110 protein-coding genes and 3 tRNA genes (2 of these 113 only partly in view) are annotated in these 111609 nt (G+C 63.0%); 64 read left to right on the forward strand and 49 right to left on the reverse strand.

Features of this window, described 5'->3' with window-relative positions:
- From mutY to R6G97_RS00765, 7 genes are all read left to right on the forward strand, one after another.
- Positions 1-121 carry the end of an A/G-specific adenine glycosylase gene (mutY, locus tag R6G97_RS00735; protein WP_090346353.1) on the forward strand. Its footprint begins 947 nt before the window's first position, so the window shows 121 of its 1068 coding nt (coding positions 948-1068); its start codon lies off the left edge, out of view; it ends in the stop codon at positions 119-121.
- On the forward strand, positions 118-390 hold the full coding sequence (locus tag R6G97_RS00740) for an oxidative damage protection protein (RefSeq protein WP_043211032.1): 273 nt from the start codon (positions 118-120) through the stop codon (positions 388-390). Before mutY ends, R6G97_RS00740 begins: the two co-directional genes overlap by 4 nt.
- Positions 391-479: 89 nt before the next feature.
- Positions 480-555, forward strand: a tRNA-Phe gene (locus tag R6G97_RS00745).
- A 216-nt stretch (positions 556-771) separates the two neighbouring features.
- Entirely contained in the window at positions 772-1233 is a 462-nt protein-coding gene (locus R6G97_RS00750) for a DUF4234 domain-containing protein (protein ID WP_043211030.1), read from the forward strand.
- Positions 1234-1312: 79 nt separating this feature from the next.
- Positions 1313-1633: a hypothetical protein gene (locus R6G97_RS00755; protein WP_317847697.1), complete on the forward strand. Its 321-nt coding sequence runs from the start codon at positions 1313-1315 to the stop codon at positions 1631-1633.
- A gap of 143 nt (positions 1634-1776) precedes the next feature.
- Positions 1777-2784 (forward strand): polyphosphate kinase 2, encoded by a 1008-nt coding sequence (ppk2, locus tag R6G97_RS00760; protein WP_043211024.1) that lies wholly within the window; start codon positions 1777-1779, stop codon positions 2782-2784.
- Between the two features lie 90 nt (positions 2785-2874).
- Positions 2875-3318: a hypothetical protein gene (locus R6G97_RS00765; RefSeq protein ID WP_043211022.1), complete on the forward strand. Its 444-nt coding sequence runs from the start codon at positions 2875-2877 to the stop codon at positions 3316-3318.
- Positions 3319-3449: 131 nt separating this feature from the next.
- On the opposite strand, the gene gabP is transcribed toward R6G97_RS00765, so the two are convergent.
- Positions 3450-4850 (reverse strand): GABA permease, encoded by a 1401-nt coding sequence (gabP, locus tag R6G97_RS00770; protein WP_043211020.1) that lies wholly within the window; start codon positions 4848-4850, stop codon positions 3450-3452.
- 605 nt (positions 4851-5455) lie between these two features.
- On the opposite strand from gabP, the gene R6G97_RS00775 reads away from it, so the two are divergent.
- The 5 genes from R6G97_RS00775 to R6G97_RS00795 all read left to right on the forward strand — a co-directional run bounded on the left by R6G97_RS00775 (position 5456) and on the right by R6G97_RS00795 (position 9792).
- Positions 5456-6229, forward strand: coding sequence for an ABC transporter ATP-binding protein (locus R6G97_RS00775; protein WP_043211018.1), 774 nt, complete (start codon positions 5456-5458; stop codon positions 6227-6229).
- 11 nt (positions 6230-6240) lie between these two features.
- Positions 6241-6993, forward strand: a complete 753-nt coding sequence (locus tag R6G97_RS00780; RefSeq protein WP_043211016.1) for an ABC transporter substrate-binding protein — start codon at positions 6241-6243, stop codon at positions 6991-6993.
- 55 nt (positions 6994-7048) lie between these two features.
- Positions 7049-7741 carry an ABC transporter permease gene (locus R6G97_RS00785; protein ID WP_043211015.1) on the forward strand — a complete coding sequence of 231 codons (693 nt, stop codon included), beginning with the start codon at positions 7049-7051 and terminating at the stop codon, positions 7739-7741.
- Positions 7741-8430 carry an ABC transporter permease gene (locus R6G97_RS00790; RefSeq protein WP_043211013.1) on the forward strand — a complete coding sequence of 230 codons (690 nt, stop codon included), beginning with the start codon at positions 7741-7743 and terminating at the stop codon, positions 8428-8430. Before R6G97_RS00785 ends, R6G97_RS00790 begins: the two co-directional genes overlap by 1 nt.
- A 126-nt stretch (positions 8431-8556) precedes the next feature.
- Entirely contained in the window at positions 8557-9792 is a 1236-nt protein-coding gene (locus R6G97_RS00795; RefSeq protein WP_409287149.1) for a methyltransferase, read from the forward strand.
- Positions 9793-10015: 223 nt separating this feature from the next.
- Here the strand turns inward: R6G97_RS00795 and mdtI are convergent, their stop codons facing one another.
- Both mdtI and R6G97_RS00805 read right to left on the reverse strand, forming a co-directional pair.
- The gene (mdtI, locus tag R6G97_RS00800; RefSeq protein WP_043211010.1) at positions 10016-10333 is read right to left on the reverse strand and encodes a multidrug/spermidine efflux SMR transporter subunit MdtI; all 318 of its coding nucleotides are present in this window, start codon (positions 10331-10333) and stop codon (positions 10016-10018) included.
- Positions 10327-10686: a multidrug/spermidine efflux SMR transporter subunit MdtJ gene (locus tag R6G97_RS00805; RefSeq protein ID WP_043211007.1), complete on the reverse strand. Its 360-nt coding sequence runs from the start codon at positions 10684-10686 to the stop codon at positions 10327-10329. Before R6G97_RS00805 ends, mdtI begins: the two co-directional genes overlap by 7 nt.
- Positions 10687-11134: 448 nt before the next feature.
- Here R6G97_RS00805 and R6G97_RS00810 point away from each other — a divergent pair, with 448 nt between their 5' ends.
- The 8 genes from R6G97_RS00810 to R6G97_RS00845 all read left to right on the forward strand — a co-directional run bounded on the left by R6G97_RS00810 (position 11135) and on the right by R6G97_RS00845 (position 16624).
- Positions 11135-11716: a hypothetical protein gene (locus R6G97_RS00810; RefSeq protein WP_043211005.1), complete on the forward strand. Its 582-nt coding sequence runs from the start codon at positions 11135-11137 to the stop codon at positions 11714-11716.
- A gap of 9 nt (positions 11717-11725) precedes the next feature.
- Entirely contained in the window at positions 11726-11932 is a 207-nt protein-coding gene (locus tag R6G97_RS00815; RefSeq protein WP_043211003.1) for a helix-turn-helix domain-containing protein, read from the forward strand.
- 18 nt (positions 11933-11950) lie between these two features.
- Positions 11951-12331 (forward strand): hypothetical protein, encoded by a 381-nt coding sequence (locus R6G97_RS00820; protein ID WP_043211000.1) that lies wholly within the window; start codon positions 11951-11953, stop codon positions 12329-12331.
- A 21-nt stretch (positions 12332-12352) separates the two neighbouring features.
- Positions 12353-12601, forward strand: coding sequence for a hypothetical protein (locus R6G97_RS00825; protein WP_043210998.1), 249 nt, complete (start codon positions 12353-12355; stop codon positions 12599-12601).
- A gap of 87 nt (positions 12602-12688) precedes the next feature.
- Positions 12689-12764, forward strand: a tRNA-Thr gene (locus R6G97_RS00830).
- Positions 12765-12890: 126 nt separating this feature from the next.
- Positions 12891-13091 (forward strand): DUF3079 domain-containing protein, encoded by a 201-nt coding sequence (locus R6G97_RS00835; RefSeq protein WP_102081109.1) that lies wholly within the window; start codon positions 12891-12893, stop codon positions 13089-13091.
- Positions 13092-13454: 363 nt separating this feature from the next.
- Positions 13455-14840, forward strand: a complete 1386-nt coding sequence (locus R6G97_RS00840) for a flavin-containing monooxygenase (protein ID WP_182941972.1) — start codon at positions 13455-13457, stop codon at positions 14838-14840.
- 119 nt (positions 14841-14959) lie between these two features.
- Complete coding sequence (locus tag R6G97_RS00845) at positions 14960-16624, forward strand: FMN-binding glutamate synthase family protein (protein ID WP_317847698.1); 1665 nt, start codon at positions 14960-14962, stop codon at positions 16622-16624.
- A gap of 30 nt (positions 16625-16654) precedes the next feature.
- Here R6G97_RS00845 and R6G97_RS00850 read toward each other — a convergent pair whose 3' ends face one another.
- A complete protein-coding gene (locus R6G97_RS00850; RefSeq protein WP_043208349.1) occupies positions 16655-17941 on the reverse strand; it encodes an OprD family porin in 1287 nt (428 codons plus the stop codon).
- A gap of 484 nt (positions 17942-18425) precedes the next feature.
- Between R6G97_RS00850 and R6G97_RS00855 the strand changes: the two genes are divergently transcribed.
- The gene (locus R6G97_RS00855) at positions 18426-20513 is read left to right on the forward strand and encodes a TonB-dependent receptor (RefSeq protein ID WP_317847699.1); all 2088 of its coding nucleotides are present in this window, start codon (positions 18426-18428) and stop codon (positions 20511-20513) included.
- Between the two features lie 96 nt (positions 20514-20609).
- On the opposite strand, the gene R6G97_RS00860 is transcribed toward R6G97_RS00855, so the two are convergent.
- From R6G97_RS00860 to R6G97_RS00870, 3 genes are all read right to left on the reverse strand, one after another.
- Positions 20610-20807 (reverse strand): hypothetical protein, encoded by a 198-nt coding sequence (locus tag R6G97_RS00860; RefSeq protein ID WP_043208344.1) that lies wholly within the window; start codon positions 20805-20807, stop codon positions 20610-20612.
- Between the two features lie 182 nt (positions 20808-20989).
- A complete protein-coding gene (gene aguA, locus R6G97_RS00865; RefSeq protein ID WP_043208342.1) occupies positions 20990-22096 on the reverse strand; it encodes an agmatine deiminase in 1107 nt (368 codons plus the stop codon).
- Positions 22097-22292: 196 nt separating this feature from the next.
- Positions 22293-25193, reverse strand: coding sequence for an aminotransferase (locus R6G97_RS00870; RefSeq protein WP_317847700.1), 2901 nt, complete (start codon positions 25191-25193; stop codon positions 22293-22295).
- Positions 25194-25409: 216 nt separating this feature from the next.
- Here R6G97_RS00870 and rfbB point away from each other — a divergent pair, with 216 nt between their 5' ends.
- Genes rfbB through R6G97_RS00905 form a run of 7 tightly spaced genes read left to right on the forward strand, consistent with a single transcriptional unit; the run spans position 25410 to position 32482 of the window.
- Positions 25410-26492 (forward strand): dTDP-glucose 4,6-dehydratase, encoded by a 1083-nt coding sequence (rfbB, locus tag R6G97_RS00875; protein ID WP_102081114.1) that lies wholly within the window; start codon positions 25410-25412, stop codon positions 26490-26492.
- Positions 26489-27364, forward strand: coding sequence for a glucose-1-phosphate thymidylyltransferase RfbA (gene rfbA / locus R6G97_RS00880; RefSeq protein ID WP_043208337.1), 876 nt, complete (start codon positions 26489-26491; stop codon positions 27362-27364). The genes rfbB and rfbA overlap by 4 nt, the downstream gene beginning before the upstream one ends.
- Positions 27361-27906 carry a dTDP-4-dehydrorhamnose 3,5-epimerase gene (rfbC, locus tag R6G97_RS00885; RefSeq protein ID WP_043208335.1) on the forward strand — a complete coding sequence of 182 codons (546 nt, stop codon included), beginning with the start codon at positions 27361-27363 and terminating at the stop codon, positions 27904-27906. The genes rfbA and rfbC overlap by 4 nt, the downstream gene beginning before the upstream one ends.
- A gap of 5 nt (positions 27907-27911) precedes the next feature.
- Positions 27912-28772 (forward strand): dTDP-4-dehydrorhamnose reductase, encoded by an 861-nt coding sequence (gene rfbD / locus R6G97_RS00890; RefSeq protein ID WP_043208367.1) that lies wholly within the window; start codon positions 27912-27914, stop codon positions 28770-28772.
- 37 nt (positions 28773-28809) lie between these two features.
- Positions 28810-30624, forward strand: a complete 1815-nt coding sequence (locus R6G97_RS00895; RefSeq protein WP_090344345.1) for a sensor histidine kinase — start codon at positions 28810-28812, stop codon at positions 30622-30624.
- Positions 30621-32030 carry a sigma-54-dependent transcriptional regulator gene (locus R6G97_RS00900; RefSeq protein WP_182816679.1) on the forward strand — a complete coding sequence of 470 codons (1410 nt, stop codon included), beginning with the start codon at positions 30621-30623 and terminating at the stop codon, positions 32028-32030. Before R6G97_RS00895 ends, R6G97_RS00900 begins: the two co-directional genes overlap by 4 nt.
- Positions 32027-32482 (forward strand): thioesterase domain-containing protein, encoded by a 456-nt coding sequence (locus tag R6G97_RS00905; RefSeq protein ID WP_182816681.1) that lies wholly within the window; start codon positions 32027-32029, stop codon positions 32480-32482. The genes R6G97_RS00900 and R6G97_RS00905 overlap by 4 nt, the downstream gene beginning before the upstream one ends.
- 39 nt (positions 32483-32521) lie before the next feature.
- On the opposite strand, the gene cysQ is transcribed toward R6G97_RS00905, so the two are convergent.
- Together cysQ and nudE are read right to left on the reverse strand one after the other, a co-directional pair.
- The gene (gene cysQ, locus R6G97_RS00910) at positions 32522-33355 is read right to left on the reverse strand and encodes a 3'(2'),5'-bisphosphate nucleotidase CysQ (protein WP_043208327.1); all 834 of its coding nucleotides are present in this window, start codon (positions 33353-33355) and stop codon (positions 32522-32524) included.
- Positions 33352-33918 (reverse strand): ADP compounds hydrolase NudE, encoded by a 567-nt coding sequence (nudE, locus tag R6G97_RS00915; RefSeq protein WP_317847701.1) that lies wholly within the window; start codon positions 33916-33918, stop codon positions 33352-33354. Before nudE ends, cysQ begins: the two co-directional genes overlap by 4 nt.
- 64 nt (positions 33919-33982) lie before the next feature.
- On the opposite strand from nudE, the gene yrfG reads away from it, so the two are divergent.
- A complete protein-coding gene (yrfG, locus tag R6G97_RS00920) occupies positions 33983-34645 on the forward strand; it encodes a GMP/IMP nucleotidase (protein WP_317847702.1) in 663 nt (220 codons plus the stop codon).
- A 78-nt stretch (positions 34646-34723) separates the two neighbouring features.
- Here the strand turns inward: yrfG and lysM are convergent, their stop codons facing one another.
- Positions 34724-35164, reverse strand: a complete 441-nt coding sequence (gene lysM / locus R6G97_RS00925) for a peptidoglycan-binding protein LysM (RefSeq protein WP_317847703.1) — start codon at positions 35162-35164, stop codon at positions 34724-34726.
- A gap of 173 nt (positions 35165-35337) precedes the next feature.
- Between lysM and fdhD the strand changes: the two genes are divergently transcribed.
- Together fdhD and R6G97_RS00935 are read left to right on the forward strand one after the other, a co-directional pair.
- Positions 35338-36177 (forward strand): formate dehydrogenase accessory sulfurtransferase FdhD, encoded by an 840-nt coding sequence (fdhD, locus tag R6G97_RS00930; protein ID WP_043208317.1) that lies wholly within the window; start codon positions 35338-35340, stop codon positions 36175-36177.
- A 245-nt stretch (positions 36178-36422) separates the two neighbouring features.
- A complete protein-coding gene (locus R6G97_RS00935; RefSeq protein ID WP_043208314.1) occupies positions 36423-36905 on the forward strand; it encodes a glycine zipper domain-containing protein in 483 nt (160 codons plus the stop codon).
- Between the two features lie 66 nt (positions 36906-36971).
- Here the strand turns inward: R6G97_RS00935 and R6G97_RS00940 are convergent, their stop codons facing one another.
- The 3 genes from R6G97_RS00940 to hslO form a co-directional block, all read right to left on the reverse strand.
- Positions 36972-37406, reverse strand: a complete 435-nt coding sequence (locus R6G97_RS00940) for an acyl-CoA thioesterase (RefSeq protein ID WP_043208311.1) — start codon at positions 37404-37406, stop codon at positions 36972-36974.
- 179 nt (positions 37407-37585) lie between these two features.
- On the reverse strand, positions 37586-39127 hold the full coding sequence (locus R6G97_RS00945; RefSeq protein ID WP_043208309.1) for a phosphoenolpyruvate carboxykinase: 1542 nt from the start codon (positions 39125-39127) through the stop codon (positions 37586-37588).
- 179 nt (positions 39128-39306) lie between these two features.
- Entirely contained in the window at positions 39307-40206 is a 900-nt protein-coding gene (hslO, locus tag R6G97_RS00950) for an Hsp33 family molecular chaperone HslO (RefSeq protein ID WP_043208307.1), read from the reverse strand.
- A 108-nt stretch (positions 40207-40314) separates the two neighbouring features.
- Between hslO and R6G97_RS00955 the strand changes: the two genes are divergently transcribed.
- The gene (locus tag R6G97_RS00955; protein WP_043208304.1) at positions 40315-41115 is read left to right on the forward strand and encodes a phosphatase PAP2 family protein; all 801 of its coding nucleotides are present in this window, start codon (positions 40315-40317) and stop codon (positions 41113-41115) included.
- A 31-nt stretch (positions 41116-41146) separates the two neighbouring features.
- Here the strand turns inward: R6G97_RS00955 and R6G97_RS00960 are convergent, their stop codons facing one another.
- Positions 41147-41548 (reverse strand): RNA-binding S4 domain-containing protein, encoded by a 402-nt coding sequence (locus tag R6G97_RS00960; RefSeq protein ID WP_043208302.1) that lies wholly within the window; start codon positions 41546-41548, stop codon positions 41147-41149.
- Between the two features lie 109 nt (positions 41549-41657).
- Between R6G97_RS00960 and rimB the strand changes: the two genes are divergently transcribed.
- Together rimB and rimK are read left to right on the forward strand one after the other, a co-directional pair.
- Entirely contained in the window at positions 41658-42140 is a 483-nt protein-coding gene (rimB, locus tag R6G97_RS00965) for a retropepsin-like aspartic endopeptidase RimB (RefSeq protein ID WP_043208301.1), read from the forward strand.
- Positions 42137-43042: a 30S ribosomal protein S6--L-glutamate ligase gene (gene rimK / locus R6G97_RS00970; protein ID WP_043208300.1), complete on the forward strand. Its 906-nt coding sequence runs from the start codon at positions 42137-42139 to the stop codon at positions 43040-43042. Before rimB ends, rimK begins: the two co-directional genes overlap by 4 nt.
- 31 nt (positions 43043-43073) lie before the next feature.
- Here rimK and R6G97_RS00975 read toward each other — a convergent pair whose 3' ends face one another.
- Together R6G97_RS00975 and ompR are read right to left on the reverse strand one after the other, a co-directional pair.
- The gene (locus R6G97_RS00975; RefSeq protein WP_070572020.1) at positions 43074-44387 is read right to left on the reverse strand and encodes an ATP-binding protein; all 1314 of its coding nucleotides are present in this window, start codon (positions 44385-44387) and stop codon (positions 43074-43076) included.
- Between the two features lie 123 nt (positions 44388-44510).
- Positions 44511-45251 (reverse strand): osmolarity response regulator transcription factor OmpR, encoded by a 741-nt coding sequence (gene ompR / locus R6G97_RS00980; protein ID WP_043208299.1) that lies wholly within the window; start codon positions 45249-45251, stop codon positions 44511-44513.
- 231 nt (positions 45252-45482) lie between these two features.
- On the opposite strand from ompR, the gene R6G97_RS00985 reads away from it, so the two are divergent.
- From R6G97_RS00985 to R6G97_RS01000, 4 genes are all read left to right on the forward strand, one after another.
- Positions 45483-47804: a Tex family protein gene (locus tag R6G97_RS00985; protein WP_043208296.1), complete on the forward strand. Its 2322-nt coding sequence runs from the start codon at positions 45483-45485 to the stop codon at positions 47802-47804.
- On the forward strand, positions 47804-48187 hold the full coding sequence (locus R6G97_RS00990) for a PaaI family thioesterase (protein ID WP_052352403.1): 384 nt from the start codon (positions 47804-47806) through the stop codon (positions 48185-48187). Before R6G97_RS00985 ends, R6G97_RS00990 begins: the two co-directional genes overlap by 1 nt.
- A gap of 274 nt (positions 48188-48461) precedes the next feature.
- Positions 48462-50039, forward strand: a complete 1578-nt coding sequence (gene gshA, locus R6G97_RS00995) for a glutamate--cysteine ligase (RefSeq protein ID WP_167358080.1) — start codon at positions 48462-48464, stop codon at positions 50037-50039.
- Positions 50039-50665 carry a TetR/AcrR family transcriptional regulator gene (locus R6G97_RS01000; RefSeq protein ID WP_250034172.1) on the forward strand — a complete coding sequence of 209 codons (627 nt, stop codon included), beginning with the start codon at positions 50039-50041 and terminating at the stop codon, positions 50663-50665. The genes gshA and R6G97_RS01000 overlap by 1 nt, the downstream gene beginning before the upstream one ends.
- 113 nt (positions 50666-50778) lie before the next feature.
- Here R6G97_RS01000 and R6G97_RS01005 read toward each other — a convergent pair whose 3' ends face one another.
- The 9 genes from R6G97_RS01005 to R6G97_RS01045 form a co-directional block, all read right to left on the reverse strand.
- A complete protein-coding gene (locus R6G97_RS01005) occupies positions 50779-50994 on the reverse strand; it encodes a TOBE domain-containing protein (protein ID WP_003255829.1) in 216 nt (71 codons plus the stop codon).
- Between the two features lie 31 nt (positions 50995-51025).
- Entirely contained in the window at positions 51026-51838 is an 813-nt protein-coding gene (ssuB, locus tag R6G97_RS01010; protein ID WP_043208292.1) for an aliphatic sulfonates ABC transporter ATP-binding protein, read from the reverse strand.
- Positions 51835-52629: an aliphatic sulfonate ABC transporter permease SsuC gene (gene ssuC, locus R6G97_RS01015; RefSeq protein WP_043208290.1), complete on the reverse strand. Its 795-nt coding sequence runs from the start codon at positions 52627-52629 to the stop codon at positions 51835-51837. The genes ssuB and ssuC overlap by 4 nt, the downstream gene beginning before the upstream one ends.
- 10 nt (positions 52630-52639) lie before the next feature.
- Positions 52640-53788 (reverse strand): FMNH2-dependent alkanesulfonate monooxygenase, encoded by a 1149-nt coding sequence (ssuD, locus tag R6G97_RS01020; RefSeq protein WP_043208289.1) that lies wholly within the window; start codon positions 53786-53788, stop codon positions 52640-52642.
- A gap of 59 nt (positions 53789-53847) precedes the next feature.
- Positions 53848-54813, reverse strand: coding sequence for a sulfonate ABC transporter substrate-binding protein (locus R6G97_RS01025; RefSeq protein WP_070572025.1), 966 nt, complete (start codon positions 54811-54813; stop codon positions 53848-53850).
- A gap of 92 nt (positions 54814-54905) precedes the next feature.
- Positions 54906-55499 (reverse strand): NADPH-dependent FMN reductase, encoded by a 594-nt coding sequence (ssuE, locus tag R6G97_RS01030; protein ID WP_070090814.1) that lies wholly within the window; start codon positions 55497-55499, stop codon positions 54906-54908.
- Between the two features lie 266 nt (positions 55500-55765).
- Positions 55766-56020 (reverse strand): DUF3077 domain-containing protein, encoded by a 255-nt coding sequence (locus R6G97_RS01035; protein ID WP_070090815.1) that lies wholly within the window; start codon positions 56018-56020, stop codon positions 55766-55768.
- A 497-nt stretch (positions 56021-56517) separates the two neighbouring features.
- On the reverse strand, positions 56518-57156 hold the full coding sequence (locus tag R6G97_RS01040; protein ID WP_043208283.1) for a peroxiredoxin: 639 nt from the start codon (positions 57154-57156) through the stop codon (positions 56518-56520).
- A gap of 162 nt (positions 57157-57318) precedes the next feature.
- A complete protein-coding gene (locus tag R6G97_RS01045; RefSeq protein WP_090344324.1) occupies positions 57319-58635 on the reverse strand; it encodes an OprD family porin in 1317 nt (438 codons plus the stop codon).
- Positions 58636-59133: 498 nt separating this feature from the next.
- Here R6G97_RS01045 and tauA point away from each other — a divergent pair, with 498 nt between their 5' ends.
- The 4 genes from tauA to tauD all read left to right on the forward strand — a co-directional run bounded on the left by tauA (position 59134) and on the right by tauD (position 62773).
- A complete protein-coding gene (tauA, locus tag R6G97_RS01050; RefSeq protein ID WP_317847704.1) occupies positions 59134-60105 on the forward strand; it encodes a taurine ABC transporter substrate-binding protein in 972 nt (323 codons plus the stop codon).
- A 162-nt stretch (positions 60106-60267) separates the two neighbouring features.
- On the forward strand, positions 60268-61062 hold the full coding sequence (tauB, locus tag R6G97_RS01055; protein WP_043208280.1) for a taurine ABC transporter ATP-binding subunit: 795 nt from the start codon (positions 60268-60270) through the stop codon (positions 61060-61062).
- Positions 61059-61898, forward strand: a complete 840-nt coding sequence (gene tauC / locus R6G97_RS01060; protein WP_317847705.1) for a taurine ABC transporter permease TauC — start codon at positions 61059-61061, stop codon at positions 61896-61898. The genes tauB and tauC overlap by 4 nt, the downstream gene beginning before the upstream one ends.
- A gap of 41 nt (positions 61899-61939) precedes the next feature.
- Positions 61940-62773, forward strand: a complete 834-nt coding sequence (tauD, locus tag R6G97_RS01065; RefSeq protein WP_090344316.1) for a taurine dioxygenase — start codon at positions 61940-61942, stop codon at positions 62771-62773.
- Between the two features lie 75 nt (positions 62774-62848).
- Here tauD and betT read toward each other — a convergent pair whose 3' ends face one another.
- Positions 62849-64810 carry a choline transporter BetT gene (gene betT / locus R6G97_RS01070; RefSeq protein WP_178113783.1) on the reverse strand — a complete coding sequence of 654 codons (1962 nt, stop codon included), beginning with the start codon at positions 64808-64810 and terminating at the stop codon, positions 62849-62851.
- A gap of 342 nt (positions 64811-65152) precedes the next feature.
- The gene (gene epsC / locus R6G97_RS01075) at positions 65153-66085 is read right to left on the reverse strand and encodes a serine O-acetyltransferase EpsC (protein ID WP_043208361.1); all 933 of its coding nucleotides are present in this window, start codon (positions 66083-66085) and stop codon (positions 65153-65155) included.
- Positions 66086-66377: 292 nt separating this feature from the next.
- Here epsC and tcyJ point away from each other — a divergent pair, with 292 nt between their 5' ends.
- From tcyJ to R6G97_RS01120, 9 genes are all read left to right on the forward strand, one after another.
- On the forward strand, positions 66378-67172 hold the full coding sequence (tcyJ, locus tag R6G97_RS01080) for a cystine ABC transporter substrate-binding protein (protein ID WP_043208272.1): 795 nt from the start codon (positions 66378-66380) through the stop codon (positions 67170-67172).
- On the forward strand, positions 67169-67837 hold the full coding sequence (gene tcyL, locus R6G97_RS01085; RefSeq protein WP_043208270.1) for a cystine ABC transporter permease: 669 nt from the start codon (positions 67169-67171) through the stop codon (positions 67835-67837). Before tcyJ ends, tcyL begins: the two co-directional genes overlap by 4 nt.
- A gap of 2 nt (positions 67838-67839) precedes the next feature.
- Positions 67840-68595, forward strand: coding sequence for an L-cystine ABC transporter ATP-binding protein TcyN (gene tcyN / locus R6G97_RS01090; RefSeq protein WP_043208268.1), 756 nt, complete (start codon positions 67840-67842; stop codon positions 68593-68595).
- A 235-nt stretch (positions 68596-68830) separates the two neighbouring features.
- The gene (locus R6G97_RS01095) at positions 68831-70057 is read left to right on the forward strand and encodes an SfnB family sulfur acquisition oxidoreductase (RefSeq protein WP_317847706.1); all 1227 of its coding nucleotides are present in this window, start codon (positions 68831-68833) and stop codon (positions 70055-70057) included.
- Positions 70058-70154: 97 nt separating this feature from the next.
- On the forward strand, positions 70155-71360 hold the full coding sequence (locus tag R6G97_RS01100) for an SfnB family sulfur acquisition oxidoreductase (protein WP_090344310.1): 1206 nt from the start codon (positions 70155-70157) through the stop codon (positions 71358-71360).
- Positions 71360-72748 carry an LLM class flavin-dependent oxidoreductase gene (locus R6G97_RS01105; protein ID WP_317847707.1) on the forward strand — a complete coding sequence of 463 codons (1389 nt, stop codon included), beginning with the start codon at positions 71360-71362 and terminating at the stop codon, positions 72746-72748. Before R6G97_RS01100 ends, R6G97_RS01105 begins: the two co-directional genes overlap by 1 nt.
- The gene (locus R6G97_RS01110) at positions 72741-73541 is read left to right on the forward strand and encodes a MetQ/NlpA family ABC transporter substrate-binding protein (protein WP_102081124.1); all 801 of its coding nucleotides are present in this window, start codon (positions 72741-72743) and stop codon (positions 73539-73541) included. The genes R6G97_RS01105 and R6G97_RS01110 overlap by 8 nt, the downstream gene beginning before the upstream one ends.
- Position 73542: 1 nt before the next feature.
- Positions 73543-74649 (forward strand): methionine ABC transporter ATP-binding protein, encoded by a 1107-nt coding sequence (locus tag R6G97_RS01115; RefSeq protein WP_043208257.1) that lies wholly within the window; start codon positions 73543-73545, stop codon positions 74647-74649.
- Entirely contained in the window at positions 74639-75283 is a 645-nt protein-coding gene (locus tag R6G97_RS01120) for a methionine ABC transporter permease (protein ID WP_043208255.1), read from the forward strand. Before R6G97_RS01115 ends, R6G97_RS01120 begins: the two co-directional genes overlap by 11 nt.
- 98 nt (positions 75284-75381) lie before the next feature.
- Here R6G97_RS01120 and dibA read toward each other — a convergent pair whose 3' ends face one another.
- The gene (gene dibA, locus R6G97_RS01125; protein ID WP_317847708.1) at positions 75382-77277 is read right to left on the reverse strand and encodes a phosphodiesterase DibA; all 1896 of its coding nucleotides are present in this window, start codon (positions 77275-77277) and stop codon (positions 75382-75384) included.
- A 150-nt stretch (positions 77278-77427) separates the two neighbouring features.
- On the opposite strand from dibA, the gene desA reads away from it, so the two are divergent.
- On the forward strand, positions 77428-78612 hold the full coding sequence (desA, locus tag R6G97_RS01130; RefSeq protein ID WP_043208250.1) for a delta-9 fatty acid desaturase DesA: 1185 nt from the start codon (positions 77428-77430) through the stop codon (positions 78610-78612).
- A 98-nt stretch (positions 78613-78710) separates the two neighbouring features.
- Positions 78711-79742, forward strand: coding sequence for a GGDEF domain-containing protein (locus R6G97_RS01135; protein WP_043208359.1), 1032 nt, complete (start codon positions 78711-78713; stop codon positions 79740-79742).
- A 14-nt stretch (positions 79743-79756) separates the two neighbouring features.
- Here R6G97_RS01135 and R6G97_RS01140 read toward each other — a convergent pair whose 3' ends face one another.
- The 5 genes from R6G97_RS01140 to R6G97_RS01160 form a co-directional block, all read right to left on the reverse strand.
- Positions 79757-80965 carry a response regulator gene (locus tag R6G97_RS01140; RefSeq protein ID WP_043208248.1) on the reverse strand — a complete coding sequence of 403 codons (1209 nt, stop codon included), beginning with the start codon at positions 80963-80965 and terminating at the stop codon, positions 79757-79759.
- Positions 80966-81103: 138 nt separating this feature from the next.
- Positions 81104-82381, reverse strand: coding sequence for a 4-aminobutyrate--2-oxoglutarate transaminase (gene gabT / locus R6G97_RS01145; RefSeq protein ID WP_043208247.1), 1278 nt, complete (start codon positions 82379-82381; stop codon positions 81104-81106).
- Positions 82382-82561: 180 nt separating this feature from the next.
- Positions 82562-84004, reverse strand: a complete 1443-nt coding sequence (gene gabD, locus R6G97_RS01150; RefSeq protein WP_043208245.1) for an NADP-dependent succinate-semialdehyde dehydrogenase — start codon at positions 84002-84004, stop codon at positions 82562-82564.
- 300 nt (positions 84005-84304) lie between these two features.
- Positions 84305-85981, reverse strand: a complete 1677-nt coding sequence (locus R6G97_RS01155) for an aryl-sulfate sulfotransferase (protein WP_317847709.1) — start codon at positions 85979-85981, stop codon at positions 84305-84307.
- Between the two features lie 16 nt (positions 85982-85997).
- Entirely contained in the window at positions 85998-88343 is a 2346-nt protein-coding gene (locus R6G97_RS01160; protein ID WP_317847710.1) for a TonB-dependent receptor, read from the reverse strand.
- Positions 88344-88536: 193 nt separating this feature from the next.
- On the opposite strand from R6G97_RS01160, the gene R6G97_RS01165 reads away from it, so the two are divergent.
- Complete coding sequence (locus tag R6G97_RS01165) at positions 88537-89451, forward strand: LysR family transcriptional regulator (protein ID WP_043208237.1); 915 nt, start codon at positions 88537-88539, stop codon at positions 89449-89451.
- A 169-nt stretch (positions 89452-89620) separates the two neighbouring features.
- Here R6G97_RS01165 and R6G97_RS01170 read toward each other — a convergent pair whose 3' ends face one another.
- Both R6G97_RS01170 and R6G97_RS01175 read right to left on the reverse strand, forming a co-directional pair.
- Positions 89621-90526, reverse strand: coding sequence for a TauD/TfdA dioxygenase family protein (locus R6G97_RS01170; RefSeq protein ID WP_043208234.1), 906 nt, complete (start codon positions 90524-90526; stop codon positions 89621-89623).
- A 34-nt stretch (positions 90527-90560) separates the two neighbouring features.
- Positions 90561-91622 carry an ABC transporter substrate-binding protein gene (locus R6G97_RS01175; RefSeq protein ID WP_090344294.1) on the reverse strand — a complete coding sequence of 354 codons (1062 nt, stop codon included), beginning with the start codon at positions 91620-91622 and terminating at the stop codon, positions 90561-90563.
- A 299-nt stretch (positions 91623-91921) separates the two neighbouring features.
- Here R6G97_RS01175 and R6G97_RS01180 point away from each other — a divergent pair, with 299 nt between their 5' ends.
- Together R6G97_RS01180 and R6G97_RS01185 are read left to right on the forward strand one after the other, a co-directional pair.
- On the forward strand, positions 91922-93514 hold the full coding sequence (locus R6G97_RS01180) for an ABC transporter permease (RefSeq protein WP_317847711.1): 1593 nt from the start codon (positions 91922-91924) through the stop codon (positions 93512-93514).
- A complete protein-coding gene (locus R6G97_RS01185) occupies positions 93511-94374 on the forward strand; it encodes an ABC transporter ATP-binding protein (RefSeq protein WP_102081132.1) in 864 nt (287 codons plus the stop codon). Before R6G97_RS01180 ends, R6G97_RS01185 begins: the two co-directional genes overlap by 4 nt.
- Before the next feature lie 84 nt (positions 94375-94458).
- Here R6G97_RS01185 and R6G97_RS01190 read toward each other — a convergent pair whose 3' ends face one another.
- From R6G97_RS01190 to R6G97_RS01225, 8 genes are all read right to left on the reverse strand, one after another.
- A complete protein-coding gene (locus R6G97_RS01190) occupies positions 94459-94734 on the reverse strand; it encodes a DUF971 domain-containing protein (RefSeq protein ID WP_070572047.1) in 276 nt (91 codons plus the stop codon).
- Positions 94734-95699 carry a HEAT repeat domain-containing protein gene (locus tag R6G97_RS01195; protein ID WP_317847712.1) on the reverse strand — a complete coding sequence of 322 codons (966 nt, stop codon included), beginning with the start codon at positions 95697-95699 and terminating at the stop codon, positions 94734-94736. The genes R6G97_RS01190 and R6G97_RS01195 overlap by 1 nt, the downstream gene beginning before the upstream one ends.
- Positions 95696-96553: an ABC transporter ATP-binding protein gene (locus R6G97_RS01200; protein ID WP_043208223.1), complete on the reverse strand. Its 858-nt coding sequence runs from the start codon at positions 96551-96553 to the stop codon at positions 95696-95698. Before R6G97_RS01200 ends, R6G97_RS01195 begins: the two co-directional genes overlap by 4 nt.
- A complete protein-coding gene (locus R6G97_RS01205) occupies positions 96553-97335 on the reverse strand; it encodes an ABC transporter permease (protein ID WP_043208222.1) in 783 nt (260 codons plus the stop codon). The genes R6G97_RS01200 and R6G97_RS01205 overlap by 1 nt, the downstream gene beginning before the upstream one ends.
- A 15-nt stretch (positions 97336-97350) precedes the next feature.
- Entirely contained in the window at positions 97351-98757 is a 1407-nt protein-coding gene (locus R6G97_RS01210; protein WP_043208221.1) for an ABC transporter substrate-binding protein, read from the reverse strand.
- 123 nt (positions 98758-98880) lie between these two features.
- On the reverse strand, positions 98881-99126 hold the full coding sequence (locus R6G97_RS01215; protein WP_043208219.1) for a 4Fe-4S dicluster domain-containing protein: 246 nt from the start codon (positions 99124-99126) through the stop codon (positions 98881-98883).
- Positions 99127-99239: 113 nt separating this feature from the next.
- Entirely contained in the window at positions 99240-100964 is a 1725-nt protein-coding gene (locus R6G97_RS01220; RefSeq protein ID WP_317847713.1) for a fumarate reductase/succinate dehydrogenase flavoprotein subunit, read from the reverse strand.
- Entirely contained in the window at positions 100961-101710 is a 750-nt protein-coding gene (locus R6G97_RS01225) for a GntR family transcriptional regulator (RefSeq protein ID WP_043208214.1), read from the reverse strand. The genes R6G97_RS01220 and R6G97_RS01225 overlap by 4 nt, the downstream gene beginning before the upstream one ends.
- A gap of 185 nt (positions 101711-101895) precedes the next feature.
- On the opposite strand from R6G97_RS01225, the gene R6G97_RS01230 reads away from it, so the two are divergent.
- The 6 genes from R6G97_RS01230 to R6G97_RS01255 all read left to right on the forward strand — a co-directional run bounded on the left by R6G97_RS01230 (position 101896) and on the right by R6G97_RS01255 (position 106215).
- Positions 101896-101972: transfer RNA gene (locus tag R6G97_RS01230), tRNA-Arg, on the forward strand.
- A gap of 211 nt (positions 101973-102183) precedes the next feature.
- Positions 102184-102693 carry a hypothetical protein gene (locus R6G97_RS01235; protein WP_232092057.1) on the forward strand — a complete coding sequence of 170 codons (510 nt, stop codon included), beginning with the start codon at positions 102184-102186 and terminating at the stop codon, positions 102691-102693.
- A gap of 11 nt (positions 102694-102704) precedes the next feature.
- Positions 102705-103235, forward strand: coding sequence for a DUF5384 family protein (locus tag R6G97_RS01240; protein ID WP_043208212.1), 531 nt, complete (start codon positions 102705-102707; stop codon positions 103233-103235).
- Positions 103236-103290: 55 nt separating this feature from the next.
- Positions 103291-103614: a hypothetical protein gene (locus R6G97_RS01245; protein ID WP_317847714.1), complete on the forward strand. Its 324-nt coding sequence runs from the start codon at positions 103291-103293 to the stop codon at positions 103612-103614.
- Between the two features lie 151 nt (positions 103615-103765).
- Entirely contained in the window at positions 103766-105499 is a 1734-nt protein-coding gene (locus tag R6G97_RS01250) for a dipeptidase (RefSeq protein WP_102081133.1), read from the forward strand.
- Between the two features lie 278 nt (positions 105500-105777).
- A complete protein-coding gene (locus R6G97_RS01255; RefSeq protein WP_043208206.1) occupies positions 105778-106215 on the forward strand; it encodes a CBS domain-containing protein in 438 nt (145 codons plus the stop codon).
- Positions 106216-106303: 88 nt separating this feature from the next.
- Here the strand turns inward: R6G97_RS01255 and R6G97_RS01260 are convergent, their stop codons facing one another.
- The 3 genes from R6G97_RS01260 to R6G97_RS01270 all read right to left on the reverse strand — a co-directional run bounded on the left by R6G97_RS01260 (position 106304) and on the right by R6G97_RS01270 (position 107774).
- The gene (locus tag R6G97_RS01260) at positions 106304-106942 is read right to left on the reverse strand and encodes a hypothetical protein (RefSeq protein ID WP_043208204.1); all 639 of its coding nucleotides are present in this window, start codon (positions 106940-106942) and stop codon (positions 106304-106306) included.
- Positions 106943-107012: 70 nt separating this feature from the next.
- Positions 107013-107255: a DUF2789 domain-containing protein gene (locus R6G97_RS01265; protein WP_043208202.1), complete on the reverse strand. Its 243-nt coding sequence runs from the start codon at positions 107253-107255 to the stop codon at positions 107013-107015.
- Positions 107256-107315: 60 nt separating this feature from the next.
- Positions 107316-107774 carry an aminoacyl-tRNA deacylase gene (locus R6G97_RS01270; protein WP_043208200.1) on the reverse strand — a complete coding sequence of 153 codons (459 nt, stop codon included), beginning with the start codon at positions 107772-107774 and terminating at the stop codon, positions 107316-107318.
- Positions 107775-107870: 96 nt separating this feature from the next.
- On the opposite strand from R6G97_RS01270, the gene R6G97_RS01275 reads away from it, so the two are divergent.
- Both R6G97_RS01275 and R6G97_RS01280 read left to right on the forward strand, forming a co-directional pair.
- Positions 107871-109217 carry an NfeD family protein gene (locus tag R6G97_RS01275; protein WP_317847715.1) on the forward strand — a complete coding sequence of 449 codons (1347 nt, stop codon included), beginning with the start codon at positions 107871-107873 and terminating at the stop codon, positions 109215-109217.
- 2 nt (positions 109218-109219) lie between these two features.
- Positions 109220-109972 carry a slipin family protein gene (locus tag R6G97_RS01280; protein ID WP_043208196.1) on the forward strand — a complete coding sequence of 251 codons (753 nt, stop codon included), beginning with the start codon at positions 109220-109222 and terminating at the stop codon, positions 109970-109972.
- 55 nt (positions 109973-110027) lie between these two features.
- Here the strand turns inward: R6G97_RS01280 and R6G97_RS01285 are convergent, their stop codons facing one another.
- From R6G97_RS01285 to R6G97_RS01295, 3 genes are all read right to left on the reverse strand, one after another.
- Positions 110028-110660 (reverse strand): LysE family transporter, encoded by a 633-nt coding sequence (locus R6G97_RS01285; RefSeq protein ID WP_090344276.1) that lies wholly within the window; start codon positions 110658-110660, stop codon positions 110028-110030.
- Between the two features lie 119 nt (positions 110661-110779).
- Entirely contained in the window at positions 110780-111367 is a 588-nt protein-coding gene (locus R6G97_RS01290; RefSeq protein WP_070572070.1) for a mechanosensitive ion channel family protein, read from the reverse strand.
- Positions 111367-111609, reverse strand: the 3' end of a protein-coding gene (locus R6G97_RS01295) for an ATP-binding cassette domain-containing protein (protein ID WP_043208189.1). The gene runs 1668 nt beyond the window's last position; 243 of the gene's 1911 nt are visible here — the last part of the coding sequence; its start codon lies off the right edge, out of view; the stop codon is at positions 111367-111369. Before R6G97_RS01295 ends, R6G97_RS01290 begins: the two co-directional genes overlap by 1 nt.

Raw genomic sequence — 111609 nt, forward strand, 5'->3', positions numbered from 1 at the left:
GACTGAGCCCGACTGGCTCTGGTATAACCTCGCCACCCCGCCGCGCCTGGGCCTCGCCGCCCCGGTCAAGAAGCTGCTCAAACGCGCGGCCGATGAATTGATTGCAGGAGAGTCCCGATGACCCGCACCGTGAAGTGCCGCAAGTACAACGAAGAGCTCCCTGGCCTGCCACGCCCTCCCTACCCGGGCGCCAAAGGCCAGGACATCTTCGATCACATCTCGCAAAAGGCTTGGGATGAGTGGCAGAAGCACCAGACCATGCTGATCAACGAAAAGCGTTTGAACATGATGAACGCCGAGGACCGCAAATTCCTCCAGGCGGAGATGGACAAGTTCTTCGCTGGCGAGGAGTACGCTCAGGCCGAAGGCTACGTTCCGCCCAGCGAATGACCGAAAAACGTAAGCGACGGAATTAATTTAAAAAATTTTCAAAAAAGTCGTTGACGGAAGGTCTGAAAACCTTTTTAATTCGCCCCGTCGCCCAGATAGCTCAGTCGGTAGAGCAGAGGATTGAAAATCCTCGTGTCGGCGGTTCGACTCCGTCTCTGGGCACCAAGTGCCAAACCCCAGGTAACGCAAGTTGCCTGGGGTTTTTTAATGCCCGCGACTTTTGCAACGAAAGTCTGGCGTCAAAATAGCCATGTGCTATCATTCGCGCCGCGCTGCCCCCGCCTTGCAGCGCACACCCCAAGGACGATGGTTGAGCAAGGAATGCCTCATCAGACAGCCGATGCCTCAGCCCGTTTTTTCCTCTCGAAAATCGGAAGCGCCATGACATCCCCTGCCGAACTCATGAACAAGGTCAATCGCAAGACACTGCACCTGGTACTGCTGTGCGCGGCCACCGGCGGCCTGTACCTGCTGATCTGGCTGTACAAGACCAACCAACATCTGCGCGAAGCCACTGGGCAGACGGTCTGCAGCGAGACCTACATTATCTGGATCTGCGTCTGCATGGGCCTGAGCGGAGTGTTCATCGACAATCCCGAACCCTTCCTGGTCGGCATCGGCGCCCTGCTGAGCATCGCCAGCGGCGTATTGTTCATCGTCTGGGCATTCAATGCCCGCAGCCTGCTGATGACCTACGCCAACGCCCAGCAGCAGCCTTACTTCTCGATGAACGCCTTCTACACGTTCCTGTTCAACGCGTACTACATCAATTACTGCATCAACGAACTGGGCGAGAACGCGCAGCGCCAGCAACCGATCCATGCGCAGCCGGCACAGCCCTGATCCACGAACGCCAACCGGCACAAGGATTTGCATGTCAGCCCGCCCATGCATTGAAAAGCGGGTGTACAAGGAGAGATAAATGGCCTACACGTCGATCATGTTCAAGAACCCGAAAACCGGCGCGCTGAAAGAAGCCCCGGTCGGTTTCTCCTGGACCACCTTTTTCTTCGGTTTCTTCCCGGCGCTGTTCCGTGGTGACTGGAAGTTCGGTGCGTTCCAGTTCGTACTGCAGATGCTCACCATGGGCCTGAGCTCGCTGGTGTTCTGCTTCATCTACAACAAGCTGTACATCAAGGACCTGATCGGTGCCGGTTTCCAGGCGCAGTCGATCTCCAAGGGCGACATGGACTACGCCGCCGCCAAACTCGGCCTGCAAATCCCCGCGCTGACCGCAGCCTGAGATTCCTGTACCCCATGGCTAGCTAGCCATGGGGTTACGGCAGCACAGCGCAAAGTGCGCGACGTTGATCGACATCAAACAGCCATCGCTCGCCGCGCCCTAGCCTATCGGGTGGACATTCGAACCCACCCCAAAGGACTGCCATGAGCGACGACGCCACGCCTCTGCCCCCTCCCACTGCCGATGCGACGCCCAGCATCACGCCAATCGCCCGCAACCGCCCACCTCGCAGACGCCAGACTGCCGCCAAGACGACCCCAGAGCCGAGCATCAGCGCCATCAGCCAGCAGCCGGCAGCGCTGGAGGTGGCCTCGGCGCGGCGCGGCAGCAATGAAGACAGCACCTCGGCGCGCCTGCCGGCCAGCTACCCCTACCGCACGCGCCTGCGCCGCCAGGACTATGAGAAGGCCAAGCACGCCCTGCAGATCGAGCTACTCAAGGTCCAGAGCTGGGTCAAGGAAACCGGCCAACGCGTGGTCATTCTGTTCGAAGGACGCGACGCGGCAGGTAAAGGCGGTACCATCAAGCGCTTCATGGAACACCTGAACCCACGCGGGGCGAGGATCGTCGCCCTGGAAAAGCCCTCCGAGCAGGAGAAGGGCCAATGGTACTTCCAGCGCTATATCCAGCACCTGCCGACCGCGGGCGAAATGGTCTTCTTCGACCGCTCTTGGTACAACCGCGCCGGCGTCGAGCGGGTGATGGAGTTCTGTACCCCGTTGCAGTACTTGGAGTTCATGCGCCAGACACCGGAGCTTGAACGGATGCTGTGCAACAGCGGCATCCTGCTGTTCAAGTACTGGTTCTCGGTTAATCGCGAAGAGCAGCTGCGCCGCTTCATCTCGCGCCGGGACGATCCACTCAAGCACTGGAAGCTCTCGCCCATCGACATCAAGTCGCTGGACAAGTGGGAGGACTATACCGCCGCCAAGGAAGCCATGTTCTTCCACACCGACACCGCCGACGCGCCGTGGACGGTGATCAAGTCCGATGACAAGAAGCGTGCGCGGATCAACTGCATCCGGCATTTTCTGCATTCGTTGGACTACCCGGGCAAGGACCATAGCATCGCCCATGCACCGGATCCGTTGCTGGTCGGACGGGCCTCGCGGGGATTCGAGGAGGATGAGCCTCCCTCGCTCGTCAGTTGAGCCTTGGGCCGCAAGCCGGCCCCTTGGGTTTCTTCGGCAATTACGCTTCAATACGCGCATTTTTCCAGACACCCCCAAGGATTCGCCCCAATGGCCTCCAACACCAAGCAGCAAAAACGCGCCAAGCGCGCCGCCACCAAGGCCAAGCAGAACCGCATGGTGCGCAGCGGCCAGGCGGTCAAGGCCAGCGCCGGCGACAGCGCCAGCGTCGAGCAGGTCTTCAACAAAGCCATGGACTCAGGCAGCTACAACAGCCTGTTTGACAAGATGAAGGAAGCCCAGCAGAACGGCCTGGTGCCGATGATCTCGGTGTTCCTGGTCGATCCGCTGCTGGCCCTGGTGCTCAAGGGCCACAAGGAAGAACACGCCACCGACTACATCGTCATGGTCTTCACTGCCTATCGCAAATGGCTCGACGGCAGCGACGAAGATGCCACCATGGCCTGGCTGGAAAGCGACGAGTTCCAAGAGGCCTATGTGGCAGCCTCCGAAGCGGTCGCCAAGCAGCAACAACAGCAGAAGCAGTTCGGCTGAAGATCGCCGGCAGCCCAAACCCGCCCCACAAGCTTCTGTGGGAGTGGATCTACCTGCGAAAACGCCGATACAGACAAACAAAAAGGCCGTGCCCTTCACAGGACACGGCCTTTTTTGTTCAGCAGCCCGGATCAGTTATCCAGCGCCACCTGGCCCGCTGCCTGGCCTTCGGCCTTGCGCTTACGCTGCACCAGCAGGCCGGCAGCGACCACGCCAATGCTGAGCAATGCGGTGGCGATGATCTCGGCGCGATGGTCTTCGCGCAGCGCCATCACCACCAAGATCGCGACGATGAACGCGATGGTCGCCCAGGTCAGCCCCGGGAACAGCCACATCTTGAAGGCAATCTTCTCGCCCCGAGCTTCACGCTGGCTGCGCATGCGCAGTTGCGACACAGCAATCACCAGGTACACCAGCAGCGCGATGGCGCCGGAGCTGGCCAGCAGGAATTCGAACACCGCAGCCGGAGCCACGAAGTTGGCGAACACGCACAGAAACGCCGCCGCTGTGGACAGCAGGACCGCCCAGTGCGGAGTCCCCGCCTTGGTGGTGCGCTGCGCCATGGCCGGCGCATCGCCGCGCTTGCTCAGGGAGAACAGCATGCGCGAAGAGGTGTACAGCGCCGAGTTCAGGCAGCTGGTCACGGCGATCAGCACGACGATGTCGACGATCAACTTGGCATTCGGCACGCCGATGCGGCTCAGGACGGTCTGGTAGGAACCGGTCTCGGCCAGGGCTGGGTCGTTCCATGGCACCAGGGCCACGACCAGGAAGATCGACACCAGGTAGAACAGGCAGATACGCCAGATCACCGAGTTGGTGGCACGGCTGATCTGCTTGCCCGGGTCTTTGGATTCGGCGGCGGCGATGGTGACGATCTCGGTCCCCATGAACGAGAACATGGTGGTCAGCATGGCGGCCAGCACCGCGCCCAGACCGTTGGGCATGAAGCCCTGGGTATCGAATAGATGGCTGACACCGCTGACCTGGCTATTGGGCACCAGGCCGAACATGGCCACACAGCCAACGACGATGAAGCCGATGATGGCCAGTACCTTGAGCAGGGCGAACCAGAACTCGAACTCACCGTAGTTCTTCACGCTGCACAGGTTGGTCAGGGTCAGCGCCAGCGTAATGATGAGCGAGAAGGCCCAGAGGTCCACGGCGGGGAACCACGCATGCAGGATGGCCGCCGCAGCATTGGCCTCCAGTGGGATCACCAGGACCCAGAACCACCAATACAGCCAACCGATGGTAAAGCCTGCCCAGCGCCCGATGGAGCGGTCGGCATATGTGGAGAAGGAACCGGTATCCGGCGAGGCGATGGCCATCTCGCCGAGCATGCGCATCACCAACACCACAAGGGTGCCCGCCGCAGCATAGGCGAGCAGAACGGCAGGACCTGCCGCAGCGATGGCGTGGCCGGAGCCAACGAATAGACCGGCGCCGATTACGCCAGCGATGGACAGCATGGTGACATGCCGTTGCTTGAGCCCCTGAGCGAGGTCATTGGAATTGTGCTTACCGCTCATAAAACTACCTTTGTAAGGAGTGGACCACCCGAAATGCTTAAACGGAGCGCGCCCGGGGTTGAGGTAGGCGTCGCTGCATTCGGTGGTTTCCGTATGGCAATAAGCGGGCCAGCCGCGAATCACGCTCGTCAGAATTCGCTGATGGCCAAGCGCTCCGGGCCTCGCAGGCCTTTCGGCCATGCCTTGACCGAAAGGTCGTCAAATTTTCTTGCCAAGCCCTGATTACTGAAATACCCACTTACAAATGCACCAAAGGTGCCCCACGGTAACACCCGTGCACAAAAAACGATCAACAGAAAGTGCAACCTTAAGGAGCAACCCAAGCCCCGCACACTCACGCGCAAAGTACTACCCGGCCAAAAACGGCTTCCCACACACGTCCAAAGCTGGCACCATCGCGCCTTTTTTCATCAAGGCTCCGGTGCTGGGGACGTGCGCGCGGACATCCTCGCGACAGTCCGCTGCAACGATGCGACAAAGTATCCCGCCAGCGACCCGAGCCACTTGCGACCTGGTTGGCCGCCATTACGCCGCTATGCTAGCTTGGCGCTCGCCAGGAAGGCCGCCAACAGCTGGGAACGCACCCGAACACATGAGGACCGCACATGGCCCAGGCCACGCCCGCGCTGGAAATCCGCAACCTGCACAAACGCTACGGCGAGCAGGAGATTCTCAAGGGCATTTCTCTGACCGCACGCGACGGTGACGTGATCTCGATCCTGGGGTCGTCCGGTTCCGGCAAGTCCACCCTGCTGCGCTGCATCAACCTGCTGGAGAATCCCCACCAGGGGCAGATCCTCGTCGCCGGTGAAGAGCTCAAGCTCAAGGCGACCAAGACCGGCGACCTGATCGCCGCCGACAACCGCCAGATCAACCGTCTGCGCAGCGAAATCGGCTTCGTCTTCCAGAATTTCAACCTGTGGCCGCACATGTCGATCCTCGACAACATCATCGAGGCGCCACGTCGCGTGCTGGGCCTGAGCAAGGCCGAGGCCATCGAGGCCGCCGAGGCACTGCTGGCCAAGGTCGGCATCCATGACAAGCGCCACAGCTACCCCGCCCAGCTTTCCGGTGGCCAGCAGCAACGCGCGGCCATTGCCCGGACCCTGGCCATGAAGCCCAAGGTCATCCTGTTCGACGAGCCGACCTCGGCGCTCGATCCGGAAATGGTCCAAGAAGTGCTTAACGTTATCCGCGCATTGGCCGAAGAAGGCCGTACCATGCTGCTGGTGACGCACGAGATGAACTTTGCCCGCCAGGTGTCCAGTGAAATCGTCTTCCTGCACCAGGGCTTGGTCGAAGAGCAGGGATCGCCGCAGCAGGTGTTCGAAAACCCGACCTCGGCGCGTTGCAAGCAATTCATGTCCAGCCACCGCTAACGGAGCAACACATGCAGACCTATAAGAAATTCCTCCTGGCCGCTGCCGCCACGCTGGTCTTCTCGGCCAATGCCATGGCCGCGGAAAAACTGCGCATGGGTATCGAGGCGGCCTACCCGCCGTTCAACAACAAGGATGCCAGCGGCAACGTGGTCGGCTTCGACAAGGACATCGGCGACGCCCTGTGCGCCAAGATGAAAGTCGAGTGCTCGGTCGTCACCTCCGACTGGGACGGCATCATCCCTGCACTGAACGCCAAGAAGTTCGACTTCCTGGTGTCCTCGCTGTCGATCACCGACGAGCGCAAGCAGGCCGTCGATTTCACCGACCCCTACTACTCCAACAAGCTGCAGTTCATCGCCCCGAAGAACGTCGACTTCAAGACCGACAAGGCTTCGCTCAAGGGCAAGGTGATCGGCACCCAGCGCGCGACCCTGTCCGGCACCTGGCTGGAAGACAACTACGGCGATGACGTCGAAGTCAAACTCTACGACACCCAGGAAAACGCCTACCTGGACCTGATCGCCGGCCGCATCGACGGCATCCTGGCCGACAAGTACGTGCAGTACGAGTGGCTCAAGAGCAAGGACGGCCAGAACTTCGAGTTCAAGGGCGAGCCTGTGGTCGACAGCGACAAGATCGGCATTGCCGTGCGCAAAGGCGACCCGCTGCGCGAGAAGCTGAACAAGGCCCTGGCCGAAATCAAGGCCGACGGCACGTACAAGAAAATCAACGACAAGTACTTCCCGTTCAGCATCGAATGATTCACCCAGACCAGCGCCGCCTTGCGCGGCGCCGGTCCCTTGAATGCACCTGCCCATGAATATCGACCTGCACGGATTCGGTCCGGCCATGATGGCCGGCACCCTGATGACCGTAAAACTGGCGCTCTGCGCCCTGCTGCTGGGGCTGGTCCTGGGCCTGCTCGGCGCCCTGGCCAAGACATCCCCAGTCAAGCCGCTGCAATGGCTTGGCAGCACCTATTCGACGTTGGTGCGCGGTGTGCCCGAACTGCTCTGGGTACTGCTCATCTACTTCGGCACCGTCGGGCTGATGAACAGCCTTGGCGAAGCCTTGAACATGCCGGGCCTCGAGCTCAGCGCATTCGCCGCCGGCGTGATCGCCCTGGGCCTGTGCTTCGGCGCCTACGCCACGGAAGTCTTCCGCGGCGCGATCCTGGCCATCCCTAAAGGGCACCGCGAAGCGGGCCTGGCGCTGGGCCTGTCCAAAGGCCGCATCCTCTCGAAGATCATCCTGCCGCAGATGTGGCGCATCGCCCTGCCCGGCCTTGGCAACCTGTTCATGATCCTGATGAAAGACACGGCGCTGGTGTCGGTGATCGGCCTCGAGGAAATCATGCGTCATGCGCAGATCGGCGTGACCGTGACCAAAGAGCCGTTCACCTTCTATGCGGTCGCCGCGTGCATCTACCTGAGCCTGACCATCATTGCCATGACCGGTATGCACTTCATGGAAAAACGCGCCGCTCGCGGCTTCGTGAGGGCCGAGTAATGAACTGGGAAGTCATCATCAAGTGGCTGCCACGCCTGGCCCAGGGCGCGACCCTGACTCTGGAGCTGGTCGCCATCGCTGTTATCGCCGGGCTGATCCTGGCCATTCCACTGGGCATCGCCCGTTCCTCGCGCCATTGGTATGTACGCGCAGTGCCCTACGGCTACATCTTCTTCTTCCGCGGCACACCGCTGCTGGTGCAGCTGTTCCTGGTGTACTACGGCCTGGCCCAGTTCGATGCGGTGCGCAGCAGCGCGCTGTGGCCGTACCTGCGCGATCCGTTCTGGTGCACCGTACTGACCATGACCCTACACACCGCCGCCTACATCGCCGAGATCCTGCGTGGCGCACTGCAGGCCATCCCGAAAGGTGAAATCGAGGCGGCACGGGCGCTGGGCATGTCGAGGGGCAAGGCCATGTTCTACATCATGCTGCCGCGCGCCGCGCGCATCGGCCTGCCAGCCTACAGCAACGAAGTGATCCTGATGCTCAAGGCCAGTGCCTTGGCCAGTACCGTCACCCTGCTGGAGCTGACCGGCATGGCGCGGACCATCATCGCCCGCACCTACCTGCCGGTGGAGATCTTCTTTGCTGCAGGCGTGTTCTATCTGGTCATCTCCTTCGTACTGGTCCAGGGCTTCAAGGTGCTCGAGCGCTGGTTACGCGTGGACGCCTGCCAGGGGCGTTGAAACTGTAAAACCCGGGGGCCGCCCTGCGGCCCACCGCAGGCTCCGCATCGTCTGAACCTGTAGGAAATGGCGAAGCCTGCGAAGGAGCGCGACGCGCTCCCCTTTCAACAGCGCTGCGGTGCTTGAATGCAAACCATGCCCTACCTTCACGGCCCTCACCTGCTCGAGCGCTTCCAGGCACTCGACCATTTCCTTCTCCAGCATCAGCAGCTATGGCGCCCGCGCCCCTTCACTCAGCTGCATCTGGACTGGGAGGCCCAGCACCCTGAACTCGCCACCTGGCTGCGCCAGCGCACCCTGGAACAAGCCGAAGCCGTCCAGCAGAATCCCGAACAGCTGCCGGCGCCAGCGCCCTTCGCACAACTGGCCACTCGCGCCTCGCAGTTGTCCGCTCTGGGCGAGCTGCCCGATGCTGGCCTGCACCCGGCCGGCCATCGTCTGGACGTGAATGTCCCAGGACGCAAGTGGCAACAGATCGAAGCCTTCACCCGTCGCCTGGCCTTCCACCAGCCCACCGGTCATTGGTTGGACTGGTGTTCAGGCAAAGGCCACCTGGGCCGACGCCTACTGCAGCCCGGCCAACGGCTGACCTGCCTGGAGTACGACGTCGAACTGGTCACTGCGGGAAGCGCCCTGAGCGAACATCATCACCTGCCGGCCACTCATGTACACCAAGATGTGCTGGCACCAGACAGCCATCGTCACTTGGACAGCAGCAAGAGCGCCGTCGCCCTGCATGCGTGTGGGGAGTTGCATGTGCGGCTGCTGCAATTGGCCAGCCAGCAAGGTTGTCGGCAGATTGCCGTCGCGCCCTGCTGCTACAACCGCATTCCGGGGAAGGTGTATCAGCCGATGTCTTCGGCGGCCCAGGCCTCGGCCTTGCAGTTGAGCCAAGAAGACCTGGGCCTGCCGCTCAACGAGGCGGTGACTTCCAGCGCCCGTGTCCGACGTCAGCGTGACATCTCGATGGCCCGCCGCTTGGGCTTTGACCTGCTGCAACGCCAGCAGCGGGCCATCGACGAGTACTTGCCAACACCCTCGCTGCCGACTAATTGGCTGGACAAGCCTTTCGAACAGTACTGCCGCGATCTGGCCGAGCTTCGGCACGTCCAGATCCATGATGCGCCCGACTGGGCGGCGCTTGAGGCCGCCGGCTGGCAACGCCTGGCACAGGTGCGCAATCTGGAGCTGCTGCGCAACCTGTTTCGCCGCCCGTTGGAAATGTGGCTGGTGCTGGACAGGGCCCTGTTTCTCCACGAGCGCGGCTATGACGTGCGCATGGGTGTGTTTTGCGACTACCCCCTCACGCCTCGCAATCTGTTGCTGATTGCAGAGCGCAAAGAAGACGTGCCGTCCAGTTGAAAGCCTGTGGATAACTCTGTGAACAAGCTTGTGATGAATATCACGAAAACGGGGATCCAACCGCTATTTCAGCGCGTTCGCTTATTCCAGGTAGCGCGCCAAAACCAGTAAAAACAGGCCTTTGCGCAAAGACCAGCGGATAAGTCAAGTGGCATGCCTTTCGCGCAATGTTGGCATGCCGCTTGTGCATAAAAGCGCCGGACTCGTGCCAATCGCGTGATTTTCAGGCCATTTTCAGCAGGCTCATGCCTAGCAAGAGCAAAGCCAGGCCCAGCCATCCGCGGCCAGCCAGGCGCTGACCAAACAACGCCCAACCCATCGCCACAGTCGCCAGGATGCCAAAGCCGCCCCAGATGGCGTAGGCGAGCGACAGTTCGATGTCCTGAACGGCCTGGGCCAAAGCGGTGAACGCCGCCAGTACACTCAGGATCGAAGCAAAACCCAGGCCTTTGCGACGGAAACCGTCTGAGTACTTGAGCAGAAGGTTGGCCAGTACTTCCAACACGATGGCCAAACCCAGCCAGGCAAAGGGGATCAACATGGCAGGCCCTCCGCTTCGCGAACAGCAGGAGTGCTGCGGGTACCGGCCTTGACCAGCAGGATGCCGGCGATCATCACCGCCAGGCCCAGGGCCTTGGTCCAACCCAGGCTTTCACCAAGCCAGACCACACTGACCACGGTGATCAGGACGATACCGATTCCTTCCCACAAGGCATAAGCCACGCCAACCGGCACACGCTTTACCGCAAGGGCCAGGAAGAAATACGACAGACAGATCATGACGTACATGACGACATGCCCCATGACGGGGAAATGTGTGGCGGCGAGTTTCATCGACGCCGTACCGATCACCTCTGCGGTGATCGCGACGAACAAATAGATCCAGGAACGCATGGTGCCCTCCCATGGGCGACAGCGGCCGAGCGCACAGGCATCGGCACGAGACACAACGTTTAAGGCTGCAGGTCGAGGGAGGGGCTAGAGGTCGCCGGTCCAGTGACGCTCACGGGAAACCAGGCGGGAAGTGGAGAGTAGCTTGAAAGCTTTGCTGTTCAACATAATGAACAGCACATTAGCTGAGCTGATCGAATAAGTCAAAACGATAGACTGAGACTAACGAAATTTCGTGTTGAGGCAAGCATTCCCAGGAAAAACCCCCCGTAAAGCCTGCTGAAAGGTTCGTAAATTATATTATTCATCCTATACAAAACGCTGCCGCTACCAAGTGACTGATTCCCCTGCGGCAAAGCGTCGCCAGCTTAAACAAAAAGAAATTAATTATTGTGTAACGATAATTTTTCACCAATAATCCGCCCCGTTCATCACAGTACGGAGGCACCCCATGAACGACAGCAGATCAGTGGCCTACGCGCGTTCGCGCTTGCGCATCATCGGCGTCTTTGCCGCTTTTCTGGCCTGGGCCACCGGTGCAGTCGAGCTTTTCGGCACACCGTTGCTCTGGGTCTTCGACTATCCCGACACAGTCGCGGCCTACCTGCAGGGCCATGGCATCAACATGCCTCTGCTCCTGGAAGACGGCTACCAACCCTCGAGGCTCGCCATGGGTCTGGTACTGGCGCTGGAGATGATTCCGACAGGGCTCTCGGTGCTGAGTCTGCTACTCACAGGCTTGTTCTTCTTGCGCTTGTCCAAGGGGCACACCTGGAGCCTGGCCAACATCCGCATGCTCTGGCGAGTCGGGCTGCTGTGCATCGGCGCTCCGCTGCTATGGCCAGTGATCGATACCCTCCAAGGCCTGGCCCTGGCCATCGACCTGCCCGCCGGGGAGAGAAGCTTCGTCGTGTCGATCGGTGTATCATCCGAGGCTGTCTACGAGATCATGAAAGGCATCCTGCTCTGCGCCTTCTCGCTGCTCATGCGTGACGCCAAGACCCTCAGCGATGAACACAACTGTTATGTCTAGCCGCCCCCTATGCCGATAATCATCCGCCTCGACGTCGTCATGGCCAGGAACAAGATCCGTTCCAAGGACCTGGCGGAAATCATCGGCATAACGGAAGCGAACCTGTCACTGCTGAAGAACGGCAAGATCAAGGGTTTCAAGATCGAGACCCTTGAGAAGCTGTGCCGCGCGCTGAACTGCCAACCGGGCGACCTGCTGGAGTTCAGCGAGGAATGATCAAGGACCGTTGTACCCGTGGACACCCAATACCAACGCTTCGCCATCCTGGTGCTGGCGAGCCTGCTGCTCGGCGGCTGCGGCCCATCCTACACGTATAGGTATTCGCCACCGCCCAGCCCACATGGGCTCGCTTGCATCAATAACTGCGCGATGCAACGCAATCACTGCAAACAACTGGCCCGCCTGGAAGAAAACAGCCAGCGCGCCCTGTACCAGGCCGAGCTGAGGGCCTACCAGTACTGCAAGGACAGCAAGCCGAACAAGAACACGCGTCACAGTTGCCCCTATCCCAGCTATCCGTTTTTCAACTCCGCAGGCTCCGAATGCCAGCCTGATTACGACAGCTGCTACATGGCCTGCGGCGGCACCATCCAGCGAATTCTGAACAACGACTGACCCAGAACGGACATCGACAACGTGATCCAGACCAAGCCCTTTGCCCTGCTGTGCTGCGCCCTGGCCCTGAGCGGCTGCGCCAGCAACACCCACTCGCCCAAGACCTCGTCCCTCGACTGGGACATGCCCGGCATGCAGTTGGGCGGCGACAGAGGCCTGCCCCTGCGCGCCGAAACACCCTGCCGCAAGCGCGGCTGCGACAACGACAAGCTGTTCTTCAACCCCGCCCAAGCCGAGCCCAGCGTCAACAGCATCCACCGCGGCTGGTAGGAAAACTCTGCTTTCCCGGCAATGGCGTAACCTATTGGAAGGAATAGGTTTACACGCGCCAACCGATCGCTATAATGACGCCCCATTGCCGGTATAGCTCAGCTGGTAGAGCAACTGACTTGTAATCAGTAGGTCCCGGGTTCGATTCCTGGTGCCGGCACCATACGCAGTATCAAAAAAGGCTCACCTTCACGGTGGGCCTTTTTTGTTTGCGTCGTTGACGCCAATCAACCTCTCCCCACGCATACCGCTTAGCCTGAAATCCCCAGGCCAGAACGGAGCATGCGCCATGGCCAAGAAATTCCCACACAACCCCAGCCACCCCGAGCGCATCTGCTGGGGCTGCGACCTGTATTGCCCGGCAAAAGCGCTGGCCTGTGGCAATGGTTCTGAACGGACCCAGCACCCGGCGGAACTGTTCGGTGAAGACTGGGAGCGCGAGCCCCAGCAGAACCAGGCGCTACTGCCGCATGCCGATGACAAACCTTGAAATGCTTTCCCTCGATGCGTTATAGCTAAAAAGGCATCCATAAAGAAAAGAGGCACTACAAGCCCCCATGCACGAGATCACACGTATCTATCGGTCCCATGGCCCGCTTGCCGCTCTGCTTGGCAAGGCCACCGGGCCCTTCCCTGCCGTTGTCCGATCTACCCTCGGCTGCTCTCCTCTCTCGACGCTGTTCCACACGCTGTCGATTCCACCTCGAGACATGCTGCTGGCGCACAAGCGCAAGCGCCCCGTGCCTCCACCTGCCTGCTGACACCTGAAGTCTTCACCCATCCACAGCCCTAGGCCTATTGCCGTTCGGGGTTGGGGAGGTTTTGCCTTTTTTCGTGTTTACAGGACATCCTCATGACTATTCGCGTTGCCATCATCGGCGCCGGCCCGTCAGGCCTGGCGCAACTGCGTGCTTTCCAATCCGCACATGCCAAGGGCGCACCCATGCCCGAAGTGGTCTGTTTCGAAAAACAGGCTGACTGGGGCGGCATGTGGAACTACACCTGGCGCACTGGCCTGGACCAGCATGGCGAACCGGTCCACGGCAGCATGTATCGCTACCTTTGGTCGAACGGCCCGAAGGAATGCCTGGAGTTCGCCGACTACAGCTTCGATGAGCATTTCGGTCGGCCGATTTCTTCGTATCCTCCTCGCGAGGTGCTGTGGGACTACATCCAGGGCCGAGTGAAGAAGGCCGGTGTGCGCCAGTACATTCGCTTCAACACCGTGGTCAAGGCCGTGCGCTTCGATGACCAGAGCCGCACATTCACTGTCACTGCCCATGACTACGCTCAGAGTCAGGGCATCGAGCAGGTGTTCGACTACGTGGTGGTGGCCAGCGGGCACTTCTCCACGCCGAACGTGCCGTCGTTCCCGGGCTTCGAGCGTTTTTCAGGACGCATCCTGCATGCCCACGATTTTCGCGATGCATTGGAGTTCGCCGGCAAGGACGTGCTGATCGTCGGCAGCAGCTACTCGGCCGAGGACATCGGCTCGCAGTGCTACAAGTACGGTGCCCGCTCGATCACCAGCGCCTATCGCACCCAACCGATGGGCTACCAGTGGCCCAAAGGGTGGGAAGAGCGACCGCAGCTACAGCGGGTCGAAGGCGACGTGGCGCACTTTGCCGACGGCTCCAGCAAGCGGGTCGATGCGATCATCCTGTGTACCGGCTACCAGCATCACTTCCCGTTCCTGCCTGACGAGCTGACCTTGCGCACCGACAATCGTCTGTGGCCGCTGGGCCTCTACCAAGGCGTGGTCTGGGAGGCCAACCCGCAGTTGCTGTATTTGGGCATGCAAGATCTCTGGTACAGCTTCAACCTGTTCGATGCCCAGGCCTGGTTCGCCCGTGATCTGATGCTTGGCCGCATCCAACTGCCGGACCAAGCCGCCATGCAGGCCGACAGTGCGCGCTGGCGTGCCGAGGAAGAAGCCTTGGAGAGCACCGCCTCGATGTACCAATTCCAGGGGCGCTACATTCAGCACCTGATCGGACAAACCGATTACCCAAGCTTCGACATCGATGCAGTCAACCGCATCTTCCTCAAATGGAAGCACGACAAGAAGCACGACATCATGGGCTATCGGGACCGCTCCTACCGTTCGGTGATGACCGGTACCGCTGCGGTGCCGCACCATACTCGCTGGCTGCAGGCGCTGGACGATTCGCTGGAGGAATACCTGCGCGAGACGGCAGAGCCCGGTGATGTGCAGGTCCTGAGGCAGGACAAGCGCTGACGCGCGCCCGCGACCGAACACAAGCCGCGCGCAGGTAATAGTCTTTTACCGAATCCCTTGGTTTTCCGCGTGCGGCCTTTGCCTATCCTAGTGCGGGTCATCCTGTCAGCGATGGACCCATGAAAGACACGCTCCCCACCCGCTACGCCTGTCTGGCCGCCTGCCTGTTGTTCACCTTCGCCAGCATTCCATTTCTTGCCCAACACAGCTGGCTCTGGCCGCTCACCCTGCTCACTGTCCTGCTCAGCCTGGTCGGTCTCAATGACCTGCGCCAGAGCCATCATGCCGTGCGCCGCAACTACCCGATCCTGGGCAACATCCGTTACCTGATCGAGACCATTCGGCCGGAGATCCGCCAGTACCTGATCGAGGGCGACGACGACAAGCTGCCGTTCTCCCGCTCGCAGCGCTCACTGGTCTATGCCCGCGCCAAGAACGAGAGCGCCGAGAAGGCCTTCGGCACACTCAACGATGCCTACAAGCCGGGCTTCGAATTCATCAGCCATTCGATGGTACCGGTGCAGACGCCCGACCCGGCGTCGTTTCGCATCGACATCGGTGGCCCGCACTGCCGGCAGCCGTATTCGGCGTCGATCTTCAACATTTCGGCCATGAGCTTCGGCGCGCTCAGCGCCAATGCCATCGGCGCCTTGAACAAGGGCGCGCGCCTGGGCCGCTTCGCCCACGACACCGGCGAAGGCAGCATCAGCCCTTACCACCGCGAACACGGTGGTGACCTGATCTGGGAAATCGGCAGCGGCTACTTTGGCTGCCGTACCGAAGAGGGCCGCTTCGACCCGGTGCGTTTTGCCGAACAGGCGCGCGATCCCCAGGTGAAGATGATCGAACTCAAGCTAAGCCAAGGCGCCAAGCCCGGTCATGGCGGCATCCTGCCTGGGCACAAGGTCAGTGTCGAGATTGCCGCCACCCGTGGTGTGCGGGTCGGCGAGGACTGCATTTCGCCAGCCGCGCACAGTGCCTTCCACACGCCGCTGGAGCTGCTGCATTTCATCGCCCGCCTGCGTGAGCTGTCTGGCGGCAAGCCGGTGGGCTTCAAGTTCTGCCTGGGCCATCCCTGGGAGTTCATGGCCATCGCCAAGGCCATGCTGGCCACCGGGATCACGCCCGACTTCATCGTCGTCGACGGCAAGGAAGGTGGCACCGGTGCCGCACCGCGGGAGTTCAGCGACAACATGGGCGTACCCATGCGTGAAGGGCTGATGTTCGTGCACAACACACTGGTCGGCCTGAACCTGCGTGACCGCGTGCGTATCGGTGCAGCCGGCAAGATCGTCAGTGCCTTCGATATCGCCAGTACGCTGGCCATCGGTGCTGACTGGGTCAACTCGGCACGGGGTTTCATGTTCGCCATTGGCTGCATCCAGTCGCAGAGTTGCCACACCAACAAGTGCCCTACCGGCGTGGCCACCCAGGATTCGCTGCGCCAGCGCGCCCTGGTGGTGCCGGAAAAGGCAGAGCGAGTGGCGAGCTTTCATCGCAATACGCTGCATGCCCTGGCCGAGATGCTTGCGGCGGCAGGCCTGGAGCATCCTTCGCAGCTCAAACCCAAACACCTGGCAAGGCGTATCAGCCCGAGCGAGATCAGCCTGTTTTCCCAATTGCACCAGTTCCTCAAGCCCGGCGAATTGCTCAGCGGCTCGATCGAGAACGAGTTCTATGCGCGGATGTGGCGGATGGCCCGCAGCGACAGCTTCGCGCCGCAAACCGCAGACAGCGTTGCGCCAATGGCAGCGGTACGCCGAAAAGAAACAGCCCCGGCATGAGCCAGGGCTGTTCGGGACGCGAGTACGGGATCAGAAGACGTTGATCGGGTACTCGACGAAGACGCGGACTTCGTTACCGCTGATGTTGTACTCGCTGGATTTCTGCGAGACACGCAGGATGGAGCTGCGCAGTTTGACGCTCAGGTCCTTGGCTGCACCGCTCTGTACCACGTACTTGAGCTGGTTGAAGATCTCGCGCTCGGTACCGCCGGTGCTGGTCGAAGTGGTGATGTTATCGCCACGAACGTACGCAACGTTGTAGGTCAGGCCTGGAACACCGAAGGCGGTGAAATCAAGACCGTAGCCCAGCTGCCAGCTGCGCTCGTCTTCGGCGTTGAAGTCGGACCAGTAGGAGTTGGCCAGGAAGATGGTGCTGCCGCCATCGCCTACGCGGCGTTGGTCTTTCTGGTAACCGCCGTAGGCGTAACCCAGGTTGCTGTCGCCGGTCGAGCGCTGATGGGCCAGGGTGAACGAGTGCGGACCGGTGGCGAAGGTCGCTGCCAGGCTCCAGATCTTGTTGTCGTCGCCGGTGATACCGTTTTCGCGGACATAGGAGTTGTCCAGCTTGGTGCGGTAGCCGTTGAAGTCCAGGGTCAAGGACTGATCCTTGCTGATCGGGAATACGTAGTTGGCGCCCACGTATTGCTTCTTCAGCACGTCTTCGACATCGGAGGCATACAGCGCAGCAGTGAACTGGTCGGTGAACTTGTAGCTACCGCCCAACACGTTGATCGACTTCAGGCCACCGCTGTCACGACCTTCGGCGCTTTTGCGCGATTCAGCAGTGAAGCGACCGGCATTGAGCTCAAGACCTTTGATCTCCTTGGAGGTGATCAGGGTACCGGTGTAGCTTTCCGGGAGCAGACGCGCGTTGTCGTAGTTCAGAACAGGCAGCGTAGGCATCTGGTCACCGTACTTCAGTACAGTGTTGGAGACACGGAACTTGACCGCTGCGCCACCCTTGGAGAGGTCATCGGCAGCGTTGCCGCTGTCGCCTTTCTTGAAGAAGTCGATCCCTTGCGCGCCGGAGTGGCCCTTGCCGCCATCCAGGCGCACTGCGTACAGACCGAATGCATCAACACCAACGCCCACGGTGCCTTGGGTGAAACCGGACGAGAAAGTACCGATCGCCGCCTGGCCCCACTCGGATTTGTCCTTGTTGCCGTCCTTGTAGTCGCGGTTCATGTAGGCATTGCGCAGCAAGACGTTCAGCTGGCTGTCTTCAACGAAGCCCTTGCTTTCGGCCTGGTCGTTGGCCTGGGCCTGGGTCGCGGCGATCATCGCCAGAGCGACCAGGCTGATCCTGGTTTTCAACATCTTGTTTTCCTTATTTCTGAATTTTTAAACGCTCTGCAACCTGACGCCAGGAACCAACGCCCCTTCGTAGGTTCGACGCTATGCGGATCCAAAACTGAAAAAAGCCCGTCATGTGACATGCAGCGGGCTTTGTACAACAGCATGGCCAAGTCATGGCCAGCAGGCGTTGGGCGAATCCTAGCCCCGGCTGATTCGAGATGTCAAAAAATCGTGAAAGGCAGATGCTTATAACCAGATTCACGACAACAACCCGTGAATTTCTGGAGAAATCCGCACAGCATTAGGTTTTTTCCCTATGGCGCAGGCCCGCCCTGTGTTGCCATCTTGCGCTTCCAACGCTCGCGGTAGCCCCGAAAGTGGGTTGAGTATTTTTTACAAATAGAAACACCTGTAAAGACAACACCTTACAAATTACCCAAGCGACCACTAATAGCACTCGTTATCATTCGCACTCAATTTTCATTTATTGTTTTGCGGATTCTCAATGTCGGTACCCTCCCACCTTCCCTCTTTATCCTTTGGCCTGTCGCTACTGCTTGGAGCAAGCCTGGCCAGCGCCGCCACCACCACCCTGCCGGAGCTCTCGGTCACCGCCGACCGCGAGCGCGAAGACGACAATCCTCGGGTTCACGAAGTCAGCACGGCAACCCGCACCTCTACCCCGGTTCGCTACGTGCCACAGGCCATCGACACGGTGAAGACCCACAACGTCCTCGACTACGGCAGCTTCAGCCTGGGCAAGGCACTGGAGGGCATTCCCAACGTCAGCAGTGGTGCCGATACCCGCTTCGACAGCTTGCGCATCCGTGGCTTCGACGCCAGCAACGACTTCTATCTGGACGGCGTACGCGATGACAGCCAATACGTGCGCGACCTGCACAACATCGAACGGGTCGAAGTACTCAAGGGGCCAGCGGCGGTTCTCTATGGCCGTGGCAGCCAGGGCGGTATCGTCAACCGGGTCAGCAAGGCCCCGGAGCACGGCCGGCGCTCGAGCATCGAGGCCCAGGGCGGTAGCGAAGACCTGCGCAGCCTGTATGCCGATCTGAGCGCTGACCCGACCGATACCCTCAGCCTGCGCCTGAACCTCGGTAATGCCGACAACAACAGTTTCCGCGACGGCATCGACGGCAGCCGCCAACTGTTCGCACCGTCCATGAGCTGGCAGCTGACCCCGCAGCTGAACTGGCTGGTGCAATACGAATACAGCCGCTACAACCGCACCCCCGACCGCGGCATTCCTGGCGATCCGCAGACCGGGCGCCCCGTCGATGTCAGCCGTCATACCACCTACGGTGATACCCAGCGCGACTTCATCAATGACCGTGCCCAGTCGCTGCGCTCGCGCCTGAACTACGAGCTCAATGACCAGTGGCAACTGCGCCATACGTTCAGCCTGTTCAATCTGGAGAGCGACTTCGACAACACCTACCTCACCGGCTACATCCCTTCCACCGGCCTGGTGAGTCGCCAGCGCTGGCAGCAGGACCTGAGCACTCGCAATCTATTCAATACCTTCGAGGCCGAAGGTCATCTGCAAACCTTCGATCTCGAGCACACCCTACTGGTGGGCCTGGAGCTGGGCGAACAGCGCCGCAATTCGTTGTTGCATCAAGGGGTCGGCGTGCCTTCCGTACCGCTGGGAGGCTCCAGTGGGCAACACCAGCACACCGGTGCGCTGAAGGTATCGAGTAACAACCACACCCGCGTGGAAAGCGCTGGCCTCTATGTGCAGGACCAGATACGCCTGAACGATCAATGGCAACTGCTGGCAGGCGTGCGCTTCGATCGCTTCGAGGTGCAGACTACGAGCAAAGTGAAGAACCTCACGGAAACCCAAGAGAGCACCAGCACCAGCCCGCGCGTGGGCGTGGTCTATTCCCCATGGCGCGAGCACTCGTTCTATGCGTCCTGGAGCAAGACCTTCTCACCGGTCGGTGGAGGCCTGATCGGCATCACACCTGGCGCTCCGGGCAATGGCAACGATGCAGGCCCTGAGCTCACTCGGCAGAAGGAGATCGGGGTCAAGAGCGATTGGTTCGACGAACGCCTGAGCACCACCCTCGCCCTCTACGAGCTGGAGCTGTACAACCGCCGTACCCGCGACCCGAACAACCCCGAGCTCATCCAGCTCAGCGGCGAGCAGCGCTCAAGAGGCATCGAATTGACTGTCATGGGCAATGTCACCGGCAACTGGTACGTGCGCGGCGGCATGGGGCTGCAGGATGCGACCATCGTCAAGGACAACAATGGCCAGCAAGGCAACCGCATCAACGATGTGGCCAAACGCAACGGCAGTCTCTTCGTCACCTGGAAACCAGAGCTCGGCTGGTACGCCGAAACCGGCCTGACGCTGGTAGGCGATCGATTCGCCGACAACCAGAACACCGTCAAGCTGCCCGGCTATGGCCGCTGGGATGCGCTGGCGGGCTACCGCACCCACGATTGGGATGTGCGCGCGGCCTTGAGCAACCTCACCGACAAGACCTACTACAGCTCGGCCACCAGTGCCAGCCAAATCCAGTTCGGTGAACCACGCAGCCTGGTGGTGACCGGTACCTACAGCTTCTGATTCAGGTATCCGATCTCGTCAGGCCAGCCAAGGCCGAAAAAAAACGCCACCGCGATAAACACGGTGGCGTTTTCGTTTGGGCGAGCGTGCACCCAATCAGTGCCAGACGGCCATCAACGCTTCCAGCTCAGCCTCGCTGATCAGGCCCTGCGGATATCGCCCATCCAGTAGACGCCGTGGATCGTCCGACTTGAAGCGATAGCCTCCATGGCTTTTCAACCATTGGGCCAGAATCTTGAGCGATTCGTGGTCCATCACCGAGGAAGGCATAGCCGACTCACTTGCTGCATTCATGTCCACACGTACTCCAGGTGCCGTGAGCGGCTAACTTACGTTGGTTTTATTACAGAACAGCAAAGCTGCTATCTGACTGAAACACCTGAAAAACAATACAAGACATATGCCATCGCCCCCCTCCGGTAATCGGCAGCCACAAAAAAGCCCGTCAATGGACGGGCTTTTTTGTGATCGGGGGTTTAGCGCTTGACCGGCGCCGGCTGTTGCTGGGTCAGGCAGTGGATGTTGCCGCCACCCAGAAGCAGCTCACGGCCTGGAATCATGACGACTTCGTGGTCCGGGAAGACTTTGGCCAGGATCGCTCTGGCCTGGGCATCAGCGGGGTCATCGAAGCTCGGGGCGATGATGCCGCCATTGACGATCAGGAAGTTGACATAGGAGCCGGCCAGACGCACGGACGGGTCACGCTCCTGGCTGCCAGCCACATGGTCGACGCCTGCGCACTCTTGCTCAGTGGCGTACAGCGGGCCCGGGATCGGCATTTTGTGCACGACGAATTCACGGCCTTTGGCATCGCGGCTGTTTTTCAATACCTCGTATGCGGCGTGGCAACGCGCATAGTTGGGGTCGTTGGAATCATCGGTCCAGGCCAGTAACACTTCGCCTGGGCTGACGTAACAGCAGAAGTTGTCGACGTGCCCGTCGGTCTCGTCGTTGTACAGCCCGTCCGGCAGCCAGATGATGGTTTCGACGGCCAGATGCTCACGCAGAATGTCTTCGATCTGCTCGCGATTGAGGTGCGGGTTGCGGTTGCGGTTGAGCAGGCACTCTTCGGTGGTGATGAGCGTACCTTCACCGTCCACATGGATCGAACCGCCTTCGAGTACGAAGCCCTCGGTGTGGTAACGCTGGCAGCGCTCCATTTCCAGGACCTTGGCCGCCAGTTCCTCGTCACGGTTCCAGGGCGCGTACAGGCCGCCGTCGAAGCCGCCCCAGGCATTGAAGCCCCAGTCCACACCCCGCACTTCGCCATGGTCGTTGATGACGAAGGTCGGGCCGGTGTCACGCACCCAGGCGTCGTCGTTGCTGATTTCCACCACGCGGATGTTGGGGACATCGAGCTGACGACGGGCGTTCTCGTACTGGCCGGCAGAGACGGCGACGGTAACCGGCTCGAAGCGGGCGATGGCCTTGGCAAGCGTCACATGCGCAGCTTGCGCCGGCTTGCCGCCCAGGCGCCAGTTGTCCGGGCGCTCTGGCCAGACCATCCAGACCTGGGTTTGCGGCGCCCATTCGGCGGGCATATGGAAACCGTCGGCACGCGGGGTCGAGTTGAGGGTTTTCATCGGTAACCTCTGCGAGGGCCCGGCGCCGATTGCGCCAGGTCATTGATAAAGAGGGCAGCTTACTCAGAAGCGGCCGTGCGTTAACCATTATATACTCGATAAAAATCGAACTTAAAAGCTGAAAGACAAATTATTGGGTCATAAAAAAGCCACCTAAGCCGATAACAATCGACTCAGGTGGCTCGATGACCTCGACTTAAAGCGCTTCGGACAGAATGCGGTCCACGCTGTCGACGAAGTAATCCACGCTCGCCCGGGTGGTGCACATGGGCGGCTTGATCTTGAGGATATTCAGGTAGTCCCCGGTGGGCTGCATGAAGATGCCCAGATCGCGCAGGCGATTGCACAAGGTCATGGTCTCTTCGGTGGCAGGCTCCAGCGTCTGGCGATCGCGCACCAGTTCAAGACCCAGGTAGAACCCGGAGCCGTGGGCAGCCCCCGCAAGTGGATGTTTATCGACCAATGCCTCCAGGCGCGCCTTGAAGTAACGGCCCACCTCGCGGGTGTTCTCCCAAAGGCCTTCCTCCTGCATGACATCCAGCACTGCCATGCCGATCCGGCAACTGACTGGGCTACCACCGGCCGATGAGAAGAAGTAACCCTCAGCCTCCAGGGCCTCGGCAATCTCCCGCCGGGTAATCACCGCGCCCAGTGGCTGACCGTTACCCATGCCCTTGGCCATGGTGATGATGTCCGGCACCACGCCCTGCTCCTCGAAGCCCCAGAAGTATTCGCCGAGGCGACCATAGCCGACCTGCACCTCGTCAGCGATGCACACCCCGCCCCGGGCACGGACCTTCGCGTAGGCCTCGCGCAGGTAGCCCGCCGGCAGCGAGATCCCCCCGGCATTGCCGTATACCGGCTCGCAGATGAATCCGGCCAGCTGCCGCCCCCGGGCATCGAGATCGGCCAGCTTGGCGTCGACATCCTGCAGGTAATCAGGTGCGCTGTCCGGCCCACGGAAACGTCCGCGGAAAGTGTTCGGTGCCTCCACCGGATGCACCCAGTCCGGCCGGGTTTCCAGCGCCTGCGGGTTGTCGGCGATGGAGGTGGAAATGGCGTCGGTAGCCACCGACCAGCCGTGATAGGCCTCCAGCACACTGAGCAAATCGCGCCCACCGCTGTAGGCCCAGGCCAGGCGGATGGCCAGGTCGTTGGCCTCGGTGCCGCTGTTGACCAGGAACACCCGGTCGAAGCCTTCCGGCGCCAACGCCAGCAGTCGCTCCGAGAACTCGGCTATCGCCGCATAGTGGAAGCGCGAGTTGGTGTTGACCAGCGACCACTGGCGCGCCGACTCGGCGGCCATGCGCGGATGCCCATGGCCCAGCACTGCGACGTTATTGAGCATGTCCAGGTAGGAGCGGCCCTGCATGTCGATCAAGTAGTTGCGCCAGCCCCGCTCGATATGGGGTGGCTGCGCGTAGTAGTGCTTCTGCGAGCGGGCAAAGCTGGCGTCACGGCGAGCCAGCAGGGCCTGGGCGTCGACCAAGGGCTCGGCGTCGCAATCGAAGCCCAGCAAGGCGCGGGGGGACGGGCACACCGCCAACCAGGCCTGGGCATGGGATGGTTTGGCGAAGAACGGCGGCTGATGTTGGTGATCCCGGCTCAACTGGACGCTCAGGAAGCCGCAGGTCAGCCCCAGGGTTTGCCCCTTGGCCAATGCCTGGCCGTCCTGCGGCGCTTCTTCCAGCCCTGCCAGCCATAGGCTCCAGTCGGATGTGCGCAGCCGACCACGGCCCTCGCCGGTGCGCTCCCAGACACCTGCCTGCGGTGCCTGCAACGCGGTGCCGGCGGGCACGTTCAGTTCCACCCCCAAAGCGCAGGTGGCGGGCTCCTCGGGACGATCGATGTGCGTCTGTGACAACCGGTACTGCCCGTGCAGGGTGCACGCCGGCCCGGCCTGCCCGGTCAGCAGCCGCTGGTCGAAACCGGGCTGCTCCCAATTACCGGCTTCGCAATGAGGGCTGAGCACGCCCAGGTCGATGCGCGCCACCGCCTCGTCGGCCAAGGTCGGCATCAGCGGCGCACAGTCCGAAAGGGTCAGCGGCGCGAGGGCGTGCCCTGCGGCCTGGAGAATCGCAGCCTCCATCAGGGCAAAAGGCACGGCGCTGGCGGTGTCGAAGATTTCCCACTCATGGGCGATGTTGTCGAGGATGTACTGGTTGCCAGGCTCTACCTGCAACTGCTGTTCGCTGCTGAGCACCAGCACGGCCGCGCGCATCAGCACCAATGGCCACAAGGCTCGCAGCTCGGCCTCCTGCAGCGGATTGATCGCCTGGTACGCCTGGATCGCCGGCAGGATACGCAGCGGGTCGCCTTCGGCGTGGTGCAGCAGGGCAGCACAGGTCACGGACAAGTCGGCGATACGCCAGGTACGCACCAGATCGCCGAAGTCGATGACGCCCTGCAATTGCCACTGGCGCCCGGCATCACGCGCCCAGACCGCATTGTCATCGGTGATGTCCAGGTGCACGGCCTGGGCCGGCAGGTCATCGGCCAATGGCTGCAAGCGTTCGGCGGCCAGCCCGGTGAGTTGCTGCACACGGGCTCGACGGGACGGGTCTTGCAGTACCGGCAGCAAATGCTCGATCAGTGCCTTAGCGTGGCGCGGGTCCCACTGCAGGTTGCGCTCGAGGCCGGGATGATCGAAATCGGCCAATGCCCGGTCGACACGCGCGCACAGCTCGCCCAGTTCAGCGATCAGGCGCGGCTCCATGTGTTTGAGACGCGTCAGTGGCTGGCCCTCGATGTAGTCGAGCAGGCGCACCCGCAAAGACTGGCCATCGATGTCCACCGCTAAAAGATCCTGGCCATCGCCTGCCCGACGCACGGCCGGCACTGGCAAGCCTTGCTCCCGCAGGTAGGCGAGTGCCGCGTGCTGCGCTTCGAGCTCCACCTGCGCATAGCTGGCGTGGCAGGCCTTGAGCACGAAGCGGCCTTGTTCGCTGTCGAGCAGCAGGTTCAGGTCCTGCTGACTGCCCAACGGCTGCAAGGGTCCGTCCAGGTCGTAGTGCGCGCGCAGCAGGGCATGGGCCTGGGCTTCGCTCAGCGAAGGGTTGGGCTGGCGGGAACGCTGGATCAGGGTGCTCAAGGGCATGGAGTGGAACCTCGGTTTTTTTTGTCGCTTATATCGCCACTGCTGCTGCCGATATACAAGAGGCTGGCGATAAAAGCCTTGGTTACAGCAAGGCAGTTCCAAACTGTCCGGCCTTGCCGGACAATGCCGCCGCACGAACAAAGGGCCAGACCGCAGCGACCCGGCCGACACGCTAAGCTCCACTGGAGCTTCCTTCAGACCCAGAGGTTCTTTCAGATGCGAATTCTCGTCACCGGTGGCGCCGGTTTCATTGGCTCTGCCCTGATCCGCCACCTGATCGACAATACCGAGCACGAGGTCCTGAACCTCGACAAACTCACCTACGCCGGCAACCTGGAGTCGCTGCAACGCATCGCCAGCAATACCCGCTACGAACTCGTCCAGGCCGATATCGCCGATGCGGCTACGGTCAGCGCCGTGCTGGAGCGTTTCCAGCCCCACGCGATCATGCACCTGGCCGCCGAATCCCACGTGGACCGCTCCATCGATGGCCCGGCGGAGTTCATCCAGACCAACATCGTCGGCACCTACACCCTGCTCGAAGCCACCCGTGCCTGGTGGAGCCGCCTGCCATCGCAGGCACGCGCGGCGTTTCGCTTCCACCACATCTCTACTGATGAGGTCTACGGCGACCTGCATGGTGCACACGACCTGTTCACCGAGACCACGCCCTACGCGCCAAGCTCGCCCTATTCGGCAAGCAAGGCAGCGTCCGATCATCTGGTACGCGCCTGGCACCGGACCTACGGGCTGCCTGTGCTGGTTACCAACTGCTCGAACAACTACGGCCCGTACCACTTCCCCGAGAAGCTCATCCCACTGATGATTCTCAGCGCCCTCGCCGGCAAACCGCTGCCGGTGTACGGCGATGGCCAGCAGGTGCGCGACTGGCTGTACGTCGACGACCACGCCCGTGCCCTGCTCAAAGTGGTGACCGAAGGCCAGGTCGGCGAGACCTATAACATCGGTGGCCACAATGAGCAGAAGAACATCGATGTCGTGCACGCCATCTGCGCGCTGCTAGAGGAACTGGCGCCTGAACATCCAGCGGGCGTGGCCCGCTACACTGACCTCATCACCTTCGTCCACGACCGCCCAGGCCACGACCTGCGTTATGCCATCGACGCCAGCAAGATCGAGCGGGAGCTGGGCTGGGTGCCGGAAGAGACGTTCGAGAGCGGACTGCGCAAGACCGTACAGTGGTATCTGGACAACCTCCAGTGGTGCCGCCATGTCCAGGATGGCAGCTACCAGGGTGAGCGCCTGGGACATTCCAATTTCAAGGACCTGATCGCATGAGCAAAGGCATCGTCCTGGCGGGGGGCTCCGGCACCCGCCTGCATCCCATCACGCTTGGCGTTTCCAAGCAGCTGCTGCCCATCTACGACAAACCGATGATCTACTACCCGGTCTCGGTGCTGATGCTGGCCGGCATCCGTGACATCTTGCTGATCTCCACCCCCCGGGACCTGCCACAGTATCGTCAGTTGTTCGGCGACGGCAGCCAGTTCGGCCTGCGTATCAGCTACGCCGAGCAACCCTCCCCCGACGGTTTGGCCCAGGCCTTCCTGATTGGCGAGCAGTTCATTGGCAACGATCCGGTGTGCCTGATCCTGGGCGACAACATCTTCCACGGTCAAAGCTTCACCGAGCAGCTGACCCGTGCGGCCAGCCATCCCACGGGCGCGACGGTGTTCGGTTACTGGGTCAAGGACCCGGAGCGCTTCGGTGTGGTCGATTTCGACGAGCAAGGTCGAGCACTCTCGATCGAGGAAAAGCCTGCCGAGCCCAAGTCCAGCTATGCCGTCACCGGCTTGTATTTCTACGACAACGACGTGATCGAGATCGCCAAGGGCCTGCGCCCCTCCCCTCGTGGCGAGTTGGAGATCACCGACGTCAACAATGCCTACCTCAAACGCGGCGACCTGCGCGTGGAGCGTTTCGGTCGTGGCTTCGCCTGGCTGGACACCGGAACCCACGAGAGCCTGCTGGAAGCCTCGCAGTACGTGCAGACCATCGAGAACCGCCAAGGCCTTAAAGTTGCCTGCCTGGAAGAAATCGCCTACCAGAAAGGCTGGATCACCCGCGAGCAGCTGCTGGCCAAGGCAAACGAACTGAAGAAGACTGGTTACGGTCAGTACCTGAGCAAAATCGCCGAAGAGCCCGCATGAACATCATCCACACCGACATCCCCGACGTGCTGATCATCGAACCCAAGGTGTTCGGCGACAGCCGGGGTTTTTTCCTCGAGAGCTTCAACGCCAGGGATTTCGCCGCTCACACCGGCCTGGACATCACCTTCGTCCAGGACAGCCACTCCTATTCGCGCAAAGGCGTGCTGCGCGGCCTGCATTATCAGGTCGAGAATACCCAGGGCAAGCTCGTGCGCGTGGTGCGCGGCGAGGTCCTGGACGTGGCCGTCGACGTACGTCGCAGTTCCCCGACCTGCGGCCGCTGGGTCGCCGCGCGCCTGTCGGCCGAGAACTTCCGCCAGATGTGGGTGCCGCCAGGGTTCGCCCATGGATTCGTGGTACTAAGTGAAGAAACCGAGTTCCTCTACAAGACCACCGACTACTACAACCCCGCAGCCGAGCGCTGCATCCGCTGGGACGACCCGACCCTGAACATCGACTGGCAACTGCAGGCGCCGCCGCAGCTGTCGGCCAAGGACCAGCTTGGCAAGCTGTTCAGCGAGCTCGACCTGCTGCCATGAAACCATTGAAGATCCTCGTTTGTGGCCATAACGGCCAACTCGCCCAAGCCTTGCGCCCGCAGTTGACCGACCTGGGCGAGGTACTGCTGCTCGGACGCGACCAGCTCGACCTGGCCAATCCCGAGCAACTGCGTGAACCGCTGCGCCGATTGGCCCCCGACCTGATCATCAACGCCGCCGCCCACACCGCAGTGGACCAGGCCGAGAGCGAGCCGGAGCTGGCGTTCGCCATCAACGCCGAAGGCCCGCGCGTGTTGGCCGAGCAAGCAGCGCGACTTGGCGTGCCGCTGATCCACTACTCCACCGATTATGTCTTCGACGGCGACAAGCCCACTCCCTACACCGAGGCGGACACACCCAACCCGCTGGGCGTCTATGGGCGCAGCAAGCTGGCTGGCGAACAGGCCATCAGCGCGGTGGGCGGCGAGCACCTGATCCTGCGCACCAGCTGGATCTACTCGCGGCATGGGCGCAACTTCCTGCTGACCATGCAACGCCTGCTGCAAGAGCGCCCGCAGCTGCGGGTGGTCGACGACCAAGTCGGCGCGCCGACCTGGGCCGGCACCCTTGCCGTCAGCACCCGCGCACTCATCGAGCGTTGGCAGGCAGGCCAGGCCGGCGCCTGGGGCCTCTACCACCTGACAGCGCAAGGCGAGACGTCCTGGTTCGGCTTTGCCCAGGCCATTGCCGAACACCTGCGTGCCCAAGGCCTGCCCTGCGCCGAGTTGCTGCCGATCCCGTCCAGCGAGTACCCGACACCTGCGCGCCGGCCGCTGAACTCGCGCCTGGACTGCTCGCGCCTGGCCCGTGAGTGGCAGGTCCAACAACCGCACTGGCACCAAGCGCTGATCGACTGCCTCAAGTAGCGCATAATTGCGCCAGATCCTTCTGGCGCATCCCTTGATGATTTCGACCTCCACGCCTCCACGCCGTCCCCGCTGGCGCAGCCTCGCCCTGCTGGCCCTGTGCCTGGCTCCGCTGCTCTGGCCGCTGCATCACCTGGCCGAGCGTTACTACCAGGAGGAACTGGCCTCACAAAACCGCCAGACCCTCGACCTCTATGTCGCCAACCTGCTGGGCACCCTGCACCGCTACGAGACCTTGCCGCAGATCCTAGGCGACCTGCCAGCCCTGCGCGGTGCGCTCCACGACCCGTTCAAGACCGAAGCGGTGACCAACGCCAACCGCCTGCTCAAGGAGATCGTCGAGCAAACCGGCGCCGAGGTCATGTATCTCATGGACGTCAGCGGCAATACCCTGGCCGCCTCCAACTGGGACAAACACGACAGCTTCGTGGGCCGCAACTTCGCCTTCCGGCCGTACTTCCTCGAAGCCATGCAGGGGCGCCTGGGAAGATTCTTCGGCCAAGGCACCACCTCGGCCAAGCGTGGCTATTTCTTCGCCGCTGCCGTGCACGAGCGGGACAAGATCGTCGGCGTGCTGGTCGTCAAGGTTGACCTGGACCACACCGAAACCCTGTGGGGTCGCACCCCAGAGCAACTGCTGCTCACCGACCAGAATGGCGTAGTGGTGCTGACCTCGCGACCTGACTGGCGCTTTCGCGCCACCCGGGCGCTGACCGCCGCCGAGCGCGAGGCGATCATCGCCATCCAGCCCTACCCGACCCAGGCCCCGCAGCCGCTCAACCTCGACACCGCTGCCTGGCTGATCCAGACCCGCAGCATCAAGGAAACCGGCTGGCAAGTCAGCATCCTCGCCCCGCGCACGCTGGTCGACCGCTCCGTGCAGACGGTCATGGCCATCGGTGCGGCCGCCTTGCTGGTGCTGATGCTGCTGGCAGGCCTGGTGATGCAGCGCCGACGCCACTACATCGACCGTATCGACTTCGAAGCCCGCGGCCGCCAGGAGCTGGAAAAGCGCGTAATGGAGCGCACCGCCGACCTCGAAGGCCTCAACACCCGTCTGAAGAAGGAAGTACTTGAGCGAGAACAGGCCCAACAGGAGCTGGTCCGCGCTCAGGACGAGCTAGTCCAGGCCGGCAAGCTGTCGGTGCTGGGCACCATGTCGGCCAGCATCAGCCATGAGCTCAACCAGCCATTGGCCGCTATCCGCAGCTATGCCGAAAACGCCGAGATCCTGCTCGATCATCAACGCATCGAAGATGCCCGTGGCAACCTCAAGCTGATCGGCGAGCTGACCGGGCGCATGGCCTCGATCATCACCCACTTGCGTGCATTCGCCCGTCGCGACCGCCACGCCCCGGAAAGCGTCGCCCTGCAACCGGCGCTCGATGACGCCCTGGCGTTGCTGGCCAAGCGCCGCCGGGCCATGGCCGTGGAGCTGGTCCGCGACCTACCCGACGCCACACTCTGGGTCCAGGCCGGCGAAACCCGCCTGCGCCAGGTGCTCGGCAACCTGCTGGCCAACGCCCTCGACGCCCTGACCGAGAAAGCCAACCCGCGCAAGCTGTGGCTCAGTGCCGAAACCCGCGACGGCTACGTCTACCTGTACATCCGCGACAACGGCCCAGGCTTCAGCAGCCAGGCCCTGGAGCACGCCAAGGAACCCTTCTTCACCACAAAGACCCGCACCCAAGGCCTGGGCCTGGGCCTGGCGATCTGTGAAAGCCTGATGCGAGCCCTGGGTGGCGAACTGCTGCTCGGCAACCACCCGGAAGGCGGCGCACTGCTCACCCTGCAGCTGCGCGTGGCCACGCCCGGCGCGAACCTGCAACCTTCGGAGGACCCCTCGGCATGACGACCGAGACACTCATCGACAGCCGCACCCAGGTCATCCTGGTGGACGATGACCCGCACCTGCGCCAGGCCCTGGGGCAGACCCTGGACCTGGCCGGCCTGAAAGTCGTGACGCTGGCCGACGCCCAGGGCTTGGCCGAGCGCATCGCTGCGGACTGGCCTGGCGTGGTGGTCAGTGACATCCGCATGCCCGGCATCGATGGCCTGCAACTGCTGGAGCAACTGCATGGGCGTGACAGTGACCTGCCGGTGCTGCTGATCACCGGCCACGGCGATGTGCCGCTGGCCGTGCAGGCCATGCGCGCCGGGGCCTATGATTTTCTCGAAAAGCCCTTTGCCAGCGATGCCCTGCTCGACAGCGTACGCCGCGCCCTGGCCTTGCGCCGTCTGGTGCTGGACAACCGTAGCCTGCGCCTGGCCCTGAGCGACCGCCAGGAGCTGTCCACGCGTCTGGTTGGCCAGTCGCCGGCCATACAGCGCCTGCGCGAGCAGATCGGCGCCCTGGCCGCCACCCGCGCGGACGTGCTGATCCTCGGCGAGACCGGCGCCGGCAAAGAGGTGGTGGCCCGTGCGCTGCACGACCTGTCGAGCCGCCGCGAGGGGCCTTTCGTGGCGATCAACGCCGGTGCCCTGGCCGAGTCGGTGGTCGAGAGCGAGCTGTTCGGCCATGAACCCGGCGCCTTTACCGGCGCGCAGAAGCGCCGCATCGGCAAGTTCGAGTTCGCCAATGGTGGGACGTTGTTCCTCGATGAAATCGAAAGCATGAGCCTGGAGGTGCAGGTAAAGCTGTTGCGCCTGTTACAGGAGCGGGTGGTGGAGCGCTTGGGTGGCAACCAGCTCATCCCATTGGACATCCGCATCATCGCCGCCACCAAGGAAGACCTGCGCCAAGCCGCCGACCAAGGGCGCTTTCGCGCCGACCTGTATTACCGCCTGAATGTGGCACCGCTGCGCATCCCGCCGCTACGCGAGCGTGGTGACGATATCCTGGTGCTGTTCCAGCACTTCGCCGATGCCGCCAGCGCACGCCATGGCCTGCCGGCCCACAGCCTGCAACCGGCCCAGCGTGCCCTGCTGCTGCGTCACGACTGGCCAGGGAACGTGCGCGAGCTGCAGAACGCTGCGGAGCGCTTCGCACTGGGTCTGGAGCTGGCCCTCGACGGCCAGGCGCCCAGCACTCACACAGCCCACGAAGCTGAGCGCAGCGGCACGCTCAGCGAACAGGTCGAACAGTTCGAGCGATCATTGATCGCCGCCGAGCTGGCCCAACCCCACAACTCCCTGCGCAGCCTCGCCGAAGCCCTCGGCATCCCGCGCAAGACACTGCACGACAAGCTGCGCAAGCATGGCCTGAATTTCGAAGGCGGCGCCAGCGGACACGACGATCAGGAGGAAACCCGCCCATGACCACCGACAGCCAGTACCTGCAGTCCGTACTGCACAGCGACATTCCCCTGACCCGGGAGATGGGCATGGAAGTCATTGGCTGGGAGAACCACTGCCTGCGCCTGCAATTGCCGTTGGCGCCCAACGTCAATCACAAGAGCACCATGTTCGGTGGCAGCCTGTATTGCGGTGCGGTGCTGGTGGGATGGGGCTGGTTGCACCTGCGCTTGCGTGAGCTGGGAATCGATGACGGGCATATCGTCATCCAGGAAGGCCAGATCAGCTACCCGCTGCCGGTAACCGACACGGCCGTGGCACGCTGCGAAGCACCGGAAGACAAGACCTGGGAGCGTTTCGTGGCGATGTACCAGCGCCGCGGACGGGCTCGCCTGACCCTCGAGACGATCGTCTGCAACGCGGGCAGCGATGAGCCCGCCGTGAAGTTCAGCGGACAATACGTGTTGCATCGCTAGGCTTGCCGCTGCCGGGGGACGCCTTGAGTCCTAAAGAACTCAGCGACCGATGGCCGCTGCCAATTGCAACAAGGCCGGACGCCACGCAGCCGCGCCAGGCAAGGCCAGGAAGAATTCATTGAGCAGGGATTCACGCGCCGGGTAGCGGAAGGGCTGGCCATCCAGCCCGATGACCTCGCCCCCGGCACCTTCCAACACACCCTGGGCAGCAGCGGTATCCCACTGGGAGGTCGGCGCCAGTCGCGGATAGCAATCCGCGGCCCCTTCGGCCAACAGGCAGAATTTCAGCGAACTGCCGACATTGGCCAGTTCAAGCTCGCCAACGGCGCTGCCCAGCCCGCCCAACAGCGCTTCCTGCTGAGGGCTGGAATGTCGCTTGCTGGCGACCACCGTGAAGCGCCCGCCCTCCGGCGGTTGCCGACGCACCCGGATCGATTCGGCAGAACCATTCACCTCGGCGCGCCACGCGCCCAGCCCCCGGCCGCCGAAGTAGCAGCGGCCATTGGTCGGCATCGCCACCACACCAAACACCACTTCGCCCTCTTCAATCAAGGCGATGTTGACAGTGAACTCCTCGCTTCCGGCGATGAACTCCTTGGTGCCATCGAGCGGGTCGACCAACCACCAGCGGCGCCAGGCCTGGCGCTCGGCCAGCGGAATCTCGCAGTCCTCCTCCGACAGCACCGGGATATGCGGGGCCAGCACCTGCAAGCCGTCCGCGATGACCTGATGAGCGGCGAGGTCGGCAGCGGTCACCGGCGAGTCATCAGCCTTGGCCGTCACCGCCACATCGGCGCGCCAGAACGGCAAGATCGCCTCACCCGCCAGACGGGCCAGTTTCACGACTTCGTCCATCAATTGCTGATCGTTCATACGCTGAGCACCCCCCGCTGGATCATCAGGTCGCGGGCCAGGTACAGCGCTGCGAGCGCCCGGCCTTCGGAGAATTGCGGATGCATGGCCAGCGCCGACAGTTCACGCAAATTGACCTTGTCCACGCGCATCGGCTCGGGCTCGTCTCCTTCCAGACGTTCTTCGTAGAGATCGGTGGCGAGTACCACCTGGATCTTCTGGCTCATGTAGCCAGGTGAGAGGGACAGCTCGGTGAGATGCTCCAGTTGGCGCGCGCCGAAGCCGGCTTCTTCCTTGAGCTCACGGTTGGCTGCGGCCAGCACGTCCTCGCCAGGCTCGATCAGGCCCTTGGGCAAGGACAATTCATACTCATCGGTGCCACCACAGTATTCTTCCACCAGCACCGCGTGCTCGGCATCGAGCATGGCCACCACCATCACCGCGCCGTAGCCATTGCCGCGACCGACCAGGCGTTCGTAGGTCCGCTCGGTACCGTTGGAAAAACGCAACTGCACGGCTTCGACGCGGAACAGACGGCTGCTGGCGACGATCTCGCGGGCGAGGACGGTGGGTTTCTGGCGCATGGGGCGGCTCCTTGGCGTGAACGGGTTACTATACCGTGGCTTGCCGACCTAACGAGAGTTTCCCATGCCCGTTCTTCCTTGGTCCGCCATCGATACCGTCCTGCTGGACATGGATGGCACCCTGCTCGACCTGCACTACGACAACCAGTTCTGGCTGGAGCACCTGCCCCAGCGCTACGCCGAGCTGCACGGTGTCAGCCGGGCCATGGCCGAACTTGAGCTGCAGCCGCTGTTCGAGCGCAATGCAGGCACTCTCAATTGGTACTGCCTGGATTTCTGGAGCCGCGAGCTGAACCTGCCGATCCGCGAGCTCAAAGAGGAAATCGCCGACCTGATTGCGCTGCGCCCGGACGCCGATACCTTCCTCGCCGCAATCCGCCAAGCCGGCAAACGCGTGGTGCTGATCACCAATGCCCATCGCGACTCGCTGTCACTGAAGCTCGAGCGTGTGGAGCTGGCGCCCTATTTCGAGCGGCTGATCAGTTCCCACGACTACGGATTTCCCAAGGAAAGCCCGCAGTTCTGGGACGCCCTGCAGGCGGACATCGGCTTCGATCCTGCGCGCAGCCTGTTCATCGACGACACCCTGGCGATCTTGCGCAGTGCGCGACGCTTCGGCGTGGAGCATTTGCTGGCCGTGCGCCAGCCCGACAGCAAGGCGGGACCGCGTGATACTCAGGAGTTCGCCGCGGTGGAGGATTACCGGCAACTGCTGGAAGGTCTGTGAGCATGCAGTCGCGGATGAACCCGCTCCCACGACGATCACACGGGAGCGGGCTTATCCGCGCATCGGGACAACAGGCAATCAGTCAGGAATGCGCAGCACCTGTCCCGGATAGATCTTGTCCGGATGCTTGAGCATCGGCTTGTTGGCCTCGAAGATCTTGTTGTACTTGTTGGCATCGCCATATTCGGCCTTGGCGATGGCGCTCAGGGTATCGCCTTTCTTGACCGTGACGAAGCGTGCCGCCTGGGCCACGGGCCCTGTGACGGTGATCTGGTCGTCCACTGATGCCACGCCATCGATGTTGCCCGCCGCCAGGATGATCTTTTCCTTTTCTTCCTGGCTCGCCACCTCGCCCTTGAGCACGATCGTATCGCCCTGGACGGTGGCGGAGATGTTCGGGTTACCCAAGCCGACGGATTCGACGTGCTTCTTGAGCTGCGCCTCGGCGTTGGCGTTTCCGGGCGTCAGCAAGTCGATCAGTTTTTCACCGGCTTCCTTCACGAAACTGAACGGGCTCATGTCGCTCTCCTTGATGATCAAACATGGGAAGCAGGAGTCTAGGACAGACTTGGCCAATCCGCCTCGCCAAGCCAATCGACGTCCTCTATCAGGGGATAGAACCTAGCGACTAGACGTCGCCCGCCTGCAAGCCTAGGCTTGTGCAGGTAACAAGCCGCCGGTAATCCGCTCTGATGAACAGCAAACCCCCAGTCTGTGCGGCGTCCATGCCTCTTGCCTTGCCTGCCGCCAGTAATACCTACGACTACGTACAACTCACCGACGAGGTGCGCGACAGCACGCCGCTCGCCGAAGAGGTGGCTCTGGCCATCGTCTACAACGGTCTGAACCAGGCGGTGATGCTGGTCAGCCCTACCCATCTGGAAGACTTCGCCGTCGGCTTCAGCGTTGGCAGCGGTATCGTCGCCAGCACCGACGAAATCTATGACGTGAAGCTCTCCGGCAGTGGCTCGGCGCTCTACGCCGACCTGGAAATTTCCAGCCGCGCCTTCTGGAATCTGAAGAACCAGCGCCGTCAGCTAGCCGGCACCAGCGGCTGCGGTCTGTGCGGCGTCGAAGCCCTGGAGCAGGCGCTACCCGAGCTGGCCACGCTGCCCGGTGCGCCCCTGCCTCCTGCGCACTGGTTGGCCGGGCTGCGCCAGCGCATCGATGCCTTCCAGCCCCTGGGGCAGCACTGCGGCGCGGTGCATGCGGCGCTGTTCATGGACCGTGACGGCGAGCTGCTACTAGGCCGTGAGGACATCGGGCGCCACAACGCGCTGGACAAGCTGATCGGCGCGTTGCTGCGCCAACGCATCGATACTGAGGGTGGCCTGGCCATCGTCACCAGCCGTTGCAGCCTCGAACTGATCCAGAAAGTCCTGCGTGCCGGCATCCAGACCCTGGTCAGCCTCTCGGCACCGACCGGCCTGGCCCTGCAATGGGCGCGTAAGCACAATCTCAATCTCATCCACTTGCCCAAACACAGCGCACCACGGGTATACAGCCCTGTGGCGCAGCAGTCGCAGGGATGAACGCGCCCGAGACCGCGGCCTCCCCCCTCTGTTCGAAAGCTGGCGAACAGCCATAAAAAAAGCCCTGTGCGCAACGGCCAGGGCTTTGTCTCAAGTAGCTTCAGACAAGCAAAATTTGAGAAAGTTTCACCTAAAAAACAAGAAGTTAGAGAATTGTGTACAAGTCGTGCTACTCGTCGGATTTCCATTGCCAGCCGCCTCGCCGAGCCTCAAATTCGCCTCGTCATCCCTATGAGGCTCTCTCGATGAAGAAGTACTCCTCGATTCTGTTGTTGTCTTTCAGCTTGCTCAGCGGCGTTGCCATGGCCGGTGGCAATACCGAGGCCGGCATTGGCGGCGCATTGGGTGGGGTACTCGGCTCCGTAGTAGGTAACTCCATCGGTGGTAGCACCGGCGGCGCCATCGGTGCCGGCCTGGGCGGTGCGGCCGGCGGTGCCCTGGGTGCCGACAAGCGTCAGCGCGGTGAGGCCGCCATCGGTGGCGCACTGGGCGCGGCCGGCGGTAACGTAATCGGTCGCTCGATGGGCGGCACTACCGGTAGCCATATCGGTGCAGCCGCAGGTGGTGGTGCCGGTGGTGCCCTGGGTAACTACCTGGGCAACAAGGCCGACGATGACGATCGTCACGACCGCCGCTACCGTCGTGACTACGACGGCCGCCGTCACTGGGACCGTGGCCATCACTACGGCCATCGCAAGCACAAACGCCACTGGCGTTACGACGACTGATCATTCAGTCAAGCAAAGGCCCTGCCCTGACCGGCAGGGCCTTTTCGTTGGTGTCGACTTTGCGGCTCAGCCGTTGAACTGCAAGCCCGCCAGGGACGCCTGCAGGGCGTCGGGGAAGGTCACCGGGTTGCCGGAGGCACGCTCCACGAAGACCTGCACCACCGTCCCCGCCGCACAGGCTTGCGGCTCGCCTGGACGGAACAGCGCCAGGTGGTACTCCACCGTGCTACCTGCCAGGCGCACCACGCCCAACCCCACTTCGAGCACATCGGGAAACCCTGGCAAGGCATAGAACTGCGCCGCCGAGCTGATCACCACGCCCACCAGTTCACCCTCGCGCAAGTCCAGCTCGGCCTGCTCGACGAGAAACGCCTGGATGGCCGTCTCGAAGTAGCCATGCACCGTCGCGCCGGCAATATGACCATTGATGTCGTTGTCGTGGGGGCGGGTGAGGATAGGATGGAAGTGGTTGAAATGGCTGCGCTGAGGGGATTCGGTCATAGGTTACCCAGGCTTGGTTACGCGAGTGGAGGTTGCGGCCGTCATTAGGAGCAGTTGGGCTGCCCAGCAGCCCAATCACCGGACAAGCCCTCGATTGCTCCAGTGACCATACCATCGGCTCAGGACCAGAAACAAAAAAGCCGCCCCGAGGGGCGGCTTTTTCGTCCGTGCTCGCGTGCTTACAGCTGCGGGCCAGCGGCCTTGATGGCCTCGGAGACGTCGAACTTCTTGAAGTTCTCGATGAACAGATTGGCCAGGCCTTTGGCGGCCTCGTCGTAGGCAGCCGAGTCAGCCCAGGTGTTGCGTGGGTTGAGCAGGACGGTTTCGACGCCCGGAACGGCCTTCGGCACATCCAGGTTGATGATGTCCAGGTGCTCGGTCTCGGCACCGATCAAGGCACCACTCTGGATCGCAGCGATCACGGCACGGGTGGTCGGGATGCTGAAACGCTTGCCAACGCCATAGCCACCACCGGTCCAGCCGGTGTTGACCAGGTAGACCTTGGAGCCGAAGCCTTTGATGCGTTTGATCAGCAGCTCAGCGTACTCACCAGCCGGACGTGGGAAGAACGGAGCGCCGAAGCAGGTGGAGAAGGTCGACTTGATGCCGCCGCCCGAACCCATCTCGGTGGAACCAACCAGCGCGGTGTAGCCGGACAGGAAGTGGTAGGCCGCCTGCTCATTGTTCAGGATCGAAACCGGAGGCAGAACGCCAGTCAGGTCGCAGGTCAGGAAGATGACCGCGTTCGGCTCGCCGCCCAGGTTCTTCTCGGAACGCTTCTCGACGTGCTCCAACGGGTAGGCGGCGCGGCTGTTCTGGGTCAGGCTGCCATCGGCGTAGTCGGCGTGCTTGGCGTCGTCGAGAACGACGTTTTCCAGCACCGCGCCATGCTTGATGGCTTTCCAGATGACCGGCTCGTTCTTCTCGGACAGGTCGATGCACTTGGCGTAGCAGCCGCCTTCGATGTTGAAGACAACGCCTTCGCCCCAACCGTGCTCGTCGTCACCGATCAGGTAACGGCTCTCGTCGGCCGACAGGGTGGTCTTGCCGGTGCCGGACAGACCGAAGAACAGGGTCACATCACCTGCTTCGCCGATGTTGGCGGCGCAGTGCATCGGCAGAACGTCGGCAGCTGGCAGCAGGAAGTTCTGCACAGAGAACATGGCTTTTTTCATTTCGCCAGCGTAACGCATGCCAGCGATCAGCACTTTCTTCTGGGCGAAGTTGATGATCACGCAACCATCGGAGTTGGTGCCATCACGCTCTGGAACGCATTCGAAATTGGCGACATTGAGCACTTGCCACTCTTCACGACCGGCCGGGTTGTACTGGGCCGGATTGATGAACAGGCAACGGCCGAACAGGTTCTGCCAGGCAGTCTGGGTGGTCATCTTGACCGCCAGGTAGTGCTCGGCGGCAGCGCCTACGTGAACGTGGGAAACGAAGTGCTCTTGGGCGTTGTTGAACGCCTCGACGCGAGCCCACAGAGCATCGAACTTGTCAGCCGGGAACTTGCGGTTGATCGGCCCCCAGGCAATGGCACCGGAGGTGCTGGGCTCGTCGACGATGAAACGGTCAGCCGGCGAACGGCCGGTACGATGACCGGTTTTCACAACCAGTGCGCCAGTATCGGCCAGCTCGCCTTCACCGCGGGACAGCGCTTCTTTTACCAGCTCATCGACGGTCAGGTCGGTGTACACGGTGTTGTTGGCTTGCGTCATGAGATACCCCATCCGGCCCAAGGCCGAGTGCTCCAAACGTTTTGTAGTTGTCTATTTCAAACTACTACAGCGAAAAAAGTGGCCGGATTATGCCAGAAAAGCCCAAAAAAAGTAGGCCCCTCCTGTCAGAACTGCGCTTTTGCGCAATTCGACAGGAGTTTCTCCTGTAGTGAACCGTTTCAGTGCTGAGTATCTGACGGTGCCTCGGTGCCACCACCTGCAAACAATTGCGCCACATCGCTCGCGTCGAAGAAATAGCGCTCGTTGCAGAACTGGCAATCGATCTCGACCTTGCCACCACACTCTTCCACCAATGCCTTGGCATCCTCTTCTCCAAGGCTCACCAATGCATTGCCGGAACGCTCGCGCGAGCAGCTGCAATGGAAGCGCAGGGGCTCGATGTCGAACAGACGCACGGCGTCCTCATGGTAGAGGCGGTGCAGCAGGGTTTCGTTGTCCAGAGACCACTCCTCAGGCTTGAGGGTGCCTGCCAGGGCCACGACATGCTGCCAGCTGCCCTCGCGCTCTTCTTCGTCGCGCTGGCGATCGACCGGCAGCTGCTGCAGCAGCAGGCCACGGGCCTTGCCACCCTTGGCGTCGAGCCAGAAGCGCGTGTTGAGCTGCTGGGACTGGACGAAATAATTGGTGAAGCACTCCGACAGGTTGGCGCCATCGAGGTCCACGGTGCCCTGGTAACGCTGGCCCTTGACCGGATCGATGGTCAAGGTCAGGTGACCGTCAGGCATCAGCTGGGCCAGGGTCGCGTCGGCCGGGATCTGGTCCGCCTCGTAGCGCGCCATGCCGCGGATATCGCGATCGCTGGAGCACTCGACCATCAACAGCGGAATCGGCCCCTGGGAGCGTGCCTGAAGCACCAGCAGGCCATCGAACTTGAGTGCGCCCACGAGTAACGCGGTCGCCGCCATCAGTTCACCCAGCAGCACGGCGACCGGCTGAGGGTAAGGATGACGGGCCAGCACGTCGGCATAGCTCTGCTCGAGCGCCACCCACTCGCCGCGGATATCGCGGTCGTCGAAGATGAAACGCTGGGTGAAGTCGGTATCCGGCAAATCGCTCATAGGTTTTGGCTATCTAAAAATGATGACAAAATGGTTACAGGGAATTACGACTCCCGTGGCAGAGCGTCCACGAGACGCTCTTAACCCCGTTGGTAATAGAGGTATTTTATGGACAATCGACCACTGTTCCAAGCAAGGTGGTCCTGGGGACCCCTCGTAGCCTGTACCCTGCTGCCTGTTGCTCTACTGTGTTTCTGGTTATGGCCTTTTGGCCAGATCCTATGTCTGACTTTAGACGAGTGGCTGTTCCACAGCCTCAACGCGCCGTTGGCCGACAACACCCTCTGGCGATACGTCTGGACGATCGGCAGTCTGCGTCCTTTCGATATTGTCGTCGGCTTGATCTTGCTGGCCCTGCTGATCCGGGGCAATTGGGTGTTCAAGGCGACCCAGGTGCGCGAAGCCTTCTTCGGTTTTCTGGTAACGCTGCTCCTCTTAGTGGTGGTTCGCGTACTGTTTTCCAAGTGGGTGGCGATCATGGGCTGGCAACACAACAGCCCATCAATGGTCTTCGACAACGTAGTCCATCTGAGCGACTACTACCCGAATCTGGAAGCCAAGTGGGAACTGAAGGATCGCTCCAGCCAGAGTTTCCCTGGCGATCACGCTTCGGTGCTGTTGATCTGGGCGCTGTTCATGACCCTGTTCAGCCGCACCCTGCTGCAGCGGCTGGTGATCTGGGGCCTGGCATTGCTGTTCATGCTGCCGCGCCTGGTGGCAGGCGCCCATTGGGGGCAGGACGACTATATCGGCGGATTGCTGATGGCCGTGCTGGCCTTGGGCTGGAGCTGCTACACACCGCTGGCGGCAAAAGCCAGTGCGGCGTTACTGCGATGGACCGCCCCGTTGTTCAGCTGGCTGGCACGATTGCCGCTGGTGGGCAGGATGAGCGTCATTCGCACGGCCTGAATGGTCTTCGGGGCCGCGCTGCGGCCCCTACTCATTCATAACTGCCATGCAGCTGATGAATCTGGCGCCGCTGCTTCTTGGTCGGCCGCCCATCGGTGGTCACACCGAGCGCGCCAGCCTTGCGCATCTGGGCAGCCTGTTCACGACGCCGAACGCTTTCTTCGGTCTCTTCGTACAAGGCCTGCGCCTGCGGCGCTCCGCGACGTACATCCGACAAGGCCTTGACCACTACGGTACGTTCATCGAATCCGGTACGCAGCACGAATTCGTCACCCACCCGAGGCTCCTTGCCCGGCTTGCAGCGTTCTCCCCGGCAATGCACCTTGCCACTCTCAATGGCCGCCTTGGCCAGGGCCCGGGTCTTGTAGAACCGCGCCGCCCATAGCCATTTATCCAGGCGTACCTTGTCGTCTTCTTCCGCTTTGTGGGCCATCCCATTACCTCGAATTCTGTCTTTCACGGAACTGTACTACCGTAACTTGCGGATGCAAAAAGTCCGTGCCGTGCTTACAGTTCACCACCTCATTCGCAGGGCGTGTTTCGTGAAGACATTTGACCATCTGACTGTAATCGGCCTGCGCGAGTGGGTCGCCTTGCCCGACCTCGGCCTGGCGGGCCTGCGCGCCAAGATCGATACCGGCGCCAGCACCTCCAGCCTGCACGCCACGGACGTAGAACCGTTCGAGCGCGACGGCCAGTCCTGGGTGCGCTTCACCGCTCATCTGGGGTCAGTGGTGCAACTTCGCCACCGTCGCTGCGAAGCCCCGTTGGTCACGATGAAAACCATCAAGAGCTCCAACGGCCAAGCCCAGGTCCGCTATGTGATCCGTACGCCGCTGGCGTTGGGCGACCGGGTCTGGGAGGTGGAGTTCACCCTTGCCTGTCGCAAAAACATGCGCTATCGCCTGCTGCTCGGTTCCAAGGCGCTGATTCACGGCCAGCTGGTAGTCAATCCTGGCCTTAAGTACGTTCAGGACAAACCGGCCTTTCCGGCCACCCTTTCCCCTGTCACAGGTGCTGCATGAAGATCGCTGTGCTGTCGCGCAATCCGCGTCTGTATTCCACCCGCCGCCTGGTCGAAGCCGGTACCCAGCGTGGTCACGAGATGGTGGTGATCGATACCCTGCGCGCATACATGAACATCGCCAGCCACAAACCGCAGATCCACTATCGCGGCAAACCGCTGGAAGGTTTCGACGCAGTCATACCGCGCATCGGCGCGTCCGTCACCTTCTATGGCTGCGCGGTGCTGCGCCAGTTCGAGATGATGGGTGTCTACCCGCTCAACGAGTCGGTGGCCATCGCCCGCTCACGCGATAAGCTGCGCTCCCTGCAACTGCTGTCGCGTCGCGGAATCGGCCTGCCGATCACAGGTTTCGCTCATTCGCCGGATGACATCCCCGACCTGATCCAGATGGTCAACGGTGCCCCCTTGGTGATCAAGGTGCTCGAGGGCACCCAGGGCATCGGCGTGGTGCTGTGCGAAACCACCAAGGCCGCCGAATCGGTGATCGAGGCATTCATGGGCCTGAAGCAGAACATCATGGTCCAGGAATACATCAAGGAAGCGGGCGGTGCCGACATCCGCTGCTTCGTCGTCGGCGACAAGGTCATCGCGTCGATGAAGCGCCAGGCCAAGCCTGGCGAGTTCCGCTCCAACCTACACCGCGGCGGCGTCGCCAGCCTGATCAAGATCACCCCCGAAGAGCGCATGACCGCCATTCGTGCGGCCAAGGTCATGGGTTTGAGCGTGGCGGGGGTGGACATCCTGCGCTCCAATCACGGGCCACTGGTGATGGAGGTGAACTCCTCGCCGGGGCTCGAGGGGATCGAAGTCACCACCGGCAAGGACGTGGCCGGGATGATCATCGAACACCTGGAGAAGAACGGCGGGCCGAACCAGACACGAACCAAAGGCAAAGGCTGAGCCAACACAGCCGCGGAGCCATGACAGGGCATCAAACGGCGTTACGGGGCAACAGCAACCCCAATGGCAACCTTACCCGCGCTTCGATTCCGCCACCGGAACGATTGCGCAACTCGACATTGCCCCCGTGCTGGGCCGCGATCCGCTTGACGATCGCGAGCCCCAACCCGGTGCCCTTGCCGCCTCGGGCACGGTCCCCGCGGATGAAGGGGTTGAAGATGGTCTCCAACTCCGACTCGTCTATCCCCGTCCCTCGGTCCAGTACGCTGAGCACCACATAGGGCGCGCTCTGGTCACCCGACACGTACGCCGCCACTTCGACCCCTTTGCCCGCATGATGCAAGGCATTACCGATCAGGTTACCCAGCATGCGCTTGAGCGACACCCGACGCAGCGGGAACGGCGGAATCGGCTCCAGGCACAGGCGCACCCGCTCCTCCGGCTGGTTGTAAGGCGCCACGACTTCGCGAACCAGTGCGCCCAGATCGGCCACTTCCACCGGCTCGTCCCGACCATCGCGGATGAAGGCCAGGAACTGGTCGAGGATCGCATCCATATCCTCGATGTCGCGGACCATGTCATCGGTCAGCTCACTGTCGTTAGCCATCAATGACAACGACAGGCGCAGGCGGGTCAGGGGGGTGCGCAAGTCATGGGACACTCCCGCCAGCATCAGTTCACGCTCGCGTCCGGCCTGCTCGACGTCTTCGGCCATCTGGTTGAAGGCCCGGTACACCTCGGTCATCTCGCTTGGTGTGTCGCTGATCGGCAACCGCACGCTGCGCCCCTGGCCCAGCTGCCGGGCAGCGAACACCAATCGCTTGAGCGGCTGGTTGAGCTGGCGCACGAAGATCCACGCCGAAGCGGTGGACAACAAACCGATGGCCAGGAACCAGCCCAGCACGTTCCAGATCTTCTGCCCCCGCAGCGGGTGCGGATACAAAGGCACCTTCAACCAGCCGGGGCCCAGGCTCGGCGCGTTGACCCACAAGGCAGGCGGCGCGTGGATGCGCAACCGCACCTCGGTGTCATCGCCAAGTTCGGCCTGCATCTGGCGTTGGTAGATCTCGCTGTAGGGCCAATGCTGTTCACCCTCCGGCACACCGGAGCCGGTGACCCGGATCAACCCTGCCGCCTCGGCGATCTTGTCGCGGTTCTCCTCGTCGGCGGCCCAATAGGCGCGCAATGTCAGGGCCACGCCATGGCTGTACTGGCGATCGACCAGCACGTCCTCGTTCATCAGCAGGTACACCAGCGTCAAGGCCTTGGAGAACAGGACGACGATCAGCACCAGCCACAGGGTGCGGGCGAAGAAGCTTTGCGGGAACCAAAGAGGCGTTTTCATCTGGACAACTACTGCGCTGCGCTCACGGGCGGGGCTCGACAGGGTGCGGGCCTGATCCAGACGCAAACAGGGCGACCCCATCGGGTCGCCCTGGTGCGTGATGGCAAGCCTGCAGGCTCATGTTCATTTGCTGGCGTTTCCGTCCGGCACGAAGACGTAGCCTACACCCCACACGGTCTGGATATAGCGCGGTTTGGAAGGGTCCGGCTCGATCATGCGGCGCAGGCGCGAGATCTGCACATCGATGGACCGCTCCAACGCATCCCACTCGCGGCCGCGAGCCAGGTTCATGAGCTTGTCGCGGGTCAGCGGCTCGCGAGCGTGCATGACTAGCGCCTTGAGCACGGCGAACTCGCCGGTGGTCAGCATGTGCACTTCATCGCCACGCTTGAGCTCGCGAGTAGCCAGTGAAAGTTCGTAGTCGCCGAACGTGACGGTCTCGTCCTCGCTGCCAGGGGCACCCGGTACGCTCGGGGCCTGGCGACGCAACACGGCCTTGACTCGCGCCATCAGCTCGTCCGGGTTGAAAGGTTTGCCCAGGTAATCGTCGGCCCCCAGCTCCAGGCCCTTGATGCGACTGAGCTCGTCGCCCTTGGCGGTGAGCATGATGATCGGGATCTGGTTGTTGGCCTTGCGCAGGCGGTTGCAGGCAGAGAGGCCGTCCTCGCCGGGCAGCATCAGGTCGAGCACCACCAGGTTGAAGACCTCACGGGCCAGCAGGCGGTCCATCTGCTCGGTGTTGGGCACCGCGCGGGCACGATAGCCCTTGCTGGTGAAGAAACGTTCCAGCAGGCTGCTCAGCCCCGGATCGTCATCGACGATGAGAATCTTCTCGCCTTCAGCGGTATTTGCGGTGCTGGTCATGAATAACTCCTTTGGTATCGCCGCGCATTATGGCGTAGCCATGACAACGCGTGCCGTGTGCATTGTTAGCAGATTTTTCCCATGGCGCCACTTCCCGCCTGGCCGAGGCTGGCCCGGCGCTATCACCGCAAGCCCGGCACGATGGGTATAATGCGCCGCTTTCACCCTGCGCCGCCGGGCCTGAATGCCCCCTTGCGGCCTCCAGCATTCATTATTTGTCAGGTGGTTCTCATGGACAGCATCAACAGCCGTATCGCCGAGGAACTGGGCGTTCGCCCGCAGCAGGTCGAAGCGGCCGTGGCCCTGTTGGACGAAGGCTCGACGGTGCCTTTCATCGCCCGTTACCGAAAGGAAGTCACCGGCAGCCTGGATGACACCCAGCTGCGTCACCTGGAGGAGCGCCTGCGCTACCTGCGCGAACTCGACGAGCGCCGCGCCAGCATCCTGGCCAGCATCGAGGAGCAGGGCAAGCTGACCCCGGAGCTGGCCCGCGAGATCAAGCTGGCCGACACCAAGACCCGCCTTGAAGACCTCTACCTGCCCTATAAGCAAAAGCGTCGCACCAAGGGCCAGATCGCCCTGGAAGCCGGCCTGGGCGAACTGGCCGACGGTCTGCTCAACGATCCGCAACTGACCCCGGAAGCCGAAGCGGCACGTTTCGTCGATGCCGACAAGGGCGTGGCCGACGTCAAGGCCGCCCTGGAAGGGGCCAAGTACATCCTCATGGAGCGCTTCGCCGAAGACGCCGCCCTACTCGACAAGCTGCGCGTGTTCCTCAAGCAGGAAGCGGTGCTCAGCGCCCGCGTGGTCGCCGGCAAGGAAGAAGAAGGCGCCAAGTTCCGCGACTACTTCGCCCACGACGAACTGCTGCGCAGCGTGCCCTCGCACCGCGCCCTGGCGATCTTCCGCGGTCGCAACGAAGGCGTGCTGACCGCCTCGCTGAAGGTAGGCGAGGAACTGCCAGGCACACTGCACCCCTGCGAGCTGATGATCGGCAACCACTTTGGCCTGGAAAACCGCAACCGTCCGGCCGACAAGTGGCTGGCCGAAGTGGTGCGCTGGACCTGGAAGGTCAAGCTGTACACCCACCTGGAAACCGACTTGTTCGGCGAGCTGCGCGACAACGCCGAGAGCGAGGCGATCAACGTCTTCGCCCATAACCTGCACGATTTGCTGCTCGCTGCGCCCGCCGGTCCTCGCGCCACCCTGGGCTTCGACCCGGGCCTGCGTACCGGCTGCAAGGTCGCGGTGGTCGATGCCACCGGCAAGCTGCTCGACCACACCACGGTCTACCCTCACGCACCGAAGAATGACTGGGACCGCACCCTTTCCATTCTTGCCGCGCTGTGCGCCAAGCACTCGGTGGAGCTGATCGCCATCGGCAACGGTACCGCCAGCCGCGAGAGCGACAAGCTGATCATCGAGCTGGTGAAGAAATACCCCGCCCTGAAGATCACCAAGGTCATGGTCTCGGAGGCCGGCGCGTCGGTCTACTCCGCCTCTGAGCTGGCAGCCCGCGAGTTCCCGGACCTGGACGTCTCGATCCGTGGCGCGGTCTCCATCGCCCGACGCCTGCAGGACCCGCTGGCCGAACTGGTGAAGATCGACCCCAAATCCATCGGCGTCGGCCAGTACCAGCACGACGTCTCTCAGGTGAAGCTGGCGCGCGGCCTGGACGCGGTGGTCGAGGACTGCGTGAACGCCGTGGGCGTGGATGTCAACACCGCCTCCGTGGCCCTGCTGACCCGCATCTCCGGCCTGAATGCCACCCTGGCCCAGAACATCGTCGCCCATCGCGACGCCAACGGCCCGTTCACCACCCGTGCGGCGCTGAAGAAGGTCAGCCGCCTGGGCGAGAAGACCTTCGAACAGGCCGCAGGCTTCCTGCGGGTAATGAACGGCGACAACCCGCTGGACGCCTCGGCGGTGCACCCGGAAGCCTACCCGCTGGTACAGCGCATCGCCGCCGATACCGACCGCGACATCCGCTCGCTGATCGGCGACAGCGCGTTCCTCAAGCGCCTGGACCCAAAGAAGTTCACTGACGAGACCTTCGGTCTGCCAACGGTCACCGACATTCTTCAGGAACTGGACAAGCCCGGTCGCGATCCACGCCCTGAGTTCAAGACCGCGACCTTCCAGGAAGGGGTCGAGGACCTCAAGGATCTGGAGCCCGGCATGATCCTCGAAGGTGTGGTGACCAACGTCACCAACTTCGGCGCCTTCGTCGACATCGGCGTGCACCAGGACGGCCTGGTGCACATCTCGGCGCTGTCGGAAAAGTTCGTCAAGGACCCGCGCGAGGCGGTCAAGGCCGGCGACGTGGTCAAGGTCAAGGTCATGGAAGTGGACATCCCGCGCAAGCGGGTCGGCCTGTCCATGCGCATGAGCGACACACCCGGCGAGAAGGTCGAAGGCAACCGTGGTGGCAATCGTGGCAATGGCGGCAACCGCCAGCAACAGGCACCGCGCCCGCGTGAAACCGCAGCCGCACCGGCCAACAACGCCATGGCCGCGCTGTTCGCCAACGCCAAGCAGTTGAAGAAGAAGTGATGCAGATCCCGGCCGAATACGTTGAAAGCGCCTTCAGCCAACTCCTGGGCTGCCGCCTGCAACGCCTGGAGACGGGCGTAGCCGAGGTGGCCCTGACGCTGGAGCCGCACTTACGCAACCGCGGCCAGAAGCTGCACGGCGGGGCGATCTTCAGCCTGGTGGACATCGCCATGGGCCTGGCCTGCTCGGCCAGCCATGGCTTCGATCAGCAGAGCGTGACGATCGAATGCAAGATCAACTACATGCGCGCAGTCAGTGACGGTGAAGTCGTGTGCACCGCCCAGGTGCTGCACGCCGGGCGCCGCACACTGGTGGTCGACGCCGACGTATTCCAGGGCGACAAGCGCGTGGCCAAGGCACAAGGAACCTTCGCGGTTCTCTAGCTCACCAAGGCTTATCTGCGGTATTTTCGGTGTTATCGAGTATCGGGGCCGCTGCGCGCCCCATTGCAGGCCTCGCCCGCGTCCACAGGCTAAACATCAGGTCCTGGGGGTGATGGCGAGGCCTGCGATGGGCTGCGACGCGGCCGCGGTCGGCACTGGCACTGCTGAAAACCCAGACAAACCAGGCGACAACGCCAGTTCCTTTTCCAACTACCCTTGTAGACCGTCATCCCTACCCCCATATTGGGGCGACTGACGCGTGAAGGAATACATCTTGAGCGAACTCCTCAACCGCCGCCTGAGCCTGCTCGGCGCCAATCTCCCCCTGCTCAAGCAGTGCCTGCACGGTATTGAGCGCGAATGCCTGCGTGTGACCGACGAAGGTCGCCTGGCCCAAACGCCGCACCCGGAGGCCCTGGGTTCGGCGCTGACCAACGAGCAGATCACCACTGACTATTCCGAGTCGCTGCTGGAGTTCATCACCCCCGCCCTGGCGGACCCGGCCAAGGTGCTCGAGAGCCTCGACGAGATCCACCGCTTCGTCTATGCCAAGCTCGGCGACGAGTACCTGTGGAGCCCGTCCATGCCCTGCACGCTGCCGGCCGAGGAGGACATCCCGATCGCCGAGTACGGCACCTCCAACATCGGCAAGCTCAAGCATGTCTACCGCAAGGGCCTTGCCCTGCGCTACGGCCGCACCATGCAGTGCATCGCCGGCATCCATTACAACTTCTCCCTGCCCGAGGCGCTGTGGCCGCTGCTGCGCGCAGCCGAAGGCAGCGAGGAAAACGACCGCGACTATCAGTCGGCGGCGTACATCGCCCTGATCCGTAACTTCCGCCGCTACAGCTGGCTGTTGATGTACCTGTTCGGCGCATCGCCCGCCCTGGACAAAGGCTTCTTGCGTGGCCACCCGCATCAGCTCGAAGAGCTGGATGCCGAAACCCTGTACCTACCCTACGCCACCAGCCTGCGCATGAGCGACCTGGGCTACCAGAGCAATGCCCAGGCTGGCCTGACGCCTTGCTACAACAACCTGGCCAGCTACACCGACAGCCTGCGCAAGGCGGTCGGCACGCCCTACCCGCCCTATGTCGAGATCGGCACGCACAAGGATGGCGAGTGGGTCCAGCTGAACACCAACATCCTGCAGATCGAGAACGAGTACTACTCGAACATTCGCCCCAAGCGCGTCACCTATACCGGCGAACGTCCGATCCAGGCCCTGACCTCCCGCGGCGTGCAGTACGTCGAAGTGCGTTGCCTGGATATCAACCCGTTCCTGCCAGTGGGTATCGATCTTCCCCAGGCACGTTTCCTCGATGCCTTCCTGCTGTTCTGCGCCCTGGACGACAGCCCGCTGCTCGAAAGTGGCGAATGCGGCCAGTGCACCAACAACTTCCTCACCGTGGTCAAGGAAGGCCGCCGTCCGGGCCTCGAACTTCGTCGCAACGGCCAGCCCATCGGGCTGAAGGATTGGGCCAGCGAGCTGATCGCCCGTATCGCCCCACTGGCCGAACTGCTCGACCGTGCCCAGGGCGGCGAAGAACACGCCAAGGCGTTGGCCGCACAGCAGGCCAAGGTCGACGATGCCTCCCTGACGCCGTCGGCCCAGGTGCTGGCGCGCATGGCCGAACACAACGAAACCTTTGTCCAGTTCTCCCTGCGTCAAAGCCGCCTGCATGCCGGAACCTTCCGCGAGCAACCGCTGAGCGTCGAGCGCCAGCAGGCCTTCGAGACCCTGGCGCGCGAGTCGCTGGCCGAGCAGTCGCGCCTGGAGCAGCAGGAAGTCGGTGACTTCGACCTGTTCGTGGGTGCCTATCAGGCCAGTATCCTGGCCATCAGCAACTGATGAGCCGCGCCACCAGCCCGCGCAAGCCACGCGCCAGCAGCCAGGCCAGGATCGACGCGATCCTCGCCGCGGCGCGCGGACTGTTGGCCGATCAAGGCGTGGCGGGCCTGTCGATCTACAGTGTGGCCGAGCGGGCACAGATCCCGCCGTCTTCGGTGTACCACTTCTTCGCCAGCGTACCGGCGCTGCTCGAAGCCTTGACCGCTGACGTGCATCTGGCGTTTCGCGAAGCCCTGAGCGCCCCTATCGATAGCAGCGCGTTCAGCACTTGGCACGACCTGTCACGGCTGATCGAGCAGCGCATGCTGGACATCTACAACGAAGATGCGGCCGCACGCCAACTGATCCTCGCCCAACATGGCCTGAGCGAAGTGGTGCAGGCCGACCGCCAGCACGACCTGGAGCTGGGCGAACTGATGCACAAGCTGTTCGACCAGCACTTCCAGTTACCGGCGATGCCCAGGGATGTGGATGTATTCGCCCTGGCCATGGAGCTGAGCGACCGGGTCTATGCGCGCTCGATGCAACTGCACGAACAGATCACCCCACGCATGGCCGAGGAAGGCAAGCGAGTGTTCGAGGCGTACCTGGGGCTGTACCTGCCGCCGTTCCTGCCCAAGCGCTGAACCACAGGACCGCTGCGGATCCTCTCACGACACAAGGCCACTGCTGCCGGGCATCGTGCACCCTGCAGGAGCGGCCTTGCGTCGCGCGAGGGGCGCACAGCGCCCCATCACCCTTACAACTTGGCGATGGACACTTCGGTGGATTTGACGAAGGCGATCACTTCGCTGCCCACCTGCAGTTCCAGCTCACGCACGGAACGGGTGGTGATCACCGAGGTGACGATGCCAGAGGCGGTCTGTACGTCGATTTCCGAAAGCACCGGGCCTTCGAGGATTTCCTTCACGGTGCCTTTGAACTGGTTGCGAACGTTGATGGCTTTGATGGTCATGATGTGATTCCTTCTCTAGGGCTTCTTGGGTTCAGTGCGCCCAACGCAGCTGCGTGGGCAAAGGGGCTACAGGTTCCGGCTCGGGCGGCGTGCCCGGTACGGCGAGAACACGGTTGAGGACTTCGCTTTCCAGCGCCGCCAGGCGGTGCGATCCACGCGCTCGCGGACGCGACAGGTCGACAGTCAGGTCCAGGCCGACGGCGCCGTCTTCAATGAGGATCACCCGATCTGCCACGGCGACGGCTTCGTTGACGTCGTGGGTAACCAGCAACACGGTGAAACCGTGCTGGTGCCAAAGGCGTTCGATCAGTTGCTGCATCTCGATCCGGGTCAAGGCATCGAGCGCACCCAGTGGCTCGTCCAACAGCAACAGGCGCGGTTTGTGAATCAGTGCCCGGGCCAGGGCCACACGTTGCTTCTGGCCGCCCGACAACGCCGCTGGCCAGTCATGGGCGCGCTCGGCCAGGCCGACCGCTTCCAAGGCTTGCAACGCATCGGCGCGCCAGTTGCCGGACAGCCCCAGGCCTACGTTGTCGATCACCTTCTTCCAGGGCAGCAGGCGCGCGTCCTGGAACATCAGCCGGGTTTCCTCGCGGGCTTGATCCAAGGGCGCGGCACCGGCGAGCAACTGGCCGGCGCTGGGCTGGTCGAGGCCCGCCAGCAGGCGCAGCAAGGTGCTCTTGCCGCAGCCACTGCGCCCCACGATAGCGACGAACTGGCCGGCCGGAATGTGCAGGTCGATGCCTCGCAGCACCTCGCGCTGGCCAAACGCCTTGCGCACGCCCTGAACAGCCAGGGGGATACCGCGCAGCAAGCGCGGCGGTTGTTCCTTGAGCACGGTCATGCGCCCTCCTTCTTCGCCGGTTGATAGGCCGGGTGCCAGCGCAGCCAGACACGCTCCAGGCCACGGGCGGCCAGGTCGGCAAGCTTGCCGAGCACGGCGTACAGGACGATGGCCAGGACCACCACATCGGTTTGCAGGAACTCACGGGCATTCATCGCCAAGTAACCGATACCGGCATTGGCCGAGATGGTCTCGGCGACGATCAGCGTCAACCACATGAAACCCAGGGCGAAGCGCACGCCCACCAAGATCGATGGCAGCGCGCCCGGCAGGATCACCTGGCGGAACAGGCCGAAGCCCGACAAGCCATAGCTGCGCGCCATCTCTACCAACGCCGGGTCGACGTTGCGGATGCCGTGGTAGGTGTTGAGGTAGATGGGGAACAGCGTCCCCAGCGCCACCAGGAAGATCTTGGCCGACTCATCGATGCCGAACCACAGGATCACCAAGGGAATCAGCGCCAGATGCGGCACGTTGCGGATCATCTGCACCGAGCTGTCGAGCAGACGCTCGCCCCAGTTCGACAGACCCGTGATGAAGCCCAGCACCAGGCCGATGCTGCCGCCGATCACAAAGCCCAAGGCCGCGCGCCAGCCGCTGATGGCCAGGTGCGTCCAGATCTCGCCGCTGCGCACCAACTCGACGCCGGCGCTGACCACCGCGCTCGGCGCCGGCAGGATGCGGGTCGACAGCCAGCCGCTTGCGACCGCCAACTGCCACACCGCCAACAGCAGCAGTGGCAAGGCCCAGGGTGCCAGGCGCTTCGACCAGGAAGAAGTTGCTCGACTCATGGCCAGGCCCTCAGCTCTGCGCCACGGACTTGGGCAGGATGTCGTTGGCGACCATCTCGCCGAACGGGCTCACGTAACCACCGCTCTTGGGCTGTTCGGGGCGCTGCACATCCAGGTGCGGGAACAGCAGCTCGGCGACCCGATACGACTCTTCCAGGTGCGGATACCCGGAGAAGATGAAGGTATCGATGCCCAGCGCGGCATATTCCTTGACCCGTGCCGCCACGGTCGGGCCATCGCCCACCAGCGCGGTACCGGCACCGCCGCGCACCAGACCGACGCCGGCCCACAGGTTGGGGCTGACCTCCAGCTTGTCGCGCTTGCCGCCGTGCAGGGCGGCCATACGCTGCTGGCCCACAGAATCGAAACGTGCCAGGGATGCCTGGGCACGGGCGATGGTGTCATCGTCCAGGTGCGAAATGAGCTTGTCGGCGGCCGCCCAGGCCTCTTCGTTGGTCTCGCGGACGATCACGTGCAGGCGGATGCCAAAGCGTACCTCGCGACCCTGCGCGGCAGCTTTCTCACGTACCTGAGCGATCTTTTCCGCCACCGCAGCCGGCGGCTCGCCCCAGGTCAGGTACAGCTCGACCTGTTCGGCAGCCAGGTCCTGGGCAGCGTCGGAGGATCCGCCGAAGTACAGCGGCGGACGCGGTTGCTGGATCGGCGGATAGAGCAGCTTGGCGCCTTTGACCTGGATGTGCTTGCCGTCGTAATCGACCACCTCACCCTCGAGCACCTTGCGCCAGATGCGGGTGAATTCCACGGAGGCTTCGTAGCGCTCCTGATGGTTCAAGTGCAGACCATCACCGGCCAGTTCTTCCGGGTCGCCGCCGGTCACCAGGTTGAACAGCGCGCGACCGTTGGACAGGCGATCCAGCGTCGCGGCTTGGCGTGCGGCCACGGTCGGCGAAATGATGCCTGGGCGCAGGGCCACCAGGAACTTCAGGCGCTGGGTCACCGGGATCAGCGAGGCGGCCACCAGCCAGGAGTCCTCGCAGGAACGCCCGGTGGGGATCAGCACGCCACCAAAGCCCAGGCGGTCAGCGGCCTGGGCGATCTGCTGCAGGTAACCATGGTCGACCGCGCGGGCGCCGTCGTTGGTGCCCAGGTACTTGCCGTCACCGTGGGTCGGGAGGAACCAGAAAATGTTAAGGCTCATTGGAGTTGTCTCCTCAAGGGTGGCTCGGGCCGGGGGCAGCCCCGGCCGCAGCGAATCGATCAAGGCGCGGTGGCGACCTTGGCGGGGGGTGTCCAAATCACGTCCTTGATGCTCAAGGGCTTGGGAATCAGCTTCAGCGCCTGGAAGGTGTCGGCGATCTTCTGCTGGGCGGCGACCACCTCAGGCGTGAGCGGCTTGGCACCGAAGCCTTGGCGCTTGACGGACGTGAGGGTGATGTCGGCAGGCAGGCCGAGCAGCGGGGCGACCTGGTCGGTGACCTCCTGCGGGTTGGCCTGCGACCACTGGCCGATGGCACGCACCTCGTCGACCAAGGTCTGGATCACCGCCGGGTGTGAAGTGGCGTACTTGCGGGTGGCCAGATAGAACTGGTGGTTGTCGACCAGGCCCTTGCCGTCACGCAGGGTGCGGGCTTGCAGCTGCTGTTCGGCAGCGGCCTGGTACGGGTCCCAGATGACCCAGGCATCGACACTGCCACGCTCGAAGGCGGCGCGGGCGTCGGCCGGCGGCAGGTAGACCGGTTGGATGTCGCTGTACTTGAGGCCTGCGTCTTCCAGGGCGCGGACCAACAGGTAGTGGACGTTGGAGCCTTTGTTGAAGGCGACCTTCTTGCCTTTGAGGTCTTTCACCGACTGCACGGGCGAGCCCTTGGGCACGAGGATCGCCTCGCTGTGCGGTGCTGGCGGCTCGTAAGCCACGTAGAGCAGGTCGGCACCGGCGGCCTGGGCGAACACCGGTGGGGTCTCGCCGGTTACGCCGAAGTCGATGGAGCCGACGTTCAGCCCTTCGAGCAACTGAGGGCCGCCGGGGAATTCGGTCCACTGCACCTGGATGCCTTGCTCGGCCAAGCGCTTCTCCAGCGACCCCTTGGCCTTGAGCAGCACCAGGGTGCCGTATTTCTGATAACCGATACGCAGGCTTTCTGCCTGGGCTTGGGTGATGGCGCCGAAGGACACAGCCGCCGCAAACAGGGCGACCAGACCACGACGCAAGAAGACTGTGCGCATGGCGCTCTCCTGTGCGAGTTGGGTTCGGGTTGCACCTGCTTGCCCGTTGGCGGGCGAGTAAGGTGGGAAAACGGTGAAGCGGTGATGCCGGCTCAGATGCTCCAGCGGGCAGTGAGCAGGCGTTCGTTGAGCACGCCCGGGGCCACGGGTTTGGGCCGTCGGGCCAAGGCGCTGTGGAACAGTTCCAGTGAATCCTCAAGCCGCGCCTCGAGTGCGGCGGCCAGTTGCGCGGGCTTGCCGTGCTCGCCGTAGGCGATCTGGCTGTCGTCGGCGAAGATCCCTTGCAGGGTCTCTTGCGCCTTGAGTGCCGACAGCACCGGCTTGAGGGCGTAATCCACCGCCAGCATGTGGGCGATGCTGCCGCCAGTGGCGATCGGCAAGACCACCTTGTGCTCCAGCGCACGCTCAGGCAGCAGGTCGAGCAGGGTTTTCAGCGCACCGGCGAAAGACGCCTTGTACACCGGCGTGGCGACTACCAGGCCGTCGGCCTGGGCGACCAGTTGCTGAAAGTGCTGGACCTGTGGGCTGTCGAAGCGGGCGTGGAGCAAGTCCTCGGCCGGGAATTCGCGCACCTGGAAGGTCACCACCTCCACGCCACGATCCTGCAGCCACTGGCGCGAGCGCTCGAGCAGCACGCCGGAGCGTGAACGGGTACTGGGGCTACCACCGAGAGAAACAACCAGCATGAAAAACGCTTCCTTCGATTCGATTGCAGGGCCGCGAGGAGTTGGCCTCGCTGGAATGGAATCGACATTAACAGGCAGTCATATATATCTAGAAATCATATTTTTTCATTTGTTTATTCCATTTTGTCGATTCAGTGATTTCGCTGGGTACGCCTGTGGATGCGATGGGGAATGCACTGACGCATTCGCGGCTAAACCCGCTTCCACAGGGTGGGCGGTGATCCTTTTAGGCACGGGATTACCCGCGAAGAGGTGCCTCGGAGCAACTAATCACAGCCCCGATTCATCCCAACTTCCATATCGTCGATCAGTGCCTTGGCCATGGCACTGAGGATCCGGGCGGCGCTGCCTGACATCTGGTCGCCTTCCATCTCCGCTTCGCAGGTCAGATGGCGGATGCACCCCAGCAACACGGAGAGTTCGTCGAAGGCTTGTTGGAAGGGGATGTCGGGTTGGATGCGGTACAAGTCCAGGCAGGTCTGGACGCCTGCGGTTTTCCATGTACTTGAGTTGTCGGTCATCGCTCAAAAATTCCTCATGTGGTGTTGGAACCACCACCCAGGTTCTTTCTCACGAGATCAAGGTGGCAGCCGTGCACAGGGTGAGAAACCGGGACACAAGGAAAACCCGGCCAGACCGAGGTCTGCCCGTACACGGCTGCCATAACGGAAATGCCGAAACCTTAGCTGTCTTCGGGTTCTCACACCCGGTCGCCAAACAGGACGACCCGACGACGTTATCCCTGGGGTGTGACCCCAACAATGCAGCGGCTTCCGGCAGGTGCGTAGGATAGGTCGTTACTTGCAAAAGGCTGAAGCGCTTGGCTCGAGGTTCAGAAATATCCGACTTGAGCTGCGCGGTGCCTGTAGGAGCGGCCTTGCGCCGCGATCGGCTGCGCAGCCGCCGCAAAACCAGGCGACCCCGCTTCCTCTGCCCCACCTGCACGCGCATAAAAAAAGGGCCGTCGAAACGGCCCAAAGATCCCTGCTATGGCTAAGAGCAATGCAACGAGTATTCCTTAACGATTCGGCTGCGGGGTCAGGCGCAGGTAGGGTTTGACCGCCCGATACCCTTTGGGGAAGCGCTGCTTGATTTCATCTTCGTCTTTCAACGAAGGCACGATCACCACCTCGTCGCCATCCTGCCAGTTCGCCGGCGTGGCCACCTTGTGGTTATCGGTCAGTTGCAGCGAGTCGATCACCCGCAGGATTTCGTTGAAGTTGCGCCCGGTGCTGGCCGGGTAGGTGATGGTCAGGCGCACCTTCTTGTTGGGGTCGATGACGAACAGCGAGCGCACCGTCAGGGTGTCGCTGGCGTTGGGATGGATCAGGTCGTACAGGTCGGAGACCTTGCGATCGGCATCGGCGAGGATCGGGAAGTTGACCACGGTGTTCTGGGTCTCGTTGATGTCATCGATCCAGCGAGTGTGGGAATCGACAGGGTCCACCGACAAGGCGATGGCCTTGACGCCGCGCTTGGCGAATTCGTCCTTGAGCTTGGCAGTCAGGCCCAGCTCGGTGGTGCATACCGGCGTGAAGTCGGCCGGGTGGGAGAACAGCACACCCCAGCTGTTGCCCAGCCATTCGTGAAAGCGGATCTTGCCGGCGCTGGATTCCTGTTCGAAATCGGGGGCGATGTCACCGAGTTTGAGGCTCATGGGGGTGGGCTCCTGTGCTGTGTCTGGTCGATGGATTCAATGTGCCTGCATTCGATTAAAAACAAAAAGAATAAATATTGATTTATTTATAACCATTAGGCATTTCGAGTTACAGACATAAAAAAGCCTCGCGCTAGGCGAGGCTTTTTGTGCAGCTACGACTTACAGGAAGTTGTAAGTGTAGTTCACGATGAAGCGAGTCTGATCCTGGTCCTTCGCCGATCCCGAACCGGTGCCGCGGTAGACACCTTGGCGCAGGCTGAAGCCCAGACCTTTGAGGGTACCTTCCTGCAGCACGTAATCGATCCGTGCGTCACGCTCCCATTCACTGAAGGTGCCATGGCCATCGGAGCTGCGGCCATCCTCGCCACGCAAGTAGGCCACGGAAGCCTTCAGGCCCGGCACGCCCAGCCGCGCAAAGTCATAGGAATACTGACCGAAGGTAGTGTTCTCACCAGCCTTGGCGAACTGGTTGATCATGCTGTCGGTGAACAGATAGAAGCTCGACCCACCAGCACCTTCGTCGACCAGGCTGCCTTGGTTCAGCCATACGAAACCGCCATCGTCGCTGACCTGCTGATGACCGAGCATCAGAGAGTGGGCACCGAGGGTGTAGGTGAACATGGCGGACCAGGTCTTGTTATCAACCTCGCCAGGGTTCTTGGCGTAGCCGTTGTTGTTCTTGAACTCGTAACCCGCTTCGCCGTTGCGGCCATCCTTGCTGCTGTCGAAATAGCGCAGGTCGGTCTTAAACGACTGGTCATCAGCGATCTGGAACACGTGTGTCGCGCCCAGGAAGTGCTGTTTGTAGAAGTCTTCGAGGTTGGAGTAGTAATACTGCAGGGTCAGGTCTTTGGTGACCTTCCAGTCAGCACCGGCGTAACGGAACTTGTTGCTTTCCTGGGTAGCACCCTGGACAGAGAGACCTGTACGGTTGCTGGAAGCACGGCCCATCGCATGGGTCAGTTGACCTGCGTTGATGGTCAGGTTGTCGATTTCCTTCGAGGTGATGGTGCCACCCTCGAAGGTCTGCGGCAGCAGACGGCCATCGTTGGAGACAAGGATCGGCAGGTTCGGTGCCAGGGCGCTACCGAAGTGCGCTTCGGTCTTGGAGAACCGTGCTTTCGCGTTACCCCCAATGCGTGCCCATTGGCCCACTGCGGAGCCGTCGCTGTCGCTTGGGAAGAAGCTGCTGGTATCCGGGTGATGCCCCTTGCCACCATCCAGATGGATACCCCACAGGGCCTGAACATCAACACCGAAACCAACGGTGCCTTCGGTGAAACCGGACAAGTAGTCAAGCTTGAAGCCCTGACCCGATTCACGGTTGTCGCTCCCGCCAGGTTCACGGTTATCGTTATTGAAATACATGGTGCGCGAGCTCACAGACAGCTTGCTGTCTTCAACGAAACCGGCAGCGCCTGCTTGTTGGGCGAGAACCCCCAGTGCCACGGCCAGGGCCAGGCTGGACTTGTACATGTTTTGCTCCTCTACGTTCTAATTCTTGTGTATCTCAAGCGGCAGGATCTGTTGCCCCGCTCGCCATGGATTGGGCGATTTAGCACCAAACAGTGTCTGCGAAGTCAATCGTTACCAATCGTTTCGCGACTTTGGTCTAAGACGCCGCTTGCGCCACAGGATAATGACAATCCTATAAATCCAAAATGACCGTTTTATGACTTTTTAAGATTTTTAAGGAATATATTTGGAACCTTTACTCCCCTTCGTTGTATAAACCATATTTACTTATTCCTAATGGTTATTTGCAAACGTTTGCCCATAACTGACTTCACGTCCTCGCAAAACCGAAAAAGCGTAGCTGCCATTTCTGGCTTTGCCAGTGAAGCTGACCCTCCGATCAAGAAAACCAGCCATTGGCTCCTAAGCTAATTCTAAAAAGTTATTTATTTTTGATTTCTTAGATCACTTAGTCTCTTCGTCAACCCAGCCCTGATTTGCCTGACGAGGAGCTCATCCATGATCCCGCACACTCCGTTGCGCCTGTTCGCCGCCCTGACCCTCGCCAGCGCCAGCTGGCTTGCCCAGGCCGCCGACTTGACCGTCGCCTACCAGACCACCGTCGACCCAGCCAAGGTCGCCCAGGTCGATGGCACCTATGAAAAAGCCAGCAAGGCCAGCATCAACTGGCGCAAATTCGACAATGGCGCCGACGTGATCACCGCCGTGGCCTCGGGCGACGTACAAATCGGTTACCTGGGCTCCAGCCCTCTGGCTGCCGCGGCCACCCGCAAGCTGCCGGTGGAGACCTTCCTGATCGCCACCCAGATTGGCGCAGGCGAAGCGCTGGTCGCCCGCGACAGCATCAAGACGCCGCAGGATCTGGTCGGCAAGAAAGTCGCCGTGCCGTTCGTTTCCACCGGCCACTACAGCCTGCTGGCCGCCCTCAAGAACTGGAACATCGACCCGAGCAAGGTGCAGATCCTCAACCTCGCCCCTCCTGCGATCATCGCCGCCTGGAAGCGTGGCGACATCGATGCCACCTACGTCTGGGACCCCGCCCTGGGCGTGGCCAAGGAGAACGGCAAAGTACTGATCACCTCCGGCGAGTTGGCCAGCAAAGGCGCCCCGACCTTCGATGCGTGGATCGTGCGTAAAGACTTCGCCGCCAAGCACCCGGACATCGTCAAATCGTTCGCCAAGGTCACCCTCGACGCCTACGCCGACTACCGCAAGGACCCGAAAGCCTGGCTGGCCAATCCCGACAACGTCAGCAAGCTGGCCAAGCTGTCTGGCGCCAAGCCCACCGACATCCCGGTACTGCTGCAGGGCAACGTCTACCCGTTGGCCAGCGACCAGGCCAGCGCTTTGGGTGCTCCGACCACCCAGGCACTGACCGACACGGCCAACTTCCTCAAGCAACAGGGCAAGGTCGAGGCGGTGCTGCCGGACTACTCACCGTACGTCAGCGCCCAGTACCTGCCCAACTGATCCAAATGGGGGCCGCTCTCCCACGAGAGCAGCGCACTGCATGAGGGAGCGGGTTATCCGCGAATGTGCCAGTCAGTTCGAAACAGCATTCGCGGGCAACCCCGGTCCCACAAGACCGCGCAACGCCCCACCCTCGCACGACACGTCACGACGGAGCCTGCCATGGCCTTGCTCGAACTGGAGCGTATCAGCGCACAGTACCCCGGCACCGATGCCCCGGTGCTGACCGACATCAACCTGAGCCTGGGGCCACGCCAGTTGCTGGTGGCTCTGGGCCCCTCCGGCAGCGGCAAGACTTCGCTGCTCAACCTCATCGCCGGCTTCGTCGCCCCCAGCGCCGGTCGCATCACCCTCGACGGCAAGCCGGTCGAAGGCCCGGGTGCCGAGCGCGGCGTGGTGTTCCAGGATGACGCACTGCTGCCTTGGCAGAACGTCCTGGGCAACGTCGCCTTCGGCCTTGAGCTGGCAGGCGTCGCCCGCGCAGAACGCGAAGCCAAAGCCCGCGAAATGCTCGCGCTGGTCGACCTCGCGGGATTCGGCGACCGACGTATCTGGCAACTTTCCGGCGGGCAAAAGCAGCGCGTGGGCCTGGCCCGTGCGTTGGCCGCCGACCCGCGCGTGCTGTTGATGGACGAACCCTTCGGCGCCCTCGACGCCTTCACCCGCGAGCAGATGCAGGAGCTACTGCTGCAGGTCTGGCAGCGCACCGCCAAGCCGGTGTTCCTGATCACCCATGACATCGAGGAAGCCGTGTTCCTGGCCAGCGAGCTGGTGTTGCTGGCGCCCAATCCTGGACGGGTGGTCGAACGCCTGCACCTGGATTTCGGCCAACGCTACGCCGCGGGTGAATCGGCCCGGGCGATCAAGTCCGATCCACGCTTCATCGAGACCCGCGAGCACGTCCTGGCGCGGGTGTTCTCTCAACGCGAAGCCGCCCGTCGGCAGGAGTCCGCATGAGCAGCCTGGACCTGACGGCCGCCGACAAACCTGTCGCTCGGCCAACCCCAACCGCCAAGGTACGCCGCCCGTTGCCCACCCGCTGGATCAGCGCCCTGACCCTGGCCAGCCTGCTGCTGGCCTGGTGGCTGGTGACCGCCGCCGGCTGGGTCGAGCCGCTGTTTTTGCCCTCGCCCGCCGATATCCTGGCCAAGGCCTGGACCTTGCTCACGCAGGGCTACATGGACGCCAGCCTCTGGCAGCACCTGGGCGCAAGCCTCGGACGAATCGGCCTGGCCCTGGTCGCCGCCGCCCTGACGGCCATCCCGGTGGGCCTGGCCATCGGCCACAACCGCGTCGCCCGCGGCATTCTCGACCCGCTGATCGAGTTCTATCGGCCGATCCCGCCGCTGGCCTACCTGCCGCTGATCGTGATCTGGTGTGGCATCGGCGAGCTGTCGAAGGTGCTGTTGATCTACCTCGCCATCTTCGCCCCGATCGCCATCGCCACCGCCACCGGCGTGCGCACGGTCGACCCGGCCAAGCTGCGCGCCGCCCAATCCCTGGGCGCGACCAGGGCGCAGTTGATCCGTCATGTGATCCTGCCCAGTGCACTGCCCGACATCCTCACCGGCATTCGTATCGGCCTTGGGGTCGGCTGGTCGACCCTGGTGGCCGCCGAGCTGATCGCCGCCACCAGCGGCCTGGGCTTCATGGTGCAGTCGGCAGCGCAGTTTCTGGTCACCGACGTGGTGGTACTGGGGATCCTGCTGATCGCCCTGATCGCCTTCGCCCTTGAAATGGGCCTGCGCGCCCTGCAACGCAAGCTGGTGCCCTGGCACGGGCAAAGCCACTGATGAACACCTGCTCCGGCACAAAACATTCAAGCGAGACCGACATGAGCCTGACCATCACCCCCCTGAGCCCAGCGCTCGGCGCCCAGATCAGTGGCGTGGACCTCTCCTGCGATATCAGCGTCGAGCAACGCGATGCCATCGAGCAGGCCTTGCTCAAACACCAGGTGCTGTTCTTCCGAGACCAGCCCATCACCCCTGAGCAACAGGCCCGCTTCGCCGCCCGCTTCGGCGACCTGCACATCCACCCGATTTACCCCAACGTGCCGGATACCCCGCAGGTGCTGGTGCTCGACACTGCGGTCACCGACGTGCGCGACAATGCGGTCTGGCACACCGACGTGACGTTCCTGCCCACACCCGCCCTGGGCGCGGTGCTCAGCGCCAAGCAGTTACCCACCTTCGGCGGCGATACCCTGTGGGCCAGCGGCATCGCGGCCTTCGAGGCGCTATCGGCGCCGCTGCGGCAGTTGCTCGACGGCCTGACCGCCACCCACGACTTCACCAAGTCCTTCCCGCTAGAGCGCTTCGGCACCACGCCCGAAGACCTGGCGCGCTGGGAGACCACCCGGCGCAACAACCCGCCGCTGTCGCATCCAGTGGTGCGTACCCACCCGGTCAGCGGGCGCAAGGCGCTGTTCGTCAACGAAGGATTCACCACGCGGATCAACGAACTGAGCGAGCAGGAGAGCGAGGCGCTGCTCAAGCTGCTGTTCGCCCATGCGACCCGGCCCGAGTTCACGATCCGCTGGCGGTGGCAAGAGAACGACGTAGCGTTTTGGGACAACCGGGTGACCCAGCACTATGCAGTGGACGACTACCGGCCGAGCCGGCGGGTGATGCATCGGGCGACCATCCTGGGGGATGCGCCGTTCTGAAAGTCGCGAGTAAACCCGCTTCCACAGGGTTTGTAACGATCCTTGTGGGGAGCGGGTTTACCTGCAATGAGGCGGCTAGCGGACCAGATGCAGGAACTGCATGTGCCGCTGATACTGGTCGAGGATGTCGTTGATGATCTGCTCCTTGTTGTAGCCCACCAGGTCGTAGTTCTGGCTACCTTCGGACAGATGCACCTCGGCGCGGTAGTAACGGCGGTTCTTCAGCTCCTGGGTGCCCAACCCGGCCAAGGCGAACGACGGGGTGAAGTACCCGCGCATCTGCACTTGGTAGATGAACGGCTGCTCCTCGCCCAACCCGATCTTCAAGCTCACGTTGTCGTGGCTCGGGTCGTCCTGGGTGATCACGTTCAAGCCTTTCTGCACGAAGACTTCAGTCACCTCGCCAATGGCCGGGCGCACCACGTCGTCCATGAAGCGGTACACCTCATCGCGTGACGGGAAGTGCACCGCCTGGCTCAGGCGCTGGCGCCAGCCACCCCGGCCACGGCGCGAAACGGCGAACGGTGCGAGCGAGTGCATCTGCGCGATCTGCCGCTGGGACTCCAGGTAGAACGCTTTGTGCAGCCCCCACATCATGCACAGCAGGATCAGCGAGAACGGCAGCGACGTCAGCACCACCGCCGACTTGAGCGAGTCGATGCTACCGGCGAACAGCAGGCTGCTGGTGATCAGCGCGGTCATGGCGCCCCAGAAGACGCGCAGCCAGTTCGGGCCATCCTCGTCAGCATCGCCGCCCTTGGCCGACAGCGTGGAGAGCACGACGGTGCCGGAATCCGCCGATGTGACGAAGAACACGAAGCTGATGAACACCGTCACCGCGATGACGGTCTTGCTCCACGGGTAGGTCTCCAGCAGCAGGTACAGGCTCATGGACGGGTTTTCCAGGGCCGATTGGCCCAGGGCGGTCATGCCGTGGTCGAGCACCTGGGTCATGGCGCTGTTGCCGAAGATAGACATCCACGCCAGGGTGAAGCCCAGCGGGATCAACAGCACGCCGAAGACGAACTCGCGGATGGTCCGGCCACGGGAAATACGCGCGATGAACAACCCCACGAACGGCGCCCAGGCGATCCACCAGGCCCAGTAGAACACGGTCCAGCCGCCCAGCCAGTCGCGGTTCTCGCCGTAGGCATAGACATCGAAGCTCTTGCGCGGCAAGGCGCCGAGGTAGTCGCCCAGGTTTTGGATCAACGTGTTGAACAGGTGCTGGGTGGGGCCTGCGAACAGCACGAACAGCAGCAGCGCACAGGCCAGGAACAGGTTGATGTCGCTCATCACCCGCACGCCCTTTTCCACCCCGGCGACCGCCACAGCCACCGCGGCGCCCATCATCAGGACGATGAGCGCGACTTGTATCCACTGGCTGTGGCTGATGTCGAACAGGTAATCCAGGCCCGCGTTCAGGTGCAGCACACCAAAGCCCATGTCGGCGCCCAAGCCGAACACCGTGGCGATGATGCCGAAGCCGTCGACGGCGTAGCCGATCGGCCCGTTGATGCGTTTACCGATCAATGGATACAGCGCCGAACGCAGCGCCAATGGCAGATTGTGGCGATAGGCGAAATACGCCAGGGCCATGCCGACGAAGGCGAACACGCCCCAGCCATGCAGGCCCCAGTGCAGGAACAGCAGCTCCATTGCCTGGCGCCCGGCCTCCACCGTGCCACCCTCGCCCTGGGGCGGTTGCAGCATGTGGGTGAGCGGTTCGGAGACGCAGAAGAAGAACAAGGTGATGCTGATGCCAGCGGCGAACAGCATGCCGGCCCAGGACAGGTAGCTGAACTCGGGCTCGTCATGGTCGGCACCGAGCTTGATCTTGCCGTAGCCCGACAAGGCGGTGACCACCACGAAGACCAGGTACAGAGTCATGGCCAGCATGTAGTACCAGCCGACCGTGTTGGCCGCCCAATTCTGCGCCGCGAGCAACCAGTCGCCCGCCGCTTTGGGGTTGGCGATGACCACCAGGCCGAAGATGAGGATGAAACTTGCCGCGAAGTAGAACACCGGAGGGTTCATGCGGATCTTGCCATTGGCAAGTGAGGGGGTCGGTGCACTCATTGGGCGCGCACCTCATGAAGCGTTGAAAGACTCGGATTGAACGGGTTCAGCAAAGGGGATCCTCCTGTTGAACACCGGCAATGGACCAGCGTTTTTACTTTGAACAAGCGTTCAAGTTAAACACGGATCGGCTTTCAACGCGACCTTGCCCGACCGCTGAACCGGTCATTTGCAGTGAATTCCGACACGTTCGCGGTTGAACCCGCGCCTACAAGTCCAGCTCGGTCCTGGCGTGAGCGCCGGACCTGTAGGCGCGGTTACAACTGCGAATGGAGCGCCATAGAAGGCATCGGTTACGGGCTATTTCTGCCCTTCACACTCCAACTGCAGATTCGCCTGGGTGATGTTGCTCTCGGCCGGGACACTGCGGGTCAACCAGACATTGCCACCGATGGTCGAGCCCTTGCCGATGGTGATCCGCCCAAGGATGGTGGCTCCTGCGTAGATGACCACATCGTCCTCGACGATCGGGTGGCGCGGCTCGCCCTTGTGCAACATGCCGGTCTCGTCCGCCGGGAAGCGCTTGGCGCCCAGGGTCACGGCCTGGTAGATGCGCACCCGCTCGCCGATGATCGCGGTCTCGCCGATCACCACGCCGGTGCCATGATCGATGAAGAAACTCGGACCGATCTGGGCGCCAGGGTGAATATCGATGCCGGTGGCCGAATGCGCCAGCTCCGAACTGATCCGCGCCAGCAACGGCAGCCCGGCCCGGTACAGGTGATGAGCCAGGCGGTGATGGATGATCGCCAGGATCCCCGGATAGCACAGCAGCACCTCATCGACGCTGCGCGCCGCCGGGTCGCCCTGATAAGCGGCCAGCACGTCGGTATCGAGCAGTACACGCAGGTTTGGCAGTGCGGCGGCAAAGCCTTGGATCAGCTGCAGGGCATGGGCGTCGACGTCCTCCACCTCGGCCTTGCCATGGCGCGAGGCATAGCGCAGTTCCAGGCGCGCCTGGGCCAGCAACGCAGTGAGTGCGGCATCCAAGGTATGCCCGACATAGAAGTCTTCGCTCTCTTCACGCAGGTCCACCGGGCCCAAACGCATGGGGAACAACGCCCCGCACAGTTGCTCGAGAATCTGGCGCATCGCCTCGCGCGAAGGCAGCTCGCGCCCGCCCTGTTCGCCGCTGCTGCGGCCATTGCGGGTTCGCCATTGCTCGCGGGCGCTGCGCAGGTCGCTGACGATGGTCTGCAGTTGCCAGTGTCCGGTGGATGGATGTTCGCTCACGGTGGTCTCCTGGATCGAGGCTGTGCGGGCCTTCATGGAAGCGGGCCGCGTTATGGATTCAACTGTACGGCAAATCCAGTGCTTGGAAAAAACAACGCTTTATTCCATCCTGCGCTAAGTCGGGTATAAGCAGCGCTGACAGAGTGTGTAATCCTCGCCTACCCTCAATGCTGTCCAATTCGACAAAGCTTATAAAAAGAAATAACAAAATAAATTTTTATTATTTCCAGGCCTATAAAGGCCACCTCTATAGTCGCCACCCACTACTTCCACAACAAGCGCGGGGCCCTACATGACCAAATTCGCCAAACCCCTTCTCAATGCCAGCCTGGCCCTTGTGCTTGGTACCGGCCTGTTCAGCCATGCATTCGCAGGCGAGCAGCTCAAGACCATCCAGGAAAAAGGCAGCATCAGCGTCGGCCTGGAAGGCACCTACCCACCCTTCAGCTTCGTTGACGAAAACGGCAAGCTCGCCGGCTTCGAGGTCGAACTGTCCGAACTGCTGGCCAAAGAACTGGGCGTGAAAGCCAAGCTGCAGCCAACCAAGTGGGACGGCATCCTCGCCGCGCTGGAGTCCAAGCGCCTGGACGTGGTGATCAACCAGGTGACCATTTCCGACGAGCGCAAGAAGAAGTATGACTTCTCCGAGCCCTACACCATCTCCGGCATCCAGGCCCTGATCCTGAAGAAGAAAGCCGACCAGTTGAACATTCACAAGGCCGCGGACCTCGCCGGCAAGAAGGTCGGCGTAGGCCTGGGCACCAACTACGAGCAGTGGGTGAAGAAGGACGTTCCTCAAGCCGACGTGCGCACCTATGAAGACGACCCGAGCAAATTCGCCGACCTGCGCAACGGCCGCATCGACGCCATCCTGATCGACCGCCTGGCCGCCCTGGAATACGCCCAGAAAGCCAAGGACACCGAACTCGCCGGTGAAGCCTTCTCACGCCTGGAGTCGGGCGTGGCCCTGCGCAAGGGCGAGCCTGAACTGCTCGAGGCGATCAACAAGGCGCTGGACAAGCTCAAGGCCGACGGGACCCTGGCCAAGCTGTCCGAGAAATATTTCGGTGCCGACGTCACTAAATGATTTCCGAAAGCCTGCAACTTGTCATCGACTCCACGCCCTTCCTGTTGAAGGGCGCGGGTTATACGGTGCTGCTGAGTGTCGGCGGCATGTTCTTCGGCCTGGTCCTGGGCTTTGCCCTGGCCCTGATGCGCCGCTCGAAGATCCTGCCGCTGGACTGGCTGGCCCGAGTGTATGTGTCGTTCTTCCGTGGCACGCCGCTGCTGGTGCAGCTGTTCGTGATCTATTTCGGCATGCCGCAGATCGGTATCGAACTCGACCCGATCCCGGCCTCGCTGATCGGCCTTTCGCTGAACATGGCCGCGTACATCTGCGAAATCCTGCGCGCGGCGATCTCCTCGATCGACCGTGGCCAATGGGAGGCTGCCGCCAGCATCGGCATGACCCGCACCCAGGCCATGCGCCGAGCGATCCTGCCCCAGGCCATGCGCACCGCCTTGCCGCCGCTGGGCAACAGCTTCATTTCCCTGGTCAAGGACACCGCCCTGGCGGCGACCATCCAGGTGCCTGAGCTGTTCCGCCAGGCGCAGCTGATCACCGCCCGGACCTTCGAAGTCTTCACCATGTACCTGGCTGTGGCAGTGATCTACTGGATCCTGTGCACCATCCTTGCGCACTTCCAGAACCGCATGGAAGCGCGGGTCAACCAGCACGACCAGGAGCACTGAAGATGATCGTAGTAGAAGGCCTGACCAAGCAGTTCAAGGGCCAGACCGTGCTCAACGGCATCGACCTGACCGTCCAGCCCGGCGAAGTGGTGGCCATCATCGGCCCCAGTGGTTCGGGCAAGACCACCTTCCTGCGTTGCCTCAACCTGCTGGAAACGCCCGACGCCGGACGCATCCAGATCGGCGACATCAGCATCGACGCCAACCGCTCGCTGGGCAGCCAGCAAGGTGCGATCCGGCGCTTGCGCCAGCAGGCCGGCTTCGTGTTCCAGAACTTCAACCTGTTCCCCCACCGCACCGCCCTGGAGAACGTCATCGAAGGGCCGGTGATCGTCAAGAAGACGCCCCGGGACAAAGCCGTCGAACTGGGCCGGCGCCTGCTGGCCAAGGTCGGTCTGGCGGGCAAGGAAGACGCCTACCCTCGGCGGCTGTCCGGTGGCCAGCAGCAACGGGTGGCCATCGCCCGGGCCTTGGCCATGGAGCCGGAAGTGATCCTCTTCGACGAACCGACCTCTGCGCTCGATCCTGAGCTGGTCGGCGAGGTGCTGGCGACCATCCGCGGCCTGGCCGAGGAAAAGCGCACCATGATCATTGTCACCCACGAGATGAGCTTTGCCCGGGACGTGGCCAACCGGGTGATCTTCTTCGACAAGGGCGTGATCGTGGAGCAGGGTGAAGCCAAGGCGCTGTTCGCCAATCCCAAGGAAGAGCGGACGCGGCAGTTCCTGCGAAAGTTCCTGGGCACCGCAGCCGGCTGATTTTTCTCGCTGTCCCCCTTACCTATTCGCGGGTAAACCCACTCCCACAGTTCTGTAGGAGCGGGTTTGCCCGCGAATGCGTTCGCGTGCGCGACACAAAAGCATGGCTTCTATACATAGTCCAAAAAGTTAGTTCATAAAGTTTTTATAAGCGAATAGGGTATATAAACCGGACCACCGGACCAGCAAACGTCAGTCGCCGCCAGCGACGCTTTCAACTTTTGTGAGGTAAGGAATGGTCTGGTCCACAAGCGATCTCGACAGCTCACCCCCGCTACTGCCAGCCAAGGTATTGCGCAACGACGCCGAGGCCCTCCAGGCTGCTCGGGAACTGGCCGACGCGGCCCGCCAACAGGCCTCGCGCCGCGACCAGCAGCGCAAGCTGCCCTGGGCCGAGATCGAACAATTCACCCGCAGCGGCTTGGGCAGCATCAGCATTCCCAAAGCCTTTGGCGGACCCGAGGTCTCGTTCCAGACCATCGCCGAAGTCTTCCGCGTGATCAGCGCCGCCGACCCGGCCCTGGGACAGATCCCACAGAACCAATTCGGCATGATTCAACTGCTGCGCCTGACCGCCACCGAGGCCCAGCAAGCCGTGCTGTTCCGCTCCGTGCTCGACGGCTGGCGCATCGGCAATGCCGGGCCTGAACGTGGCACCAAGGACACCCTCACCCTCAAGGCACGGATCGTCCGTGACGGTGAGCAATATCGCGTCAGCGGCGAGAAGTTCTATTCCACCGGCGCCCTGTTCGCCCATTGGGTCGCGGTCAAAGCCCTGGATGAAGAGGGCCGCCAGCGCCTGGCCTTCGTCCGCCGGGGCAGCCCGGGCCTGCGCATCGTCGACGACTGGTCCGGCTTCGGCCAGCGCACCACCGCCAGCGGCACCGTGTTGCTGGATAAAGTTCCGGTGGACGCCGAGCTGGTGGTGGACAACTGGCGCCAGCGCGAAGTGCCCAACACCCAGGGCGCGGCCTCGCAGTTGATCCAGGCCGCCATCGATGCCGGTATCGCCGAAGCGGCCATCGCCGATGCCATTGCCTTCGTGCGGGAAAAATCCCGCCCCTGGATCGAAGCCAAGGTGGATCGAGCCAGCGATGACCCCTATGTGATCGGCGACATCGGCCGTCTGAAGCTGGAGCTGCATGCCGCCGAGGCCTTGCTGCGCAAGGCCGCCCAGGTACTCGACGAGGTCAATGCAGGTCCGGTGGACGAAGCGTCGGCAGCTCGCGCCTCGATCGCCGTGGCCGAGGCCAAGGTGCTGACCACCGAAGTGGCCCTGCAGGCCAGCGAGAAGCTGTTCGAGCTGGCCGGCAGCCGCGCCACCCTCGCCGAATTCAACCTCGACCGCCACTGGCGCAATGCCCGCGTGCATACGCTGCACGACCCGGTGCGCTGGAAATACCACGCTGTCGGCGCCTGGCACCTCAACGGTACCCGCCCTGCCCGTCATTCCTGGATTTGAGTGAGCCTGCGCCAGCACCTGCACTGAACCTGCAGGGCTGGCGACAGCCTGCGATGGGGCACGGAGCAGCCCCTTACGATCCGCACTGGAGAAACACATGAACGCACTGACCCACCCCACCCCCAAGGCGGCAGTCATCACCAGCGATGCCCAGGCTCTGGCCGTCGCCGAGGACCTCGCCCAGCAACTGCAGCGCGACAGCGCCCAACGCGACCGCGAACGCCTGCTGCCCTACGCCGAACTCGAGCTGTTCACCCGCTCCGGCCTGTGGGGCATCAGCGTGCCCAAGGCCTTTGGCGGCGCTGGCGTATCCAACGTGACCCTGGCCAAGGTCGTCGCGCGTATTGCCCAGGCCGACGCCGCCCTGGGCCAAATTCCGCAGAACCATTTCTATGCCTTGGAAGTGCTACGGGTAAACGGCACGCCCGAGCAACAACAGCGTCTCTACGCTGAAGTCCTGGCGGGCCGACGCTTCGGCAACGCATTGGCCGAGCTGGGCACCAAGACCGCCCACGACCGCACCACCCGCCTGAGCCGCGACGGCGATGGCCTGCGCATCAACGGTCGCAAGTTCTACGCCACCGGCGCCCTGTATGCCCAGCGCATTCCCACCTCGGTGGTCGATGATGCCGGCGTTCAGCAGCTGGTGTTCGTACCCGCCGACAGTCCAGGCCTGCAAGTGATCGACGACTGGAGCGGCTTCGGCCAACGCACCACCGGCAGCGGTTCGGTAGTGTTCGACAACGTGCCGGTGCGCGATGAAGACGTGGTGCCGTTCCAGAGCGCCTTCGACCGCCCGACCCCCGTCGGCCCCCTGGCGCAGATCCTCCATGCCGCCATCGACACCGGCATCGCCCGCGCTGCCCTCGAGGACGCTCTGCACTTCGTGCGCACCCGCAGTCGGCCGTGGGTCGACGCGGGGATCGACAAGGCCAGTGACGACCCGCTCACACTCAAAAGCTTCGGTCATCTGGCCATCCGCCTGCACGCTGCCGAGGCCTTGCTGGAGCGGGCCGGGGAATTCCTCGACCGGGCCCGCGACGACAGCAGCGCCGACAATGTCGCCGCCGCCTCCATTGCCGTGGCAGAAGCCCGGGCGATCAGCACCGAGGTCTCCCTCGCCGCCGGCACCACCCTGTTCGAACTGGCCGGCAGCCAGGCCACCCTGGCCGAGCACAACCTCGACCGGCACTGGCGCAACGCCCGAGTGCACACCCTGCACGACCCGGTGCGCTGGAAGTACCACGCCATCGGCAACTACTACCTCAATGGGGAAAACCCGCCGCGTCGGGGGACCATCTGATGGCCAAAGAGATCCTGCTCAACGCCTTCAACATGAACTGCGTCGGGCATATCAACCATGGCCTGTGGACCCATCCACGGGACACCTCGACCCAGTACAAGACCCTGGCCTATTGGACCGATCTTGCCCGCCTGCTGGAGCGCGGCTTGTTCGATGGCCTGTTCATCGCCGATATCGTCGGCACCTACGACGTGTATGGGCAGTCGCTGGACGTGACGCTCAAGGAGTCGATCCAGCTGCCGGTCAATGACCCGTTACTGCTGGTCTCGGCCATGGCCTCGGTCACCCGCCACCTGGGCTTCGGCCTGACCGCCAACCTCACCTACGAGGCGCCCTATTTGTTCGCCCGGCGCCTATCCACGCTCGACCACCTGAGCAATGGCCGGGTCGGCTGGAACATCGTCACCGGTTACCTGGACAGCGCCGCCCGGGCCATGGGCCTGGCCCAGCAACCCGAGCACGACCGGCGTTACGACCAAGCCGATGAATACCTGCAAGTGCTGTACAAACTGCTCGAAGGCAGCTGGGATGACGACGCCGTGGTCGCTGACCGTGAGCGGCGGGTCTATGCCGAACCGGGCAAAGTGCGCAAAGTCCAGCATCAGGGCGAGTTCTACAAGGTCGAGGGCTACCACCTGTGCGAGCCTTCGCCGCAACGCACACCGGTCTTGTTCCAGGCCGGCAGTTCGCCCCGGGGCCTGGCGTTCGCCGGCCAGCACGCCGAGTGCGTGTTCATCAGCGGCCAGGACCAAGCCGCCACCCGCGCACAGGTCGACAAGGTCCGTGCCGCCGCCCGCGCCGCTGGCCGCGACCCACGAGCGATCAAGGTGTTCATGGGCATCACCGTGATCGTCGCGCCCACCGAAGCCCAGGCTCGTGCCAAGCACGCCGAATACCTGCGCCATGCCAGCCCCGAAGCCGGCGTGGCGCACTTTGCCAGCTCCACGGGTATCGACTTCGCCGCCTATGGGTTGGACGAACCGATCGGCTTTGCCAAGGGCAACGCGATTCAGTCCGCCACCCGCCAGCTGCAGGACAACGTCTGGACGCGCCGCCGCCTGCTGCAACAGCACGCCCTGGGCGGGCGCTACGTGACGCTGGTCGGCGCGCCCGAGCAGGTCGCCGAGCAATTGATTGACTGGATCGACCAAACCGGCCTGGATCGTTTCAACCTGACCCGCACTGTCACCCCGGAAAGCTTCGAAGACTTCATCGACCTGGTGGTGCCGGAGCTGCAACGGCGTGGCCGCTACAAGACCGCCTACAGCGAAGGCACGCTGCGCGAAAAACTGTTCGGCGCTCGTCACGCCTACCTTCCCGCCGGCCATCCCGGCGCCACCTACCGCAACCCAATCCCTGCCCCGACTGGAGCCCTGCACCATGCTTGAGAAACTGTTCCGGCCCGTCGCGGCCGCTGTCTTGTCCCTGGGCCTAAGCAGCGTCGCCCTGGCCGCCGAGCCGCTGAAGATCGGCACCACCGCAGCTTTCGCCATCCCGCTGGAAGCGGCGGTGGAAGAAGCCCACAAGCAAGGCCTGGAGGTGAAGCTGATCGAGTTCAGCGACTGGATCGCCCCCAATGTCAGCCTCAACAGCGGCGACATCGACGTGAACTACTTCCAGCACATCCCGTTCCTGGAAAATGCCAAGGCCGCCGCCGGCTTCAACCTGGTGCCCTACGCCCCCGGCATCATCAACAACGTCGGGCTCTACTCCAAGCGTTACAAAAGCTTCGCCGAGCTGCCCGAAGGCGCCAGCGTGGCCATCGCCAACGACCCGATCAACAGTGGGCGCGGCCTGCAATTGCTGGCCAAGGCGGGGTTGATCACCCTCAAGCCGGGCGTGGGCTACAAAGCCACCGAGGACGACATCGTCGCCAACCCCAAGAAACTGAAGATCTTGCAGGTCGAGGCCGTGCAATTGGTGCGGGCCTATGACGACGCCGACCTGGTCCAGGGCTACCCGGCCTACATCCGCCTGGCCAACAGCTTCGATCCCACCTCGGCCCTGCTGTTCGACGGCCTGGAGAACAAGGAGTACGTGATCCAGTTCGTGATCCGCCCACAGAGCAAGGACGACCCGCGTCTGGCGAAGTTCGTCGACATCTACCAGCACTCGCCGACCGTGCGCGCCGCGCTGAACAAAGCCCACGGCAGCCTGTACCAGGCCGGCTGGGAGGGCTGAGATGAGCAACGCCAGCGCCCTCAAGGCGCCTGTCCCGCATACGTCGCCGCCTGCCCGCGAGCAGGCCCTGCGCCCGGAGGTCAATCAGGCCCATGTGCGCTTCATCGGCCTGGGCAAGACCTACCCCGGCCAGGCGCAACCTGCCTTGCAGGGCATAGACCTGAACATCCGTCGCGGCGAGATCTTCGGCATCATTGGCCGCAGCGGCGCCGGCAAGTCATCCCTGCTGCGCACCATCAATCGCCTAGAGCAACCCAGCCAGGGCCGGGTGCTGATCGACCAGACCGACATCGCCCCCTTTGACGAAGAGCGCCTGGTCGCCCTGCGCCGACGCATCGGCATGATCTTCCAGCACTTCAACCTGATGTCGGCCAAGACCGTATGGCAGAACGTCGAGTTGCCCTTGAAGGTCGCCGGCGTGCCCAAGGCCGAGCGCCAGCGCAAGGTCAGCGAGCTGCTGGAGCTGGTGGGCCTGGCGCACAAGCATCACGTGTACCCGGCGCAGCTGTCGGGTGGGCAGAAACAACGCGTCGGCATCGCCCGGGCGCTGGTGCATGACCCCGAAATCCTGCTGTGCGACGAGGCCACCTCGGCACTGGACCCTGAAACCACCGCCTCGATCCTCGATCTGCTGCGTGACATCAACCAGCGCCTGGGGCTCACCGTGGTGCTGATCACCCATGAGATGGCGGTGATCCGTGATATCTGCCACCGCGTCGTAGTGCTCGAGCGCGGCGAGATCGTCGAGCAGGGCGAGGTCTGGCGGGTATTCGGCGCTCCGCGCCACGAGGTGACCCGCACCTTGCTCGCGCCCTTGCAGGCCAGGCTACCCGCTGCCCTGCAGGCCAATCTGCGCGCCAGCCCGACTGGCCCTGGGGATGCCGTGGTCCTGCGCCTGAACCTGCTGGGCGAACCGCAACTGTCGGAGGTGTTCAACGACTTGGGCGGGCGGATACGCCTGCTTCAAGGCGGCATCGAGACCATCGGTGCCCACGCCCTGGGGCAACTGGTGCTCTCCGTGCAGGGCTCGCCCCATAGCTCGCACCAATTGCTCGAGCGCGCCAGACGCTGGGCCGAGAACGCGGAGGTACTGGGTTATGTGGCTTGATCGTCTGCTCGAAGGGTTGCTCGATACGCTGTTGATGGTGGGTGTGTCGTCGTTCATCGCGCTGTTGGTCGGTGTACCGATGGCGGTGCTGCTGGTCACCAGTGACAAAGGTGGGATCTTCGAAGCGCCTGTGCTGAACCGAACGCTGGGCGCGATCGTCAACCTGTTCCGCTCGATCCCGTTCCTGATCTTGATGGTCGCGCTGATTCCCTTCACCCGCCTGGTGGTCGGCACCACCTATGGCGTGTGGGCCGCCGTGGTCCCGCTGACCATCGCCGCCACGCCATTCTTCGCACGGATCGCCGAGGTGAGCCTGCGCGAAGTCGACCATGGTTTGGTCGAGGCGGCGCAGGCCATGGGGTGCCGGCGCTGGCATATCGTCTGGCATGTGCTGCTGCCCGAGGCGCTGCCAGGCATCGTAGGCGGCTTCACCATCACCTTGGTGACCTTGATCAACTCCTCAGCCATGGCGGGCGCCATCGGGGCGGGAGGATTGGGCGATATCGCCTATCGCTATGGGTACCAGCGCTTCGACAGCCAGATCATGCTGACCGTGATCGCCATGCTGGTGGCGCTGGTGGCGGTGATTCAGCTAGGTGGCGACCGCCTGGCCAAAGGGTTGAACAAACGTTAGCTTGGGGACCGCCGCGCCCCAACGCAGGCTCCGCCAGCGCCTACAGGTCTGTGGGAAGTGCGAAGCCTGCAATGGGCTGCAACGCAGCCCCAAGCATTTCAGCTCCAGCGCAAGTCCACCGCCGGCACCGGCCGCCCGTACCAGTAGCCCTGCCCCAGGTCGCACTGTTGCTCGAGCAGAAAGCGCGCCTGTTCGGCCTGTTCGATCCCTTCGGCATGCACCTGCATGCCCATGCTCCTGGCCAGGGCGATGATCACCCGGACGATGGCAATGTCGTCTTCGTCGCACGGCAGGCCCGCCACGAAGCCCTGGTCGATCTTGAGCTTCTGCACCGGCAGACGCTTGAGCCGCAGCAGCGAGGAATAACCCGTGCCGAAATCATCGATGGCCAGGCTAAGCCCCAGCTCGCGCAGCCGATGCAACTGTTCAAGTGCCACTTCCGGGTCTTCCATCACCGCGCTCTCGGTGACTTCCAGCTCCAACAGGGCGGGGTCCAGACCGGTATCGTGCAGCACCTCGGCCACCTGCAGGTACAGCTCGCGCTGACCGAACAGGCGGCTGGAGATGTTCACGGCGACGAACTGCAGACCACGCCCTGCGACCTGCCATTGCACCATCTGCCGGCACGATTGGCGCAGTACCCAGGCGTCGATTTCGGCGATCAACCCGGTGCTCTCGGCAATAGGAATGAACTCGCCCGGTGAGACCATCCCACGGGTGGGGTGCTCCCAACGCACCAGTGCCTCGACGCCCACCAACCGGTTGGTCAGCAAGTCGTGCACCGGCTGGTAGAACACCCGCAACTCCTGCTGCTCCAGCGCTCGACGCAGATCGCCAGCGGTCTGCACACGTTGCTGGGCGTGGGCGGTCAATTCTTCGGTGTACAAGGCATAGCAGGCGCGACCGTTGTTCTTAGCCTTGAACAGCGCCGCATCGGCGTTGCGCAGCAGTTGCGCGGCGCTCTGCGCATCGCTTGGGAACAGGCTGATACCAACGCTCACGCTGATGAACAGGCGATGCCCCTCGAAGACGAACGGCTCGCGCAGGCGTTCAATGATGCCTTGGGCCAAGGTTGCGGCCTGGCCTACCTGTCGGCAGTTCTCGGCCAACACGCCGAATTCGTCCCCACCCAGGCGCGCCAGAGTCACGCCACTGCCCAGCAACTCGCGCAGGCGCTCGCCCACCAGTTTGAGCAACTGGTCGCCCAACGTATGGCCCAGGCCATCGTTGATGCTTTGAAAATGGTCGAGGTCCAGCAGCAGCAACGCACACCCGCGCTTGTTGGCCTGGGCGGACGCTAAGGCCTGCTCGGCGCGGTCGTTGAACAGCAGGCGGTTGGGCAGCCCGGTCAGCGGGTCGTGGTGCGCCAGGTAGGCGAGTTCCTGCTCGGTGTGCTTGATCGCGCTGATGTCGCTGAACACCGCCACGTAATGAGTGAGCGCACCGGCATCGTCGCGAATGGCGCAGATCGTCTGCCACTGCGGGTAGATTTCGCCGCTCTTGCGGCGGTTCCAGATCTCTCCGCTCCACTCGCCCTTCTCGGCCAGGGAAGCGTAGATCTGCTGGTAGAACGGCAAGCCATGGCGTCCGGACTTGAACTTGCTCGGACGCTGGCCGAGGACTTCGTCCTGGGCGTAGCCGGTGATACGCATGAAGGCGCGGTTGACGTGCACGATCAGACCATTGCTGTCGGTCACCAGCACCCCTTCGAGGGTGCTGTCGAACACCGCCGCGGCCATGCGCAGACGCTCGCGATCCTCGCTGCGCAGCTGAGCACCGATGCCGATGAAATTGAGCAGGCGGGCACGGGTGACGAAGATCAGCCCGGTGGTGAGCAGTATCCAGACGAACGCATTGACCTGCCGCGCGACCGCCAGCATCTCGGAATCATCGAAAAGCCCCTGCAACACCTGCTCGGACACCACCATCCAGAGCAACGAGAACACCAAGTACAGCGCGGCCATGCGCAAGGCGTCGCGAACGGAAACAGACATGTCGGGTGGATAAGCCCCTGAAAAAGAATGGGGCATTATAAAGGCTGAAACATGCCGTGACTTCCTATCGGAAAGGGTGACTGGTTTTATTTCCTCACCCGGCGATAATGCCCGCGCGGTTCCCCTGTTTTTTCGAGGGTCTCAACACCTATGTGGTACTCCGGTTTTCTCGATCTGTCGGCCTGGCAACTGGTCGGCGTCACCCTGCTGATGACCCACGTGACCATCATCAGCGTCACCCTCTACCTGCATCGCTATTCCGCCCATCGCGCCCTGGAGCTCAACGCCGGGCTCAAACATTTCTTCCGCTTCTGGCTGTGGCTGACCACGGCGCAGAACACCCGTGAATGGACCGCCATCCATCGCAAGCACCACGCCAAGTGCGAAACGCCGGACGACCCCCACAGCCCGGTCTACAAGGGCCTGGGCACCGTGTTGCGCAAGGGCGCCGAGCTCTATCGCGAAGAGGCACGCAACCCCGAGACACTGCGCATCTATGGCAAGAACTGCCCGGACGACTGGATCGAGCGCAACCTCTATTCGCGCTACAAGCTCGGCGGCGTGGCCATGATGGCGGTGATCGACCTGCTGCTGTTCGGCACCATCGGCATCACCATCTGGGCAGTACAGATGATGTGGATTCCCTTCTGGGCCGCGGGGGTGGTCAATGGCCTGGGCCATGCGCTGGGCTATCGCAACTTCGAGTGCCGGGACGCAGCTACCAACCTGGTGCCCTGGGGCATCGTGATCGGTGGCGAGGAGCTGCACAACAACCACCACACCTACCCCAACTCGGCCAAGCTCTCGGTCAAGCGCTGGGAGTTCGACATGGGCTGGATGTGGATTCGTCTGCTGTGCCTGCTGCGCCTGGCCAAGGTCCAGCGCGTGGCGCCGATCGCCCATCGGGTCGAGGGCAAGGCGCATCTGGACATGGACACCGCCATGGCGATCCTCAACAACCGCTTCCAGATCATGGCCCAGTACCGCAAGCTGGTCATCGCGCCACTGGTCAAGCAAGAGCTGGATCGTGTCGACACCTCGGTGCGCCACCACTTCCGCCGTGCCAAGCGCCTGCTGTCGCGTGAAACGAGCCTGCTGCAGGACCGCCATCACGTGCGCATCGAGTCCATGCTCGCCCACAGCCAGTCGCTCAAGACCATCTATGAAAAACGCCTGGCCCTGCAACAGATCTGGGCGCGCACCAGCGCCAACGGCCACGACATGCTGGCCGCCATGAAGGACTGGGTCCACGAGGCCGAGGCCAGTGGCATCCAGGCGCTGCGCGACTTCGCCGACCAGCTGAAAACCTACTCCCTGCGCCCTTCCGGCGCCTGAGCACCGTTGATCGGCACGCCTCGCCCTGGGGCGTGCCGACCGGAACTTCACTCCCCTTCCCGACTCAAATCCGGCATATCGCCCGCGTGGCGGGCCGGATCGTGGCCGCACGCTTTCACGCCGAGAATCGCTTCGTGCTCATGGCCAAAGACCTCACCTCGACCCTCTTCGGCAATCCACCGCCGGAAGCTGCACAGACCCTGCTCGCCCTCCTCCATGCCCAGGGCGAAGTCGCCCGCCTGAGCGAACGCGAGCAGCTCTACAGTTCGCTGCTCGACAGCGTCAACGCTGTGCTGTGGGCGTTCGACTGGGAAACCCGCCGGGTGCTTTATGTCAGCCCCGCCTATGAGCGGATCTTCGGTCGTCCGGCCAGTCTGGTACTGGCCGATTACAACGCCTGGCGCGACAGCATCTACCCGGACGACCTGGAATACGCCGAGCGCAGCCTGGCGCAAGTGCTGGACACAGGTTCGGTGGAAGATCGCGAATACCGCATCATCAACGCCGCCGGCCAAGTGCGCTGGCTGAGCGACAAGTGCTACGTCAACCAGCAGCGCGACAGCGACCAACGCGTGATCATCGTCGGCATCGCCGAGGACATCACCGAGAAGAAGCAGCTCGAAGGCGAGCTGCAACGTCTGGCCACCACCGATGTGCTGACCCAAAGCAGCAATCGCCGCCACTTCTTCGAGTGCGCCCGCCAGGCCCTGGAAACCGCCCGGGAGGAAGGCAAGCCCCTGGCCTTCCTGCTGCTGGACATCGATGACTTCAAACAGATCAACGACACCTATGGCCACCAGGAAGGTGACCAGGTGCTTCAGCGCATCGCCGACAGCGGCCGCGCCGTGCTACGCCGAGGCGATCTGTTCGGGCGGATCGGCGGCGAGGAGTTTGCTGCCGTGTTCCCAGGCTGCACCGCCCAGATCGCCGAACAGATCGCCGGACGGCTGCAACGGGAGATCCAGCACTTGAGCTTCAGCCATGGGCAGCAAGTGTATGGCGTCACGGTCAGCCAAGGCGTGACCGAGCTCACCGATGCGGACGACCTGATCGACACCCTCTTCGCCCGCGCCGACGCCGCCATGTACCAGGCCAAGCGCCAGGGCAAGAACCAGATCGTGCGTGGCTGAGGCTCGGCGCGACCTCACTCCTGCCTGCGCAGCCGGCTCAGTTGCGCCATTCCTAGCTTGAGCAGGCGAGCCGTCTTGCCGCTGGCGACTTTCTCGAGGCCCTGTTCCTCGGACAGGCGCGACAATTGCCCGGCCAGGTTCATGGCCAGGATTTCCCGCGAATAGACCCCGCCGCCAAGCTGATAGATCGCGGCGATCAGCTCACGCAGGCTCAGCGGCAGGCGCCATCGCGTGCGCAGCGCCGAGCCAAAAGCAGCGCCAAATTCATTGAGCGACAGTTGCACCTGGTCCTCGTCCAGCTCACCGCCCGCCAGGCACCACTCCTGCAGGCAACGCAGCACGGCCAGATCGCCCAGGCAATGCAGCAATCCCGCGCAGTAGCAGCGTTCTTCATCGATTTCGAGCAGGCGCGCCAGGCTGCGGGCGTACTCTGCGGTGTGCAGCGAAAGGTCCCAGAAATGCGCCGCGTGCCGCGCCAGCAACGGGTCACTCAGGCGCGCACTGCGCTTGAGGGCCAGGCCCAGGATAAGGTTCATGCTTTGGGTGCTGCCGAGTTTGTTCAACGCCTGCAACAGGGTCTGCACCGGTACTTCGCTATGCAGGGCGGCACTGTTGGCAGCGGCAATCAGCACCGCCGTGATCTGCGGATCGTTGCGCACTTCTTCTTCCAGCGTCTTCAGGTTCAGCCCTTGGGGGTTGAGCGCACGCTTGATTGCCACCTGCACATCGGCCAGCAGCGGCCCGCCATCGGCGCTGGCGCGGCGTTGTTCTAAGTAGGTCGGCAGCTTGATCCCCGGCTGCAAGGCCGGAGCCGGGCAGGCGACCTGCTCCCCCACCTCCAGCAGGAGTTTCTCCAAGCGTTTGCGCAGATTGTCCAGATCCAGAGGTTTGCTCAGGTAAGCGGTGGGATGCAGCGGCAGCACCTCATGCACGCTGGCACTGTCGCTGCGCTCGCTCATGAGGATGAATGGCAAGGTAGCGGTTTGTTGCTGGGCACGCACGTTGCGCAGCAAGTCTAGGCCGTCGCCGCCGGCCAGCTCGCGGGCAGCGATGATCAGGTCGGGTTTGCTCGCCAGCGCGGCCAAAGCCTCCGGTCCGTTGGCACAGACCTGCAAACGGGCATCACAGCGGACGCTGAGCAGCATGTCGCGGAGCATGTCGCGCACCCAAGGATCGCCTTCGGCAATCAGTACGCAAGGCGGGATGGGGTTGGCAGCGCTCATCGGCGGGCTCCTGGTAATCCTTGACACGCAATCCGTTGCAGCATCCTGGGCAAATCCTCGGACAACGATAGCGTCCCGTGCCTGGCTTGGGCATAAAAAAACCCGCCGAAGCGGGTTTTTTTATGCATCGCGTCAGATTCAAGCCAGCTCAGCGAAGCACTCTTCGATGATTGCCAGGCCTTTGTCCAGCAGCGCGTCTTCGGCGGTCAGCGGAACCAGGATACGCAGGACGTTTCCGTAAGTACCGCAGGACAGCAGGATCAGACCCTTGTCACGTGCCTTGGCCACGACCTGGGCAACGGCAGCGGCGTTCGGGGTGTGGGTGCCTTTCTCGAAGACTTCCACAGCGATCATCGAGCCCAGGCCACGCACGTCACCGATGATCGGGTGCTTTTCCTGGATCTTGCGCAGGCCAGTGGTCAGACGCTCACCGACAGCCTTGCTGCGGTCCAGCAGTTTCTCTTCTTCGAACACCTTGATGACGGCCAGGGCCGCAGCGCAAGCGATCGGCGAACCGGCGTAGGTGCCGCCCAGGCCGCCTGGAGCGATGGCGTCCATGTACTCGGCCTTGCCGCACACACCGGCCAGCGGGAAGCCGCCAGCGATGGACTTGGCGAAGGTGGTCAGGTCAGGCGCGACGCCCATCTGTTCCATGGCGAAGAAGGTACCGGTACGGCCAGCGCCGGTCTGGACTTCGTCGGCGATCAGCAGGATGCCGTGCTGGTCGCACAGGGCGCGCAGGCGCTTCATCAGCTCTTTCGGTGCTGGCAGGAAGCCGCCTTCGCCTTGTACCGGCTCGAGGATGATGGCAGCGATGTCGCGTGGCTCGGCGTCGTTCTTGAAGATGCGCTCGACCGAGGCGATGGCGTCGTCAACGCTGATGCCGTGCAGTTCGCTCGGGAACAGGGCGCGGAAGATGCCGCCTGGCATCAGGCCCATGCCAGCGGAGTAAGGCACGACCTTGCCGGTCAGGCCCAGGGTCATCATGGTACGACCGTGGTAGCCACCGGTGAAGGCGATCACGCCGGCACGGCCAGTGGCGGCACGGGCGATCTTCACGGCGTTCTCGACGGCCTCGGAACCGGTGGAGACCAGCAGGGTCTTCTTGGCGAAGTCGCCAGGGACCATGGCGTTGATCTTCTCGCACAGCTCTACGTAGGGCTCGTATGCCAGAACCTGGAAGCAGGTGTGGCTGACTTTGGTCAGCTGCTCTTGAACGGCGGCAACCACTTTCGGGTGCAGGTGGCCGGTGTTCAGTACTGCGATGCCGCCGGCGAAGTCGATCAGTTCGCGGCCTTCAACGTCGATCACGGTCGAGTTCTTCGCGGTGTCGACGAAGATCGGGTGGATCTGGCCAACGCCACGTGGGACGGCGTTGACACGGCGTTGCATCAAAGATTCGTTGGTCTTGCTCATAATGCCCTCATTCGCGCCGACGATAATGGCGCTGTTATTCGGGGGTGGCTGGGGTCGTTCACGATCAGCATGCGTTGATCGACTGTCGCGAACACCCTGGTCACCAGGTACTACGGTGTCAAAAAGGCCAGCGAGACGTCGCTCTCGCGCCCCGCTGGCAGAGGGAAATTCAGTACGTGATCAGATGCTGATGCACAGGTACTTGATCTCGAGGTAGTCCTCGATGCCGTACTTGGAACCTTCGCGGCCCAGGCCCGAGGCCTTGATGCCACCGAACGGTGCCACTTCGTTGGAGATCAGGCCGGTGTTGATACCCACCATGCCGTACTCCAGGGCCTCGGCGACACGGAACACACGGCTCATGTCACGGGCATAGAAGTACGAAGCCAGGCCGAACTCGGTGTCGTTGGACATGGCGATGACTTCGGCTTCGTCTTTGAAGCGGAACAGCGGCGCCAGCGGGCCGAAGGTTTCTTCCTTGGCCACGGCAGCGCTCTTCGGTACGTCGACCAGGATGGTCGGCTCGAAGAAGTTGCCTTCGATCAGCTTGCCGCCGGACAGCACCTTGGCGCCCTTGGAGACTGCGTCTTCGATGTGCTCTTGGACCTTGGCGACAGCCTTGCCGTCGATCAGCGGGCCAGTAGTGGTGCCTTCTTCCAGGCCGTTACCGATCTTCAGCTTGGCGACAGCGGCCTTGAGCTTCTCGGCGAACGCGTCGTAAACGCCGTCCTGAACGTAGATACGGTTGGCGCAGACGCAGGTCTGGCCGTTGTTGCGGTACTTGGAGATGATCGCGCCCTCGACCGCCTTGTCCAGGTCGGCGTCGTCGAACACGATGAACGGCGCGTTGCCGCCCAGCTCCAGGGAGACCTTCTTGATGTCCTTGGCGCATTCTTCCATCAGCTGGCGACCGATTTCGGTCGAGCCGGTGAAGGACAGCTTGCGAACCAGGGCGTTGCCGGTCAGCTCGCCGCCGACTTCGCCAGCGCTGCCGGTGACCACGCTCAGCACGCCAGCCGGGATCCCGGCACGGTTGGCCAGCTCGATCAGGGCCAGGGCGGAGTATGGGGTCTGAGAAGCAGGCTTGAGGACCATGGTGCAGCCAGCCGCCAGGGCCGGGCCGGCTTTACGGGTGATCATCGCGGCCGGGAAGTTCCACGGAGTGATGGCGGCGGTGACACCGATCGGCTGCTTGATGACGATCAGGCGTTTGTCTGGCTGATGGCCAGGAATCACATCACCGTAGACACGCTTGCCTTCTTCGGCGAACCACTCGATGAACGAGGCAGCGTAGGCGATCTCGCCCTTGGCTTCGGCCAGTGGCTTGCCCTGCTCGGTGGTCATCAGGCGGGCCAGGTCGTCCTGGTTCTCGATCATCAGCTCGAACCAGCGACGCAGCTTGCCAGCACGCTCTTTGGCGGTCAGTGCGCGCCAGGCCGGCAGGGCCTTGTCGGCAGCTTCGATGGCGCGGCGGGTTTCGGCGGCGCCCATCTTCGGCACGGTACCGATGACTTCACCGGTAGCCGGGTTGGTCACCTTGATGGTCTGACCGTTGTCCGCGTCCAGCCACTCACCGTTGATGAAGGCTTGCTGGCGGAACAACTGAGCGTCTTTGAGCTGCATGTCGGATTCCCTTGAGAGCACCGTGCACGGACGGCGCTAATTATTGATTGTTGAAAGGCGCCCAAGGGCGCCATCAGGAATTCTTGCACCAGGGGTGTTCAACGCCTGGGCATCGAGCGTTTGAAATCTCAAACGGAATGCTAAGCGGGTGCTGGGGTGTTGGACAATAGGCTGTTCGAAAAAAAGAACGAACGGTTGAACACCGAGCCGGATTTCCGGATCGGTGCAGGGAAGAAGTTCAGGTTAGTCCAAAGGCCTGAAGGAGGGTCGATGGGAGGACCGACGGCCCTCCCGGCAGGATCAGAATGCGTTGTCGAGGTCGATCACCAGTGCGCGGTAGCCGACGCTACCCGGCTGGCGACTGTGCACTTTCAGTTCCACCAGAACCTCCTGGGTACCGCTGCGCACCTCGTTGAGCACCGAGGTGGTGAGTTTTTCCGGCGTGAGGAAACCCACCGACGCCGAGTAGATGAACTGGGTATCGGTTTCCGGACGGTAGGCCACCACCGAGGTGATCGGGCTGTACCACTCATCGCCTCGCTCCTTGCCGTAGGCCCAGACCTGCTCGACGGTGCCCTTGGCTTCGTCGATGCGGTACTCCACCGCACGGCTGTAGTTGCCCGACAGTTTGGTCGGCGCGAAGTCACGTCCCCAGCCGTTGTCGAACACGGTCAGCGTGCCGCGACCGGTCAGCCAGGCCGTGTGCTGGGTCCAGGACCAGTCGAAGTCCTCGCTCGCCACAGGTTTGAGCACTTTGTCTTGCAGGCGTGCCGGCCATCCTTGCGGCGAGGCGAGGATCCACTTCACCGTTTTGTCGCGACCGATCTTCACCACGCCCTGATGGCGGGCAGAGATGATGATGCTGTCATCGGCCGGGTCGTAGTCGATGGCGTTGACATGGGCCCAGTTGCGTCCAGTGCCGACGCCCGGAGCATCGCCGAATGGCAGGTCGCCTTCGGCCAGCTCGTTGGCCAGGGTGCTGTCCTGGCGCGCCACGTCTGCGGGCAGCTGGATCGCCGCCTTGCCCAGGGTTTCGAGCAAGTCGCCGCGGTACGGGTCGAGGATCTGGTTGAGGTCCCAGAAGTCCAGCACATCGCCCGCCTCGTTCACTTCGATGATGTGGTCACGGATCGAACGCACGCGCTTGCCGTCCGGACGTCGATAATCGCTGGTGCCCACGCGCAACAGGTAGGTGCCGTTCACGGTTTCGCGGATCTCGTGGGAGAAGTCGGCGAACTTGTCCGGCAGGCTACGCTGCCAGATGCGCCGGCCCAGCAGGTCGTACTTGGAATAGGTCTGGCCTTGGCCCCAGATCAGCTTGCCGTCGCGGGTCTGCTGGAAGCCCATGGTCCCGCCCAGGCCGTCGCGGCGGTTGGAGTCGTGGATCTGTTCGATGTCCAGGTACCAGCGCACATCGCCATTGCTGTCGGCGATCCAGTTGTTGCCCACCTGGTCCCACTCGGCGGCGCCACCCAGGCCGTTCCACTTGAAGGCGCGCGCACCGGGGATATCCCCTTGCAGATGGTTGAACAGGTACAGGCGCTTCTCGAAGCCTGGCGACACCTTGACCGGCTCCACCTCAGGCAGGGCCGCAGTCTGCTTGGCCACCACCGGCAGACGCACGGCCGGGGCGTAGATCTCGAAACGCTCGCGGATGCGCTCGCCGTCGAGCTTGTAGGTCACTTCCACTTGGTTGACGTAGTCCGGGTACAGGCCGAACACCGGGATCCCGCCGTAGGTCCACGGAGAGCGGTCAGACACCTCATAGGCGATGTCCACGCCGCGCTCGCCACGGCCCAGCACCCGAACGTGGACAGCACTGAGCGTGCGGCCACCGTCGCGGATGATCGCGGTCAGCGGCGCCAGGCGGTACGGGTTGACCACGACATCGCCAAGCAGGGCCTCGTCGTGATCCGGGACCTTGGCGGTAATGCAGGCGCCTTCGGGCAATGCGGGCGTTTCGGTCTTGGCATTCATGGCAAAGCTCCTTTTCTCAGAAGTCGTAACGGGCGGTTGCACCCACGGTGCGCGGGGTGCCGAGCACACCGGAATAGCCACCGTTGGCGGCGTTCCACAGGCTGGTGAAGTAGGTCTTGTCGCCGGCGTTCTTCACCCACAGCGACAGGTCGAGCACGCCGTCGCCCTGGTCCAGGCGCACGCCGGTAGAGAGGTTGACGATGGCGTAGCTGGGGATCTGGCCGTAGTCGGAATCGTCGATGGTGCCCACCGCGCGGGAGCGGAAGGCGTAGCTGGCGGTGACGTAGGGCTCGATGCGCTCGGCCAACTGCCACTTGTACTGGCCGTTGAGGTTGGCGATGTACTTGGAGGCGCCAACCACCTGATGGCCACTGAGGTCGCAGGTCGCGCCGGGGTTGGCCAGACCCACCTCCGGCGGGCACGGGGCGTCGTCGTACTCGGTGTAGCGCACATCGTTCCACGAGCCGTTGAAGTTGAGCGTAAGGCCGCGCACCGGCAGCGCCGTGGCCTCGAACTCCAGGCCACGGGAGCGGACATTGCCGGCGTTGGCCAGGTACTGCACGCGGTTGGCTTCGTCGTAGACGTTGGCCTGGTAGCCATGCACCTCGGCCCAGAACAGGTTGGCGTTGAGCTGCAGGCGGTTGTCCAGCAGCGTGCTCTTGACCCCCAGCTCGGCGTTGTTGACCCGCTCGGTGCCCACCAGCAACGAGTCGGTGCCCAGGCGCGGCGCCGCTCCCACGGTGAGGTTGATGCCGCCGGACTTTTCGCCATGGCTGAGGCTCGCATAGCCGAGCACCTGCTCGTTGAAGCGGTAGCTCAGGCTCAGCAGGCCGGAGGGGCTGAAGCTGTACTGGTTCAGATCGCCCGAGTCGTAGGCACCGGCCCGACCATTGCGCGCCGCAGCCGCACCGCCGGTGACCGCTGCGCCGCCGACAGGCGCATCCCGGGTGACCCAGGCGCTTTTTTCTTCATAGGTGCCGCGCACCCCGGCGGTGAAGTCCAGGCGGTCGGTCAGGTGCCAGGTACCCTGAGCGAACAACGCATAGCTGTCAGTGTCGATGTGCCCGTCACCCAGGCTGGTGACGTTGGCCAGCGCGCCTGGGGGCGTGCCGCTCCAGATATCGGCCTGGGGGCCGTAGTAGAAGAATGATTGGTTATCCAGGTCCTGTTTGAAGTAATAGGCGCCGAGCACATAGTCGAAGAAGCCGCCGGTGGGCGATGCCAGGCGGATCTCCTGGGAATACTGCTTGTCGCGCACCGACACCCCGACGTTGCGGTAGACCGGCACGTTCAGGCCGTCGTCGTTGCGCGGGGTGAAGTCCCACCAGCGGTAAGCGGTGATGGAGGTCAGGGTGAAGTCGTTGGGCAAGGTCCAGTTGGCCTCCACCGAAGTGCCGCCCTGGAACACCGTCACCTGCTGGTCGGCGTCGAAGTTGACCTTGCGATCCTTGCCCGACACCAGGGTAGCGCCGGCTTGGGCCGCCAGGCTTTCGTAGCGATTAACACCGTTGATGGTCGGGCCGGTGCTGTAGAGCGCCAATACGCCGTTGTCGGAGTCCTCTTCGTTGTACTCACCGATCCAGCGCAAGTTGAAGGTCTCGCTCGGCTCGAACAGCAACTGGGTCCGAAAACCCTGGCGCTTGCCGCCGTTGAGGTCGTGGCCGTTGTAGACGTTCTTCACGTAGCCATCGTCCTCGGTGTGGTAAGCGCTGATGCGCCCGGCCAGGGTTTCGCTGATCGGCCCGGAAAAACTGCCCTGGGTCTGCCAGTAACCATCCTCGCCCATTGACGACTGGACGCTGCCTTCGCGGTGGAACGTCGGTTTGCGGGTGGTGATGTTGAGCACCCCGGCGGTTGTGTTCTTGCCGAACAGCGTGCCTTGCGGGCCGCGCAGCACTTCGAGCTGCTCGACATCCAGCAGGTCGAACACGGCCATGCCAGGGCGACCCAGATAGACGTTGTCCAGGTAGATACCCACGCTGCCTTCGAGGCCATCGCTGGCCGGGTTGTTGCCCAGGCCGCGGATCGAGATGCTCGACTGGCGGGCATGGACATAGGCGACGTTGGTGCTGGGTACCAGCTGTTGCAGATCCTGCACACGGTAAATGCGCTGGGTCTCCAGGGTCTCGCTGTCGAGCACACTGATCGGCGTGGGGACGCTCTGGGCGCTTTCCTCGCGGCGTCGAGCATTGACCGTGACAGTGCCGAGGGTGGCTTGCTGCTCGGGCACAGGCGTGGCAACGACGGTCTCTTCGGCAAGGCTAGGCAGGCTGGTGCCGGCGACAGCCAGTAGCACGCCTGCGGCCAAGGGTTGCAAGGTGAACAGCGACGCGCACGCCGGCCATCGGGGAAGTCGGGACATGCAAATGCTCCTTGAGGCATGGGCCCTGGGGCGAGCATTTCCGTTGGCGGAACCGAATCGCGGACAGTCGGGCTATATTCTTTTAAGAGATATAAATATTTTTAATTCATATTTTGTGGAATAAGTGACTCCCTTTATAAGGTTCGTAACCCTTGTCAGCAATTGCATTTCACCGAAAGTTTTCATGTAGAAAATGCATATAGATCTCCGTCAGCTTCGTCACTTCATCGCCTTGGTCGATCACCGCAGCTTCGTCGCTGCGGCGGCTGCGGTGAACCTGTCGCAATCGGCCTTCAGCCGGAGCATCCAGACGCTCGAGCACAACGTCGGCTGCCGCCTGGTCGATCGCGCCAGCAAGGATTTGTCCCCTACCCGGCAAGGCCTGCTGGTGCTGGAGCACTCGCGCCGCCTGGTGCATGGAGCCCATCACCTGGCCAACGAAATCAACCAGTTCAATGGCGCCACCACGGGTGTCGTGCGGTTCGGCTCCGGGCCGGCACCGGCAGGCGGGCTGGTTCCAAGAGCGGTGGCGCGTTTCGTGGCCGAGTACCCCGCTGCGCGCACCTGCTTTCAGGTGGATAACTGGCAGGCACTGAACCGCCGGCTGGTAGCCGAGGAGATCGAGTTTTTCGTTGCAGACACCCGTCAGTTCGAAGCCGATCCGGACTACCAAGTGCACAAGCTCAAGCCTCAGCGCTGGCACTTCTGCTGCCGCGCCGGGCACCCGTTGAGCGAGCGCGCCGAGGTCCGTGCGCGTGATCTGTTCGACTACCCGCTGGCCACGACCTTCCGCCCGCCGAACATCCGCAAGGTGCTGAGCGACCTGAGCGGCCGCCAGGATTTCTTGCCCAGCGTGGAGTGTGAACACGGCTATGCGCTGCTCAACGTGGTGCAGCAATCGGACACCATCGGCATTGCCTGCAATGCCAATCTGCGGCCCTATCAACGAGAAGGCGGGTTGGTAGCGCTCACGCTCGCCGACCTTGCGCCGGAGCATGAAGAGGCGTTCTACACCCGCTATGGCGTGGTGAGCCGCGTGGGGTATGGACTGTCGGCGTTGGCCCAGGGATTGGTGAGGCAGTTGATTGCCTGTGACAGCGAGTCATGACCGGGCAGTATGGTGCCATTGCACCGCGCCGCCTGCTTCGCGGGTGAACCCGCTCCCACAAGAAACACCGCCCCTTGTAGGAGCGGGTTTATCCGCGAATAGCGCCAGCGCAAGCAGCCCACCTAGTTGTCTCTTCGATTCCGCGATGGCGGCACAGGCCTGCAATAGATCAGCCCTTGCGAAGGGTCCGGCTCTGCTGTCCGTCCACACCCACCGGCACCTCCCCGCCCAATGTCACCCGACGCACGATGCGCGGCTGGGTGCCGTAATCGTCCACCGCGTAATGCTGGGTCGCGCGATTGTCCCAAATGGCCACGTCACCGGCCTGCCAGCGCCAGCGAACGGTATTTTCCAGGCGCGTCACATGCCCTTGCAGCAGATTGAACAGGTGCGCCGAGTCCGCCTGTGAATAACCTTTGATGCGCTTGACGAAATGCCCCAGCTGCAAGGCTCTTTCACCACTGATCGGATGCACCCGCACCACTGGATGTTCGGTCTCGTACACCGTGGAAGTGAACACCTGGCGATAACGCTCAAGCTTGGCCGGGTCCACATCGGGCTTGGTACCGGCATAGTCGTATTCGTTGCTGTGCACCGCCCAGAGCTTGTCGGCAAGCTCGCGCAGCGGCTCGGGCAGGCTTTGGTAAGCCGCTGCGGTGTTGGCCCAGACAGTGTCGCCACCAAAGGCCGGCGCCACCACACTGCGCAAGATAGAAGCCTTGGGGTAGGCTTCGACGAAGGTCACATCGGTGTGCCAGGAATTGGCCCGTTGACCTTCGGCACCATCGAGCTGCAGCAGGTAGTTCGTGCCGTCGACCACCGGCACGGTGGGATGGGCGATCGGCTCGCCAAGACGTTTGGCGAAGGCCTCCTGGCTCTGGTCGTCCAACTGCGTCTGGTTGCGGAAGAAAATCACCTTGTATTGGACCAGGGCCGCCTGAATGGCGTCGATGGTGGCGGCGTCCAAGTCGGCGGACAATGTCACGCCGCGAATCTCGGCGCCGATGCGCCCGGCGATCGGATGGATGTCGAGTGCAGCGGTGTGTGGCGCGCGGGCCAGTGCGGCATTGCTCATGGTCATGTCCTTGCGATGGGGATGGATAGGGGTTTCAGCGGGCGGCCTGGACGGCTTGGTCCTGCTGTAGGGCGGCATCGAGAAAACGCGGTTCGATCCAGTCGCTCACCTGGAAGCCACGGCGGATCAAACGCTCCTTGGCAGCCAGGTCCACACCCTGCTGCAGCAGGCCGACAAATTCGGCGTCCAGGCGTGGGTCGAAGTAATGGGCGAGGTTCTCCTGGGCCAGGTCGCCTTCGAGGATCACCCGGGGGTAGTTGGCGGTGCTGGCGACCAGGTCCACATAAGCCTTGCGGTTGTTCTCATCGCGCAGCCACTTCACCGCCTTCTGTTGGGCCGTGACCAGGCGCGCCACCAGGTCCGGGTGCTGGTCGATGAAGGCCCCGGTGCCCAGCAGTACCGCCTGGGTGCTACCCGCCCCCTTGAGGTCGCGGGAGTTCACCGGTAGCTCCACCAACCCCCGTTCGCGCAGGGACAACAGGGTCGACAGGCCCCAAGTGGCGTCGATCTGCTTGGCCGCGATGGCAGCATTGGCGGCGTTGAAATCCAGGTTGATGATCTTCAGGTCACGCTCGGACAGCCCTTGGCTGGCCAGGGCGCTGGCGAACGACAGCTGGTTGGCGGTACCGCGGAACACAGCCACGCGCTTGCCTTTGAGATCCTGCAGGCTGTGGATACCAGAGCCTGGAACTACGGCCAGATAGCTCTTCACCCCGCGCACGCCGGCAGACAGTACCCGGGTGTCGAGGCCGTTGGCCTTGCCGATGATCGCGGCCAGGTCGCCCAAGTAGGCAAAATCGGCCTGGCCGTTGGCCAGGGCTTCGTTGATCACCGGCCCCGCGCCTTTGAAGAAGCGCCAGTCGATGTGGATGCCGTCCTTGGCAAACTCCTGCTCCAGCAATTGCTGGCTACGCAGCACATCCACCACCCCGCCCGCGCTGGGCTGGCTGCCGGCACTGAGGTCCGGCACGGCAATGCGGATGCTATGGGGTGCGTCCGCCTGGGCCGCTTGAGCGCTCAGCACGCTGGCCGCCAGCAGGCCCGCCAACAGCGGCGAGGCGAACGTACTGAACAAACGTCGGAATGGGATTTTCATGACCAGGCTCCTTGGCAGGCTGCCACCGGCGATGGCCGGCGCTTTGGCCAGAAGCTAGGCCGGGCGAGTTAAAACCCACAAAGACCAAAACTTCATTTTTTAGTAACCAAAAGTCATAACCCAAGCGTCACGGGCGCTGCCGGACGGCTTGCGGAAAACGCATGGAAAATATGAGGAAAACGCAACGGCGCAGGGCTTTCGTGGCGTCTTGAAGACATGTTCTTATCCCTTGATGAACGTACTTATGAATTTTTAATTCCATAAGCGCATAACCAAGGAATGATTCAAGAGGTGCCTGGATGAGCGAGGTTTTGAGCAAGCGTGGACAAGGCCTTCTGGGGCCGCTGCGCCCCCCTTTCGCGACACAGGGCCGCTTACAGGAACCTCTGCTGCCATGGTTGGTGCCATTGGGGGTGGCGGCGCTATGGGTCATCGCCAGCCATTGGCACTGGATGAGCGAGCAGATCCTGCCAGCCCCGTCGGTGGTCTGGCAGAGCGCGCTGGAATTCGGCTCCGGTGAGCTCTGGAGCCACCTGTGGATAAGCCTGCAACGCCTGCTGCTCGGCCTGCTCGCCGGCATCGCCAGTGGCCTGCTGCTGGGCACCTGGCTGGGCGCCTCACGCAGGGCTCAGGCCTGGGTATTGCCGACCTTCGTGGCCTTGGCACAGATCCCCACGCTGGCATGGATCCCACTGTTCATGCTGTTCTTCGGTATCGGTGAAATGCTCAAGCTGGTGGTGCTGATCAAGGCGGTGATCGTGCCGGTGGCCCTGCATACCTTGGTCGGCGTACGCGATGCCCAGCCCAAACTGCGCGAAGCCGCCGCTGCTCTACGTTTGCCGACACACCTGCTATTCCTGCGCCTGCTGCTGCCCGCCGCCCTGCCGGCCTTCCTGACCGGTGTACGCCTGGCCCTGGCCACGGGCTGGACCTCGCTGCTGGCCGTGGAACTGCTGGCCTCCAGCGAAGGGATCGGCTACCTGATGGTCTGGGGTCGGCAGCTGTTCATGCTTGATCTGGTGTTCCTGTGCATCCTGGTGATCGGCTTGGTCGGCGCCTTCATGGACCGCGGTTTCTCGGCACTGGAGCGGCGCCTGCTGTATTGGCCGCAACCGGCAACCGGTGAGCAACAACGCAGCGCCCACGCATCCGCCTGGCAAGGTCTTTTGCTGCCGGTTGCGCTGCTGGCGTTATGGCAGGCCGCCAACAGCTTCGGCTGGGTCGACGGCAACATTCTCATTTCACCTTGGGAAGTCCTGCGCAGCCTGCTGGCGGGGCTGGCGGACGGCTCACTGCCCGAGGCCCTCTACCTGAGCCTGCAGCGCACCCTTGTCGGGCTGTTGTTCGGCGGCGGCGCGGGTTTTGCCCTGGGTGTCCTGCTCGGCCTGTCGCAACCGGCCGAGCGCCTGCTCGGACCAAGCCTGTCGGCGCTGCGCCAGGTGGCGCTGTTCGCCTGGGTGCCGCTGCTCACGGCTTGGTTCGGCCTGGGTGAAGAGGCCAAGGCCGTGTTCGTGGGCCTGGCGGCGTTCTTTCCGCTGTTCATCGCCACCCAGCGCGGCATCGCCAGCCTCTCGCCGCAATTGGGCGAGGCGGCTCGCGTCTTGCGCCTGAGCCTGCCACGACGCCTGCATCTGCTGGTGCTGCCCGGGGCGGCGCCGGCGATTTTCGCCGGCCTGCGCCTGTCGCTGATCTACGCGTGGCTGGGTACCATCGGCGCCGAATACTTCATGCCCTCCGATGGCGGTATCGCCAGCCTGATGCTCGGCGCGCAGCAACTGTTTCGCATGGACCAGGTCATGGCGGCCATGGTCTTGATCGGCCTGGTCGGCGCCCTGCTGGGCACCCTTGGACAACGCCTCGAATCGCGCGCCACGCGCTGGAGAACCGCATGAACGCTTTCAACACCTCGGCCCTGCACGCGGCCAATCAACCCGACACCACGCCGCCGCTGGTCAGCTTCGACGACGTCGGCAAAGTCTTCAGTGTCGATGGTCAGCCGTTCGAGGCCATCCGTAATTTCAACCTGGCGATCAACGAGGGCGAGTTCATCGCCATCGTCGGCGCCTCCGGCTGCGGCAAGTCCACCCTGCTGCGCCTGCTGGTGGGGCTGGACACCGACTACAGCGGCAGCATCCGCGTCGATGGCCAGCCGGTCAGCGGCATCGGTGGCGAACGCGGCATCGTATTCCAGGAGCACCGGCTGTTTCCGTGGCTGACGGTGCAGCAGAACATTGCCTTGGGCCTGGTCAACGAGCCGCTCACCCAAGGTGAGCGGGCACGTCGGGTCCATGAGTTCGTGCAACTGGTAGGGCTGGCAGGGTTCGAGTCGGCCTACCCGCACCAGCTCTCCGGCGGCATGGCCCAACGCGTGGCAATCGCCCGCGGACTGGTCGCCAGCCCACGCATCTTGCTGCTGGACGAACCCTTCGGCGCCCTCGATGCCCTGACCCGCCAGCAATTACAGGACGAGCTGCTGGCGATTCGCGAGCGCTCAGGCATCACCACTTTGCTGGTCACCCATGATGCCGAGGAGGCGACGTACCTGGCTGACCGGGTAGTGGTGCTGGAGCCGCGACCGGGGCGGATCAAGTCAGTGGTGGATATCGACCTGCCGCATCCGCGCCAGCGCACCGGCGTGGCGCTGCACCATCTGCGCGAGAAGGTGTTGCATCAGATCACAGGCGATGGCGGTTATCTGAAACCAGCGGCAGCGCGCGTGGAAGGGCTGCGGCCGGAATTGATCGCGCTGTGAGTCACGGCGTGTTCGCGGGTGACTCCGCTACAGCGCCCGCACGGACCAAATACGAGCGAGTTACCCGCGAACGCGCCGGCAACCTCACCCTAGGTCCCGCAGGTATGCCCAAGGGAAGATCCCGCGCTCATGCCCATCGCTGAACACCAGCTGCACGCCATACCCTTGCACCTCGATCCGCTCTACACGCACATCCTCACGTACCACGGCGATGCCACCGCGCAACTTCGCCGCGCGGCATTGCGAGCAGGGGCAGGCGCCGCGCAGGCGGGCATGGCTGACGATCTGCAACGCATCGGGCCAGTGCACGGCCAATTCGCCTCGCCCACGCAGGTTGCGCAGCGACTGGGGCGCGTTCATCACGCCGCCCCTTGCAGTTGCGCCAGGGCAATGCGCACGGCCTTGCGCACCTCGGGGTCGCCATCGGCCTCGGCGGCCTGCAGCGCTGGCAACGCCCGGGCCTGGCCCAACTCGCCCAGGGCCAGCGCTGCCTCTTTGCGCAGATTGGCGATGGCATGCCCGAGCAGCTGGGCCAGGGCATCCAACGCCTCGCCATGGCGCAGGCGGCCCAACGCCCGTGCCGCACGCAGGCGCACCTGCCAGTAGCTGTCGTCCAAGGCCGCGATCAATGCAGGCCCGGCAGCGCCCAATCCGACCTTGCCCAGCGTGGTGGCAGCTTCTTCGCGTACTTGCCAGGCCTCGTCCCTTAGCGCTGCGACCAATGCCGGCAGCACGCTGGTATCGCGGGCCAGGCCCAGAGCGCCGATGGCAGCACGGCGAACTTCGGTGTCAGTCTCTTCCCCGGCCAGCCGCGCCAGCGCCGGCAAGGCGGGGGCATGCTTGAGCCAGCCGAGGATGCCCACGGCCTCTCGACGCACCGAAGCGTCGGCGTCATCGAGGGCCAGCAGCGCAGGGCCTGCAGCGTCCTCCAGGCGCAGCTCACGCAATGCCCGCAAGGCACTGGCGCGAACGAACGCGTCGGCATGACTGGCCCACGGCAGGATTAGCGTGCCCGCCTCCAGGGACTTGAGTTCGCTCAGACTCTGGGCCGCCGCCAGGCGCACCGGCTCGGCGACATCGGCCAAGGCGGCACACAACGCCTGCACCACTTCGGGCTCTTCCCAGGCTTCCAGCAGGCGCGCGGCTTCGGCGCGGACCTCGACATGCGGATCGACCAGCAGGGCATCGGTCAGCCAGGGCAGGCCGTCCGGGTCTTCCAGGTCGGCCAGTTCGATCAGGGCGATACGCCGCACGCCAGCATCGGCATCGGCCAGGCGTGGCAGCAGCGGGAGGATGTCAGAGTTATCAGTGATTCGTTCGGTCATAGGGCTATCCGCAGCGGTGGATGATCGGTGCCGGGCAGGCCCAGCGGGGTCAGGCGCGGCAGTTCGCGGCCTTCTTCGTGGCGCAGCAGCGCCAGGCAATGGCGCTTGAGATGGGTGAATTCGGGGCTTGTCAAAAGGCTTGCGCGACGTGGCCGCGGGAAGCTCAGTGGCAGGTCCTCGATGAAGCGTCCGGGTCGCGGGCTCATCACCAGGATGCGATCGGCGAGGAACAGCGCCTCGTCGATGTCATGGGTGACGAACACCACGGTGGTGCGAATGCCACTCCAGACCTCCAGCAACAGCTCTTGCATGCGCGAGCGGGTCTGGGCATCGAGCGCGCCGAAGGGTTCGTCCATCAACAGCAGATGTGGGCGGTTGATCAGCACGCGGGCGATTTCGGCGCGTTGCTGCATGCCGCCGGAAAGCTGGCTCGGCCAGCGCTCGGCGAAGTCGGCGAGCCCCACCCGTTGCAACATGTCCTGGGCGCGGCGCTGGCGCTCGGCCTTGCCCACGCCCTGCATCTTCAGGCCGAAGGCGACGTTGTCGAGCACGCTGCGCCAGGGCAGCAAGGTGTGGTGCTGGAACACCATGCCGCGCTGGGGCGAAGGGCCTTCGACTGCCTGGCCATCGACCTCGAGCCGCCCGGCGCTGGGCGCCAGGTGGCCGGCCAAGGCGCCGAGCAGGGTTGATTTGCCACAGCCCGAAGGCCCGAGGATGCACACGAACTCGCCTGGAGCGACGGCAAAGTCCAGGGTTTGCACCGCCTCGAAGGCATCGCGCCCCTGGCCCAGGCGGATCGACACGCCATGCGCCTCGATGCGTCCGGCCTGCGGCGCCTGTCGATAGCTGTTCATCAGGCTGCTCTCCGCGCGCGGTACCAGGGAGTGGCCAGCGCGCCCAGGCGCTTGACCAGGGTGCTGCTGCCCATGCCCAGCACGCCGATCAACAGCATGCCGACGATGATGTCCGGGTAGTTCTGCAAGGTGTAGGACTCCCAGGTGTAATAGCCGATGCCGAACTGTCCGGAGATCATCTCGGCGGTGACCAGGCAAAACCACGACGTGCCCATGCCGATGGCCAGCCCGGTGACGATGCTCGGCAGCGCGCCCGGCAATACCACCTCACGCAGGATCGCGCCGCGTCCTGCGCCTAGACTGCGCGCCGAGGCCACCAGGCGCGGGTCGACCGCCTCTGCGCCGTGCACGGTATTGAGCAGGATGGGAAACAGCGCGCCGGTGAAGGTGATGAACACCATCGACAGCTCAGACGACGGAAACATCAGGATCGCCAGCGGAATCCAGGCCACCGCCGGGATCGGCCGCAGCACTTCCAGCGGTGGCAACAGGGTGTCCTCGGCCCACGTCGAGCGACCGATCAACAGCCCTAGCGCCACGCCCAACACTGCGGCGGCCAGATAACCGGCGAATACCCGCGCCAGGCTGCTGGACACATGCGCCAGCAAGGCGCTCGATGCCAACAGCTGCCAGGCGGCCTCGAGCACGGCACTCGGCGTGGGCACATAGGTGAACGTGAACAGGCCAAGGTCCAACTTCTGGCTGGCCGCCACCTGCCAGAAAAGCAGGCAGGCCAGCAAGGACGCCAGGCGCAGCGGCCAGCGCGTGAGGTCGCGGGTCATGACATTGCCTCCGGATCAGCGCTGGGCGAGCAGCTTGCGGTTGGCACTGACGAAGTCCAGCGCCTCACCGCCGTGGGCTTTGGCGTACTGTTCGGCCTGGTCCTTGAGCAGGAAGGCCGCCAGCTCGCCCTTGGCGTTGCGCACGAACCAGGCCTGGTTGGCCAGCAGCTTGATGCCGCTGTCGGCGGCCTGGGCGTAGATCGCGCGGATGTCCTTGCCCTCCTGTTCCAGTTGCGCCAGGGCGCCGAGGGCGGCCTCTGGCGAGGCGTAGTGGCGGACCTTGTCTTCGCCGCGCACCCAGATCTGCGCCAGGCGGCTGAAATCTTTGATCGGCTGGCCAGTCAGCGCATCGGTGGCACTGAGCGGCAGTGGAGCGTAGTTCTTCAGCGCCTTGTCGTAGTCCAGGCCAGCCTGCTTGAAGGCGGCGCGGATGTACTGATCGTCGATGAACTGGGCGGTGTCCAGGCCTCGGTCGGTCTTCTTCAGTAGCTTGAGGGTATCGATGGATGTGGCCACGGCCTGGCGGTACTCAGGTTTCCAGGTCAGGTCGCGGGTCTGCAGGCCCAGCGGGCCGTGGAACAGGTAGTTCACCTCGGCTTCGATGCCAGTGACCTTCTCGATCAGCTCGCTGTACTTCTCGGGCTCGGCGGCGATCAGACGGTCGGCTTCGAGGCTGGCGCGCAGGTAGGCGGTGACCACTTCTGGGTACTGCTTGGCATAGTCGGCATCGACCAGGGCGCCATGGAAGGTCGGTGCGTTGGCCTGGGCGCCGTCGTAGATCTTGCGGGCGAAACCACGGTTGGGGAACAGCTCGGCGAAGGGCACGAAGTCGGCGTGCGCCTCGATGCGGTTGCTGCGCAACGCCGAGCCTGCGATCTCTGGGGCCTGGGCGATGATGCGCACGTCTTTTTGCGGGTCCCAGCCCTGGGCGGCGACGGCGCGCAGCAGCATGCCATGGGCGGTGGAGGCGAACGGCACCGAGATGGTCTTGCCCTTGAGTTCGGAGAGCGCCTGCACGGTCGACGCCGCCGGCACCACGATGCCGTTGCCGCTGCCCTGTACGCTGCCGGACAGCACACTGATGAACAGGCTGCGCTTGCCAGCATCCAGATGCGCGACGCCATTGAACGAGCCGGGGAAGTCGGCCATGGCGCCGAAGTCCAGCTTGCCCGCGACCATTTCGTTGGTCAGCGGCGCGCCACTGGTGAAGTTCTTCCACTCGACCTGGTAGGTCGCGTCCTTGTACTTGCCGTCATGGGGCAGATACTTCTCCAGCAGGCCCAGCTCTCGGATCAGCAGGCCACCAGTGGCGCAGTTGATGGTGGTGTCCTGGGTGCCGATGGCGATGCGGATGGTTTCGGCGTTGGCATTCAGGCCAATGGTTGCCAGCGCGAGGCCGGCCACGGTTGCTGCAAGGCGCATGGTGTTTCCCCTCGAATCGTTTTTAGGTGTTGGCGTCGTCTCCGCCACCTTGCGCGGTGGTGGGAAACGAGGGGGCATTTCGAATGGGCGTCCGGTGGTGGGCCGGATGGCGTGTGGCGTGGTTCAGCGCAGCAGGTAGGGAATGTCCACCTTCACCGCGCCGGTCGGGCAGTCTTTCTCGCACGGCATGCAGTACCAGCATTCGTCGAAAGCCATGTAGGCCTTCTGGGTCGCCGGGTTGATGGCCAGCAGGTCCATGGGGCAGACCTCGACGCAGACGGTGCAGCCTTTCTCGGCGATGCATTTGTCTTCGTCGATGGTGACCGGGGCGTTGCTGCGAAAGAAAATCTCTTGGGGTTGGTAGGCCATTTCACGGAGTCCTCGGGGTTCGTTGAGCCTCTGCACCGTCCTGCGGGGGCAACGGTCTTGCCCGGCGGTGCCTTGTTCGCGGGCAAAGCCGCTCCCACTGGGTTCGTCGATGCCTAGGCAGCGTCGGCTTTGACCCGCAGCCGGTCATAGGCAGTCTGCTCCTGGGCATCCAGGGCAATCAGGTAGGGCTCGATGGGTTTCTTGAAGCTGGTCATCTGGCCGTCCTCGCCTTTCTTCAGGTGGCAATAGCAGAACCACTCGCCATCGTTGCGCTCCGGGAAATCCACCCGATGGTGATACAGCCCCCAGCGGCTCTCCTCGCGGAACAGCGAAGCCCTTGCGGCCATCTCGGCGCAGTCGCGGATCACGCTCACTTCCATGGCACGCATCAGCTCATGGGGGTTGCTGGCCTTCATCTGCGACAGGTCACGCTCGATCTCGGCAAAGCGGGCCAGGCCGATCTCCATCTTCTTGGTCACCTTCGGCGGCTGCAGATAGTCGTTGACCATGCGCCGCAGCTTGTACTCGACCTGGGCCGGTGGCAGGCCGTGTTCGCGGTGCAAAGGCGCGAACACCCGTTCGCGCTCGCGCTCGACCTGAGCCGTGTCCACCTCGGCGAAGGGGCGCCCAGCGACGTAGCGGGCAGCGTTGACCCCAGCGAACCAGCCATAGGTGAAAGCGCCGAGCATGTAGTTGTGCGGCACTGCAGCCATGTCACCGGCGGCATACAGGCCGCGAACACTGGTTTCGGCCTTTTCGTTGACCCACACACCAGAGGCTGAATGCCCGGAGCAGAAGCCGATCTCGGAGATGTGCATCTCGACCATGTGCTGGCGGTAATCGGTGCCACGGTTGGCGTGGAACTGCCCACGGCTGGGGCGCTCGTTGCTGTGCAGGATCTCTTCGATGTTTTGGATGGTCTCCTCGGCCAGGTGATCGAGCTTGAGGAACACCGGACCGTTGCCGCCTTCGAGCTCCTGGTGGAACTCCCACATCATCTGCCCGCTCCAGTAGTCGCACTCGATGAAGCGCTCGCCCTTGCTGTTGGCGGTGTAACCACCCAGGGGGCCGGTGACGTAGGCGCAGGCCGGGCCGTTGTAGTCCTTGATCAGCGGGTTGATCTGGAAGCACTCCAGATTCGCAAGCTCCGCCCCCGCGTGATAGGCCATGGCGTAGCCATCGCCGGCATTGGTCGGGTTCTCATAGGTGCCCATCAGGTAGCCCGACGAGGGCAGGCCCAGCCGTCCGGCCGCACCACAGGCGAGGATCACCGCCTTGGCGCGGATCACCTGGAACTCTGCGCTGCGGCAATCGAAGCCCATGACCCCGGCAGCGGCACCTTCGCCATCGAGCAGCACGCGGGTGCAGACCATGCGATTGGTGATCTCGACCCGCGCGCGTTTGAGTTGGCGATAGAGGACCTTCTTGATGTCGTGGCCCTCGGGCATGGGCAGCACGTATGCCCCCATGTGGTGGACCTTCTTCACCGCGTAGTCGCCGGTCTCGTCCTTCTCGAACTTCACGCCCCAGCGGTCCAGTTGCTCGAGGGTTTCGAAGCTGTGGGTGGCGTAGGCATACACAGCGGCCTGATTGACGATACCGTCGTTGGCTACGGTGATTTCCTTGGTGTACTGCTCGGGCGTGGCGTGGCCTGGAATGATCGCGTTGTTCAGGCCGTCCATGCCCATGCTGATGGCACCGCTGCGCTTGACGTTGGCTTTGTCCAGCAGCAGCACGCGCAAGGACTTGTCCTGTTCCTTGGCCTTGATCGCGGCCATAGGCCCTGCGGTGCCGCCGCCGATGACGATGATGTCGTAGTCGCGGGTCTCGATGCTCATGCCTTGGCTCCCTTCTGGCGGTCGATGCGCAGGCGGTACTGGAAGGCATCGCCGCGGTAGTAGAGGTGTTCGAAGTCCAGCGGCGTGCCGTCGGCGGCGTGAGTCAGACGCTCGATGCGCATGATTGGCGAGCCCTCCTCCACTTCCAGCGCCTGGGTCAGGTCGGCATCGGCCAGCACTGCATCGATGGCCAGGTCGGCGTGGCCCAGGGCGATGCCACAGTCGTTTTCCAGCAGCAGGAAGATGTCGCGGGTGACCAGGTCAGCCTTTTCGAGCTTTTCGCCAACGGCCTTGGGCAGCCAGGTCAGTTCCAGCGACACCGGCTCACGGTTGATCAGCCGCACCCGGCGGATCTCAGTGACCAAGCTGCCCTCCTCCACCTGCAGACGCTCGGCCACCAGTGCACTGGCCGGTACATGACGGAAGCTGCGCAGGCGGTTGATCACCTCGTAACCCATTTGGCTCATGGATTCGCCCAGGCCTTGCAGGGTGGTGACGTTCTGGAACGCCTTGGGCTTGGCAACGAAGGTGCCTTTACCATGGATCTTGAAGATCAGACCCTCCTTCTGCAGATCGCCCAAGGCCTGGCGCACAGTGATGCGGCTGACGTCGAAGGCCTTGCCCAGCTCGGCTTCGGAGGGCATGCGGCTGTGGGGCGGATAGGTACCGTCGAGGATGCGCTCACGCAGCAGCTCCTTGAGCTGGCTGTACAGCGGCACCGGGGACAGGGGGAGCAATTCGGCCATGATTCTCTTCACTCTGACGTGACTTGTTATAACAAGTTGTGACCAGAGGATAACGCATAAGCGTTATGTGAGAAATATCGTTTTCGAATATGGATATTTTCCGCGACCATGCCGTTGTGGCAAAAACAGCTACAGATCAAGGCGATGGACGCAACCCCACGAGATGGGTATCATTGCGCCCCGTTGCACTCGTAGCTCAGCTGGATAGAGTACTGCCCTCCGAAGGCAGGGGTCGTGGGTTCGAATCCCGCCGAGTGCGCCATGTATCACCGAAGCCCGCCTTGTGCGGGCTTTGTCGTTTCTGGCCGGTTGATACATCCCTTCCAGCGTTATTCCTGTTTGCGCTAACCCCCTTACTTCTTGATTCGACCAGCTTTACCGAAGCGAAACTCTGCGCTTAAAATGATGGCATTACGCCTCCATTAGAAATGGACTGCTGCAAGGTTACTCACACCCCTCCAAGGAATTTGGGAATGAAAATGCTGAAACAGTGTCTGCCATTGGCCGTTGCCGCCGTTCTCGTAGGTTGCCAGGCAACCGGCGAGCAGTACCAATCAGATGTGTTTGACGCCAGCCAGGTGAACACTCAGCAAGAGGCCAAGACCGTGAAGATCCTCACGGTTTCTCCGACCAAGATCAAAGTCAGCAACGAGAAGAACAAGAAAGCCGCGATGATGGTCGGTGGTGTTCTGGGCGCTTTGGGTGGTGCAGCATTGGGCGCAGGCCACAACAAGGACACCGCTATCGTCGGCGGCGTCGCCGGTGGTGCCGGTGGTGCTATGGCAGGCTCGCTGGTCAGCGACACCTCCCTGGTGCCAGGCGTGCTGATCGGTTACCAGGAAAACGGCAAGATCTACACCTCGGCCCAGGTTGGCCGTCCATGCGACTTCGAGGTGGGTGGTATTTCCCTCATGGTCATGACCATGGCCAACGAAACCCGCATTCAACCAAATGCCACCTGCCCAGAACCGAAGAAGAGCTGAGGTCGGCAGGCATGAAATCTATTGTTCTGGGCACCGCCCTCGCACTGTCTGCCGCTACCGCCATGGCCGGTCAGTTCGATCAGCTGTATCAAATCGAACAACAGACCAAACAGGCTGAAGCCGCAGCGCAAACCGAACGCCTGCGCCAGGCCGAAGCGGCCCAGCGGCGTGCCGATGCCCGCGAAGCAGCCGCCCGCCAGCAGCGCGCCGCCGCCCAGCGTGCCGCCGCCCAGCGCGCGGCTGAACAGCAGCAGGCACAGGCGGCTGAGCGCAAGCGCGTGCAGGCCCGTGAAGAAGGCTATGAAGACGAATTGCGCGCATTGGAGCTGGAAGAGCGCCGCCTGGCCTTGCAAGCGAAAAAAGCCAAGGTCGCCCGCGCCAACGATTACATCGATGCCGAACTGCGCGACAGCGCCGCACGCACCGACGTGATCCAGTCCAATGCCGATGCCGCCCGCAACGTGACCTCAGGCACCAAGTCCTTGCTCGAAGATGCTGGCAAGGCAGAGGTCAAGCGCGCTGGCAGCCTGTTCGGCGAATAACCATTCATAGGAGCCCCCGGTGCAGCATCGGGGCGCCTACTGCAGAGATCACACCATGCTACGACTGATCACGCTGGCCGCAGCGGGCCTGCTGCTGAGCGGCTGTCTGAAAGAAGAAGCCGAGTTCCCCACCGTCGACCTGCATGGTCGGCTGGTCGTCGATCAAGCGATGACCGACTCGCGTCAGGCACAGGGCATCCAGGGCGAGTATTTCAAACGCGTCCTGAGCGTCAACGGCCAGGACATGGATTTTGGCGACTTCGTCAAGCAATATTGCCCGGACAGCAACATCCGCAACGAAACCTGCATCAAGGCTTTTCGTATCAAGAAAATCGACGATGTCAGTGGCGCTACGCGGTTCTTGCCCAACGGGCTCTGATTACGCAGACCCCAACTCACAAAGGCCCAGGTCACGACCTGGGCCTTTTCGTTGCTGTGACACCCTCCCGCCTCCAAGTCATTGATGTTAGCGTGAGCATCCACGTGCGCCCTGCACGGACATTCACGATTCGCGAAGGAGTGCGACATCCATGTATCTCAGAAAACTCGCTGCCACGACGCTGTTGCTGGCCGGCATTGGTTTTTACAGCCTCCAGGCCCAGGCCAACCTCTCCGTGCAGCAGTCCAGTGCCATTCTCACGGCCTTCGAAGGCCAGGAACCAACGGACTTCAAACAGTTCATCGGCAAGCTCAACGACAGCCACCTGGCCAAGGCCGACACGCTGAACGAAACCCTGACGACCTACCTGGCCGGCAAGCCGCTCAACGCTGATCAGCAAAACGAGATCAACCGACTGCTCGGCCTGTACACCCGGATCAAATACGGCAAGGCAGCCACCGAAACCCTGCGCGAGCTGGTGGCCATTCCGACCTTCCAGGTCGAGGGCGTTCCGCAGCACGAGAATCCGCAGTTCCTCAAAATCGCCGAAAAGATCAAGACCCTGGCCGAGGGCTTCGGTCTGAAGTTCCGCAACATCGACAACCGGGTCTATGAAATCTCCCTGGGGGACAACGACAAGGAAGTCGTCGGTATCCACGCCCACGCCGATGTGGTGCCGGTGAACCCGGATAACTGGAAACTCGAAGACGGCACGCGCCTGGACCCGTTCAAGGTGACCCTGGTAGGGGACCGCATGTACGGGCGTGGCACCGAGGACGACAAGAACGGCATCGTCGTGGCGCTGTACGCGCTCAAGGTGGCCAAGGACGAAAAACTGCCGCTGGCCCGGCAGTTCAAGCTGCTGGTGGACACCACTGAAGAAACCAGCGGTGATGCCATCCCCTACTATTTCGCCCGCAACCCGGTGCCCAACTACAACCTGGCGCTCGATGGCGGCTATCCAGTGGTGATCGCCGAAAAAGGCTATGGCACCGTTATGGCGAGCTTCCATCGGCGTCCGGCCACCGGCACGGGCGCGGAAGTCACCACACTCACCGGTGGCCTGGCCACCAACCAGATCCCCACCACTTCGGTGGCGACCCTGCTCGGCGACAATCCCGCCGCCCTGGCCGATGCCCTGAACAAGGCAGGCGCCGAGTACGTCAAGCGCAACGGTGGCGACTTCACCATCGACGCCAAGGTGGCCGGCAAGGAAGTGATCCTCACGGTGACCGGTGTCTCGGCCCACTCTTCGGAGCCTGAATCGGGCGTCAACCCGGTTTCGCGGATGCTCGTCTTCCTCAATGGCCTGGGCAACCAAGTGCCCCTCAAGCAAAACCACATCACCGATGCGGCGCGCTATGCGGCAGACAACTGGGGGCTGGACTACCTGGGCAAACAGCTGGGCGTGAACTTCGAAGACAAGTTCATGGGGCCGCTGACCGCCTCGCTGACCTACGTCGGGCTCGACCAGAAAGCCCTCAAGCTTGCGGTGAACCTGCGCATCCCCAAAGGCAAGCCGCTGCCCACCCTCAAGGACGAGCTGGCCGACAAGCTGGGCAACTGGGCGCGCGGCAGCCACACCTCGGTGGCCTTCGAGTACAGCCTCGACGAGCCGATGTACCGCAACCCCGAGGGTGAATGGGTCAAGGCCCTGCTGGATGTGGCCAGCCAGAACCTGGGCCTGCCTCACGAGTTCGGCACCTCTGCTGGCGCCACCTCGGTGCATGACCTGCCTAACGGCGTGCAGTTCGGCCTGGCGATGCCCAACGTGAAGTACACCGGGCACAACGACAACGAGTTCAAGACCGTGGAGCAGTTCATGCTGGATCTGCAGATCGTCAGTGAGATGATCGCGCGGATTGGACAGATGCCCAAACTCTGATCGGCATTCTGCAAGCCGTGCCGGTTGCCCACTCCCACATTGTCCATCCAAGGCCTTGTGGGAGCGGCTGTCTTGAATGCCTTGATCCTATTGAGCCTGGGGCCGCTGTGCGGTCCATCGCTGTGCTGGCCTGTTACAGATGCGCGCGAGCAGGCCTTTTAAAGATCACATGACGTTTTTCAATCGAGTCCATGCCGTTTCCTGCATTGCCGTGCAGGCTGGCGTGCCGGATGCTTTAGTTATTCCGACACATCGGTTTTCACCCCGCAGAGGCCCGTATGAAGAACGTCGAACAAATCCTCAAGACCAAGTCCCAACATCAGACCGTCTACACCATCGGCCCTGACGACTCGGTGCTCGACGCCCTGAAGCTGCTGGCGGAGAAGAACGTCGGTGCCTTGCCGGTGGTGGAAAACAACCAAGTGGTGGGGATCGTCAGTGAGCGCGACTACGCCCGCAAGCTGGTGCTCAAGGGGCGCTCATCGGCGGCGACGCCAGTGCGCGAGATCATGAGTGCGCCGGTGGTCACGGTCGAGCCCAGGCAGAGCCTGGAGTACTGCATGAACCTGATGACCGACCGGCACCTGCGCCACCTGCCAGTGGTGAGCAACGGCGAGTTGCTCGGCCTGCTGTCGATCGGCGACTTGGTCAAGGAAACCATCGCCGAACAGGCCAATCTCATCATGCAGTTGGAGCAGTACATCCGCGGTGATTGATACCCGCTGAGTGGCCGCACTCGTCCGTCCGGTTCTCAGGGCTGCTGTGCTCCCTCGCAGCGACTCCATGGCGCTTGGCTCCCAGACGCTAGTGGTATGCGCGCTCCAGCTCGTCCAACTGGTGGTCGAAGCTGCGCAGGCGCGCTGACCAGGTGTACACCAACACCTCAAGGTCCCGATTGAGCACCGCGGTATTGCCGCCATCGCGGCCCTGGGGGTCGCACAGGTCCAGCTGATAGCGCTCGCGCGCCATGGCCGTGGCTACGCTGGAAAGGTCGCGGGCGTTGGCCAACCAGCGGTGTTGATGGTCACGGATCTCGCGGTCCAGTTCCCGGCACTGACGCTTGAGCGCGTCCAGACTCTGCTCCAGGGGTGTGCCCTTGAGCTCACCCATGACCTCTTCGAAGGTCCGCCCTGAATGCCAGTAGCTACCCCAGAAATAGCGATCGAAAACCGTCTCGACCCGACGCAGGGCGACCTTGGTGTTCCAGATGGTCACCAACGTATGCCCCTGGATCACCTCGCGCTTGTTCAAGCGCAACTGTTGCCAGGCGCTCCAGGCCAGAGCGCAAAGCGCCACCGCCGCCGTGATGGCGGCGGCGGCATACATGAACTGCAGCGCGTGGTCCATGGAGTGGACGTGGCGGATGCCGTAGAAGTAACCGGCCGTCAGCGTGCCCAGGATCGTCACGGAGCACCAGAAGCCTGATGCGTAGGGATCTTTCATCGCGCTATCCCCTGTTGTTTTACCTGAGCATAGCAACGGCCAATTCACCCATCAGGTGCCGCTCGGCGCTTTATTTGCGGGGGCGACGCAAGGCCTCGTTGAGTTGATCGAACGGCACGGCCCAATCGGCATCCTCTATCACGCTCTCCTTGAGAAAGGCCCGCTGGGCCTCGGTCCAGAACGGCGCATCCACCAGTTTGATCTCGTTCTTGAGTGGTGAATGCGTGGTGATGAACTTGTCGATGCTCTCGGCATCGTCCGCCAGCCCCAGTTGCTTGAACAGTTCGGCGAATGGATGGTTCGGTGCTTCCATGGTGCCTCCTCGGGCCGGGCGGCCGTCCACGACGCCGGCCCGGCAGTGGGTTGATGATCATCAGCACAGTTCGCGCACTTCGGCGCGGGGAACCAGCTTGAGGTATTGCTCCATGCTCATGTGGATCAGGTGATCGTGATCCCCCGCCTCCAGATAGACATCACCCTGGCGGGTAAGGCTCGGGTCGAGCAGCATTTTTATGTCATAGGCATCGCCCAGGGCTGGCACAGCGCCGCGCTCGCAGTCGCCGAACAGACTCGGCAGGCCGCTTTCACGGGTCAGTTGCCAGGCGCCGGACATACGCACCTTGCTCATGTCCAGATGGCGGTTGGCCGGTAGCACGGCCATGATGTAGTTGCCATGCCGGTCATCGAGCATCACCGACTTGGCGACCCGCTCGGCAGGTACGCCGGCCGTGCGCGCCGATTCCAGGCTCGTGGCCGAGTGAGGATGGGGAATGATGTCGTAGTCGCAGTTGGCCTTGTCCAGGCGCTGCTGCAGGGTTTTGGCCATACGCATGATGCACCTCCGGTTTACCCCCATCTAGGAAGTTTAGGCCGAGGTCCGGCGGGTACGACTAAACTTCGGTGACAGGCCCGGACAAGGTGACGACAGGTGATCGCTCGCGGCTGGCGCTGGCTGCTGCTGATGCTCGTGCTCGGCATGGTTCCGAGTGGCTTTGCAGCGCCCGGTGCCAGCGTCTGGTTGCTGGATGTCGACGATGCCATCGGCCCAGCCACTGCCGACTACCTGGTACGCGGCCAGGAACAGGCACAGGCACAAAACGCGCAACTGGTGGTGATCCGCCTGGACACCCCGGGCGGGCTGGACAGCGCCATGCGCCAGATCATCAAGGCGATTCTCGCAAGCCCCGTGCCCGTGGCCAGCTTCGTCGCCCCCAGCGGGGCCCGGGCAGCCAGCGCCGGCACCTATATCCTCTATGCCAGCCACGTGGCCGCCATGGCGCCAAGCACCAATCTGGGCGCCGCCACGCCTGTGCAGATCGGGGCGGCACCGCCGGGCAAACCTGAGCCCAACGCGCTGCGCGAAGACGACACCCTGGCGCGCAAGCAGGTCAATGATGCCGCCGCGTACATTCGCGGTCTGGCCCTGCTGCGCGGGCGCAACGCCGAGTGGGCAGAGAAGGCCGTGCGCGAGGCGGTCAGCCTGTCGGCCAGCGAGGCGGTGCGCATCAAAGTCATCGACCAACTGGCCGATGACCTCCCGGACCTGTTGAAGCAACTGGACGGCAAGACCTTCATCGCTGCCGGCCAGCCGCGCCAGTTACACACCGCCGGCGCCGCCATCGTCGAACACCTGCCGGACTGGCGCACCCGACTGCTAGCAGTGATCACCAATCCCAGCGTGGCGCTCATCCTGATCATGATCGGGATCTATGGCTTGCTGTTCGAGTTCATGAACCCGGGCTCCGGCGTCGGCGGTGTGATCGGTGGCATCTGCCTGCTGCTGGCCCTGTACGCCATGCAGTTGCTGCCGGTGAGCTATGCGGGGGTAGCGCTGATCCTACTGGGCGTGACCTTCATGGTCGCCGAGGCGTTCTTGCCGAGCTTCGGTGTGGTCGGCTTCGGCGGCATCGTCGCGTTCGTGGTCGGCGCGGTGATTCTCATGGACACCGACGCGCCGGGCTTCGGCATTCCCCTGGGGCTGATCGTCGCCTTGGCGGCGGTCTCGGCACTGTTGCTCGGCGGCGTCTTGGGCATGGCCATCAAGGCCAGGCGCCGCGCCTTGGTCAGTGGCGATGCCGGGCTGGTGGGCAGCTTGGTCACGGTGACCCAGGTGGTGGCAGACAATCCGTTCTGCGGCTCTGTGCAGGCCCAGGGCGAACAATGGCAAGTCCAGTGCGCGACCCCACTGCAGCCTGGCCAACATGTGCGCGTGACGGCCCGCCATGGCGTGATGCTGGAGGTCAGTGCCACCGCGCCCTGCGCGCAAGGAGAGTGAAGATGTTCGTTCAATTCGGTTTTGGCGCCTTGCTGGCGGTCATCGGCCTGCTGTTGCTGTCGGCCCTGCGCATCCTGCGCGAGTACGAGCGGGGCGTGGTGTTCCAACTGGGGCGCTTCTGGCAGGTCAAAGGGCCGGGCTTGATCATCCTGATCCCGGGGATCCAGCAGATGGTGCGGGTCGATCTGCGCACCGTGGTACTCGACGTGCCGCCCCAGGACGTGATCACCCGCGACAACGTCTCGGTCAAGGTCAATGCCGTGTTGTACTTTCGCGTGCTCGACCCGCAGAAGGCGATCATCCAGGTGGAAGACTTTCTCAGCGCCACCAGCCAGCTGGCCCAGACCACCCTGCGCGCGGTACTCGGCAAGCATGAGCTGGACGAACTGCTGGCCGAGCGTGAGCAGCTCAACTTGGACATACGCCAAGTGCTCGACGCGCAGACCGATGCGTGGGGCATCAAGGTGGCCAACGTCGAGATCAAGCACGTTGACCTCAATGAATCGATGGTTCGGGCCATCGCCCGTCAGGCCGAAGCCGAGCGTGAACGGCGGGCCAAAGTGATCCACGCCGAAGGTGAACTGCAGGCCTCGGAGAAGCTGATGCAGGCGGCGCAGATGTTGAGCAAGGAGCCAGGGGCGATGCAGTTGCGCTACATGCAGACGCTGGGGGCGATTGCCGGGGACAAGAGCTCGACCATCGTGTTTCCGCTGCCGGTGGACTTGCTCAAGGGGTTGGTCGATAAGCCCCGTTGATCCTCACTGCAGCCCCCACCGGCTCGAAGCCAAGCCTGTGGGGGCTGCGAACGGTTCAGACCGGCGCGCGGCGCAAGGTCGCCAGAAACGCCGCCGCACCGATGAACAGGCCGGCAAACGTGCGGTTCATGCGCTTTTGCTGCTTGGGCGTGCGCAGCAACCGCAGTACGCGGGCCGCCAGGCCGGTGTAGCCGGCCATGACCAGCATGTCCACGGTGATCATGGTGGCGGTGATGGCCAGGTACTGGGGTACCAGCGGCGCATGCGGATTGATGAACTGCGGCAACACCGCGAGCATGAACACCAGTGCCTTGGGGTTGCTGACGTTGACCAGGAAACCGCGGAACACCAGGCTCATCGGCTTGCCGATAGGCCGCACGCCCGAGGTGTCATTCATGTCCATGGGCAAGGCGCGCCACTGTTTGTAGGCCAGGTACACAAGGTAAGCGACGCCGAACCATTTGATGAGCTGGAAGGCGGTGGCCGAGGCGGCAAGGATGGCGCCCACACCGGCGGCGATCACGGCGATCTGCACGATCAGGCCCAGTTGCAGGCCCAGGGCATTCCAGTAGCCACGCCAGAACCCGTACTGCAGCCCGCTGGACATCGAGGCGATGGCCCCGGCACCCGGCGACAGGCTGATTACCCAGCACGCGGCAAAGAAGGCCAACCAGGTTTCCATCGACATCGCACACCTCGCTCTGACATATGTTGCAAAACGTAAAGCTAAGGGGTTGGTGAAAAAATCACCAGCGATTTTTCGTGGCTTCTGTCATCCCCACGAAGACACCAACACGGTCCAACGCGTCAATCCGCTTCGACCGGCTCGCCCTTCGACACCGTAGCCACTTCGGTCCCACGCCACCGGCGCACGGCTTTCTGGAAGAACTGACTGTTCGGCACCTGCACCAGCGCCCCGCCCGCCTCGGGCGTTTCCATCAGCGTGGTGTACAACAGGTTGATGGCAATCACCCGGCCCTTGACCCCCGGCTTGTCGAGGGTGTCCACCAGCTCGACCACATCACCGATACGGAACGGTCCGACGGTGAAGATCAGCACCGCGCACAGCAGGTTGGAGAGCACGCTCCAGATGGCGAAGAACGCCACCGCCGCCACCGCGACAAAGCCTGACAGCGCCGTCCACAGCACCGTGGCCGAAACGCCCAGACGCTCGAGCACGAACAACAGCGCACTGCCCATGATCAGCCAGCGCAGACCGCCACGCACCGGCACCAGCAGCTCGGGTGGCAGCGGATAGCGGTTACCCAGCCGACTCAGCCCACGAGCGATCACACGCTGCAAGATGAACGCGGCGATCAGGATCAGCAGGATCTGCAGCCCAAGCCAGAACGCGTCCATCCATTGCCCTGGCAGCAGCGAGCGCAGTTCCTCCATCAGGACAACGCCTCCAGCTCGGCTTGCATGGCCTCGAGGGTTTCCAGCGCTTGCATCCAGGCTTCTTCCAGCTCGCCCTCGCGCTGCTTGAGCTTGGTCTGACGCGCCAACAAGTCACGCAGTTCGTCCTTGCGGGACGCCTCGTACAGACCACCATCGCCCAACGCCGTCTCGATCTCGGCCAATTGCCCATGCACTTGGTTCAGCTCGGCCTCGAGCTTCTCGGCGGCGCGCTTGTGCGG

It is taken from the genome of Pseudomonas sp. HTZ2 (assembly GCF_033173945.1).
GTDB lineage: Bacteria > Pseudomonadota > Gammaproteobacteria > Pseudomonadales > Pseudomonadaceae > Aquipseudomonas > Aquipseudomonas guariconensis.

Excerpts from the sequence above, each read along its gene's own strand:
- R6G97_RS00740 (WP_043211032.1), top strand. The coding sequence starts at position 118 with ATGACCCGCACCGTGAAGTGCCGCAAGTACAACGAAGAGCTCCCTGGC.
- R6G97_RS00750 (WP_043211030.1), top strand. The coding sequence starts at position 772 with ATGACATCCCCTGCCGAACTCATGAACAAGGTCAATCGCAAGACACTG.
- R6G97_RS00755 (WP_317847697.1), top strand. The coding sequence starts at position 1,313 with ATGGCCTACACGTCGATCATGTTCAAGAACCCGAAAACCGGCGCGCTG.
- ppk2 (WP_043211024.1), top strand. The coding sequence starts at position 1,777 with ATGAGCGACGACGCCACGCCTCTGCCCCCTCCCACTGCCGATGCGACG.
- R6G97_RS00765 (WP_043211022.1), top strand. The coding sequence starts at position 2,875 with ATGGCCTCCAACACCAAGCAGCAAAAACGCGCCAAGCGCGCCGCCACC.
- gabP (WP_043211020.1), bottom strand. The coding sequence starts at position 4,850 with ATGAGCGGTAAGCACAATTCCAATGACCTCGCTCAGGGGCTCAAGCAA.
- R6G97_RS00775 (WP_043211018.1), top strand. The coding sequence starts at position 5,456 with ATGGCCCAGGCCACGCCCGCGCTGGAAATCCGCAACCTGCACAAACGC.
- R6G97_RS00780 (WP_043211016.1), top strand. The coding sequence starts at position 6,241 with ATGCAGACCTATAAGAAATTCCTCCTGGCCGCTGCCGCCACGCTGGTC.
- R6G97_RS00785 (WP_043211015.1), top strand. The coding sequence starts at position 7,049 with ATGAATATCGACCTGCACGGATTCGGTCCGGCCATGATGGCCGGCACC.
- R6G97_RS00790 (WP_043211013.1), top strand. The coding sequence starts at position 7,741 with ATGAACTGGGAAGTCATCATCAAGTGGCTGCCACGCCTGGCCCAGGGC.
- R6G97_RS00795 (WP_409287149.1), top strand. The coding sequence starts at position 8,557 with ATGCAAACCATGCCCTACCTTCACGGCCCTCACCTGCTCGAGCGCTTC.
- mdtI (WP_043211010.1), bottom strand. The coding sequence starts at position 10,333 with ATGTTGATCCCCTTTGCCTGGCTGGGTTTGGCCATCGTGTTGGAAGTA.
- R6G97_RS00805 (WP_043211007.1), bottom strand. The coding sequence starts at position 10,686 with ATGCGTTCCTGGATCTATTTGTTCGTCGCGATCACCGCAGAGGTGATC.
- R6G97_RS00810 (WP_043211005.1), top strand. The coding sequence starts at position 11,135 with ATGAACGACAGCAGATCAGTGGCCTACGCGCGTTCGCGCTTGCGCATC.
- R6G97_RS00815 (WP_043211003.1), top strand. The coding sequence starts at position 11,726 with ATGCCGATAATCATCCGCCTCGACGTCGTCATGGCCAGGAACAAGATC.
- R6G97_RS00835 (WP_102081109.1), top strand. The coding sequence starts at position 12,891 with ATGGCCAAGAAATTCCCACACAACCCCAGCCACCCCGAGCGCATCTGC.
- R6G97_RS00840 (WP_182941972.1), top strand. The coding sequence starts at position 13,455 with ATGACTATTCGCGTTGCCATCATCGGCGCCGGCCCGTCAGGCCTGGCG.
- R6G97_RS00845 (WP_317847698.1), top strand. The coding sequence starts at position 14,960 with ATGAAAGACACGCTCCCCACCCGCTACGCCTGTCTGGCCGCCTGCCTG.
- R6G97_RS00850 (WP_043208349.1), bottom strand. The coding sequence starts at position 17,941 with ATGTTGAAAACCAGGATCAGCCTGGTCGCTCTGGCGATGATCGCCGCG.
- R6G97_RS00855 (WP_317847699.1), top strand. The coding sequence starts at position 18,426 with ATGTCGGTACCCTCCCACCTTCCCTCTTTATCCTTTGGCCTGTCGCTA.
- R6G97_RS00860 (WP_043208344.1), bottom strand. The coding sequence starts at position 20,807 with ATGAATGCAGCAAGTGAGTCGGCTATGCCTTCCTCGGTGATGGACCAC.
- aguA (WP_043208342.1), bottom strand. The coding sequence starts at position 22,096 with ATGAAAACCCTCAACTCGACCCCGCGTGCCGACGGTTTCCATATGCCC.
- R6G97_RS00870 (WP_317847700.1), bottom strand. The coding sequence starts at position 25,193 with ATGCCCTTGAGCACCCTGATCCAGCGTTCCCGCCAGCCCAACCCTTCG.
- rfbB (WP_102081114.1), top strand. The coding sequence starts at position 25,410 with ATGCGAATTCTCGTCACCGGTGGCGCCGGTTTCATTGGCTCTGCCCTG.
- rfbA (WP_043208337.1), top strand. The coding sequence starts at position 26,489 with ATGAGCAAAGGCATCGTCCTGGCGGGGGGCTCCGGCACCCGCCTGCAT.
- rfbC (WP_043208335.1), top strand. The coding sequence starts at position 27,361 with ATGAACATCATCCACACCGACATCCCCGACGTGCTGATCATCGAACCC.
- R6G97_RS00895 (WP_090344345.1), top strand. The coding sequence starts at position 28,810 with ATGATTTCGACCTCCACGCCTCCACGCCGTCCCCGCTGGCGCAGCCTC.
- R6G97_RS00900 (WP_182816679.1), top strand. The coding sequence starts at position 30,621 with ATGACGACCGAGACACTCATCGACAGCCGCACCCAGGTCATCCTGGTG.
- R6G97_RS00905 (WP_182816681.1), top strand. The coding sequence starts at position 32,027 with ATGACCACCGACAGCCAGTACCTGCAGTCCGTACTGCACAGCGACATT.
- cysQ (WP_043208327.1), bottom strand. The coding sequence starts at position 33,355 with ATGAACGATCAGCAATTGATGGACGAAGTCGTGAAACTGGCCCGTCTG.
- nudE (WP_317847701.1), bottom strand. The coding sequence starts at position 33,918 with ATGCGCCAGAAACCCACCGTCCTCGCCCGCGAGATCGTCGCCAGCAGC.
- yrfG (WP_317847702.1), top strand. The coding sequence starts at position 33,983 with ATGCCCGTTCTTCCTTGGTCCGCCATCGATACCGTCCTGCTGGACATG.
- lysM (WP_317847703.1), bottom strand. The coding sequence starts at position 35,164 with ATGAGCCCGTTCAGTTTCGTGAAGGAAGCCGGTGAAAAACTGATCGAC.
- fdhD (WP_043208317.1), top strand. The coding sequence starts at position 35,338 with ATGAACAGCAAACCCCCAGTCTGTGCGGCGTCCATGCCTCTTGCCTTG.
- R6G97_RS00935 (WP_043208314.1), top strand. The coding sequence starts at position 36,423 with ATGAAGAAGTACTCCTCGATTCTGTTGTTGTCTTTCAGCTTGCTCAGC.
- R6G97_RS00940 (WP_043208311.1), bottom strand. The coding sequence starts at position 37,406 with ATGACCGAATCCCCTCAGCGCAGCCATTTCAACCACTTCCATCCTATC.
- R6G97_RS00945 (WP_043208309.1), bottom strand. The coding sequence starts at position 39,127 with ATGACGCAAGCCAACAACACCGTGTACACCGACCTGACCGTCGATGAG.
- hslO (WP_043208307.1), bottom strand. The coding sequence starts at position 40,206 with ATGAGCGATTTGCCGGATACCGACTTCACCCAGCGTTTCATCTTCGAC.
- R6G97_RS00955 (WP_043208304.1), top strand. The coding sequence starts at position 40,315 with ATGGACAATCGACCACTGTTCCAAGCAAGGTGGTCCTGGGGACCCCTC.
- R6G97_RS00960 (WP_043208302.1), bottom strand. The coding sequence starts at position 41,548 with ATGGCCCACAAAGCGGAAGAAGACGACAAGGTACGCCTGGATAAATGG.
- rimK (WP_043208300.1), top strand. The coding sequence starts at position 42,137 with ATGAAGATCGCTGTGCTGTCGCGCAATCCGCGTCTGTATTCCACCCGC.
- R6G97_RS00975 (WP_070572020.1), bottom strand. The coding sequence starts at position 44,387 with ATGAAAACGCCTCTTTGGTTCCCGCAAAGCTTCTTCGCCCGCACCCTG.
- ompR (WP_043208299.1), bottom strand. The coding sequence starts at position 45,251 with ATGACCAGCACCGCAAATACCGCTGAAGGCGAGAAGATTCTCATCGTC.
- R6G97_RS00985 (WP_043208296.1), top strand. The coding sequence starts at position 45,483 with ATGGACAGCATCAACAGCCGTATCGCCGAGGAACTGGGCGTTCGCCCG.
- R6G97_RS00990 (WP_052352403.1), top strand. The coding sequence starts at position 47,804 with ATGCAGATCCCGGCCGAATACGTTGAAAGCGCCTTCAGCCAACTCCTG.
- R6G97_RS01000 (WP_250034172.1), top strand. The coding sequence starts at position 50,039 with ATGAGCCGCGCCACCAGCCCGCGCAAGCCACGCGCCAGCAGCCAGGCC.
- R6G97_RS01005 (WP_003255829.1), bottom strand. The coding sequence starts at position 50,994 with ATGACCATCAAAGCCATCAACGTTCGCAACCAGTTCAAAGGCACCGTG.
- ssuB (WP_043208292.1), bottom strand. The coding sequence starts at position 51,838 with ATGACCGTGCTCAAGGAACAACCGCCGCGCTTGCTGCGCGGTATCCCC.
- ssuC (WP_043208290.1), bottom strand. The coding sequence starts at position 52,629 with ATGAGTCGAGCAACTTCTTCCTGGTCGAAGCGCCTGGCACCCTGGGCC.
- ssuD (WP_043208289.1), bottom strand. The coding sequence starts at position 53,788 with ATGAGCCTTAACATTTTCTGGTTCCTCCCGACCCACGGTGACGGCAAG.
- R6G97_RS01025 (WP_070572025.1), bottom strand. The coding sequence starts at position 54,813 with ATGCGCACAGTCTTCTTGCGTCGTGGTCTGGTCGCCCTGTTTGCGGCG.
- ssuE (WP_070090814.1), bottom strand. The coding sequence starts at position 55,499 with ATGCTGGTTGTTTCTCTCGGTGGTAGCCCCAGTACCCGTTCACGCTCC.
- R6G97_RS01035 (WP_070090815.1), bottom strand. The coding sequence starts at position 56,020 with ATGACCGACAACTCAAGTACATGGAAAACCGCAGGCGTCCAGACCTGC.
- R6G97_RS01040 (WP_043208283.1), bottom strand. The coding sequence starts at position 57,156 with ATGAGCCTCAAACTCGGTGACATCGCCCCCGATTTCGAACAGGAATCC.
- R6G97_RS01045 (WP_090344324.1), bottom strand. The coding sequence starts at position 58,635 with ATGTACAAGTCCAGCCTGGCCCTGGCCGTGGCACTGGGGGTTCTCGCC.
- tauA (WP_317847704.1), top strand. The coding sequence starts at position 59,134 with ATGATCCCGCACACTCCGTTGCGCCTGTTCGCCGCCCTGACCCTCGCC.
- tauB (WP_043208280.1), top strand. The coding sequence starts at position 60,268 with ATGGCCTTGCTCGAACTGGAGCGTATCAGCGCACAGTACCCCGGCACC.
- tauC (WP_317847705.1), top strand. The coding sequence starts at position 61,059 with ATGAGCAGCCTGGACCTGACGGCCGCCGACAAACCTGTCGCTCGGCCA.
- tauD (WP_090344316.1), top strand. The coding sequence starts at position 61,940 with ATGAGCCTGACCATCACCCCCCTGAGCCCAGCGCTCGGCGCCCAGATC.
- betT (WP_178113783.1), bottom strand. The coding sequence starts at position 64,810 with ATGAACCCTCCGGTGTTCTACTTCGCGGCAAGTTTCATCCTCATCTTC.
- tcyJ (WP_043208272.1), top strand. The coding sequence starts at position 66,378 with ATGACCAAATTCGCCAAACCCCTTCTCAATGCCAGCCTGGCCCTTGTG.
- tcyL (WP_043208270.1), top strand. The coding sequence starts at position 67,169 with ATGATTTCCGAAAGCCTGCAACTTGTCATCGACTCCACGCCCTTCCTG.
- tcyN (WP_043208268.1), top strand. The coding sequence starts at position 67,840 with ATGATCGTAGTAGAAGGCCTGACCAAGCAGTTCAAGGGCCAGACCGTG.
- R6G97_RS01095 (WP_317847706.1), top strand. The coding sequence starts at position 68,831 with ATGGTCTGGTCCACAAGCGATCTCGACAGCTCACCCCCGCTACTGCCA.
- R6G97_RS01100 (WP_090344310.1), top strand. The coding sequence starts at position 70,155 with ATGAACGCACTGACCCACCCCACCCCCAAGGCGGCAGTCATCACCAGC.
- R6G97_RS01105 (WP_317847707.1), top strand. The coding sequence starts at position 71,360 with ATGGCCAAAGAGATCCTGCTCAACGCCTTCAACATGAACTGCGTCGGG.
- R6G97_RS01110 (WP_102081124.1), top strand. The coding sequence starts at position 72,741 with ATGCTTGAGAAACTGTTCCGGCCCGTCGCGGCCGCTGTCTTGTCCCTG.
- R6G97_RS01115 (WP_043208257.1), top strand. The coding sequence starts at position 73,543 with ATGAGCAACGCCAGCGCCCTCAAGGCGCCTGTCCCGCATACGTCGCCG.
- R6G97_RS01120 (WP_043208255.1), top strand. The coding sequence starts at position 74,639 with ATGTGGCTTGATCGTCTGCTCGAAGGGTTGCTCGATACGCTGTTGATG.
- dibA (WP_317847708.1), bottom strand. The coding sequence starts at position 77,277 with ATGTCTGTTTCCGTTCGCGACGCCTTGCGCATGGCCGCGCTGTACTTG.
- desA (WP_043208250.1), top strand. The coding sequence starts at position 77,428 with ATGTGGTACTCCGGTTTTCTCGATCTGTCGGCCTGGCAACTGGTCGGC.
- R6G97_RS01140 (WP_043208248.1), bottom strand. The coding sequence starts at position 80,965 with ATGAGCGCTGCCAACCCCATCCCGCCTTGCGTACTGATTGCCGAAGGC.
- gabT (WP_043208247.1), bottom strand. The coding sequence starts at position 82,381 with ATGAGCAAGACCAACGAATCTTTGATGCAACGCCGTGTCAACGCCGTC.
- gabD (WP_043208245.1), bottom strand. The coding sequence starts at position 84,004 with ATGCAGCTCAAAGACGCTCAGTTGTTCCGCCAGCAAGCCTTCATCAAC.
- R6G97_RS01155 (WP_317847709.1), bottom strand. The coding sequence starts at position 85,981 with ATGAATGCCAAGACCGAAACGCCCGCATTGCCCGAAGGCGCCTGCATT.
- R6G97_RS01160 (WP_317847710.1), bottom strand. The coding sequence starts at position 88,343 with ATGTCCCGACTTCCCCGATGGCCGGCGTGCGCGTCGCTGTTCACCTTG.
- R6G97_RS01165 (WP_043208237.1), top strand. The coding sequence starts at position 88,537 with ATGCATATAGATCTCCGTCAGCTTCGTCACTTCATCGCCTTGGTCGAT.
- R6G97_RS01170 (WP_043208234.1), bottom strand. The coding sequence starts at position 90,526 with ATGAGCAATGCCGCACTGGCCCGCGCGCCACACACCGCTGCACTCGAC.
- R6G97_RS01175 (WP_090344294.1), bottom strand. The coding sequence starts at position 91,622 with ATGAAAATCCCATTCCGACGTTTGTTCAGTACGTTCGCCTCGCCGCTG.
- R6G97_RS01180 (WP_317847711.1), top strand. The coding sequence starts at position 91,922 with ATGAGCGAGGTTTTGAGCAAGCGTGGACAAGGCCTTCTGGGGCCGCTG.
- R6G97_RS01185 (WP_102081132.1), top strand. The coding sequence starts at position 93,511 with ATGAACGCTTTCAACACCTCGGCCCTGCACGCGGCCAATCAACCCGAC.
- R6G97_RS01190 (WP_070572047.1), bottom strand. The coding sequence starts at position 94,734 with ATGAACGCGCCCCAGTCGCTGCGCAACCTGCGTGGGCGAGGCGAATTG.
- R6G97_RS01195 (WP_317847712.1), bottom strand. The coding sequence starts at position 95,699 with ATGACCGAACGAATCACTGATAACTCTGACATCCTCCCGCTGCTGCCA.
- R6G97_RS01200 (WP_043208223.1), bottom strand. The coding sequence starts at position 96,553 with ATGAACAGCTATCGACAGGCGCCGCAGGCCGGACGCATCGAGGCGCAT.
- R6G97_RS01205 (WP_043208222.1), bottom strand. The coding sequence starts at position 97,335 with ATGACCCGCGACCTCACGCGCTGGCCGCTGCGCCTGGCGTCCTTGCTG.
- R6G97_RS01210 (WP_043208221.1), bottom strand. The coding sequence starts at position 98,757 with ATGCGCCTTGCAGCAACCGTGGCCGGCCTCGCGCTGGCAACCATTGGC.
- R6G97_RS01215 (WP_043208219.1), bottom strand. The coding sequence starts at position 99,126 with ATGGCCTACCAACCCCAAGAGATTTTCTTTCGCAGCAACGCCCCGGTC.
- R6G97_RS01220 (WP_317847713.1), bottom strand. The coding sequence starts at position 100,964 with ATGAGCATCGAGACCCGCGACTACGACATCATCGTCATCGGCGGCGGC.
- R6G97_RS01225 (WP_043208214.1), bottom strand. The coding sequence starts at position 101,710 with ATGGCCGAATTGCTCCCCCTGTCCCCGGTGCCGCTGTACAGCCAGCTC.
- R6G97_RS01235 (WP_232092057.1), top strand. The coding sequence starts at position 102,184 with ATGAAAATGCTGAAACAGTGTCTGCCATTGGCCGTTGCCGCCGTTCTC.
- R6G97_RS01240 (WP_043208212.1), top strand. The coding sequence starts at position 102,705 with ATGAAATCTATTGTTCTGGGCACCGCCCTCGCACTGTCTGCCGCTACC.
- R6G97_RS01245 (WP_317847714.1), top strand. The coding sequence starts at position 103,291 with ATGCTACGACTGATCACGCTGGCCGCAGCGGGCCTGCTGCTGAGCGGC.
- R6G97_RS01250 (WP_102081133.1), top strand. The coding sequence starts at position 103,766 with ATGTATCTCAGAAAACTCGCTGCCACGACGCTGTTGCTGGCCGGCATT.
- R6G97_RS01255 (WP_043208206.1), top strand. The coding sequence starts at position 105,778 with ATGAAGAACGTCGAACAAATCCTCAAGACCAAGTCCCAACATCAGACC.
- R6G97_RS01260 (WP_043208204.1), bottom strand. The coding sequence starts at position 106,942 with ATGAAAGATCCCTACGCATCAGGCTTCTGGTGCTCCGTGACGATCCTG.
- R6G97_RS01265 (WP_043208202.1), bottom strand. The coding sequence starts at position 107,255 with ATGGAAGCACCGAACCATCCATTCGCCGAACTGTTCAAGCAACTGGGG.
- R6G97_RS01270 (WP_043208200.1), bottom strand. The coding sequence starts at position 107,774 with ATGCGTATGGCCAAAACCCTGCAGCAGCGCCTGGACAAGGCCAACTGC.
- R6G97_RS01280 (WP_043208196.1), top strand. The coding sequence starts at position 109,220 with ATGTTCGTTCAATTCGGTTTTGGCGCCTTGCTGGCGGTCATCGGCCTG.
- R6G97_RS01285 (WP_090344276.1), bottom strand. The coding sequence starts at position 110,660 with ATGTCGATGGAAACCTGGTTGGCCTTCTTTGCCGCGTGCTGGGTAATC.
- R6G97_RS01290 (WP_070572070.1), bottom strand. The coding sequence starts at position 111,367 with ATGGAGGAACTGCGCTCGCTGCTGCCAGGGCAATGGATGGACGCGTTC.